General features: G+C 59.7%; 103 protein-coding genes and 4 tRNA genes (2 of these 107 running past the window's edge). 68 read left to right on the top strand and 39 right to left on the bottom strand.

Annotated features, from left to right (window positions below; translation table 11 throughout):
- Window positions 1-456: the 5' portion of an HD family hydrolase gene (locus tag IMX17_RS20510; protein WP_033644771.1), read on the bottom strand. It extends 153 nt beyond the left edge of the window; only the first 456 of its 609 coding nucleotides appear in the window; the start codon lies at window positions 454-456; the stop codon falls past the left edge of the window.
- A 183-nt stretch (window positions 457-639) separates the two neighbouring features.
- Between IMX17_RS20510 and IMX17_RS20505 the strand changes: the two genes are divergently transcribed.
- Both IMX17_RS20505 and IMX17_RS20500 read left to right on the top strand, forming a co-directional pair.
- Window positions 640-1,314 carry a hemolysin III family protein gene (locus IMX17_RS20505; RefSeq protein ID WP_033644772.1) on the top strand — a complete coding sequence of 225 codons (675 nt, stop codon included), beginning with the start codon at window positions 640-642 and terminating at the stop codon, window positions 1,312-1,314.
- 150 nt (window positions 1,315-1,464) lie between these two features.
- On the top strand, window positions 1,465-1,962 hold the full coding sequence (locus IMX17_RS20500; RefSeq protein WP_046898998.1) for a DUF2165 family protein: 498 nt from the start codon (window positions 1,465-1,467) through the stop codon (window positions 1,960-1,962).
- A 38-nt stretch (window positions 1,963-2,000) separates the two neighbouring features.
- Here IMX17_RS20500 and ygfZ read toward each other — a convergent pair whose 3' ends face one another.
- A complete protein-coding gene (gene ygfZ, locus IMX17_RS20495) occupies window positions 2,001-2,993 on the bottom strand; it encodes a tRNA-modifying protein YgfZ (RefSeq protein WP_099783413.1) in 993 nt (330 codons plus the stop codon).
- A gap of 320 nt (window positions 2,994-3,313) precedes the next feature.
- On the opposite strand from ygfZ, the gene sdhE reads away from it, so the two are divergent.
- Complete coding sequence (gene sdhE / locus IMX17_RS20490; RefSeq protein WP_019455657.1) at window positions 3,314-3,580, top strand: FAD assembly factor SdhE; 267 nt, start codon at window positions 3,314-3,316, stop codon at window positions 3,578-3,580.
- Complete coding sequence (locus IMX17_RS20485; RefSeq protein WP_046899001.1) at window positions 3,561-3,983, top strand: protein YgfX; 423 nt, start codon at window positions 3,561-3,563, stop codon at window positions 3,981-3,983. Before sdhE ends, IMX17_RS20485 begins: the two co-directional genes overlap by 20 nt.
- Window positions 3,984-4,048: 65 nt before the next feature.
- Here IMX17_RS20485 and fldB read toward each other — a convergent pair whose 3' ends face one another.
- Window positions 4,049-4,567 carry a flavodoxin FldB gene (gene fldB / locus IMX17_RS20480; RefSeq protein WP_033635825.1) on the bottom strand — a complete coding sequence of 173 codons (519 nt, stop codon included), beginning with the start codon at window positions 4,565-4,567 and terminating at the stop codon, window positions 4,049-4,051.
- Window positions 4,568-4,673: 106 nt separating this feature from the next.
- Here fldB and xerD point away from each other — a divergent pair, with 106 nt between their 5' ends.
- From xerD to recJ, 3 genes are read left to right on the top strand one after another with little or no spacing between them, the layout of a single operon-like run.
- Window positions 4,674-5,573 carry a site-specific tyrosine recombinase XerD gene (gene xerD / locus IMX17_RS20475; RefSeq protein WP_033644935.1) on the top strand — a complete coding sequence of 300 codons (900 nt, stop codon included), beginning with the start codon at window positions 4,674-4,676 and terminating at the stop codon, window positions 5,571-5,573.
- A 26-nt stretch (window positions 5,574-5,599) separates the two neighbouring features.
- Entirely contained in the window at window positions 5,600-6,316 is a 717-nt protein-coding gene (gene dsbC / locus IMX17_RS20470) for a bifunctional protein-disulfide isomerase/oxidoreductase DsbC (RefSeq protein WP_042785306.1), read from the top strand.
- 6 nt (window positions 6,317-6,322) lie between these two features.
- Complete coding sequence (recJ, locus tag IMX17_RS20465; RefSeq protein WP_033639478.1) at window positions 6,323-8,056, top strand: single-stranded-DNA-specific exonuclease RecJ; 1,734 nt, start codon at window positions 6,323-6,325, stop codon at window positions 8,054-8,056.
- Window positions 8,057-8,107: 51 nt separating this feature from the next.
- On the opposite strand, the gene IMX17_RS20460 is transcribed toward recJ, so the two are convergent.
- Both IMX17_RS20460 and IMX17_RS20455 read right to left on the bottom strand, forming a co-directional pair.
- A complete protein-coding gene (locus IMX17_RS20460; RefSeq protein WP_046899002.1) occupies window positions 8,108-8,452 on the bottom strand; it encodes a DNA-binding transcriptional regulator in 345 nt (114 codons plus the stop codon).
- Window positions 8,445-8,831, bottom strand: a complete 387-nt coding sequence (locus IMX17_RS20455; RefSeq protein WP_193550172.1) for a type II toxin-antitoxin system RelE/ParE family toxin — start codon at window positions 8,829-8,831, stop codon at window positions 8,445-8,447. Before IMX17_RS20455 ends, IMX17_RS20460 begins: the two co-directional genes overlap by 8 nt.
- A gap of 264 nt (window positions 8,832-9,095) precedes the next feature.
- Here IMX17_RS20455 and prfB point away from each other — a divergent pair.
- The 3 genes from prfB (at window position 9,096) to IMX17_RS20440 (ending at window position 11,942) form a co-directional block, all read left to right on the top strand.
- Window positions 9,096-10,194 (top strand): peptide chain release factor 2 gene (prfB, locus tag IMX17_RS20450; RefSeq protein WP_099783420.1). Its coding sequence is split into 2 segments (ribosomal slippage): window positions 9,096-9,170 and window positions 9,172-10,194, totalling 1,098 coding nucleotides; the frame shifts between segments, so codons are not numbered across the junction.
- A gap of 9 nt (window positions 10,195-10,203) precedes the next feature.
- Complete coding sequence (gene lysS / locus IMX17_RS20445; RefSeq protein WP_046899004.1) at window positions 10,204-11,721, top strand: lysine--tRNA ligase; 1,518 nt, start codon at window positions 10,204-10,206, stop codon at window positions 11,719-11,721.
- A 147-nt stretch (window positions 11,722-11,868) separates the two neighbouring features.
- Window positions 11,869-11,942: transfer RNA gene (locus IMX17_RS20440), tRNA-Gly, on the top strand.
- Between the two features lie 168 nt (window positions 11,943-12,110).
- Here IMX17_RS20440 and betT read toward each other — a convergent pair.
- The 6 genes from betT to IMX17_RS20410 form a co-directional block, all read right to left on the bottom strand.
- Entirely contained in the window at window positions 12,111-14,108 is a 1,998-nt protein-coding gene (gene betT / locus IMX17_RS20435; RefSeq protein ID WP_193550171.1) for a choline BCCT transporter BetT, read from the bottom strand.
- Between the two features lie 164 nt (window positions 14,109-14,272).
- Window positions 14,273-14,620 (bottom strand): hypothetical protein, encoded by a 348-nt coding sequence (locus IMX17_RS20430; protein WP_227414653.1) that lies wholly within the window; start codon window positions 14,618-14,620, stop codon window positions 14,273-14,275.
- Window positions 14,621-14,769: 149 nt separating this feature from the next.
- On the bottom strand, window positions 14,770-16,002 hold the full coding sequence (locus IMX17_RS20425) for a cysteine desulfurase-like protein (RefSeq protein WP_193550170.1): 1,233 nt from the start codon (window positions 16,000-16,002) through the stop codon (window positions 14,770-14,772).
- A complete protein-coding gene (locus tag IMX17_RS20420) occupies window positions 15,999-16,613 on the bottom strand; it encodes a 2OG-Fe dioxygenase family protein (RefSeq protein ID WP_223524591.1) in 615 nt (204 codons plus the stop codon). The genes IMX17_RS20425 and IMX17_RS20420 overlap by 4 nt, the downstream gene beginning before the upstream one ends.
- A 259-nt stretch (window positions 16,614-16,872) precedes the next feature.
- Window positions 16,873-17,211 (bottom strand): hypothetical protein, encoded by a 339-nt coding sequence (locus IMX17_RS20415; RefSeq protein ID WP_033644790.1) that lies wholly within the window; start codon window positions 17,209-17,211, stop codon window positions 16,873-16,875.
- A 136-nt stretch (window positions 17,212-17,347) separates the two neighbouring features.
- Window positions 17,348-17,917, bottom strand: coding sequence for an HdeD family acid-resistance protein (locus tag IMX17_RS20410; protein WP_004931723.1), 570 nt, complete (start codon window positions 17,915-17,917; stop codon window positions 17,348-17,350).
- A 149-nt stretch (window positions 17,918-18,066) separates the two neighbouring features.
- On the opposite strand from IMX17_RS20410, the gene actS reads away from it, so the two are divergent.
- A complete protein-coding gene (actS, locus tag IMX17_RS20405) occupies window positions 18,067-18,822 on the top strand; it encodes an amidase activator ActS (RefSeq protein WP_033644792.1) in 756 nt (251 codons plus the stop codon).
- A gap of 34 nt (window positions 18,823-18,856) precedes the next feature.
- On the opposite strand, the gene IMX17_RS20400 is transcribed toward actS, so the two are convergent.
- Window positions 18,857-19,714, bottom strand: a complete 858-nt coding sequence (locus tag IMX17_RS20400; protein WP_046899007.1) for a GyrI-like domain-containing protein — start codon at window positions 19,712-19,714, stop codon at window positions 18,857-18,859.
- 181 nt (window positions 19,715-19,895) lie between these two features.
- Here IMX17_RS20400 and IMX17_RS20395 point away from each other — a divergent pair, with 181 nt between their 5' ends.
- Window positions 19,896-21,665 carry an ABC transporter ATP-binding protein/permease gene (locus IMX17_RS20395; RefSeq protein ID WP_046899079.1) on the top strand — a complete coding sequence of 590 codons (1,770 nt, stop codon included), beginning with the start codon at window positions 19,896-19,898 and terminating at the stop codon, window positions 21,663-21,665.
- 9 nt (window positions 21,666-21,674) lie between these two features.
- Here IMX17_RS20395 and betI read toward each other — a convergent pair whose 3' ends face one another.
- Entirely contained in the window at window positions 21,675-22,271 is a 597-nt protein-coding gene (gene betI / locus IMX17_RS20390) for a transcriptional regulator BetI (protein WP_046899008.1), read from the bottom strand.
- Window positions 22,272-22,429: 158 nt separating this feature from the next.
- On the opposite strand from betI, the gene IMX17_RS20385 reads away from it, so the two are divergent.
- Window positions 22,430-23,974, top strand: a complete 1,545-nt coding sequence (locus IMX17_RS20385) for a BCCT family transporter (RefSeq protein ID WP_046899009.1) — start codon at window positions 22,430-22,432, stop codon at window positions 23,972-23,974.
- Window positions 23,975-23,980: 6 nt separating this feature from the next.
- Here the strand turns inward: IMX17_RS20385 and IMX17_RS20380 are convergent, their stop codons facing one another.
- Both IMX17_RS20380 and IMX17_RS20375 read right to left on the bottom strand, forming a co-directional pair.
- Entirely contained in the window at window positions 23,981-24,412 is a 432-nt protein-coding gene (locus tag IMX17_RS20380) for a VOC family protein (RefSeq protein WP_046899010.1), read from the bottom strand.
- Window positions 24,413-24,570: 158 nt separating this feature from the next.
- Window positions 24,571-25,488: a TIGR03571 family LLM class oxidoreductase gene (locus tag IMX17_RS20375; RefSeq protein ID WP_046899011.1), complete on the bottom strand. Its 918-nt coding sequence runs from the start codon at window positions 25,486-25,488 to the stop codon at window positions 24,571-24,573.
- 137 nt (window positions 25,489-25,625) lie between these two features.
- On the opposite strand from IMX17_RS20375, the gene IMX17_RS20370 reads away from it, so the two are divergent.
- The 3 genes from IMX17_RS20370 to IMX17_RS20360 all read left to right on the top strand — a co-directional run bounded on the left by IMX17_RS20370 (window position 25,626) and on the right by IMX17_RS20360 (window position 28,269).
- Window positions 25,626-25,808 (top strand): hypothetical protein, encoded by a 183-nt coding sequence (locus tag IMX17_RS20370; RefSeq protein WP_152665266.1) that lies wholly within the window; start codon window positions 25,626-25,628, stop codon window positions 25,806-25,808.
- A gap of 349 nt (window positions 25,809-26,157) precedes the next feature.
- The gene (locus IMX17_RS20365; RefSeq protein WP_227414652.1) at window positions 26,158-27,423 is read left to right on the top strand and encodes an MFS transporter; all 1,266 of its coding nucleotides are present in this window, start codon (window positions 26,158-26,160) and stop codon (window positions 27,421-27,423) included.
- 36 nt (window positions 27,424-27,459) lie between these two features.
- Window positions 27,460-28,269, top strand: coding sequence for a MoaF C-terminal domain-containing protein (locus IMX17_RS20360; protein ID WP_046899013.1), 810 nt, complete (start codon window positions 27,460-27,462; stop codon window positions 28,267-28,269).
- 1 nt (window position 28,270) lies between these two features.
- Here the strand turns inward: IMX17_RS20360 and lldD are convergent, their stop codons facing one another.
- From lldD to IMX17_RS20345, 3 genes are all read right to left on the bottom strand, one after another.
- A complete protein-coding gene (gene lldD / locus IMX17_RS20355; RefSeq protein ID WP_033632193.1) occupies window positions 28,271-29,410 on the bottom strand; it encodes an FMN-dependent L-lactate dehydrogenase LldD in 1,140 nt (379 codons plus the stop codon).
- A 42-nt stretch (window positions 29,411-29,452) separates the two neighbouring features.
- On the bottom strand, window positions 29,453-31,036 hold the full coding sequence (locus IMX17_RS20350) for an L-lactate permease (RefSeq protein WP_193550169.1): 1,584 nt from the start codon (window positions 31,034-31,036) through the stop codon (window positions 29,453-29,455).
- Window positions 31,037-31,359: 323 nt separating this feature from the next.
- The gene (locus IMX17_RS20345; RefSeq protein WP_046899015.1) at window positions 31,360-32,280 is read right to left on the bottom strand and encodes a LysR family transcriptional regulator; all 921 of its coding nucleotides are present in this window, start codon (window positions 32,278-32,280) and stop codon (window positions 31,360-31,362) included.
- 425 nt (window positions 32,281-32,705) lie between these two features.
- Here IMX17_RS20345 and IMX17_RS20340 point away from each other — a divergent pair, with 425 nt between their 5' ends.
- From IMX17_RS20340 to IMX17_RS20260, 17 genes are all read left to right on the top strand, one after another.
- Complete coding sequence (locus IMX17_RS20340; RefSeq protein ID WP_046899016.1) at window positions 32,706-32,909, top strand: DUF4762 family protein; 204 nt, start codon at window positions 32,706-32,708, stop codon at window positions 32,907-32,909.
- 176 nt (window positions 32,910-33,085) lie between these two features.
- Window positions 33,086-33,751 (top strand): DsbA family protein, encoded by a 666-nt coding sequence (locus IMX17_RS20335; RefSeq protein WP_046899017.1) that lies wholly within the window; start codon window positions 33,086-33,088, stop codon window positions 33,749-33,751.
- Entirely contained in the window at window positions 33,751-34,695 is a 945-nt protein-coding gene (locus IMX17_RS20330) for an ABC transporter (RefSeq protein WP_046899018.1), read from the top strand. The genes IMX17_RS20335 and IMX17_RS20330 overlap by 1 nt, the downstream gene beginning before the upstream one ends.
- Window positions 34,696-34,714: 19 nt before the next feature.
- Window positions 34,715-36,832 carry a peptidase domain-containing ABC transporter gene (locus tag IMX17_RS20325; protein WP_193550168.1) on the top strand — a complete coding sequence of 706 codons (2,118 nt, stop codon included), beginning with the start codon at window positions 34,715-34,717 and terminating at the stop codon, window positions 36,830-36,832.
- Entirely contained in the window at window positions 36,810-37,997 is a 1,188-nt protein-coding gene (locus IMX17_RS20320) for an efflux RND transporter periplasmic adaptor subunit (RefSeq protein WP_227414651.1), read from the top strand. Before IMX17_RS20325 ends, IMX17_RS20320 begins: the two co-directional genes overlap by 23 nt.
- On the top strand, window positions 37,987-39,945 hold the full coding sequence (locus IMX17_RS20315) for an ABC transporter permease (RefSeq protein WP_193550167.1): 1,959 nt from the start codon (window positions 37,987-37,989) through the stop codon (window positions 39,943-39,945). Before IMX17_RS20320 ends, IMX17_RS20315 begins: the two co-directional genes overlap by 11 nt.
- Window positions 39,942-41,321 (top strand): efflux transporter outer membrane subunit, encoded by a 1,380-nt coding sequence (locus IMX17_RS20310; RefSeq protein WP_227414650.1) that lies wholly within the window; start codon window positions 39,942-39,944, stop codon window positions 41,319-41,321. Before IMX17_RS20315 ends, IMX17_RS20310 begins: the two co-directional genes overlap by 4 nt.
- 2 nt (window positions 41,322-41,323) lie before the next feature.
- Window positions 41,324-42,586: a beta-ketoacyl-[acyl-carrier-protein] synthase family protein gene (locus tag IMX17_RS20305; protein WP_046899023.1), complete on the top strand. Its 1,263-nt coding sequence runs from the start codon at window positions 41,324-41,326 to the stop codon at window positions 42,584-42,586.
- Window positions 42,587-42,597: 11 nt separating this feature from the next.
- Window positions 42,598-42,840, top strand: coding sequence for an acyl carrier protein (locus IMX17_RS20300; protein WP_182265329.1), 243 nt, complete (start codon window positions 42,598-42,600; stop codon window positions 42,838-42,840).
- A 543-nt stretch (window positions 42,841-43,383) separates the two neighbouring features.
- On the top strand, window positions 43,384-43,932 hold the full coding sequence (locus tag IMX17_RS20295) for a tyrosine-type DNA invertase (protein WP_044030581.1): 549 nt from the start codon (window positions 43,384-43,386) through the stop codon (window positions 43,930-43,932).
- A 480-nt stretch (window positions 43,933-44,412) separates the two neighbouring features.
- On the top strand, window positions 44,413-44,934 hold the full coding sequence (locus IMX17_RS20290; protein WP_046899024.1) for a fimbrial protein: 522 nt from the start codon (window positions 44,413-44,415) through the stop codon (window positions 44,932-44,934).
- Window positions 44,935-45,021: 87 nt separating this feature from the next.
- A complete protein-coding gene (locus IMX17_RS20285; protein WP_046899025.1) occupies window positions 45,022-45,699 on the top strand; it encodes a molecular chaperone in 678 nt (225 codons plus the stop codon).
- A 106-nt stretch (window positions 45,700-45,805) separates the two neighbouring features.
- On the top strand, window positions 45,806-48,355 hold the full coding sequence (locus tag IMX17_RS20280; RefSeq protein WP_193550166.1) for a fimbria/pilus outer membrane usher protein: 2,550 nt from the start codon (window positions 45,806-45,808) through the stop codon (window positions 48,353-48,355).
- 7 nt (window positions 48,356-48,362) lie between these two features.
- Entirely contained in the window at window positions 48,363-49,421 is a 1,059-nt protein-coding gene (locus IMX17_RS20275) for a fimbrial protein (protein ID WP_227414649.1), read from the top strand.
- A 61-nt stretch (window positions 49,422-49,482) separates the two neighbouring features.
- Entirely contained in the window at window positions 49,483-50,010 is a 528-nt protein-coding gene (locus tag IMX17_RS20270) for a fimbrial protein (protein ID WP_227414648.1), read from the top strand.
- A gap of 59 nt (window positions 50,011-50,069) precedes the next feature.
- The gene (locus IMX17_RS20265) at window positions 50,070-50,765 is read left to right on the top strand and encodes a response regulator transcription factor (protein ID WP_046899027.1); all 696 of its coding nucleotides are present in this window, start codon (window positions 50,070-50,072) and stop codon (window positions 50,763-50,765) included.
- Window positions 50,766-50,810: 45 nt separating this feature from the next.
- Complete coding sequence (locus tag IMX17_RS20260; protein ID WP_193550165.1) at window positions 50,811-51,494, top strand: response regulator transcription factor; 684 nt, start codon at window positions 50,811-50,813, stop codon at window positions 51,492-51,494.
- Window positions 51,495-51,714: 220 nt separating this feature from the next.
- On the opposite strand, the gene IMX17_RS20255 is transcribed toward IMX17_RS20260, so the two are convergent.
- Window positions 51,715-52,266 carry a tyrosine-type DNA invertase gene (locus IMX17_RS20255; protein ID WP_046899029.1) on the bottom strand — a complete coding sequence of 184 codons (552 nt, stop codon included), beginning with the start codon at window positions 52,264-52,266 and terminating at the stop codon, window positions 51,715-51,717.
- Window positions 52,267-52,642: 376 nt separating this feature from the next.
- Between IMX17_RS20255 and IMX17_RS20250 the strand changes: the two genes are divergently transcribed.
- The 3 genes from IMX17_RS20250 (at window position 52,643) to IMX17_RS20240 (ending at window position 54,983) form a co-directional block, all read left to right on the top strand.
- A complete protein-coding gene (locus tag IMX17_RS20250; protein ID WP_182265326.1) occupies window positions 52,643-54,295 on the top strand; it encodes a multidrug ABC transporter permease/ATP-binding protein in 1,653 nt (550 codons plus the stop codon).
- Between the two features lie 389 nt (window positions 54,296-54,684).
- Window positions 54,685-54,798 carry a YmiA family putative membrane protein gene (locus tag IMX17_RS20245; protein ID WP_072056100.1) on the top strand — a complete coding sequence of 38 codons (114 nt, stop codon included), beginning with the start codon at window positions 54,685-54,687 and terminating at the stop codon, window positions 54,796-54,798.
- Between the two features lie 23 nt (window positions 54,799-54,821).
- Complete coding sequence (locus tag IMX17_RS20240; RefSeq protein WP_182265325.1) at window positions 54,822-54,983, top strand: hypothetical protein; 162 nt, start codon at window positions 54,822-54,824, stop codon at window positions 54,981-54,983.
- On the opposite strand, the gene IMX17_RS20235 is transcribed toward IMX17_RS20240, so the two are convergent.
- Window positions 54,980-56,200, bottom strand: a complete 1,221-nt coding sequence (locus IMX17_RS20235; protein ID WP_182265324.1) for an MFS transporter — start codon at window positions 56,198-56,200, stop codon at window positions 54,980-54,982. The genes IMX17_RS20240 and IMX17_RS20235 overlap by 4 nt on opposite strands.
- A 500-nt stretch (window positions 56,201-56,700) precedes the next feature.
- Between IMX17_RS20235 and agaR the strand changes: the two genes are divergently transcribed.
- Genes agaR through agaF form a run of 6 tightly spaced genes read left to right on the top strand, consistent with a single transcriptional unit; the run spans window position 56,701 to window position 61,382 of the window.
- Window positions 56,701-57,474 (top strand): transcriptional repressor AgaR, encoded by a 774-nt coding sequence (gene agaR / locus IMX17_RS20230; RefSeq protein WP_004931804.1) that lies wholly within the window; start codon window positions 56,701-56,703, stop codon window positions 57,472-57,474.
- 23 nt (window positions 57,475-57,497) lie between these two features.
- Window positions 57,498-58,781 carry a D-tagatose-bisphosphate aldolase, class II, non-catalytic subunit gene (locus IMX17_RS20225; RefSeq protein ID WP_046899031.1) on the top strand — a complete coding sequence of 428 codons (1,284 nt, stop codon included), beginning with the start codon at window positions 57,498-57,500 and terminating at the stop codon, window positions 58,779-58,781.
- Between the two features lies 1 nt (window position 58,782).
- Complete coding sequence (agaV, locus tag IMX17_RS20220; protein WP_004931808.1) at window positions 58,783-59,259, top strand: PTS N-acetylgalactosamine transporter subunit IIB; 477 nt, start codon at window positions 58,783-58,785, stop codon at window positions 59,257-59,259.
- A 15-nt stretch (window positions 59,260-59,274) separates the two neighbouring features.
- Window positions 59,275-60,054: a PTS N-acetylgalactosamine transporter subunit IIC gene (agaW, locus tag IMX17_RS20215; protein ID WP_033644826.1), complete on the top strand. Its 780-nt coding sequence runs from the start codon at window positions 59,275-59,277 to the stop codon at window positions 60,052-60,054.
- Window positions 60,044-60,937, top strand: coding sequence for a PTS system mannose/fructose/sorbose family transporter subunit IID (locus tag IMX17_RS20210; protein ID WP_033644827.1), 894 nt, complete (start codon window positions 60,044-60,046; stop codon window positions 60,935-60,937). The genes agaW and IMX17_RS20210 overlap by 11 nt, the downstream gene beginning before the upstream one ends.
- A gap of 10 nt (window positions 60,938-60,947) precedes the next feature.
- The gene (gene agaF / locus IMX17_RS20205) at window positions 60,948-61,382 is read left to right on the top strand and encodes a PTS galactosamine/N-acetylgalactosamine transporter subunit IIA (RefSeq protein WP_046899032.1); all 435 of its coding nucleotides are present in this window, start codon (window positions 60,948-60,950) and stop codon (window positions 61,380-61,382) included.
- A gap of 36 nt (window positions 61,383-61,418) precedes the next feature.
- Here agaF and IMX17_RS20200 read toward each other — a convergent pair whose 3' ends face one another.
- Window positions 61,419-63,146 (bottom strand): ABC transporter ATP-binding protein/permease, encoded by a 1,728-nt coding sequence (locus tag IMX17_RS20200; protein ID WP_033652139.1) that lies wholly within the window; start codon window positions 63,144-63,146, stop codon window positions 61,419-61,421.
- A gap of 206 nt (window positions 63,147-63,352) precedes the next feature.
- Here IMX17_RS20200 and IMX17_RS20195 point away from each other — a divergent pair, with 206 nt between their 5' ends.
- Window positions 63,353-64,060 (top strand): tetratricopeptide repeat protein, encoded by a 708-nt coding sequence (locus IMX17_RS20195; RefSeq protein WP_182265323.1) that lies wholly within the window; start codon window positions 63,353-63,355, stop codon window positions 64,058-64,060.
- A 28-nt stretch (window positions 64,061-64,088) separates the two neighbouring features.
- On the opposite strand, the gene IMX17_RS20190 is transcribed toward IMX17_RS20195, so the two are convergent.
- Window positions 64,089-64,736: a DsbA family protein gene (locus IMX17_RS20190; protein ID WP_033644834.1), complete on the bottom strand. Its 648-nt coding sequence runs from the start codon at window positions 64,734-64,736 to the stop codon at window positions 64,089-64,091.
- Between the two features lie 68 nt (window positions 64,737-64,804).
- Window positions 64,805-65,689 carry an MBL fold metallo-hydrolase gene (locus IMX17_RS20185; RefSeq protein ID WP_046899036.1) on the bottom strand — a complete coding sequence of 295 codons (885 nt, stop codon included), beginning with the start codon at window positions 65,687-65,689 and terminating at the stop codon, window positions 64,805-64,807.
- Window positions 65,690-65,797: 108 nt separating this feature from the next.
- Between IMX17_RS20185 and IMX17_RS20180 the strand changes: the two genes are divergently transcribed.
- A complete protein-coding gene (locus IMX17_RS20180) occupies window positions 65,798-66,706 on the top strand; it encodes a LysR family transcriptional regulator (protein ID WP_033644836.1) in 909 nt (302 codons plus the stop codon).
- Window positions 66,707-66,733: 27 nt separating this feature from the next.
- Here IMX17_RS20180 and IMX17_RS20175 read toward each other — a convergent pair whose 3' ends face one another.
- Window positions 66,734-67,657 carry a LysR family transcriptional regulator gene (locus IMX17_RS20175; protein WP_046899037.1) on the bottom strand — a complete coding sequence of 308 codons (924 nt, stop codon included), beginning with the start codon at window positions 67,655-67,657 and terminating at the stop codon, window positions 66,734-66,736.
- A 133-nt stretch (window positions 67,658-67,790) separates the two neighbouring features.
- Between IMX17_RS20175 and lysA the strand changes: the two genes are divergently transcribed.
- Window positions 67,791-69,053: a diaminopimelate decarboxylase gene (lysA, locus tag IMX17_RS20170; RefSeq protein WP_046899038.1), complete on the top strand. Its 1,263-nt coding sequence runs from the start codon at window positions 67,791-67,793 to the stop codon at window positions 69,051-69,053.
- A 51-nt stretch (window positions 69,054-69,104) separates the two neighbouring features.
- On the opposite strand, the gene galR is transcribed toward lysA, so the two are convergent.
- A complete protein-coding gene (galR, locus tag IMX17_RS20165) occupies window positions 69,105-70,124 on the bottom strand; it encodes an HTH-type transcriptional regulator GalR (protein WP_033652132.1) in 1,020 nt (339 codons plus the stop codon).
- 220 nt (window positions 70,125-70,344) lie between these two features.
- Between galR and IMX17_RS20160 the strand changes: the two genes are divergently transcribed.
- From IMX17_RS20160 to lplT, 3 genes are all read left to right on the top strand, one after another.
- Complete coding sequence (locus IMX17_RS20160; protein ID WP_046899039.1) at window positions 70,345-72,603, top strand: molybdopterin guanine dinucleotide-containing S/N-oxide reductase; 2,259 nt, start codon at window positions 70,345-70,347, stop codon at window positions 72,601-72,603.
- Window positions 72,604-72,946: 343 nt separating this feature from the next.
- Window positions 72,947-75,100 carry a bifunctional acyl-ACP--phospholipid O-acyltransferase/long-chain-fatty-acid--ACP ligase gene (aas, locus tag IMX17_RS20155; RefSeq protein WP_182265321.1) on the top strand — a complete coding sequence of 718 codons (2,154 nt, stop codon included), beginning with the start codon at window positions 72,947-72,949 and terminating at the stop codon, window positions 75,098-75,100.
- Window positions 75,100-76,284 carry a lysophospholipid transporter LplT gene (lplT, locus tag IMX17_RS20150; protein ID WP_046899041.1) on the top strand — a complete coding sequence of 395 codons (1,185 nt, stop codon included), beginning with the start codon at window positions 75,100-75,102 and terminating at the stop codon, window positions 76,282-76,284. The genes aas and lplT overlap by 1 nt, the downstream gene beginning before the upstream one ends.
- Before the next feature lie 33 nt (window positions 76,285-76,317).
- Here lplT and IMX17_RS20145 read toward each other — a convergent pair whose 3' ends face one another.
- The 4 genes from IMX17_RS20145 to mutH all read right to left on the bottom strand — a co-directional run bounded on the left by IMX17_RS20145 (window position 76,318) and on the right by mutH (window position 79,442).
- Window positions 76,318-77,358: an NADP(H)-dependent aldo-keto reductase gene (locus IMX17_RS20145; protein WP_033644844.1), complete on the bottom strand. Its 1,041-nt coding sequence runs from the start codon at window positions 77,356-77,358 to the stop codon at window positions 76,318-76,320.
- A 206-nt stretch (window positions 77,359-77,564) separates the two neighbouring features.
- The gene (locus IMX17_RS20140) at window positions 77,565-77,783 is read right to left on the bottom strand and encodes a YgdI/YgdR family lipoprotein (RefSeq protein WP_016929923.1); all 219 of its coding nucleotides are present in this window, start codon (window positions 77,781-77,783) and stop codon (window positions 77,565-77,567) included.
- Window positions 77,784-77,938: 155 nt separating this feature from the next.
- On the bottom strand, window positions 77,939-78,655 hold the full coding sequence (locus tag IMX17_RS20135) for a TerC family protein (protein WP_046899042.1): 717 nt from the start codon (window positions 78,653-78,655) through the stop codon (window positions 77,939-77,941).
- Window positions 78,656-78,755: 100 nt separating this feature from the next.
- Window positions 78,756-79,442: a DNA mismatch repair endonuclease MutH gene (mutH, locus tag IMX17_RS20130; protein ID WP_033644848.1), complete on the bottom strand. Its 687-nt coding sequence runs from the start codon at window positions 79,440-79,442 to the stop codon at window positions 78,756-78,758.
- A gap of 697 nt (window positions 79,443-80,139) precedes the next feature.
- On the opposite strand from mutH, the gene rppH reads away from it, so the two are divergent.
- The 12 genes from rppH to recD all read left to right on the top strand — a co-directional run bounded on the left by rppH (window position 80,140) and on the right by recD (window position 98,781).
- Window positions 80,140-80,667, top strand: coding sequence for an RNA pyrophosphohydrolase (rppH, locus tag IMX17_RS20125; RefSeq protein ID WP_004931849.1), 528 nt, complete (start codon window positions 80,140-80,142; stop codon window positions 80,665-80,667).
- A 12-nt stretch (window positions 80,668-80,679) separates the two neighbouring features.
- Window positions 80,680-82,926 carry a phosphoenolpyruvate--protein phosphotransferase gene (gene ptsP, locus IMX17_RS20120; protein WP_193550164.1) on the top strand — a complete coding sequence of 749 codons (2,247 nt, stop codon included), beginning with the start codon at window positions 80,680-80,682 and terminating at the stop codon, window positions 82,924-82,926.
- Window positions 82,927-83,148: 222 nt separating this feature from the next.
- The gene (gene lgt, locus IMX17_RS20115) at window positions 83,149-84,021 is read left to right on the top strand and encodes a prolipoprotein diacylglyceryl transferase (RefSeq protein WP_015378920.1); all 873 of its coding nucleotides are present in this window, start codon (window positions 83,149-83,151) and stop codon (window positions 84,019-84,021) included.
- Between the two features lie 7 nt (window positions 84,022-84,028).
- Window positions 84,029-84,823 (top strand): thymidylate synthase, encoded by a 795-nt coding sequence (gene thyA / locus IMX17_RS20110; protein WP_046899044.1) that lies wholly within the window; start codon window positions 84,029-84,031, stop codon window positions 84,821-84,823.
- A gap of 174 nt (window positions 84,824-84,997) precedes the next feature.
- Complete coding sequence (locus tag IMX17_RS20105; protein WP_182265319.1) at window positions 84,998-85,501, top strand: prepilin peptidase-dependent protein; 504 nt, start codon at window positions 84,998-85,000, stop codon at window positions 85,499-85,501.
- Window positions 85,495-86,073: a prepilin peptidase-dependent protein gene (locus tag IMX17_RS20100; RefSeq protein WP_193550163.1), complete on the top strand. Its 579-nt coding sequence runs from the start codon at window positions 85,495-85,497 to the stop codon at window positions 86,071-86,073. The genes IMX17_RS20105 and IMX17_RS20100 overlap by 7 nt, the downstream gene beginning before the upstream one ends.
- Window positions 86,070-86,516 carry a YgdB family protein gene (locus IMX17_RS20095; RefSeq protein ID WP_193550162.1) on the top strand — a complete coding sequence of 149 codons (447 nt, stop codon included), beginning with the start codon at window positions 86,070-86,072 and terminating at the stop codon, window positions 86,514-86,516. The genes IMX17_RS20100 and IMX17_RS20095 overlap by 4 nt, the downstream gene beginning before the upstream one ends.
- Entirely contained in the window at window positions 86,506-86,862 is a 357-nt protein-coding gene (locus IMX17_RS20090) for a prepilin-type N-terminal cleavage/methylation domain-containing protein (protein WP_046899048.1), read from the top strand. Before IMX17_RS20095 ends, IMX17_RS20090 begins: the two co-directional genes overlap by 11 nt.
- A 32-nt stretch (window positions 86,863-86,894) precedes the next feature.
- Window positions 86,895-90,266, top strand: a complete 3,372-nt coding sequence (gene recC / locus IMX17_RS20085; RefSeq protein ID WP_193550161.1) for an exodeoxyribonuclease V subunit gamma — start codon at window positions 86,895-86,897, stop codon at window positions 90,264-90,266.
- Between the two features lie 231 nt (window positions 90,267-90,497).
- Complete coding sequence (gene ptrA / locus IMX17_RS20080) at window positions 90,498-93,386, top strand: pitrilysin (protein WP_193550160.1); 2,889 nt, start codon at window positions 90,498-90,500, stop codon at window positions 93,384-93,386.
- Window positions 93,383-96,934 (top strand): exodeoxyribonuclease V subunit beta, encoded by a 3,552-nt coding sequence (recB, locus tag IMX17_RS20075; protein WP_182265314.1) that lies wholly within the window; start codon window positions 93,383-93,385, stop codon window positions 96,932-96,934. The genes ptrA and recB overlap by 4 nt, the downstream gene beginning before the upstream one ends.
- Entirely contained in the window at window positions 96,931-98,781 is a 1,851-nt protein-coding gene (gene recD / locus IMX17_RS20070) for an exodeoxyribonuclease V subunit alpha (protein WP_193550159.1), read from the top strand. The genes recB and recD overlap by 4 nt, the downstream gene beginning before the upstream one ends.
- Before the next feature lie 38 nt (window positions 98,782-98,819).
- On the opposite strand, the gene argA is transcribed toward recD, so the two are convergent.
- Window positions 98,820-100,145 (bottom strand): amino-acid N-acetyltransferase, encoded by a 1,326-nt coding sequence (gene argA, locus IMX17_RS20065; protein ID WP_015378910.1) that lies wholly within the window; start codon window positions 100,143-100,145, stop codon window positions 98,820-98,822.
- Between the two features lie 239 nt (window positions 100,146-100,384).
- Here argA and amiC point away from each other — a divergent pair, with 239 nt between their 5' ends.
- The gene (gene amiC / locus IMX17_RS20060; protein WP_033644859.1) at window positions 100,385-101,638 is read left to right on the top strand and encodes an N-acetylmuramoyl-L-alanine amidase AmiC; all 1,254 of its coding nucleotides are present in this window, start codon (window positions 100,385-100,387) and stop codon (window positions 101,636-101,638) included.
- Between the two features lie 90 nt (window positions 101,639-101,728).
- Here amiC and IMX17_RS20055 read toward each other — a convergent pair.
- The 3 genes from IMX17_RS20055 to IMX17_RS20045 form a co-directional block, all read right to left on the bottom strand.
- Window positions 101,729-101,805, bottom strand: a tRNA-Met gene (locus tag IMX17_RS20055).
- A 65-nt stretch (window positions 101,806-101,870) separates the two neighbouring features.
- Window positions 101,871-101,947, bottom strand: a tRNA-Met gene (locus IMX17_RS20050).
- 58 nt (window positions 101,948-102,005) lie between these two features.
- Window positions 102,006-102,082, bottom strand: a tRNA-Met gene (locus IMX17_RS20045).
- A 216-nt stretch (window positions 102,083-102,298) separates the two neighbouring features.
- Here IMX17_RS20045 and mltA point away from each other — a divergent pair.
- Both mltA and tcdA read left to right on the top strand, forming a co-directional pair.
- On the top strand, window positions 102,299-103,435 hold the full coding sequence (mltA, locus tag IMX17_RS20040) for a murein transglycosylase A (protein WP_033644860.1): 1,137 nt from the start codon (window positions 102,299-102,301) through the stop codon (window positions 103,433-103,435).
- A gap of 84 nt (window positions 103,436-103,519) precedes the next feature.
- The gene (gene tcdA / locus IMX17_RS20035) at window positions 103,520-104,326 is read left to right on the top strand and encodes a tRNA cyclic N6-threonylcarbamoyladenosine(37) synthase TcdA (RefSeq protein ID WP_046899054.1); all 807 of its coding nucleotides are present in this window, start codon (window positions 103,520-103,522) and stop codon (window positions 104,324-104,326) included.
- Here the strand turns inward: tcdA and csdE are convergent.
- Both csdE and csdA read right to left on the bottom strand, forming a co-directional pair.
- Window positions 104,317-104,751 (bottom strand): cysteine desulfurase sulfur acceptor subunit CsdE, encoded by a 435-nt coding sequence (csdE, locus tag IMX17_RS20030; protein WP_072627066.1) that lies wholly within the window; start codon window positions 104,749-104,751, stop codon window positions 104,317-104,319. The genes tcdA and csdE overlap by 10 nt on opposite strands.
- 19 nt (window positions 104,752-104,770) lie before the next feature.
- Window positions 104,771-105,976, bottom strand: coding sequence for a cysteine desulfurase CsdA (gene csdA, locus IMX17_RS20025; RefSeq protein ID WP_193550158.1), 1,206 nt, complete (start codon window positions 105,974-105,976; stop codon window positions 104,771-104,773).
- Between the two features lie 196 nt (window positions 105,977-106,172).
- Here csdA and IMX17_RS20020 point away from each other — a divergent pair, with 196 nt between their 5' ends.
- From IMX17_RS20020 to rlmM, 4 genes are all read left to right on the top strand, one after another.
- Complete coding sequence (locus tag IMX17_RS20020) at window positions 106,173-106,397, top strand: YgdI/YgdR family lipoprotein (RefSeq protein WP_025304050.1); 225 nt, start codon at window positions 106,173-106,175, stop codon at window positions 106,395-106,397.
- A gap of 385 nt (window positions 106,398-106,782) precedes the next feature.
- Window positions 106,783-107,700, top strand: coding sequence for a transcriptional regulator GcvA (locus tag IMX17_RS20015; protein ID WP_004931894.1), 918 nt, complete (start codon window positions 106,783-106,785; stop codon window positions 107,698-107,700).
- 51 nt (window positions 107,701-107,751) lie between these two features.
- Entirely contained in the window at window positions 107,752-108,147 is a 396-nt protein-coding gene (locus IMX17_RS20010; RefSeq protein ID WP_004931896.1) for a DUF423 domain-containing protein, read from the top strand.
- The gene (gene rlmM, locus IMX17_RS20005) at window positions 108,140-109,243 is read left to right on the top strand and encodes a 23S rRNA (cytidine(2498)-2'-O)-methyltransferase RlmM (RefSeq protein ID WP_015378905.1); all 1,104 of its coding nucleotides are present in this window, start codon (window positions 108,140-108,142) and stop codon (window positions 109,241-109,243) included. The genes IMX17_RS20010 and rlmM overlap by 8 nt, the downstream gene beginning before the upstream one ends.
- A 39-nt stretch (window positions 109,244-109,282) precedes the next feature.
- On the opposite strand, the gene xni is transcribed toward rlmM, so the two are convergent.
- The 3 genes from xni to queF form a co-directional block, all read right to left on the bottom strand.
- Entirely contained in the window at window positions 109,283-110,041 is a 759-nt protein-coding gene (gene xni, locus IMX17_RS20000) for a flap endonuclease Xni (protein WP_046899057.1), read from the bottom strand.
- 54 nt (window positions 110,042-110,095) lie between these two features.
- Complete coding sequence (gene ppnN / locus IMX17_RS19995) at window positions 110,096-111,460, bottom strand: nucleotide 5'-monophosphate nucleosidase PpnN (protein WP_019455737.1); 1,365 nt, start codon at window positions 111,458-111,460, stop codon at window positions 110,096-110,098.
- A gap of 192 nt (window positions 111,461-111,652) precedes the next feature.
- Window positions 111,653-112,498, bottom strand: coding sequence for an NADPH-dependent 7-cyano-7-deazaguanine reductase QueF (queF, locus tag IMX17_RS19990; protein WP_193550157.1), 846 nt, complete (start codon window positions 112,496-112,498; stop codon window positions 111,653-111,655).
- Between the two features lie 63 nt (window positions 112,499-112,561).
- Here queF and syd point away from each other — a divergent pair, with 63 nt between their 5' ends.
- Window positions 112,562-113,110: a SecY-interacting protein gene (gene syd, locus IMX17_RS19985; protein ID WP_046899059.1), complete on the top strand. Its 549-nt coding sequence runs from the start codon at window positions 112,562-112,564 to the stop codon at window positions 113,108-113,110.
- Between the two features lie 609 nt (window positions 113,111-113,719).
- Here syd and IMX17_RS19980 read toward each other — a convergent pair.
- Window positions 113,720-113,919 carry the final stretch of an MFS transporter gene (locus IMX17_RS19980; RefSeq protein WP_033644867.1) on the bottom strand. It continues 1,039 nt past the right edge of the window, so 200 of the gene's 1,239 nt are visible here — the last part of the coding sequence; its start codon lies beyond the right edge, outside the window; its stop codon occupies window positions 113,720-113,722.

Below are 113,919 nucleotides of genomic sequence, written 5' to 3'. Positions count from 1 at the left end.
GTTCATCAGCATCGGCATGGTGCGATCCAGCAGCAAGGCGAAGCGGGCATCGGCGCTTTCGCCCTCTTCATACTCCTGCCATAAAGCGGTGAAATACTCGCGCTGTGTCTGCGGCAGCATGCCGAACAGACGGCGCGCCGCCGCCACTTCCTGATCGTGGATCGCCGCGCGGGCGGCCAGATCGTAGACCAGCACGTCACCGGCGTCGATTTCCACGATGTCATGCAGCAGCGCCATCTGGATCACGCGCTGAATGTCTACGTCATCACCGGCGTACGGGGCCAGGCTCATGGCGGCGATGGCGAAGTGCCAACTGTGTTCGGCGGAGTTTTCCTGGCGCTGGGTGCCCAGCACTTTGGTGCGGCGTTGCACGCCTTTCAACTTATCGATTTCCATCAGGAACTGGATGGCCTGGGTCATTGAACCGAAATCTAACGCGGGTACAGCGGATGACATGGTGTAAACCTCAAGGTGGGTGGGTTGAAGCCTGAGGATTGTAGACCACCGGGCAGGGGATTTCGATGGTTACACGCGTTCACATTTTTATTTTAGCGTACACGTGTACACTGGAATTATTCTCAGTTAAGCTGCTTTGCGTTAATTTCGAACAAAGCAGGGCATTTTGAGGGGTTGCGCGTTATGGGGAAAACGGACGTAGTGAAAGCCGGGACCAATAAGATTGTCGCCGCGGCTTATCCGTGGGCGGAAGAGATCGCCAACAGCATCAGCCACGGCATCGGGCTGGTGTTCGGCATCGTCGGTCTGGTGTTGCTGTTGGTGCAGGCGGTGAATACCGGCGCCGATGCGACGGCCATCACCAGTTACAGCCTATACGGCGGCAGCATGATCCTGCTGTTTCTCGCTTCCACGCTGTACCATGCGATTCCGCATCAGAAGGCCAAGCATTGGCTGAAAAAGTTCGATCACTGCGCCATTTATCTCCTGATTGCCGGCACTTACACGCCGTTTTTGCTGGTGGGGCTGGATTCGCCGCTGGCGAAGGGATTGATGGCGGTAATCTGGGGGTTGGCGCTGCTCGGCGTGCTGTTCAAACTGGCCTTCGCCCACCGTTTTGAAGCCCTGTCGTTGGTGACCTACCTGACGATGGGCTGGCTGTCGCTGATCGTGATTTATCAGTTGGTCACGCGGCTGGAGGCCGGCGGCGTCACGCTGCTGGCGATCGGCGGGGTGGTCTATACCCTGGGCGTGATTTTCTACGCTTCCAAGCGCATTCGCTTTGGCCACGCCATCTGGCACGGTTTCGTGCTCGGCGGCAGCGCCTGCCATTTCATGGCGATCTACCTGTACGTCTAAGCCTTGCCGCTACGTCTGAATGCGTATTGAACTGGCGCCTCTTTTGTTTTAAAAAAGAGGCGCTTGCTTCTTTCGGGTATCCAGCAAGCCCGTTCCTTCATTTCTGAGCCCGCATACCGTTTCTTTAACCTCTGTTCAGGACTCACCAAGATGATCGTTCGCTTATCCAAAGCGCTGCTGGTCTGCGCTATCGCTTTGTTCGCTTCACTGGTCGCCTTCGGCAACATCACCGACTACGGCTCCAACTTCGCCTTTGTGCGCCATGTCTTTATGATGGACACAATTTTCCCCGACGCCACCATCGGCTATCGCTCGATACAGACGCCGTGGCTGCATCACGCCGGTTATATTTTCATCATTGCGCTGGAAAGCCTGACCGCGCTGCTGTGCTGGATCGGCGGCCTGCGACTGTTGGGCGGCCTGAAACTGCCCGCCAGGGCCTTTAACGGTCGCAAAACGCTGGCGGTGATCGGCCTGACGCTGGGCTTCCTCACCTGGCAGGTCGGTTTCATGTCGATAGGCGGTGAGTGGTTCGGCATGTGGATGTCGAAGCAGTGGAACGGCGTTCCCGATGCCTTTCGTTTCTTCATCACCATCATTTTGGTGCTGATTTATCTGGTGCAGCGCGACGGGGAGCTGGACGAGTAACGAAGATGGCCGCAGGCAGGGCGCCTGCGGCCGACGGATTATTTCTCTTCGGCCAGCGAGTAGGGCAAGGGTTTGATCGCCAGCTGGCTGGCGGCATCGTCGCGCACCCGCAGCTTGCTGTCGGCGTCTAAATCGTTATTCATCACCACCTGCACCCACAGCGTGCCGTCGGCCAATTGGCTCGACGCCAGTACGGTGCCGGTGCGGCGCCAGTTTTCACCCAGCTGCAGCTCCAGATCTTCCGCCGCCTGCGGGGCGCGAGCGGCTTTACCTTCCAGCCAGTAGAGCGCGCGTTTGTTGGCGCCGCGGAATTTGGCGCGCGCCACCATCTCCTGGCCGGTATAGCAGCCCTTGCTGAAGCTGATGCCTTCCAGCGCCTGCAGGTTGGTGGCCTGCGGGATCAGCTGCGCGCTGTTGGCGGCGTCGATAACCGGATAACCGGCTTCGATCTCCAGCGCCAGCCACTGGCTGCTGTCATTCAGTTCCGCCTGATCATGCAGTTTGCCGATCAGCTGTTCGGCCACGGCGGGGCGGGTCACCAGCAGAAAGCGTTCCGCCGGCGCAGCGAAGTGCAGCAGCGTGGTTTCGCCTTCCTGCACCACCGGGTGCTCGGCGCTCGGCAGCGTGGCGAACAGGCCCGCCAGCGCGGCGCGCGCCTGGAAACCGGCGACCCCCAGCAATACTGCGTCATTATCGGCGGCGATGGTGACTTTGGAGAACACCGCATATTTTTTGATTTCAGCCAGTTGGCTGTCCAGCACGCTGCGGCGCTCCAGATAGGCGAAGCCTTCGCCACGGTGGAACAGACGCAGGTTGCTCCACATTTTGCCCTTGGCGTCGCAGTGGGCGCACAGCACGTGTTGATCGGCCGCCAGCGCGTCGATGTCCGCCGTCACCTGGCCCTGGAGATATTTCACCGCGTCCGGCCCGTTCAGCGTCACCAGCGCCCAATCTTCCAGCGAGATCAGCGTCAGGGGCAGATGGGTGGAAGCGGAGGGCTGACGGGGTGGGAATGGAATGTTATGCGCCATAGTAAGTTCCTGCTCAACGTTTAGCTTACCTGAAGGGTATTGAACCCATGGTAAAAGAGGCGGCGGGCTTTGCAAACTGTTATTCGCGCCGCGGTGCCGGGGGGCGCTTTTTTTGGCATTTTGCGCTTTATTGCGTTTTCCGCCACAAAGCGCCTTCCCGGCGTGTATGTCAAATTGTTACTCTATAGGCTTGCGGCCAGGGCACCCTTGCAGACAGATCCCCGGTTGATGGAATTATATTGCGACGGCGTTGCCATACAGTGTGTCATTTGAACCCTGCGCTGGCGCTGCCGCGCTGAAAAGAGGTGAGTCATAACAACATGGATATTAACAACAAAGCACGTATTCACTGGGCTTGCCGTCGTGGCATGCGCGAGCTGGACATCTCCATCATGCCGTTCTTCGAATACGAATACGACAGCCTGAATGACGCGGACAAGGCGCTGTTCATCCGTCTGCTCGAGTGCGACGATCCCGATTTGTTCAACTGGCTGATGAATCATGGCGCGCCGCAGGACAGCGAGCTGCAAAGAATGGTGACCCTGATCCAAACGCGAAATAAAGATCGTGGCCCAGTGGCGATGTGATATCCGCATTTCCTGGCGCACCCAGCTGTTCTCTCTGTTGACCCACGGCGTCCTGATCCTGCTGATCCTGATTTCGCCCTGGCCGGAAGGCTTTGGTCCGCTCTGGCTGGTGTTGCTGACGCTGGTGGTGTTTCAGTGCATTCGCAGCCAGAAGCGCATCGCCGCGGTGCAGGGTGAACTGCGGCTGCTGGCGGACAGGCGTTTCAGCTGGCACGGCCGAGAATGGCGGCTGGTGAAGAAGCCCTGGATGCCGGGCTACGGCCTGCTGCTGACGCTACAGCCTATGGAGGGCAAAAAGCGCCGTCGGCTGTGGCTGGCTTCTGACTGCATGAGCAAAGAGGAGTGGCGCCACCTGCGGCAGCTGTTGCTGTATCCGCCGGCGAGTGACGGCGAACAAGACTGATAGGGGGCGCCGGCGCGGATCATGCCGCCGGCGCTCGGCGTTTGGGGAAGATCGCCCGACGGCGGCTACAGCAGCGGCTCCATTTCCAACAGGATCTGTTCGCACCATTGCTGCAGGCGCTCTTCGCTCAGATCGTATTGGTTGACCTCATCGAGCGCCAGGCCGACGAAGTGTTTGCCGTCGGCGCTCAGCGGTTTGGGGCTGGTGAACTCGAAGCCCTCGGTTGGCCAGAAGCCGATGAACTGCACGCCCAGCGGCGCGATGTGATCGTGCAGCATGCCCAGCGCGTCGAGGAACCACTCGCCGTAACCGAGCTGGTCGCCCATGCCGTACATGGCGACGATCTTGCCTTTCAGATCCAGCGCCGGCAGCTGCGGCCAGATAGCTTCCCAGTCTTCCTGCAGTTCGCCGAAATCCCAGGTCGGGATGCCGAGGATGAGAATGGAATAGTCCTCCATCAGCTTGGGCGAGACGTCTTTCAGGTTGTGCAGGTCGACCAGGTCTTCACCCAGAATCTCACGGATTTTTTCTGCCGCCATCTCGGTGTAGCAGGTGCTGGAGCCGTAAAACAGACCAATCTTCATGTGTAAACCGTTACGTTGCTGTTTAGAGAATTGCAGCGAGTATACCTGATTTGCGTCGGCTTAAGGCATAATGGCGCGGGTGGAAATGCAACGAAGAGAGGACCGCGTGCAACAGCAAGACAATGCGCTGATTGAACAATTCCTGGATGCGCTGTGGCTTGAGCGCAATCTGGCGGAAAATACGCTGGCCTCCTACCGGCTGGATTTGCAGGCCCTGGGCGCCTGGCTTGGCCAGCAAAACACCGACTTGCTGCAGGCGCAGGCCTTGGATCTGCAGGCGTTTCTCGCCGAGCGGGTGGATGGCGGCTACAAGGCCACCAGCTCCGCGCGCTTGCTGAGCGCCATGAGGCGCCTGTTTCAGTATCTGTACCGCGAAAAGCTGCGCGCCGACGATCCCACCGCGCAGCTGGCTTCCCCGAAGCTGCCGCAGCGTTTGCCGAAGGATCTGAGCGAGGCGCAGGTCGATGCGCTGCTGCAGGCGCCCTGCGTCGATCAGCCGCTGGAGCTGCGCGACAAGGCGATGCTCGAGGTGTTGTACGCGACCGGGCTGCGGGTCTCTGAGCTGGTGGGGTTGAACATCAGCGACGTCAGCCTGCGTCAGGGCGTGGTGCGGGTGATCGGCAAGGGCAACAAGGAGCGGCTGGTGCCGCTGGGCGAAGAAGCGGTCTACTGGATCGAAAATTATCTGGAGCACGGGCGCCCGTGGCTGGTCAACGGCCAGACGCTGGATGTGCTGTTCCCCAGCAACCGGTGTCAGCAAATGACCCGACAGACGTTCTGGCATCGCATCAAACACTATGCCATCCTTGCGGGCATCGACAGCGAGCGTCTGTCGCCGCACGTGTTGCGGCACGCGTTCGCCACCCATTTGCTGAACCATGGGGCCGATCTCCGTGTCGTACAGATGTTGTTAGGCCACAGCGATCTCTCGACCACGCAAATTTATACTCATGTAGCGACCGAACGACTGAAACAGCTACATCAACAGCATCACCCGCGCGCCTGAGCGGCGGGTTCGAAAGGATTGGAACAATGAAAAAAGGTTTAATGCTGCTCTCTCTGCTGGTGGCTTCGGTGGCCGGCGCCGCCCATGCCGATGACGCGGCGATCAAAAAAGCGCTCGCCAGCCTGGGCATTCAGCAGGCGGACGTGCAGCCTTCGCCGGTCAACGGCCTGAAAACCGTGCTGACCGACAGCGGCGTGCTGTACGCCTCCGAAGACGGCAAGCACATCCTGCAGGGCCCGCTGTTCGACGTCAGCGGCAAAGAGCCGGTCAACGTGACCAACCAACTGCTGAGCACCAAGATGGAAGCGCTGAAAGATCAGATGATCGTTTACAAAGCGCCGAAAGAGAAACACGTGATCACCGTGTTCACCGATATCACCTGCGGTTACTGTCACAAACTGCATCAGCAGATGAAAGAGTACAACGATCTGGGCATTACCGTGCGTTACCTGGCGTTCCCGCGCCAGGGGCTGGCTTCCCAGGCTGAAAAAGACATGCAGTCGATCTGGTGCACCGCCGACAAGGCCAAGGCGTTCGACGCCGCCATGAAGGGCGATGCCGTTTCTCCGGCGACCTGCAAAACCGACATCAGCAAGCATTACGAGCTGGGCGTGCAGTTCGGCATTCAGGGCACGCCGGCCATCATCCTGGAAAACGGCATGATGATCCCGGGCTATCAGGGGCCGAAAGAGATGGCCGCCATGCTGGACGCGCATCAGGCCGCCACCAAAGCCGGTGGTTAATCGCCGGTGAGTATCAAAACGCAACTACGCCGCCGCCCGGCGGCGGACGACACGCATCTGCCCGCCAGTTTGCCGCCGCTTCTGCGCCGGCTTTACGCCCTGCGCGGCGTGCAGGCTGAGCAAGAGCTGGAGCGCGGCGTTAAGGGCATGCTGCCCTGGCAACAGCTGGACGGCATCGACGACGCCGTCAGCCTGTTGCAGCAAGCGCTGGCCGACGGTCGCCGCATCATGGTGGTGGGCGATTTCGACGCCGATGGCGCCACCAGCACCGCGCTGACGGTGCTGGCGCTGCGCAGCATGGGCGGCGCAGCCGTCGACTATCTGGTGCCTAACCGTTTCGAAGACGGTTACGGCCTGAGCCCCGAAGTGGTGGAGCAGGCGGCGGCGCGCGGCGCAGAACTCATTGTTACCGTCGATAACGGCATCTCCTCCCACGCCGGCGTCGACGTGGCGCACGCCAAAGGCATGCAGGTGCTGGTGACCGATCACCACCTGCCGGGCGAGACCCTGCCGGCGGCTGAAGCGATCGTTAACCCCAACCTGCGCGGCTGCGCCTTCCCGTCCAAATCGCTGGCGGGGGTAGGCGTGGCGTTCTACCTGATGCTGGCGCTGCGCGCCCGGCTGCGGGACAGCGGCTGGTTCGAACAGCGCGCGCTGGCGATGCCGAATCTGGCGGAACTGCTGGATCTGGTGGCGCTCGGCACCGTGGCCGACGTGGTGCCGCTGGACGCCAACAACCGCATTCTGGTGTATCAGGGATTAAACCGCATCCGCGCCGGCAAATGCCGACCGGGCATCCGCGCGCTGCTCGAAGTGGCCAACCGCGACGCCCGCCAACTGGCGGCCAACGATCTCGGTTTCGCCCTCGGCCCGCGGCTCAACGCCGCCGGCAGGCTGGACGACATGTCGATCGGCGTGGCGCTGCTGTTGAGCGACGACATCGCGCAGGCGCGCATGCTGGCCAACGATCTCGATGCGCTGAACCAGACGCGACGCGAGATAGAGCAGGGCATGCAGGTGGAAGCCCTGCAGCTGTGCGATCAGCTGGAGCGCACCAGCACCGAGCTGCCTTACGGGCTGGCGATGTATCATCCGGAATGGCATCAGGGCGTGGTGGGCATCCTCGCTTCGCGCATCAAAGAGCGTTTCCACCGTCCGGTGATCGCTTTCGCGCCGGCGGGTGACGGCATCCTGAAAGGCTCCGGGCGTTCGGTGCCCGGCTTGCACATGCGCGACGCGCTGGAGCGGCTGGATATGCTGAACCCCGGGCTGATGATGAAGTTCGGCGGCCACGCGATGGCGGCCGGGCTGTCGCTGGAAGAGGCCAAATTCGACGAGTTCCGCCAGCGTTTCGGCGAGCTGGTGGGCGAATGGCTCGATCCGGCGATGTTGGAAGGGGTGATCTGGTCCGACGGCGAACTGGCGATGCAGGAGCTGTCGTTGACGACGGCGGAGCTGCTGCGCGAGGGCGGCCCGTGGGGCCAGGCGTTCCCGGAACCGACCTTCGACGGCAAGTTCCGCATCCTGCAGCAGCGGTTGGTGGGTGAGAAACACCTGAAGCTGATGGTGGAACCGCTTGGCGGCGGCCCGTTGCTCGACGGCATCGCGTTCAACGTGGACACCACGCTGTGGCCGGACAGCAGCGTGCGCGAAGTGGAACTGGCCTACAAACTCGACGTCAACGAGTTTCGCGGCAACCGCAACGTGCAACTGCTGATCCAGCACCTTTGGCCGCGCTGAGGCGAAATGGGCGTTCGTGTAGCGGTAAGTGACCGGTGTACGAACGCTCCATCAGTTTCGTGGCGGAATAATCAGGCTGGCGACGCCTTTCTGCTCGATAATTTCCAGCATTCTGAGCGCGGAACCTTGGGGTTTCACCGCATTACGTTCCCATTTCTGTACGCTGGTGGTCGACATATTGACCACGGCCGCCAGATCGGCCTGACTTAAGCCAAGCCGTTTGCGTAGCATTTTGATGCGTGCGCCGTCCATTTGCTCACGCTGTTCATGCTGGGCATTTTGCTCTTGCGCCTGAACGCGCGCATCGATGCTGCGCATGGTGTCGTCTGACACTGCGCCAATTTCATTGAATCGTTGCGCCATTTTTTGCAGTCTGAGTAGGCGATTATCAGTCATCGCATTTCACCTCTCGCAGGTAACCGCTATCGATGGCTCGTTTGATAATTTCTGGCGGCATGGCAAGAAAGTCTTTAGCGAGCTCGCGATAGGTTGCTAATTCATCATCGTTAATTTCTTTTGCATCGTTCTGTTTTACGGTGTTTTTTAGCCATCCATCAACAAAATACTGATGGCGTCCGTGTTTAAATGCCACGATGGATCGGGCGCCGCCCCGTTTACCCCGATTGAGCGGGAGGCGTTTCTTGTAGACGCCGCCCCCCAGATCGCCGTCATGGTTGCCATGTTCGAGTTCGTGAGCTGCCGTGCAAATTTTTTGATCGACGATGCGATTTTTCTTCATAAATTTGTCGAAATCATCCGTAACGAAAATGTCCATGTTGGCACCGCCTATCCCTGTTGAGTCATCGTCGTGACTATAGTCTTAATGACTACGCTGCTCAATACTTGAACAGCTTAGTGGCTTGGTTGGCGCCGACAAGAAAACACGGACGAAACGCCAGCTCTCCCCGCTACACGCTTTGGCGCCCGATCGCCACAAAAACTGACCAACTCGCTATAAACTGCCGCCCGGATCCGTTAGAATTAGCGGTTCCAATGGCATTCCGCCATCGACGACATCAACGTAAAAGAACGCAAAACCATGTTTGAAATTAACCCGGTAAAAAACCGAATTCAGGACCTGTCCGAGCGGACTGCGGTTCTTAGGGGGTATCTTTGACTATGATGCCAAGAAGGAACGCCTAGAAGAAGTCAACGCCGAGCTGGAGCAGCCGGACGTTTGGAACGAACCGGAGCGCGCACAGGCGCTCGGCAAAGAGCGCGCCGCGCTGGAAGCCATCGTTGAAACCATCGATCACCTGCAGCAGGGCAGCGAAGATGTCAGCGGTCTGCTGGAGCTGGCGGTGGAAGCCGACGATGAAGAGACCTTCAACGAAGCGGTCGCCGAACTCGATCAACTGATCGCCAAGCTCGAACAGCTGGAATTCCGCCGCATGTTCTCCGGCGAATACGACAGCGCCGACTGCTATCTGGACATTCAGGCCGGCTCCGGCGGCACCGAAGCGCAAGACTGGGCCAGCATGCTGCTGCGCATGTACCTGCGCTGGGCCGAAGCCAAGGGCTTCAAGACCGAAGTGATCGAAGAGTCCGACGGCGACGTCGCGGGCCTGAAATCGGCCACCATCAAGATCATCGGCGACTACGCGTTCGGCTGGTTGCGCACTGAAACCGGCGTTCACCGCCTGGTGCGCAAGAGCCCGTTCGACTCCGGCGGCCGTCGCCACACCTCGTTCAGCTCGGTGTTCATCTACCCGGAAGTGGACGACGATATCGACATCGATATCAACCCGGCGGATCTGCGCATCGACGTGTACCGCGCCTCCGGTGCGGGCGGTCAGCACGTCAACAAAACCGAATCCGCCGTACGTATTACTCACCTGCCAACCAACATCGTGGTGCAGTGCCAGAACGATCGTTCTCAGCATAAGAACAAGGATCAAGCGTTTAAACAGCTGCGAGCCAAGCTGTACGAGTTTGAGATGCAAAAGAAAAATGCTGATAAACAGGCGATGGAAGACAACAAGTCCGACATCGGCTGGGGCAGCCAAATCCGTTCTTACGTGCTGGATGACTCCCGCATCAAGGATTTGCGCACCAACGTCGAAACGCGTAACACGCAGGCCGTACTGGATGGCGACCTGGATAAATTCATTGAGGCAAGTTTGAAAGCCGGGTTATGAGGAATAGAAATGTCTGAACAACAAGTACAGGGCGCCGATCAGGCGCTGGATCTCAATAACGAGCTGCAGTCCCGCCGCGAGAAACTGGCCGGCCTGCGTGAGAACGGCATTGCGTTCCCGAACGACTTCCGTCGCGACTCCACCTCCGACAAACTGCACGCCGCGTACGGCGATAAAGACAACGAAGAGCTGGAAGCGCTGGGCGTAGAAGTGACCGTCGCCGGCCGCATGATGACCCGCCGCATTATGGGCAAGGCATCTTTCGTTACGCTGCAGGACGTGGGCGGCCGCATTCAGCTGTACGTCGCGCGCGACGATCTGGCTGAAGGCGTGTACAACGAGCAGTTCAAGAAGTGGGACCTGGGCGATATCCTCGGCGCGCGCGGCAAGCTGTTCAAAACCAAGACCGGCGAACTGTCGATCCACTGCACCGAACTGCGTCTGCTGACCAAAGCGCTGCGTCCGCTGCCGGACAAATTCCACGGCCTGGCGGATCAGGAAACCCGTTACCGCCAGCGTTACCTGGATCTGATCGCCAACGAAGAATCGCGCAACACCTTCAAGGTGCGTTCTCAGGTGATGTCGGCTATCCGTAACTTCATGGTGGAACGCGGCTTCATGGAAGTCGAAACCCCGATGATGCAGGTGATCCCGGGCGGCGCGTCGGCGCGTCCGTTCATCACCCACCACAATGCGCTGGATATCGACATGTATCTGCGCATCGCGCCGGAACTGTATCTGAAGCGTCTGGTGGTCGGCGGCTTCGAGCGCGTGTTCGAAATCAACCGCAACTTCCGCAACGAAGGCGTTTCTCCGCGTCATAATCCAGAGTTCACCATGATGGAACTCTACATGGCTTACGCGGATTACAAAGACCTGATCGAGCTGACCGAGACGCTGTTCCGCACCCTGACCGAGAAAGTGCTGGGTACCTCTCAGGTGCAGTACGGCGACGAAGTGTTCGACTTCGGCAAGCCGTTCGAGAAGCTGACCATGACCGAGGCTATCAAGAAATACCGTCCGGAAACCGATCTGGCTGACCTGGCCGACATGGACAAAGCGGTGGCCATCGCGGAATCCATCGGCATCAAGGTTGAGAAGAGCTGGGGCCTGGGCCGCGTCGTGACCGAGATCTTCGAAGAAGTGGCGGAAAGCCATCTGATTCAGCCGACCTTCATCACCGAGTACCCGGCTGAAGTGTCGCCGCTGGCGCGCCGCAACGACGTGAACCCGGAAATCACCGACCGCTTCGAGTTCTTCATCGGCGGCCGTGAAATCGGCAACGGCTTCTCCGAGCTGAACGACGCCGAAGACCAGGCGCAGCGCTTCGCCGATCAGGTGAACGCCAAAGACGCCGGCGACGACGAAGCGATGTTCTACGACGAAGACTACGTCACCGCGCTGGAGCACGGCCTGCCGCCAACCGCCGGTCTGGGCATCGGCATCGACCGCATGGTGATGCTGTTCACCAACAGCCACACCATCCGCGACGTGATTCTGTTCCCGGCGATGCGCCCGCAGAAATAATCGCGTTTAGCGTGCAACAACCGGTGCGGGCAACTGCGCCGGTTTTTTTTCGTCTGCAGGACTTAACCGCTTAAAACATCGACAGTTACGCGCCATCTCCGCTTGCCCGCCGCCGATAACCGGTTATAATGCCTGTCGCACATCGATGCGGGTGTAGTTCAATGGTAGAACGGCAGCTTCCCAAGCTGCATACGAGGGTTCGATTCCCTTCACCCGCTCCAGTACCCTCCTCGTGAAAGCATCCTGATTCTCCAAAACGTTACCCCAACCCAATCCTTTGCACATGTAAGCATTATTTCTGGTCGCCCTCCATCCCACCCGCATCATCAGCGCCGCAGGGAGGAAGGCAGGGCAAAAAAATGCCGCCCCTGGGGACGGCATGTCGGCATTCAGCGCACCAGATGCAAGAAATGCAGATGTTTTTCGTACTGGTCGAGAATATCGTTGATCAACTGCTCCTGATTCCAGCCCATGACATCGTAGTTCTGGCCGCCTTCTTTCAGGTAGATCTCCGCGCGATAATATTTGTGCTGCTCGGCTTGCTGTTCATCATTATCCAGCCCGGCCAGGGCGAAGGTCGGCGAGCTGTAGCCGCGCAGTCTGACTTCATAGATAAAGTTAAGCTCATCGCCTAAATCAACCTCGAAACGAATGCGATCTTCCGCGCCGGTGTTGATGCTGCTGAGCGTGCCTTGCTTGCTCAGCTCCTCCTGCACCAGCGTCATGGCCGACTGGATGACTTCGTCCATAAAGCGCTTAACCAGCGAGCGCTTTGGCAGATAAGCGATATTACGCAGCCTGCGCTGCCAGGGGATAGGATTGCGGGCGGCGGTAGGGGCGATGGTGGCCATATTCCGGCTGTCGCGCTTGGTCAGATCGCGACGCAGCGCCTTAAGCAAACCGTAAATGGATATCAGCAAGATGGCCGAGAAAGGCAGCGCGCTGGCGATGGTGACGGTTTGCAGCGCGCTGAGCCCCCCGGCGATCAGCAAGGCGATGGCGACGATGCCCATCAGCGACGCCCAGAAAATGCGTTGCCATACCGGCGTGTTGCTGGAGCCGCCCGAAGCCAGGGTATCCACGACCATGGCGCCGGAGTCGGCGGACGTGACAAAAAAGACGATAACCATCGCCATGGCGATAAACGAAAGCACGCTGGAGAATGGGAAATGCTCCAGGAAGTTAAACAACGCCAAGGCCACGTCTTGTTGTACCGTAGCGGCGAGATCTGTCGCGCCCTTTTCCATGATGAGGTAAATGGCGCTGTTGCCGAACACGGTCATCCACATGAGGGTGAAGCCGGCCGGGACGAACAGCACGCCCGTGACAAATTCGCGGATGGTTCGGCCGCGGGAAACCCGGGCGATGAACATCCCGACGAAAGGCGACCAGGAGAGCCACCACCCCCAGTAGAGCAGCGTCCATCCGCCTAACCAGTTGCTGGATTTGGGTTCATAGGCATACAGGTTGAAGGTTTTGCTGACCAGCTCGGACAGATAGCCGCCGGTATTTTCCACAAAGGATTTCAACAGCAAAACGGTTGGCCCCAACAGCAACACCAAGGCCAGGAGCAACAGCGCCAGGCTGAGGTTCAGCTCCGACAGAAAGCGTATGCCCTTCTCCAGCCCGGAAACCACGGAAATGGTGGCCAGCCCGGTAATCACCACGATTAATATCACCTGAACGGTTTCGTTGATTGGCACGCCAAACAGGTGGTTAAGCCCGGCGTTGACCTGCAATACGCCATAACCCAGCGAGGTCGCGACCCCGAATACGGTGCCGATGACGGCGAAGATATCGACGGCGTGGCCGATAGGGCCATAAATGCGATCGCCGATGATCGGATAAAGCGCGGAGCGCAGGGTCAACGGCAGGCCATGCCGATAGCTGAAGAAGGCCAGAATCAACGCCACGATGGCGTAGATCGCCCAGGCATGCAGCCCCCAGTGGAAAAAGGTCAGGCGCATGGCCTGTTTGGCCGCCTCGATGCTCTCGGGCGTGCCGACCGGCGGCGAGAGATAGTGCATAACCGGTTCCGCCACGCCGAAGAACATCAGACCGATACCCATCCCCGCCGAAAATAGCATGGCAAACCAGGAGTGGTAGCGAAAATCGGGTTGCGCATGATCGGGGCCAAGTTTGATGTCGCCGTAACGAGAAAGCCCCAGAAACGTCACGCTGAGCAATATGAGCGCCACGGCCAAAATATAAAACCAGCTGGCGTTGGTGAAGATTTGTTGCTGCAGAAGCTTGAAGTTTTTGTCAGCGACGTCGGGGAAAAAGGCGGCGAAGGCGACCAGAAGAAAAATGAGGACTGCAGAGGTGAAGAATACCGCTTTGTTGATATGGCTTTGCGGCTTATTTAAGGAGGTGTCTTTCTCACTCATAAATTGATTTATTCCATTTGTTTGATTATCGCCCTGAATGGAGGAAAGGTGGTGACTGTAATATCGTAGCAAAATAGTTGGGTTGGCGCAGGAGGCCGACGCCGCTCTATAGAGCGGAATTACCGCTGTCTCTGTGCGGTAATTCCGAATAATTCACGTTGCCGTTAGTTAAATAAAAAGGCCAATAACCCCGTCACCTTATTCTTATTTTCCCATCCTTCCAATTTCATGCAGGCATTAACGTGTTCTTTTCTGCGCATTTCATTGCTGTCCGAGGGATAAGCGCCACCGCCGGTGTGGGGAATCTCCGCGCCGTTGATAGTCATGGAGGAGAATACAGGCGAGCGGGTGTCTAAAGACAGGCTCACGGGATAGCGTTGTTCGGCTTCTTGTCGGCAGCTTGCTCTGGCGGCCTCAAGGGGTGTCGGAGCCGCCGTTTGCGCTTCCCACTTTTCCGGCGTGGCGCAAGAAGACATCATCAACACGGCGGTGATAACGGCATATTTTCTCAACGTAAAAATTCCTTTTCAAAAAAATCCCGCCTATTTTACCCAACCCCTCAAACAGGGGGAGCGTTATTCTCGTTTAACGCCTCCGGCGACACGCACGGCTATTCATGCGGTGTGGCCCGCCGGAAAACCGAACGGGCCGTTATGGCGCATTAACCGAGGATCTCCTTGGCGAGTATTTCAAACAGCGTATCGATCTCATCAAGGGTGTTGTAGTGCATCATGCCGATGCGCAGCACGCCGCCGTCCTGCAACCCCAGCTGTTGCACCAAGCCCAACGCATAGAAATGCCCACTGCCGGCGCAGATGTTGTGCTGCCCCAGCCGTCGGGCGATCGCGTCGGGCGCCTGGCCGCTGAAGGTCAGGGCGAAGGTCGGCGTGCGGCGTGCGCTGTCCGCCTGCGGATTGCCGTAGAGCCGCACGCCGTCGAGTTGCTGCAGCCGTTGCAAAAAGTGGCGGCACAGCGCCTCTTCATGCCGGTGGTAGGCGGCGAAGCTCTCCTGCAGACGCTGCCTTAACGGCGCACCGGGCGTGCCCCACTGCGCCAGATACTCGATAGCGGCCGCGACGCCGGCCAGCGCTTCGAAGCTCTGCGTGCCGGTCTCGAAACGGCCGGGGCCGACGTCGGTGGCCGGCTCGACTTTGTACGGCCGCAGGCGCTGCAGCCACTGCGGCGCGATGTAGGCCATGCCGACGTGCGGGCCAAAGAATTTGTAGGCGGAGCACACCAGGAAGTCACATCCCAACGCCTGCACGTCGATCAGGTTATGCGGCGCGTAATGAACGGCGTCGACATACACCTGCGCGCCCACCCGATGCGCGGCTTCAACGATGGTTTTGATATCGACGATGCTGCCGGTGACGTTGGACGCGTAGCTGACCGCCACCAGACGCGTGTTGGCGTTGATGCGCGCGCACACTTTTGCCGCGTCGAGAGAACAATCGGCGCTCTCCAGCGCCATCTGATGCACCACGGCGCCTTTGTCGGCGGCGGCCTGCTGCCAGCTGGAGACGTTGGCGTAGTGATCCAGCGCGGTGACGATGACCTCATCGCCGTCCCGCCAATCGCGACTGATGATGCGGCTGAGATGAAAGGTCAGCGTGGTCATGTTCATGCCGAAGACGATGTTGTCGGGCGACGGCGCATTTAACAAGGCGCGCACCGATTCGCGCGCCTGACTCATCACCTCGCCGGTAACCCGGCTGGAGAAGTAGTGCCCGCCCAGGTTGGCGTTGTACTTCCCCAGGTAGTCGGTCATTTTTTCCAGCACGCCCCGGGAAACTTGCGCACCGCCGGGGCCGTCGAAAAAGATCGCCGGTTTGCCTTCGATCTGCCGGGACAGGGCGCTGAACTGGCGTCGGGCGAGCTCGGGGGTAAAGGTCATGCTTTCTCTCCCCGAGCGGTGAGGACGAAGAGATCCAGATAGCCTTCTTCATTCGGGCTTACGGTATTGATCGGCGTGGCGTTGTGCCACAGTTTACTGTCCGCCAATAGCACGGCTTCACCGTCGGCCAGCGCTTTTTTGAAGAAAGGATCGTGGCGGCTGTCGTCGTACAGCATGATTTCGCCGCCGACGATATTGTGGCGGTGAATGGCGATCATCGCGATATGGTCGAAACCGTCCTGGTGAATGCCTTCCGGCGCCACCAGCGTATCTTTTTGGATGGCGACCACGCGCATCTGGTGGATCTCTATCTCGGCGCCTTCCGGCAGTTCGTTATTTTCGGCAAACAGGTTGCACATCTCCGCCATGCCGGCGCTCTGCAGCACGGCGCTGTCGATAGGCTCGAAGCGGCGCACCACGTTGCCCTGGAAATGGTTGATCTGATCCGATTGCATGAAGGTGCGCGGCCCCACTTCGGCGATGTTGGGGTTGAGGTATTTCACGACGGAATAACGGCGCAGGCGATATTTGCCGTCGGCATGTTGCGTGTGGGGCAAGGAAGAAAATGAGGGCATCAGCTCTTGGGTGGCTTGCGGGCTTAGTACAGTCATACTTATTACGTTTTCGTGTTTCTGTAACATAATCACCTCTAATAATAATAATTTCTGATGTTGTAGGGGGTAATTCGATTGAATTGTAGACGACTCTATAACCAACGCAATGTGGGGTTGGCGAGGTGTGATGGCGGTCGTAAAGTGGGGAGAACGCAAAAAGATAAAGTGGCGAAAAGTCGGCTGGCGCGGCGGTGAAACGGCGCGGCATCTTGCCCGCACCGGCAGGTATCAAGCGATGGGCGCGCGGCCCTCGTGTTCAGAATGTCTCGAAATAAAGCTCGCGCAACAGCCAGGAGATTTCGTTATTGGTGCGGTTTAGGACGTCTATTCTGTGAACCCCTATCGCTTCTGCGCGCAGGTCGAGCAGCAGGTTGCGAATCTGCCGGAATAACGGGGTTTGCGGGTTGGGTTTGGCCAACTGCTGTCCACACAGTTTGATACCGGCGTCGCAGCCGGTGGCGATGTCCGTCAGGCAGCACGGGCAAGCGGTTTTTTGGCGCGCCATATTGCGGCATTGTTGCCCGATTACCTGATTGAAGTGGCGTAATTGCAGGCAGACCTCCCGCGAGTTCAACGGTTTGGAATGGGTTGTCATCGGTTTCAGCTCCCTTGTCTTCGCCTATATTGGCACTTACCGATGAAGATAACCACGGACAAGCTGAGGGGGTATCGCCTTGTTTTGTTTGCAAATGGGGAGGGGATAGCGGCCCGCCGTCGGCGGGCCGTTACGATCAGGCGCGTTTAAACAGATTCGCTGCCTGGAACAGGGCAAAGGAACTGACCAGCATCTCGATGCCGACGATCGCCGTCACCAGCGTCACCGACGCCGCCGGGCCTGAGCCGATCAGCATCCAGGCGATGATCAAATCGAGTACGCCGATGACGAACTGCAGCCAGTTGCCCGGCAGGCCGCGGCGCATATAGCCTGCCGCCAGGCGCGCGATGCCGCCGAGCGCAAACAGCACGGCGAGGTAGACCGCCAGCGCCAGAATGCCCGCCAGCGGGCTGGTGATGAACACATAGCCGATAATCAGGTAGGCCACGCCTAGCAGAATGCCGCCGATCATCGGCCAGGTATTCTGCGCCCGGTTGGCGATCATGGCGATAATCAGCCCGGCGCCGCTCAACAGCAGCAGGACGCCCACCACGATGCTCAGCGCTGCGCCGGAGGCGAAAGGATTCACCAGGCACAGTATGCCGCCCGCCAGCAGCAGGAAAGCGATGATCAGCAGGGTGGTGCGTTGCTTTTTGAGCAGCTCTTCGCTCAGGAGGGGCAGATTATTGCGGTCGAGGTTCAACATGACAGTACTCCATTTCGTCGTTGGGAAATTAATCAGTCATCCTTACCTGTTTAGCATAGACCGTCTGGGGGTTTTTGACTGACCCGGCGCAAATGTTACACTGTGCGGCTGACGCGTATCAGAACCGAAAAGACGATTGGGGACAGGATTTGAGCACAGGAAGCAAGCTGGCAAGGTGGCGCCGCATCGCGGTGTGTCTGACATTGGGGCTGCTGTTGGCCGGGTGTTCGGGTAAAAACACCTACAACCGCGACTACGACAAACTGCCGAAGGGCAGTTACACCGGCAAGTCCTACACCGTCAAACGGGGCGATACGCTGTACTACATCGCCTGGATCACCGACAGCGAAGTCGGCGATCTGGCCAGAATCAACAAGATACGCCCGCCCTATAATCTGGAAGTGGGGCAAAAACTGCGGCTGAGCGGCGGCGCGCCGACCAAAACCGCCGCCACGCGCCGTAAAACATCCTCGTCTTCCGCCGCGATCGCCAAGCAGACGCCGCCGCCGGGCGCCGCACGTTGCTGGCGCTGGCCGACCAGTGGCCGGATCGTGCAGGCGTACTCCAATGCCGATGGCGGCAACAAGGGCATCGACATCGCCGGTAAACGCGGCCAGCCGATCTATGCTTCCGCCAAGGGCAAAGTGGTGTACGTCGGCAACCAACTGCGCGGCTACGGCAACCTGATCATGATTAAGCACGGCGAAGACTTTATTACCGCCTATGCGCACAACGACACCACGCTGGTGCGCAATGGCCAGGATGTGAAAGCGGGGCAGAAGATCGGCACCATGGGCAGCACCGGCACCGATTCGGTGTTCCTGCATTTCCAGATCCGCTACCGCGCCACCGCGCTCGATCCGCAGCGCTATCTGCCGCCGCAGGGATCGTCGCCGTCCTGTTAACGTCAATCCGGCTCCTTGCGGAGCCGGATGTCAGCTATTTCAGCGGCAGATAAAGATCGGTCACCAGTTCATATTCCGCCACCTCGTGCACGAAGTTGTGGTAGTGGAAATAGAGCGGGAAATCGCGCAGCTCCTCGCCGCTGGCCGGCAACCACTCGCGGTACAGATAGCGGGCGCTTTCCGAGAGCCCATCCAGCGATCCGAGATGGCGCAGCACCGCGCAGCGCCCGGCCGGCAGCGTGCCGTTCACCACGCCGAAGGCGTTGTCCTCCGGGATCGGCGTAGTGACTTCGCCGCAAATGAAGAAGTGGAAGTCCTGCGCTTCGGTGGTGGCCGGATCGTGCGGCGCGATGCCGTAAGTGCGGCTGCTTCTGACCGGCGACAGGCCGCTGGTTTTGCGCCACTCGATAAAGCGTGCGGCGGTTTCGTTGACCAGCGCGGGCGGGCCGCTATGTTCGATCATCGCCACCGGCGTGGCCGGAAAATCGACAATGTCTACCTTCATGGGGTGTTTCCTTCTGTGTTTAGGTTCGGGAAAGCGCTGCTGCCAATCGATCCAGGCCGGCTGTTTGCGAAACTGGCTCGGCGTTTGGCTGAACGCCTGTTTGAAGGCGCGGCTGAAGGACTCCGGGTTCTGAAAACCGGCGTCCAGCGCGATGTCAATCACCGGCTCCAGCGGGTTATACGCCAGGCGGTAAGAGGCGCGTTTAAGCCTCATCCACTGGATATAACGCCACACCGAGATGCCGCAATACGCGCTAAACTGGCGTTGAAAGTGAAAGCGCGAAAAATGGGCCACTTCGCTCAGCTTGTCGACGGTAAGCGCCTCGTCCAGGTGGCGGTCGATATAGTCAAAGACCTGCGCAAAGCGCTTTGCATACGTCTGGGTCATGTGATTGTCTCCTCCATGCCTGAACTTTGCCCGAGTCGCTGCCGCTTCTCCTGACGGATGATGCTGAGTTGCCATCGCAGGAAAACGGAATGGCTGCGGCGTTCGCCGCCGACCAGGCCAAACTCATAACTCCCGCGCGGCCATGCGCCGCGAGCCCGACCGAGAAGATGAATATTACATGATGGATCGTTCCCGCTTGCTGAAATTCCTGCTGCCCTATCTGTGGCCGAAAGACAACCCGCGGCTGCGTTGGTATCTGGTGGTGGCCTTTGTGTTCATGGTGGTGGCCAAGGTCAGCACCACGCTGGTGCCGCTGGCCTACAAAGCGATGGTCGATGCGCTGAGCGGCGAGACGGCGAAAATGCTGGCGGTGCCGCTGGGGCTGATCGTCGCCTACGGCGTGGCGCGAGTGGGCGGCGCGCTGTTTGAGGAGCTGCGCAACGTGATGTTTATCCACGTCAGCCAAAACGCCACGCGCCTGTTGGGCGTGCGGGTGTTTCGCCAGCTGCATGCGCTGAGCCTGCGCTTTCATCTGGAGCGCCAGACCGGCGGGCTGTCGCTGTCTATCGAGCGCGGCACCCAGGCGGTGTCCACGGTGCTGTCGCGATTGTTGTTCTCCATCGTGCCGATCCTGTTCGAGCTGACGCTGGTCACGGCGATCATGTGGCATATGCTGAATGGCTGGTTCGCGTTGGCGATCCTGACCACGGTCGGCTGCTACATTCTGTTCACCGTGCTGGCGGTGAGCTGGCGCACCCGCTTTCGCCGCGAGCTCAACAAAGCCAACGCCGACGCCAACAGCAAATCCATCGACAGCCTGCTGAACTATGAGACCGTGAAGTACTTCGGCAATGAAGCGTTCGAGGCTGAGCGCTTCGATCTGTCGCGCCGGCTCTACGAATACGCCGCCATCAAGAACCAATTCAGTTTTACCGCGATCAACCTGGGGCAAACCGCCATTATCTCGATCGGACTGATCGTCATGATGGCCATGGCGGCGCAGGGCATTAGGCAGGGGACGATGACGGTCGGCGACTTCGTGCTGGTCAACGCCTACCTGCTGCAGCTGTACCAGCCGCTGAACTTCTTCGGCTTTATCTACTCGGAGGTGCGCCAGGCGCTGATCGACATGGAGAACATGTTCGATCTGCTGCAGGAAAAGCGTGAGATCGTCGATAGCCCGGATGCGCAGCCGCTGCGCCTCGAGCGCGGCGAAGTGCGGTTCGACGCGGTCAGCTTCGGTTACGACACGCGTCGGCCGATCCTCAAGCAGGTGAGCTTTACCATTCCGGCGGGCCACACGGTGGCGGTGGTCGGCGCCTCCGGCGCGGGCAAGTCCACGCTGTCGCGCCTGCTGTTCCGCTTTTACGACGTGCAGGGCGGCGCCATTACCCTCGACGGCCAGGACATTCGTCAAATGACCCAGGCCAGCCTGCGACAGGCGATCGGCATCGTGCCGCAGGATACGGTGCTGTTCAACGATACGCTGCGCTACAACATCGGCTATGGCAAAACCGGCTCCAGCGATGAAGAAATCGAGCGGGCGGCGCGGCTGGCGCATATCCATGATTTTATCGTCGGTCTGCCCGACGGTTACGACACCCGGGTGGGCGAGCGCGGGTTGAAGCTGTCGGGCGGTGAAAAGCAGCGGGTGGCGATCGCGCGCACCATCCTGAAAAATCCGGCCATCCTGGTATTCGACGAGGCGACCAGCGCGCTGGATACCCAGACCGAGCGCGAAATCCAGGGACACCTGCGCGAGGTGAGCCGCAACCACACCACGCTGGTGATCGCTCATCGGCTCTCCACCGTGGTGGATGCCGATGAAATTATCGTGCTGGAGGCGGGGGAGATCGTCGAGCGCGGAGGGCACGAGGCGTTGCTGGCCGCGAACGGCCGCTACGCCGCCATGTGGCAAACCCAGTACAGCGAAGAGCAGGAACCGCGCTGACGCTGCCGTTCACACCATCGATGGCGCGGCCTTGAGCCGTTGTATCACGTAGTCGCAGGCGATGCGGTAATCCTGCTGCAGATCGGTGTCATCCCCGGCCAGGCTGCCGCGCAGCCAGAGCCCATCGATCATCGCCGCCAGCCCGCGCGCCGCGTCGCGCGCCTGCTGCAGCGGCAGCTCGCGGCGGAACTGGCTGCAAATATTGGAATAGAGCCGCCGATCGTTGGCGCGCTGCAGGCGGCGCAGTACTGGCTGGTGCATGCTAGCGGCCCAGAAGTCGAGCCAGGCGCGCATGGAAATGGCGTTGGTTTGGCTGGGGTGGAAGTTGCCCTGAATGATGGCGCACAGCTGCGACTGGCTGTCGCTCGCCGCCTGAGCGCGGCACTCGGCCACCGCGTCGCGCAGATCGCGCAGGATCTTGCGCATGGTCGCGCTCAACAATCCCTCCTTATCGCCAAAATAGTGGCTGACGATGCCGGTCGACAGCCCGGCTTCTTTCGCCACCTGCGACAGGGTGACGCTGGCCAGCCCCACCACGCCGATGGTCTCGAAGGCGGCGTTAATCAGCTGCTCCTTGCGCTGCTCAGGAATCTCTCTGCGGTACATATTTTCCCCAACTGATAGGCCAATCACACTTTGGATTTGATTGATTGAACGGTCAATCAATACTCTATATGCTGCTAAAATGTCAAATAAATGACGATAAAATGTTAATCAAAAGTTGCATTTAAATCGTCTGTCTTTCGCATCATGGAAGCCTGCCAATGACAATAAAAACTCCTCCATCGCTTGACGAAGAACCTGTCAGATTGAATGTCCCGGTATTTTTCGGCTCAGCCGCGGTGATCTTGCTGCTGGGGGCGCTGATTGTGCTGTTTCCCGCCGCCAGCAAACAGTGGCTGAATGTCGCGCAAAGTTGGGTGGCCGACGTGTTCGGCTGGTATTACATGCTGTTGATGGTCGCCTGCATGGTGTTCGTGTTCTGGCTGGCGCTGTCGCGCTTTGGCCATATTCGCCTCAGCCAGGATGATGAGCCGCCGCAGTTCAGCTATCCCTCCTGGGTGGCGATGCTGTTCTCGTCGGGCATCGGCATTGCGCTGGTGTATTACGGCGCCTATGAGCCGTTGGATCACTTCCTGTCGCCACCGGAAGGCGACGGCGGCAGCGTGCAGGCGGCGCGGCAGGCGATGGCGCTCACCTTTTTACACTGGGGGCTGCACGGTTGGGCGCTGTATGCGTTGATCGCCACCGCGCTCGCCTATTTCGCCTATTGTCGCGGTTTGCCGCTGGCGCTGCGTTCGGCGCTGTACCCGATCTTCGGCGAGCGCATCCACGGCGGCGTCGGCCATCTGGTGGACAGTTTCGGCATTCTGGTGACGGTTATCTCGATGGTGACCAACCTGGGGATCGGCGCGCTGTTGGTGAACTCGGGGCTGTTCTACTTGTTCGACATCCCGCAAAGCACCGGCGTGCTGCTGGCGCTGATCGTGGTGATGATGGTGGTGGCCACGCTGGCGGCGGTCACCGGCGTCGAGAAGGGCATCGCGATGCTGTCGAACATTAACGTCGGCTTCCTGTGCCTGCTGTTACTGTTCGTGTTTCTGGCCGGCCCGACGCTGAACCTGCTGAACGGCATGTTGCAGAACATTGGGGATTATCTGACCTCGCTCGTCAGCCGCAGCTTCGATATGTATCTGTACGGCAAGGCGCGCCAGTGGCAGGGCGCCTGGACGCTGTTCTATTGGGCCTGGTGGGTGGCGTGGGCGCCGTTTGTCGGGCTGTTTATCGCGCGTATTTCCAAAGGCCGTACCATCCGCGAACTGATCTTCGGCGTGTTGCTGATCCCGCTGGGGTTCACGCTGGCGTGGCTGTCGATCTTCGGCAATACCGCCATCAGTCTGGTGCTGGAGGGCGGGCAAGCGATTCTGGGGCAGGTGGCGCAAAGCGACCCGCCGATGGCGGTGTTCAAGCTGTTCGAATACCTGCCCTATACCCAGCTGACCGCCGGTTTTGTGGTGGTGATAAGCTTCGTGCTGTTCCTGACGCCGGTCGATTCCGGCACGCTGATGATAGCGAATCTGTCCTGCCAGGGCGGTTCCGCCCACGATGACGCGCCGGCCTGGCTGCGGGTGTTCTGGGCGGCGGTCACCACGTTGGTGTGTGCCGGGCTGCTGTACGCCGGCAGTTTCAGCGCGATGCAGACTGCGGTAGTGCTGTGCGGCCTGCCGTTCTCGGCGGTGATCGTGCTGTACATGCTCAGCCTGCGTAAAGATCTGCGCGGTTACGCCATGAAGCCGGCGCACCCCTGAGGCGGCTTATTCGTCCGCGCGCGGTCGGTGATGCACGTATTCGATAATCGTGCCGTCCGGCAGGCGCGCATTGAAACAGGCGCCGGTGGGCACTTCCACCGGGCCAAAGAAGATATCGGCGCCGGCGGCCAGCAGCCGCTGGTGGTAGGGATAAATGTTATCGACCAGCAACGTGCCGACGGTGCTGCGAAAAGGACGCAGGTTTTCTTCCGAGCCTTCCAGGATCAGAAACGGCCCTACCGCCGCCAGCACCAGCCGATGCTCGGGGAAGTCGAAACGCATATCCGCTTCCACGCCGTGCAGCTGCTCGTAAAACGCGATGGCGCGGTCAATCTCGCCTTCGTCGACGTAGACCCGGATCAGCACGCGCGGCTCGCGCAGCGATGAAGAGTCGGCAGTTTTGCGCCAAAAGCCCGCTTCTGTCAGTTTTGCCGTCATTGCTCATTCCTCATGGTGGCTCGTTTCCTTGTCATCATGCCGCCGTTTGACGGCAGGGATTAGACCGAGTTGTTATGAACCAGCAGCGGCGGAAATAAAAAAAAACCGTGAATGGGGCAAATACCCGCTCAGGTCGGAATAGCGGGCTAAAGCGGGTGTCAGGCGCGATGGAATTCCGGCAACACCCATTGGCCGATCTCCTGCATCGTCTCTTCCAGCGGCCTCTGGTTGCGGCGAAAATGCAGGCCGATGTGATTGACCCCGGCGTCACGCATGGCGCTCAGTTCCTGAATCAATCCATTGCGGCCGCTCTTGATACCGAAGCGATGGCGTTGAATCGGCGCGTCGGCGTTATCGGTGAGGTCGAGATGAATAAAGCTGACGTAGGGCTTGTCACCGGCTACGTTGCGCCAGAGTTTGACCCGCGAAACGTGGTCCGCAGGCGTGCCGGGATACGACAGCCAGCCATCCATATTTTTACCCACCCACTCGGGCGTTTGTTGCGCCAGTCCGGCGACCAGCAGCGGCGGCGGTGGCGTGGCCGGCAGCAGGCGCAATCCCGGTTGCAGTGCGCTGTCGGCTTCCCCTTTGATAATGCCAACGCTGGCGCGGAAGCTTTCACCGCGCGCGGCGTAATCGGCGCCGAACAGTGGGTACTCCACGGGGCGATCGCCGCTGGCGACGCCGAGCAACAGACGATCGCCGCTCAGCGTTTGCAGCGTGGAAGCCGCTTTGCGCACCAGCCACGGCTGCCGCAGCGGCAGCACCACGGCCGCGGTACCGAGCAGAATATTGCGCGTCAGGCTGGACAGGTAGCCGAGGTAGGTAAAGGTCTCAAACACCTGCGCGGCGTCGCCGAAGTCCGGATCGTACAGCGGCACGTCGCGAACCCAGGCGGCGCGAAAGCCGAGCTCATCGGCCAGCTTGATGCGCGCAGCGTGTTCGCTCATGTCCGGCACGCCGAACGGCCGCCCGTCCTGCTGGCGTTTCAGCTGCCCGCTGGTGGACCAATCGTTGTCCAGCGGCAACTCGATGCCGATGGAAAGCGGCTCCCGGGTTAATTTTTCGATGCTCATGTGTCACTCCGTCTCAGGCCTTGCGGCGCGGTGTCGAACGATGGCACGAAGTGTTGCATGGCGCTTAATTGAGATAAACAGTCCTAATCGCAATAGATAATTGCTGCTGCGAGCATAATTGCTTTGCTGGATGCGGCATGATTGCCGTGATTTACGTCACGCTCTGCGCTTTTGCTATTGTCCAGACAGGGTTATATAACCCCGTCGTTGGCATTTCCCTCGTAAGAGTTAGTTTTTTCGGCAGCCTTAAAATAAAACGAGATGATTCAATAGATAAAAATGGTTCTGAAGCGCGTGCGGCGATCATTCAATGCCGATGAAAAATTAATAATCCTGAAGCGTCATCGATGGGATTATTCGCAAATAACGCGCAAGCAGGCTTTTTTAATCGCAAGAAAGTACCGGACATTATTTTATATGTATCAATAACAGAAGGATAAATAACCTGAAGGTGATAATGCGATATTGAAATAGTACCCGTTCAGAATTTCATTTGTCTCTCGGAGCGCGCCGGTTGACAGACCGCCGGCTTGCGATAATTTTATGTCATTAACATGTTAATGAGTTGTTGTCGTGACGGGGGGCCAATTTCTCTCTTGGCCGAGCGCTTAACACACTTATGCCATGGCGGGTCGCCATTCATAAGTTAACTTATGGACAAATGACGCTATGAATACATCGCTAGCGGCACGCAGAGCATTAAGTGAAGAGAACCGGTTGCTGATTATTTTGTTTTTCGTGTTCGGCTGCGTATTCGTCGATCGTCTGACCATCTCGTTTCTGTTTCCGATGATTGCCGCCGACCTTAAGCTGAGCAACGTGCATCTCGGCACGCTGTCGGCGGTGCTGGCGCTAACCTGGGCGCTGTCCGGCGCCGGGTTGGGGGCGATAGCCGACCGCTTTAATATCCGTAAACCGATGCTGATCCTGTCTATCTTGGTGTTTTCGCTGTTCTCCGCGCTGTCGGGGCTGGTCAGCGGGTTTGCCATGTTATTGATCTTCCGGGCGTTGATGGGGATTGCTGAGGGGCCGGTATTGCCGATCGCCCAGTCGCTGATGGTGGAAAGATCGCAGCCGCAGCGCCGCGGTTTCAATATGGGATTGATCCAGGGCGCGGCGCCGGGGCTGTTGGGCGGCATCATCGCGCCGCCGCTGATCATCTATCTGGCGCAGAAGTGGGGATGGAGCATGGCGTTTCACCTGACCGCCGTGCCGGGCATCATTCTGGCGTGGCTGATCTATCGCTATGTGAACGGCAAAAAGGATCCCGCTTTCAGCGCCGCGCCGGCGGCCGGTAAGTCGGCGGGCAAGGCTGCTTACGGCGAGCTGTTCAAAATCAAGAACGTGGCGCTGTGCATCCTGATCTCCTGCGTGTTCGTCACCTGGTTCATGATCATCATAACCTTCACCCCTAACTTTTTGGTGACCGACCGGGGCTTCGGTGAAGGCACGATGGGCGGTATCATGAGCGCCATCGGCGCCGCCTGGGTCTTCTGGGGCGTGGCGGTACCGGCAATCTCCGATCGCCTCGGGCGCAAACCGACGCTGATCTTCTTTTCGCTGCTGGCGGTGTGCTGCCCGCTGTTCCTGAGCTACGTCGCCAACCCGTGGCTGCTGGGCGTGCTGGTGTTCCTGTCTTATACCGGCCTTGGCTGTTTCACGCTGTTTATGGCCACCATCCCGTCGGAAACGGTGTCGCCGGCGCGCATCGCCACCGCGTTGGGGCTGGTGATGGGGATCGGCGAGGTGATTGGCGGCTGCCTGGCACCGTTTATCGCCGGGCTGATCGCCGATCGCTACGGCCTGGTCAGCGTAATGTGGCTGGCGGCCGCCGGCGCCGTGTGTGCCGGGGTACTGAGTTGTTTTCTCGATGAAACCGCCCCTGCCGTGGTGAACCGCCGAGCGGTGAAGCCGGCGGGCGTCGCCGACGTTTGAGACGAGTTTTATCCCATTCAATCAAGGAGAGCGAAGATGTCAGCAGAACCATCCGTACTGAATCAAAATGCCGAGCCGGACTGGAAGAATTACGACGATTTCGCGCGCGGCATCGATACCAACCGCTTGCCGGGCACCCAGGACTGGCGCGGCAAAACGCTGCAGATCGCCTTTGAAGACGGCGGGGACATCACGCTGCGTTTCAGCGCCGACCGGCAACGGGTGCTGTGGGCCTGGGGTGGGGAGAGCGGTGAGGACGCTTACGAAGAGGTGCAAACCTCCGCCGCGCGCTATTTCTTCAATATTCCGTTGCAGTCGCCGGGCAACGAATGCCTGACGCTGGTGCTCAACCGCGACAGCGGCCGGGCGCTGCTGGTGCGCAGTACGCTGTTGCCCGAACAAACGGTGGAAAAGGGATCCCGCCTCAAGCAAAGCTTCCACGTTGGGCTGATTGCCGGCGTTACGCCGGGCGGCATCGCGCCGCATCTGACCCGCGAGCTGATCGGTTATCGCACGCTGAACATTTACAGCCCCAACCATTACTACGAGCACTTCTACGTCAACACCGAGCGTTATGCCTGGCAAAACCTGCGCGGCGAGCAGTTCGGGCACGGCGACATGGATTACGCCACTTACTACAAGTTTGAGGACGAGATGTTCCTGTTCACCTTCCGGGAAAAGATTATCCCGGTGTGCTCGGTGTTCTTCTTCGACTTTATCTCCGGGCGCTGCACCGGCACCTTCCTCGGGTTGGACGCCGCCGGCCGGGTGTTGGTGTCACCGGCCGGGGCCTTCATCAGCAAGATGAGCTACAACGCTTATCCGGAGGGCGTGCAGCCGCTGTGAGTCAGGCGTTTCTGACCAGCGATCCGGCGTTGATCTCCGCAATGGTTTTCGCGCCGGTGAGCGTCATGGCGACGCGCATCTCTTTGTCGATCAGATCCAGCAAGTTAGCCACCCCGGCTTCGCCGGCCGCCGCCAGCGCATAGACGAAGGCGCGCCCCAGCAGCACGCTGTCGGCGCCCAGCGCGATCATGCGCACCACGTCCAGGCCGCTGCGGATGCCGGAATCGGCCAGTAAGGTAATGTCGCCTTTCACCGCGTCGGCGATCGCCGGCATGGCGCGCGCGGTCGACAGCACGCCGTCCAGCTGGCGGCCGCCGTGGTTGGAGACGATGATGCCGTCAGCGCCGAAGCGCACCGCATCTTTGGCGTCTTCCGGATCCAGAATGCCTTTGATGATCATCGGGCCGTCCCAGAATTCGCGGATCCACTCCAGATCTTTCCAGGAAATCGACGGATCGAAGTTGGCGCCCAGCCAGCCGATGTAGTCTTCCAGGCTGGTCGGTTTGCCGCGGTAGGCCGAGACGTTGCCCAGATCGTGCGGCTTGCCGAACAGGCCGACATCCCAGGCCCACTGCGGATGGGTAAACGCCTGCAGCACGCGGCGCAGGGCGGCGTTGGGGCCGCTCATCCCCGAGTGGGCGTCGCGGTAACGGGCGCCGGGCACCGGCATGTCGACGGTGAACACCAGCGTTTTCACGCCGGCGGCTTTGGCGCGCTCCAGCGCGTTGCGCATAAAGCCGCGGTCTTTCAGCACGTAGAGCTGGAACCACATCGGCCGATCGATCGCCGGGGCGACCTCTTCGATGGGGCAGACTGACACGGTGGACAGCGTGAACGGAATGCCTTTTTTGGCCGCGGCGCGCGCGGCCTGCACTTCGCCGCGGCGGGCGTACATGCCGGTCAGCCCCACCGGCCCCAGCGCCACCGGCATCGCCAACTGCTCGCCGAACAGCGTGGTCTCCAGACTGAGTTCAGACATATTGCGCAGCACGCGCTGGCGCAAGGCAATATCGGCCAGATCTGCGGTATTGCGCTTCAGCGTATGCTCCGCGTAGGCCCCGCCGTCGATGTAGTGAAACAGAAACGGCGGCAGTTTGGCCTGGGCGGCGGCCCGGTAGTCGGTTGACGCGGAGATGATCATAGTGTTTACCTTCTTGTCTTCTTGCAAATAGCGAGTTGTCAGTCAGAGCGAGAGGATCGCCGCCATACCGGCCGCGATCCCACCGTACGCCAGCATCGGTAGCGCGGTCTTTCTGATGATTTTGCCTTCGGCGTTGCCGATCCCCAGGATCGAACAGACCGCGATAATGTTGTTCAGGCATACCATGTTGCCCATGGCGCCGCCGACGGACTGCAAGGCCAGCGTCAGATTGACGTCGAGGCCGCTGCTCTGGGCGATCGATTGCTGAATGCCGCCGAACGTCAGGTTCGAAACGGTGTTGGAACCGGAGAAGAACGAGCCCAGCGCGCCGAGGAACGATGAGAACAGCAGCCAGCTGTCGCCGGTCAGCGCCGCCAACGCTTTCCCGATCAGGATCACCGGCGCGTTGTCGCCGCCCAGCATCATCAGATTGACCATGACCAGCGCGCCGAACAGGGCGATAAAGGGGCGCGCGATGCGCCCGCCGGTTTCGCTAAACATTTGCCGCACCAGGCCGCCATTCAGACGGAACAGCGGAATGCACAACACCACCACCAGCAGGAACGGGATTAGCGCCGGGACATACAGCGTTTTGTAGCCGGCCGCGGCGGAGGTGCCCAGCACATGCCGCAGTTCGACGATCAGCGCTTGGCTGATGCGCAGCTCCCCGAGCCAGCCGAGGTTTTCCTGCCACAGCAGCGTGGTGGTGTTGAGCAGCGCCTTGAGGCCCAACTGGTGAATGCGCGTCACTATCAGGATAGCAATCAGCAGCAGGGTCGGCGTCATCGCCTTGACCACCTGCATGAACGGCACCGCCTGCGCGGCGCTCTGCGGTTTTTCCGCGCGGGCGAGGCCAATGCCGCCGCGCGCCAGCAGCACCGACAGCGCCAGGCCGAGAGCGCCGCCGACCAGCGCCGGGAACTCATAGTTCATCTGGGCCAGCAGCAGATAGGGGACGGTGCAGCTCAGCACGCTGAGCAAGATGAACGGCAGGTTGCGGCGGATATCCTGCCAGGAAACGATAAAGCGCAGCGCCAGCAGAGGAATGACGAAGCCGGCGACAACGTGGATCAGCGCGGTTTGCCGGCCGATCTCCAGCAGGCTGGCGTCCGACAGGCCGAGATTGGCGAAGCCGAACCAGGTAGGGGTGCCCACGGCGCCGAAGGAAACCGGCACCGAATTCATCACCAGCGTCAGCAGGGCGACGCGCAGCGGGTTGAAGCCTAGCCCGACCAGAATCGGCGCGGCGATGGCGGCCGGGGTGCCGAAGCCGCTGGCGCCCTCGATCATAAAGGCGAACGCCCAGCCGATAATCATCAGTTGGGCCACCGGGTTGGGGCTAACGGTTTCCAACCAGCGGCGCACCACGTTTTCCGCACCGCTTACCTGCATCAGTTTGTTGAGCAGAATGGCGCCGGCGATGATGGTGATCGGCGTCAGCGTCGAGACCAGCGCGGTGATGATATTGGCATGCAGCAGCCGCGGTGAGGCATCGAACCACCAGAGCTGCAGGGCATAGACCACGGCGGCCGTCAGCGGCAGGGCCAGATAAGAGGGCACGCCATTCCTTTTGGTCATCATCCATATCAGCAGGACGATGGGCGCAATACTGAAAAGCAGGGGCATAAGATCCTCAGGGTTATTATTTTTATGGGCAGAGATATGTAACTGAAAGGTTAATTACCGCAACATTTTCATTCTAATCACAACGTTGGCGATGATGCCACGCGATAATTTTTTAACATCGGCGAATGGCGCCGACGGCGGGAAAAATTCCGGCTGTTGAGGCTGAATTAAATTTATTTAAAATCAATTGGATGGGTTTTTATTTTGTGTAATGAATGCGCTGGATCACATTAATTAGGCGTTAATGTTCACGAGTTCATGTCCAAAAATGCGGTAATCCACGCGGTCTTTTACGCCGCGTGGAAATAATCAGGAGTGGAAACTTAAAAGTAGTGGCTGATATTTTGATAGGAACCGATGATATGTTCGATCAGCAGGCGAGTTTTTAACGGCAGATTGCGGGTATAAGGGTAGACGGCGTAAATGCCCAATACCTTGCCGCAGTGGCCGGCCAGGATCTCCGTCAGTTTGCCGTCCTGCAAATCTTCGTACACCATGCAGCGCGGCACCATGGCGATGCCGTGGCCGCCGATCACCGCTTTGCGGATCGCCCGCGCATTGTTGGCCGACAGATTGCCGTTAACCTGCAGCTCGTAGATTTCGTTGCGCCCTGGCCGCTTCATCAGCCAGTTGGCGGTGCCGTTCTCTTGATAGGTATAGGTCAGGCAGTTGTGGCTAAGCAGATCGTCGGGATTGCGCGGCTCGGGGTGGTTCTCCAGATAGCCCGGCGAGCAGACGATCACCCAGCGGGAATCGAAAATCGGCCGCGCAATCAGGCTGGAGTCCGGCATGGTGCCGGTACGGATCGCCAGATCGATGCCTTCTTCCACCAGATCGACGAAGCGGTTTTCCAGCCGCATCTCGACCTTCAGGCTGGGGTGCTGAGCGCAAAACTCCGCCACGCTTTCACTCAGCAACAGCTCGCCCGAAATGGTCGGCACCGACATGCGGATGGTGCCGGTCAACTCTTCGCTCTTTTCGCTGACGGCGTACAGCGCTTCCTGCACTTTGGCGCCGATCTCCTTGGCCTGCTGGTAGAGCGCCTGCCCGCTTTCGGTCAGCGTCAGGCTGCGGGTGGTGCGGTACAACAGGCGGGCGCCCAGCGATTTCTCCAGCCGCCCGATGCGTTTGCTGACCACCGAACTGGTAATGCCGGCGCTCTCCGCCGCCTTGCTGAACGAGCCGCAGTCGACAATCAGGGCAAACAGAATCAGGTCGTTGGCGTATTCGTGAGTCGCGAGCATGGGCATCCTAAGAGTGAGAGTCCTGTTGCCCAGTGTAAGTCCGGCGCGGCAGGAAGCAATCTTTTCAGCCTGTTTCCAGCGCCGGTTAACTGGTCGGATCTGAAATTTTCTTGGTTAATTACCTCTTAAACTGAGAATCATCCTTCAAATAAATCATGGCTATTCCGGGGGTGAAATTAACTTCCATGTTTTTATCAGCAATTAAATTAGAATAATCCTTATATCAAACGTTACTTATTCCATTAAGCCTGCGGTGCAGTGTAAATAATTGTATTGATCTGCTTGTGTGAGAGGGCTATTCTTTTTCCCGCGGCGCTCTCATTGTTATCAATTAAATGTTTTTCAATGTATTGAAGAATTACTCTGTCTTGCAGGCAGAGTGATGGGTAGTGTGTTTATATTTTAATATATATAAGGATATTGTAATGAAGAAAATCAATCTGTCTGAAGCGGAAAACATCGTCGGCGGTACTTTTGTGTGTACCAAGGAATTCGCCTGGGTGGGTAGCGGCAACAATAGAACCTGCCAGCTGGTGAAAACCTGCGCGAATAAATTCGGTGGCGTCCAGAAGTACTATTATCCGGCACCGGCGGCGAGCTGCCCGAGCAACCCAACCACGCCAAGCTAATGTGCGTGGCCACCAGCATCTAGAATAGCGGTGGACAGGCGGGCAGCGTTCGCGCTGTTCCGCCTGATACCGGGCGAAGCAGTCGTCTTTAGCTTTTTATTATTTACGGTGTTAATTCTTTTTCACTCGTTCACTCTGCCAAGTGAATATCAATTAATGCGCAGGATGCGTCCGTTATGTATAAACGTCCCTTGCTTTTTATCAGTTACACGCTCGTCATTATTTTCGCCTCTTCTTTTTTGACCGCGCTTTATTTCCAGCATTACGTTATGGCCTCGCCGGCGGCGGAAAGCCTGAGTTTTATCTCTCCGGAAAAAATAGAGCAAAGCCCATTGCAAGATGATAACGCCATTGTCGAAGTCTTCTCCTACGCCTGTCACTATTGTGAAGTCAACGAAAGCGGCGTAGCCGAGCTGGAAAAACGCTTACCGGCGGGGGCCAAATTGGTGCGCCTGCATCTCAGCGACGACGATCGCGCCGGCATGGCGGCCTTTGCGCCCCTCTTCGCCACCCTGACGGTCATGGGGATCGAGGCGCAGCATCGTTCCGCCGCTTACCGCGCCATTATCAAAGAAAACCTCAATCTGGCGGATGAAAAGCAGCTCAGCGCCTGGTTGGCGGCCAACGGCATCGACGAGGCCGCCTATCAGCGGACCAGAGATTCAGAACGGGTCAAAGAGCTGTTGGCGTATATGACGGCGGTAAGCCGCTATTACCAGGTCAACGCGACCCCCAGCTTTATCGTCAATCGCAAATGGCTGGCGTTGCAAGACCGCGAGTTTTCCGCTTTCAGCCAGCAACTGCTGTCGCTGTTGCAGCACGATAAGCCGCTGGCCCCCTGATGCGCCTGCTCGCGGTTCGGGGCTATCTGGCCTGGCGTAACGGCCTGGACGCCGTGGCGCGTCTCTCGGCTGTCCGCACCGGGGTGAGCCGGAGTCTGACGTGCGCTCTGCTGCGGCGCGTGGATTATCGCCTGTGGCTAAAGATGCAGAGGCGGTTGAGGTGGGGTCTGCAGCAACGCCGTTTTCGCCACCGGCAAGCGGTCGCTGAGGCGAATCGCCAAAGCCTGTTGGGCTACGGCAGGCTGGACTTCGCCTGGCTGATGCAGCGGCGGCAATGGCTGGATTTGGCGGCGATCCAGGCCCACAACGCCGTGTTGATGGAACATTTGGCGCAGTGCACCTCACAGCTCAATCAGGTGGTGGAGCCGCTGCATCGCGCCGGGGTGCCGGTGTTGTTGGCGCCGATGCACACGGTTTCCGATGTGTTGGCGACGCTGGTCGGCGCGGGCGTTTATCCGGGGCGGGCAACGGTGATCGTTTCCGGCGACGCACAGACGTTAGCACGGCGAGCGCCTGAGGGGGAATGGCGGCAGCGGCTCGACTATTGCTCGATTCACGACGATCCCCGGCATATTGCCGGCACCTTGTCGCAGGCGTTGCTGGAGGCGACGGAGCATCGGCGCAACATCATCCTCTTCCCGGACATCACGCCGGATTACACCTTGAACAGCACCCGGGACGCCTCGGCCAAACTGGCTTGCCGTTTGTTCAACCGGCCAGCGCATTTGCATAGCGGCATCGTTCGATTATCCCGAGCGATGCGGGCTCGAGTGGTGTGCTATTCGCTTTATTACGAGCGCGGCGTTCGCATTCACATAGAAGAACCGATTGCTACAGAGCAGGTCGGCCGTGCCGTGCCGGCGATCGTTGAGCGCACCCTGCGGCGACATGCGGATGATTGGCTGCTGTGGCATTCGCACTCTTTATTTTTTATCAACGAATAAGTCAGGGATATCACTACGCATGGAAAACACCCTCCCTACGCCGGTCTTGCAGAGCGAAATCAATGAATGCGGGCTGGCCTGCATCGCCATGCTGGCGGAAACGCAGGGCGTTCGCGCGCCATTGACGGAACTGCGTGAGCGTTACCCCGCTTCGCAACATGGCACTTCGCTGGCGACGCTGTGCGCCATTTTAGGGGAGCTGGCGCTGCCGGCTTATCCGGTGGCGTTCGAGCACCGGGATCTGGCGGCGCTGCCTTTACCGGCGATTCTGCATTACGGCGCGGGCCACTATGTACTGCTGGCATATCGTCAGGGCGGTTACGTATGCGTAATGAATCCGGCGTTGGGGCAACAGCTGCTACCCTACGCCGCCCTGAAAGCGGAAATCAGCGGCTACGCATTGGTGCTCGATCGCGACGACTTACCGTCCACCGCCCCTGCCGCGCGGAGCCGCCGACGGGGCGCTTTCGCCAGTTTAAGCCTGAAGGATACCGCTGGCATCGCCGGCATTTATCGCCTGGCGGCGATGACGTTTCTTATTTCGCTGACGCTGTTCATCATGCCGATGATGGTCGCCAGCGCGATCAATCAGGTGTTCGCCATGGCCGGAGAGGTCGCGTTCCCTTACGCCTACTATCTGCTGGCGTTTGTGGCATCCACGGCGCTGGCGCTGATGGCGCGCATCATCACCGAGCGTTTTATCAAAAACTTCGTGTTGCTGCACGGCGCCGCCGGGTTTTCCCGCCTGCTGGAAAATTCGCTGAATTTCTTCAGCAAGCGCGCGCCCGGCGAGATTTTCAGCCGTTTCACCAGCTGGCAGATGGCCGCCGGCCAGAAAATCGAGCTGGATAACGGCCTGCGCACCGACTGGATCATCGGTGCTATCGCGCTGGCGGTGATGGGCTATTTGAGCCCGATGTTGGCGCTGGTGCCGATTGTCGGCGTACTGCTGATGGGGGCGATCAGCGTTTGGGCCATTTATCGCGATCGCCACTTCACCCAGCAGCTACAGGTGAGAGGGGCGGCGCAGAATGATTTTATTCTGGAAACCATTCAGGGGTTTTCGACCATCAAGTCCGCCGGGCTCGCCGGCCAGCGGCAAGAGGGCTTTGCCGAGCATGCCCGTCCGCTGTTCAACTGCCTGCAGCGGCAAAAAGTCTATGAGCAGGTCAAGGGCAGCATTTATCAACTGATTGGCAGCCTGGAAATGGTGGTGTTCATGCTGCTGGCGCTGCCGCTGCTAAAGGGCGGCGAACTCACTCTGGGGGCATTCTTCGCCTACAGCTTTCTGCGCGAAATTTTTACCTCTTACACCAGCAAAATCTTTTTTGCCGTCCTGCAGAAAAACCAACTGCACGTTATCGATGAGCGCGCGCGGGATCTGTTTCCTGCCGTCTCTCTGCGTACCGGGTCTGGCGACGAAAGCGTGAACCATTTTGATGTGCAGTTGGCGTATCGGGGGGTGAGCTTCGCTTACGACGCCGGCCAACCGGTTTTGCGCGACCTGTCGCTGACGCTGGAACGGGGCGAGTGCATCGCCATCTGCGGCGGTTCCGGCGCGGGCAAGAGCACCTTGCTGAAGGTGCTAGCCTGTCTGCTGACGCCGCAGCGGGGGGAACTGACGCTGGATGGCCGCGTGCTGGCTAACGCCGCCGCGCAGCGGCTGTTCTTCCTGCAAAGCCAGGAGGACATTCTGTTCAATGCCTCTGTGTTGCAAAACATCACGCTGTTCGCCCCGTCGGCGCCGGGTCAGCAAAGGGAGGTGGAGCAGGCGCTATGCAGTTTGGGGCTGGCGGATGCGGTGGCGCAGCTGCCCGGAGGCGTGAACGCTCTGGTGCGAGAGAGCCATGCGGGGTTGTCGCTGGGGCAACGGCAGCGTCTGTTGCTGGCGCGCGCCATGTACAGCCGTTGTCCGGTGTTGGTGCTGGATGAACCGACGGCGAATCTGGATGAAAAAAACGCTGCGGCGGTGATGTCGGCTCTGGTAACGCATTGCCGCGAGAAGGGTAAAACCCTGGTGACCGTGACGCATAACCCGCGGCTGCTGCCGTTGTTTGATCGGGTGCTGCACTTGTCGCAGGGCCGGTTGGTGGCTGCCGTCGACACCAGGATGAATGACTGTGCTGAGGTGGAGTGACGTGCCCGGAAAGAGACGCTGGCGGCGTGTGGCGCTGGCGACGATCGTGTTGGGGGGGCTGGCTGGCGGGCTGTTATGGCTGAATCGAGCGCCAGAGGTATTACCGCCGCAGACGGCGCGCGTCGATCGCGGCGACATCGAAAAAAGCGTGTTGGCTACCGGCATTTTGAAACCGGCCCGGCAGGTGAACGTTGGCGCGCAGGTCAACGGCCAACTGAAAAAACTGTATGTTAAACAGGGGGACAGAGTGGCTCAGGGCCAGCTGTTGGCCGAGATAGATCCGACGTTGCAACTTAACGAACTGCGCAAGTCGCAGGCTGAATTACGCAGCGCGCAGGCGCAGAAATTGGCGAGTCAGGCGCAGCTCAAGCAGTATCAACTGGAGCTGACGCGGCAAAGGGCGTTGGCGCGAGATCGTGCCGGCGTGGCCAGCGATTTGGAAAAAGCGCAGGCGCAGCACGACGCGCAGCTGGCGCAGTTGAAAGTGAATGAGTCGCAGATCGTTCAGGCCGAAGTCGCACAGGAAACGGCGAGGGCCAACCTGGCTTTTACCCGTATTACCGCGCCTATCGACGGCGAAGTGCTGGGCATCGTCACTCAGGAAGGACAAACCATCGTCTCATCGCAAAGCGCACCGACCATTTTGGTGATGGCAGACGTGGATACGATGATGGTGCATACCCGCATATCGGAAAATGACATCTTGCAGGTGAAGGCGGGGCAGCCGCTGTGGTTTTATGTCGCCGCCGATCCCCGCCGCCGGTATGAGGGGGTCATGGGCGCGATACAGCAAGCGCCGGCAGAAGCGCTGGAAGCCGACCCGCTGGGCAGAAATTCAAGCCAGCAAACGGCGGCGGTGTATTACAACGGCGTGTTTGCCGTCGCCAACGGCGAACGTCGATTACGCACCTCGATGACGGCGCAGGTATTCATTATTACCGAACGCGCCACGGGGGTGGCGCGGCTGCCGATGGCGGCATTGGGAGAGGCTCTGGATGGCGAGCGCTATCAGATCAGAGTGTTGGAAGGCCAGCGGGTTGTCGCGCGCAGCGTGCGCATCGGGAAGCGCGATCGCCGCTATGCGGAAGTGTTGGACGGCGTGAGTGTGGGTGAGCAAGTGCTGCTGGAACACCAGCCAGATACGGAGGGTGAGCATGTCAGTTAGCACGGATCCCATTATCGTTTTGGATAACGTTTCACGCGAGTTTCAAGCCGGAGAGCAGAAAATCACGGTCCTCAAACGCGTTTCCCTGAGCATTAAGCGGGGAGAAATGGTCGCTATCGTCGGCGCCTCCGGCTCCGGAAAATCGACGTTGATGAATATTATCGGTTGTCTGGACAAGCCTTCTCAGGGGGATGTTTACATCAACGGGGTGGCGATTGGGCAAGCCGACGGCAATCGCCTGGCGCGGCTCCGCAGTCGGCATATCGGCTTTATTTTTCAGCGCTACCACCTGATGCCCTATCTGACGGCCGGTGAGAACGTGGCTATCCCTGCATTGTATACCGCCATGCCGGCCGCCGAGCGCCGCCTGCGGGCCGCGCATTTGTTGGCTCGCCTCGGGTTGGCGCAGCGCGGTGGCCATCGTCCGGCGCAGCTTTCCGGTGGGCAGCAGCAGCGGGTCAGTATTGCCCGAGCTCTTATGAACGGCGCGGAAATCATTTTGGCCGATGAACCTACCGGCGCGTTGGATAGCGCCAGCGGTCAGGCGCTGATGGCCATTTTGCATGAGCTGAACGCTGTCGGACACACCGTGGTCATCGTGACGCACGATCGGCGGATCGCCGAGCAGGCGCAGCGGATCATTGAGATCGGCGACGGCGAGATCGTGGCGGATCGTCGCCACGATGCCGCCCGGCAGCATTTTGCGTTCGAGAGGCCGCTGGCGCTGGCTGCGCCGCTGAAACGCATGAGCCTTTGGGCGGCGCTGCGAGAGGCGATCGGCATGGCTTGGCGGGCATTATTAGGGCATCGGGTCCGGGCATTATTATCGATGCTCGGCATCATCATCGGCATTGCGGCGGTCGTTTCCGCCATCGCCATCGGTGAAGGCACGCGTCAAAGCATCCTCAGGGAAATCAGCCAGCTCGGCTCCAGCACGTTGGACATTCGTCCCGGATTGGGATGGGAAAAAACGCGTCCCGATTTTGCGCGTTCGCTGAGTGCGCGGGATGCTGCGCTGCTGGCGACCTTGCCTTATGTCGACAGCGTTTCGCCGGTTATCAGTACTCAACTGTCGGCCGTGCGCGAAGGCAAGCAGGTGCCGCTCGCCGTGATGGGCGTCGGCGAAGGGTATTTCCGCACGCAGGGTATTCGGCTGCTTTCCGGTGGCCTGTTTACTGCGCAGGATCTGAGTGAGCGCGCACCGGTGGCGGTGATCGATCCCTTGCTGCAACAGGCTCTGTTTTCTTCCCGGCAAGATCCGGTGGGCGCGGTTTTGCTGATCGCGGGTGTGCCTTATCGGGTGATCGGCGTTGCGCAGCGCCGCGGCGCCCAATACGCCGGCTCTCAACCGCTTGCCTGGCTGCCCCATACCTCCCTGACTGGCCGCATCGCCGGCGATATGCCGCTGGAATCGATTGTGATGCGAGTGAATGAAAAATTGACGTTGGAAGCGGCAAGGCGGGATGTGACCCGGCGTTTGACCATAGAACATGGCCGGCGGGATTTTTTCACGCTGACCGACGATCAGCTGACGCAATCCATTCAGCGTGCCTCCGACTCCATGCGATTGCTGATTACGGCGATTGCCGCCATCTCGCTGCTGGTCGGCGGGGTGGGGGTGATGAACATCATGTTGGTTTCGGTGACGGAACGAACCCATGAGATCGGCATTCGATTGGCGGTGGGCGCCGCTGAGAAAGACATTATGCGGCAATTTTTGATTGAGGCGGTGGTGATCTGCAGCCTGGGGGGCGTGTTGGGGATCGCCTGCGCCGCGCTGGTTAAAGGGATTCTGAGCGGCTTGGCGCAGCAGGTGACGATGATCTTTACCTGGCCACCATTGCTGCTGGCCTGCGGGTTCTCGGCGTTGATCGGCGTCGGGTTCGGCTTCTTTCCGGCCCGTGCCGCCGCGCGCCTGCAGCCGGTGGAGGCGTTGGCGCGAGAATGAACCGACTTTTGATTTACGGGCTGGTCATGCTGTCTTTGAGCGCTTGCGGAGGGCGGCCGATCGACGCCACGGCGCCACCGTCGTTGCCGCAGCAGTGGCGCGTGGTTGATGAACGTTCCGGTTCATTGCGGGCAGGCGTCGCCTGGTGGGAAAACTTCAATGATCCGCAGCTTTCCTCGCTGATCGATGGCGTGCTCATCGCGAACCAGGATCTGGCGCTGGCTGGATTGCAGTGGCGTGAGGCGATGTTGGAGGCCGGGTTGATAGCCGGCAATGCGACCCCCGACCTGGCCGCCAGCCTGAGTGGCCGCAATACCAAGGCATTGCGCGGCGCGGCGCGGCCGCAAGAAAGTTACCGCGCAGGACTGTCACTGAGTTATGAACTGGATTTATGGGGCAAGCTGGCGCGTATTCGCGAGCAGGCTCAGTGGCTGGCCGTCGCTTCGGAGTTGGATCGGCGCAATACCGCGTTGACCTTGATCGGCGCTACCGCTCGCGGGTATTGGCAGATCGCCGATTTGAATCAGCAAGTCACCCATCAACTGCAGGCGGTGGCGTTCGCGCGTGAGACTTTACGGCTGGTGGCGGCACGTCACACTGCCGGCGACGTCGGCCGATTCGAGTTGTTGCAGGCGGAGCAAAACCTATTGGCGCGGGAGAATCAACGGGATGAACTGGCACGGCAGCGGGAAGACGCTCGCAACTCGCTGGCGCTGTTGTTCGGCCGTTCACCCTTGCTGCGATACAGCGAAAGGCGAGCGCTACCGATCAACGAGGTGCCCATTGCGCCACGTCTGCCGGCGGCGGTGATGGCGCGACGGCCGGATGTGCAGGCGGCGGAGCGGCGCCTGAGGGCGGCGCTGGCCGGTGCGGAGGCCGCTAAATTGAGTTTTTATCCGGCGCTGAGTCTGGATGCCGCACTGGATGCCGGCAACGGGCTTTTCCGCCAATGGTTCAGTGAACCTTCGCGTTCGCTGGGCGCGACGTTGACGCTGCCGTTCATTGAGTGGCGCAAGATGCGCTTGTCCAGCGACAAAGCGGCGTTGCAGGCGCAGCGCGCGGAGATTCAATTTCGCGATGCGGTTTACCGCGCGCTGGCTGAGGTAGACAACGCCATGCGGGAACGTCTGGAAGCGCAGCGGCAAATCGGCAATCAACAGCGACATCTGGCGATGGGGAGACAAGCCGTGGCATTGGCCCGCCATCAATATCAGGCCGGTTCCGTCGCGCTGCAAACGTTGCTGGACGCGCAAGAGGCGGTGTTAACCAGCGAGAATTCGCTGTCGGCACTGCAATATCGCTACCTGAACGCCACGATGCAGCTCTGGCTGGCGCTGGGCGGCAACGAGGCTTTCGCATCCGGGCAAGGGGAATAAGCATGGACAGAGAACGGAATACAAGACGTGTGGTGGTCACGGGTTACGGCGCCGTCACCGCGCTGGGTGGCAACGCGCAGCAAAACTGGCAGGCTATCATGGCCAACCGCCTGGCCTATCGCTATCACGATAAATCGGCGGCGGGAATACATGCGCGCTTTTTTGCTTTGCTGGAGTCTGAACCGCAGCTGGAGGGCGTTGCCGGACGGGTAAGCCGCCGGCTGCCCAGATTCGCCAGGCTGGCGCTTGCCGCCGCCGCGGAGGCGATCGAAATGGCGTTTTCATCCTCTTACAGAGGGCCTGTGCACTTTTATTCGTCGTTGGAATGCGGGGCGATTATCGGCAGCGGCTGGGGAGGGCAGGATGAGATCATGCAAAACAATGCGGACTATCTGCAATCCGGGCTGGGACAGCTGTTTGGCTGTTTTCACGCGATGCCCAATATCGCGACCGCCATATGCGGCCAACATTGGTTGCTGCGGGGTTATCAAGGCTCGCCGGCGGCGGCCTGCGCGACCGGCGGCATCGCGATTGGCGATGCGTTTGAGGTGATCCGCAGCGGTCGCGCTTCAATGATGCTGGCCGGCGCGTCGGAATCACTGAGCGGCAATGGCGCGATCTGGAATATCGACGCGCTGCGTTTGCTGAGTCGGGAGCAAAAGGATATTACCAAGGCCAGTTGCCCGTTCAGCCGGGAGCGCAGCGGTTTCGTGTTGGCGGAAGGGGCCGCCGTGTTGTGTCTTGAGGAGCGAGAGGCGGCTTTAGCGCGCGGTGCGACAATATTGGGGGAGATCAAGGGATACGGCAACTTTTCAGATGCTTTTGACCTTACCGCGCCGGCGGAGGATCCGCAGGCCAAGGTGAAAACCATTCGACGTGCTCTGGAGCAGGCGGGGCTCGGCAGCCATGAGATCGACTATATCAATGCGCATGGCACGTCTACGCCGCAAAACGACGTAAACGAAACCGCTGCGGTCAAGGCGGCTTTGGGGCGCGATGCTTATCGCACGCCGATTTCCAGTACGAAATCCTATACCGGGCACTTGCTCGCCGCATCCGGCAGCTTTGAGGCGATCGTCTGCCTACAGGCATTGCAGCAGCAAATGATGCCGGCAACCTGCCATTTGCACGAGACCGATCCCGAATGCGATCTCGATTATATCCGCGAGGGGCATCGTCGCGGTCGTTTGCGCAATGTCATGAGTCTCAACTTCGGTTTCGGCGGTGCTAATGCAGCGCTGGTATTCGGCAATCACAATGGATAATGGTAGGGCATATGGAAAAGTATCATCGATTGTATGAGGCGATTTGCGGCTTGTTGTATGAAGCCAAAGGATTGGACAGAACGCTGATGTCGGCCGATATGCCGCTGCAACAGTTGGGGTTGGACAGCCTGGATTATATGGAGTTGATGCTGCTGGTTAGGCGTGAGTTCGGCATTACGCTCAATGCGGAAATGTTTATCGAACGGCCTGACCTGACCCTTGGTGAGCTGTGTCACGTTATGACCAGTCAATAATTCTCCCCCCAGGCGGCCGTGTGCTGCGGCCAGGCCTGGGCTATTCCCCATCGTGACTTTATTTCCTCCTGCCCTGATTTTTCCTCTTATCGATTCACATAAAGATTAATACTTATCTGTTTGGTTAAGTTACGTTTGCGTCGGCGGATTTATTTCGTTTTTTTACGTGCCGTATAACGCTTCGAAACCCATGACGCCTCGCGATTTTATTAGGATTTTTCTTTGTTTTGTCGGTTTGTTTGCCAATTTCAGCGCATGTGTGAAATGGAAGTATTAACGCAAACTAAAGTGAATCAGGAAGTATGCCATCCTTATTATTTCTGATAGTGGCAGTTGAGCTGCGGTTTTCATTAACGAGGGTCCTCAAGGGGAGCGCTGAAGCGGTGAATAATCCCTGTGCACTGTTCGCGTTTGGCAAATCCGTTATACTCCGCGCTGGATGCAGGAACCTATCCATAGCCAGGGGAAACCCTGAGTGTCCATTGTGGTGATGTAAAAGGAAAATGACAGCCACATTTTTCCGATCAAAGTAATAGAGGTTGTATGTCTAATCGTAAACATCTGACGCCTTCCGAAGTGGAGAGACTGCTTGAGGTCACGCTGCAGGGAAAGAATCCAGAACGCGATTATTGCTTGATTTATATGTGTTTTATCCATGGGTGCCGCGCCAGCGAAATAGGGGGATGGCGTTTGTCGGATATCGATCTGGAAGGCGGCAACATTTATGTTCATCGCTTGAAGAATGGTTTTTCCACGGTGCATCCGCTTTATCTGCGCGAAAGGCAATGTCTGCGGCGTTGGTTGGATAAGCGTCAACGGCACCGCTGGGCCGATCAAGAGTGGTTATTCCTGTCCAACCGCGGTGGCCGTCTGTCGCGCCAACGTATTTACGGGTTGATTCGCCATTACAGCAAGGTGGCCAAATTGGAGGTCAACGCTCATCCACATATGCTGCGGCATGGCTGCGGATTTGCATTGGCGGACCGCGGTATCGACACCCGTTTAATTCAGGATTACCTCGGGCATAGAAATATTCAGAATACGGTGATTTATACCGCCAGCAATGCACAGCGCTTTAAGGAAATTTGGTAAGTGTGATTTAAGTTAATAACGATAAGGAGTCACTTTGAACTAAACTGAAACATACTGTAAGGACGCGTAAAAACAATGTCAATATTCCTATGCTCTCTTTCCCGAACAAAGGTTAATTGCCTTTAAAAACAGTGTGTTGTGATTTTATTTCTTGTCGAACCCCACCTCTTCATCTAAGCAAAATCCTAATCAAAGATCCGCAGATTTAAATCATTGAGTTTACACCTTGGTTTTTTAGTCTGATTTATTGTCCATTTGTTATCAAGTTGGTTTTAAATTCTGTTAAATATATTTTTTTTGGTTTTAAAAGCCAAAGGAGTCACTTTAGTTCAAAATGAATCGTTTGGGTGAATAAGTCCGAAGCCACTAATCAGTCTGGCTAAGGCCCTTTACATTCATGGAACTAAATAAAAGGAATGACATTAAGGATATGTCGGAAATAAAACCATGCATGTTTTGCATAATTTTAAGGAAAGTAGGATGAAAAAGAATCTGCTGGCTGTAGCTGTATTGACCGCGTCTGCATTTACCACCTCTGTATTTGCCGCTGACGGCGCGCTGAATATCACCGGTACCATCACCGATCAGTCTTGCACCGTCGATCCGGATTCCCAGAACAAGCAGGTTGCTCTGGGCAAAATCGCTAAAGATGCGTTCACCCTGTCTAAAACTGCCGGTGCCAAAGCATTCAACCTGGTGCTGAAAAACTGCCCGGCCACCGTCACCGGGGCGACCGTACGCTTTGACGGCACGCAGGTGCAGGGGCAGTCCGGGCTTCTGCAACTGACCGGCGCCGGCACCGCTGGAGTGGCAGGCGGCATTGGCGTACAGCTGCTGGATGACGGCAGCAACGTACTCAACATCGGCAACGATTCCCGCGTGTATACGTTGGCAGAGAACAAAGACAACGTTCTGGGCTTTGTGGCGCGCTACTTCGCTTACGACACAGTCTCTGTCGGTAGCGCGAACGCCACCGCCAACTTCACCATCGTTTATCAGTAAATTCACGTCGTCATTCTGGCGTAAGCGTTAGAAAACTGGGCCAGAGGCTGCGCCTCTGGCTCTTTATCCATCGGGGAAGGTAACAAAATGAAAGCGGGATATTTTGCGCTGGCGGCAGCGTTATTGATGGCGCTTTGGACTCCGGTACAGGCCGGCGTGATCGTGGGTGGGACACGTCTGATTTACGATGGCGGCAAAAAAGAGTCTGCACTGAATATCAATAATCCGGATGCGGTGCCTTATCTGATCCAATCTTGGGTCGATGGGCAAGAGGGCGACAGCGTTAAAGCGCCTTTTATCATCACGCCGCCGTTGTTTCGTTTGGACGGCGGCCAAAATAACCTGTTGCGCGTGGTGCGTGCGGGCGGCAATTTGCCGACGGACAGAGAATCGCTGTATTGGCTGAATGTGAAGGCAATCCCTTCGGTGGAAAAGAAAGAGAACACGCTGCAAATTGCGATCAAGACCCGCATCAAGTTGATTTATCGTCCCCAGGGGCTGGTTGGCAATCCGGAAGAGGCGGCCGGTAAAGTGACATGGCGGCGCAGCGGCGACCGGCTGCAGGTGACCAATCCTTCTCCCTATTACCTCACTTTTTTTAATTTGAAGCTGAACGGCAGCGCCATTACCGGCAACACCATGGTCGCGCCGCAAGCTACCGCCAGTTTTCCGTTGCCGACGGCGCACGCTGGGGGCGGCAGCCTGAGCTGGCAAATCATCAACGACTATGGCGGAACCGGCCAGACTTTTACTGGCACGTTATAGCCGGGCAGCGATGCGTGTTTTTTGGGCTCCGGAGTACGCCGGGGCCGGCGTTCGGCTTACCTGAGCTTTCGACGGGCTAAGCCAATCGGGACAGGGAGTTAAAAGGATGAATAACCCGAATTGCATTGGTTTACCAGGGAGCCGATCGATTCTGGCCGGTTTGATGTCTTGCCAGGTGGCACTGCTTTATCCAATCGGTGCAGCGCATGCGCGCGATTACTTTAACCCGGCGCTGCTGGAGATTGATAATCCGGCGCTGCGTGGCGCCGACCTCTCCGTATTTGAAGAGAACAGCAGCCAGGCGCCCGGGCGCTATCGGGTCGATCTTTACTTGAACGGAGAACAGATCGACAGCCTTGACGTCGAGTTCCAGCTGATGCCGAGAGCCGATGGTAAGCAAACGCTGCAGCCTTGTTTCAGCACGGAAAAATGGGCTGAGCTAGGCGTGAGGGTGGCTATGTTCCCAGCGATGGTGCCTGGGGATAGCTGCGTCAACCTGGCGCAGGCCATTCCACAGGCCTCTGCAGTATTCCAGTTCAATCAGTTGAGACTGAACCTAAGCATTCCTCAGGCGGCATTGCGCTTGAATGCACGCGATTATGTCTCCCCGGATAAATGGGATTCCGGCATACCCGCGTTATTGGTCAATTACAACTTCAGCGGCGCCAATAGTCAGATGCGCGACACGCAGCGGCAGAACAACAATAACTATTACCTCAATTTGCGCTCGGGCATTAACTGGGGCGCCTGGCGTTTGCGTAACTATTCCATCTGGAATCACTACACCGGCGGTGCTTCATCCTGGCGTTCAATCAATACCTATCTGCAGCGCGATATTGTTGCGTTGCAAAGCCGCCTGACGCTGGGGGACAGCACAACGACCAGCGAGGTGTTCGACAGCGTACAGTTCCGCGGCGGGCAATTGGCTTCTGAAGATGACATTCTGCCGGACAGCATGAAGGGCTACTCGCCGGTGGTGCGCGGGATTGCGCGCACTAACGCGCAAATCGTGATCCGGCAAAACGGCTACGTGATTTATCAAAGCTATGTACCGCCGGGTGCGTTTGAAATTACCGATCTGTACCCCACGGGCGGCAGCGGCGATCTGAACGTCAGCGTGCGCGAGGCTGACGGGCAGGAGCAACATTTCGTGGTGCCTTATGCTGTGGTGCCGGTGCTTCAGCGCGAAGGGCGTTTCAAATACAGCCTGACCAGCGGGAAATACCGTTCATACAGCGGCGGCGTTGATGAACGTCCGTTCAGCCAGGCCACCGGCATCTACGGTTTGCCGTGGGGAGCTACCCTGTATGGCGGCGTGCAGGCGGCCAGTAAGTACCAGTCTCTGGCGCTGGGGTGGGGGCAGAACATGGGGGCGGTGGGGGCGCTGTCCGCAGATGTCACTCAGGCATGGACCAAGCAGGAAACTCGGCCGAAAGAGCAAGGGCAATCATGGCGCCTGCGTTACGGCAAAAACTTCATTGAAACCGGCACTAACTTCAGCTTGGCCAGCTACCGCTATTCCACGCGCGGTTTTTATAACCTGCAAGAGGCGCTGGAGAGTTACGGTGGCAACAGTGCTGTCTATAACGACCGCAAAAAGAGCCGAGCCGAGTTGACGATGAGCCAGAGCCTGTGGGATCTGGGCGGAACGCTGTCGCTCAGCCTGTTTAACGAGGATTACTGGAATGACAATCGCCGCTCGCAGTCGGTCAGCCTCAGCTACAACAACAGCTGGGAAGCCATCAGTTATGGGCTGAATTATACCTTCAGCCAAAATGGTTACGACAGCAACGGCAACCACAGCAATATCCGCGATCACATCGTTGCCTTCAACGTCAGCGTGCCGCTCAGCAAATGGCTGCCGGGCAGCTACGCCACCTACGGCATGAACGCCAGCCGCAATGGCGCCACCAGCAACAACCTTGGGTTGAGCGGTACTGCTCTGCCGGGCGACAACCTGAACTACAGCATCAGCCAAGGTTATACCGGCAGGGGCGTGGGGGCGAACGGGAATATTCAGGCGGATTATAAAGGCGCCCTCGCCGAGTGGAACCTGGGCTATGGCTACGAGCGCCATCGCCGGCAGGTGAACTACGGCGTGCAGGGCGGCGTGCTGGTGCACCAAAACGGCGTCACGTTGTCGCAGCCGCTGGGCGATACGGTGGCGTTGGTGCAGGCACCTGGCGCCGCAGGGATCGATGTCCTGAACCAGACCGGGGTCAGCACCGACTGGCGCGGTTATGCGGTGGTGCCTTACCTGACGCCTTACCGGCGCAATATCGTCGGGCTGGACGGTGAGTCTTTCGCCGAGGATGTCGACATGACGCTAAGCAGCCAAACGGTGATTCCAACTCGCGGCGCCGTAGTGCGCGCCAGCTTCAATCCAGATGTCGGAGCCCGAGTGTTGCTGACGTTGCTGACGCGTAGCGGTGATCCGGTGCCCTTCGGCGCCACCGTCAGCGATCTCAACAGCCCTTCCGATAAGGGCAGCATTGTCGGCGATGGTGGGCAGGTTTATTTGGCCGGCATGGCGGAGAGTGGCCGGCTGCTGGTTAAGTGGGGCAATGATGCCGCTCAGCAATGTCAGGCTAACTATCAATTGGCTAATCAGCCTGAGAGCGGCGGTATACGCCTCGTGAAAGGGCAGTGTCTATAAGGTGCATATGATGGTTAAGGGAATATCTATTAAACGTGTGGTCAGCGCCGGGGGATTGCTGCTGAGTATGATGCTGTACGCTCAGCAAGCGCAGGCCGTTTTTGGGCAATGCAAGCCGAAATCCGGCACTAAAGGATTCTCATTTGTTTTCTCGCCGAAATTGGTTGATCCGTCTCAAAACATGGCGGGGCGAATTATCAAGAACGCCGACGGCGGTAAATGGAATCTGGCCGGCTCCTATCTGGTTGAGTGTGAATGCCAGTATCGTACGGCGTCTTACGTAACCGCCAAAGTACTGCTGAGTGACCAGGTATTCAGTGAGGGGGGACTAACCTATTACGCGCTGAATGAATATCTGGGCGTCGCCAGTGAAGTGTACGTGGCGGGCTACCGCGAAGAGTATATCGCCGCACCGTTTGAGAATGAGTCGAATAAAAAGACCGATATGGATGGCGATGATGAGTCCTGCGCCAGTACACCTTATAACAGCGGCGCTAAAGGGCGAATCCATCTCTATTTCCGCCGTCCTTTCGTGGGGGTGACGACGATACCCAGCACCAAACTGGTGGAAACTTATGTCTCGGTCGTGAGCGGTGTGAGCAGTGATGTGGCGGTGTCTACCGTCTCAATGAGCGGCACCGTCACCGTGCCGCAAAGCTGCGAAATCAGCCCTCAGACGGTGACGGTGGATTTCGGCGATATCCTGACCACGGACTTTCAAACCAAAGGGGCGATGCCGTCCCGCTTCACCCCGCATGAGAAAACGCTGACGCTGGCTTGTAGCAACATTTCCAATGGCGTCAAAGTCAGCCTGTCATTTCGCGGCGAAGCCGACGGCAACATGCCCGAGGCGCTGAAGACCAGCAACGACAGCATCGGGGTGATGATAAAGGATCTGTTTGGCAACCCGATTGCACCGCAAAACGGCCGGTTGCCGGTCGATTTTCAATACCCGAGTCAGTCAGGGCGAACCGGGATCAGCGTCTATCCCATCAATACCACCGGGAAGGCGCCTGCGATGGGCAAGTTCAATGCCACGGCGACCATTCAGGCAGAAATCCAATAAACGGATATTTCAACGGCAGTGGGGTGGGCGGGCCCCTGCGTTTAACGAGAAGGAACAGATTATGGTGAAAATGTTTAATCGTTTTGGCTGCAACCTGGTGCTGAGCAGCATGTTGATTTTGACGATCCCGACGGCACAAGCGGTATCGAAAATAGTGATTTCCGGCAACATTAAAGCTGCTCCCTGCGAAATCGACAGTGCGAACGCTAGCGTTACGGTCAATCTGGGGGACGATATTTCCGCCGCCACGCTGGCGACCTCCGGCGCCTTCAGCCCTTGGGTGGAGTTCCCCCTGACGTTAAAAAACTGCCCGAGCACCACCACGTCGGTTGTCGCGACCTTCAGCGGGACCGTCGCTGAGGAAAGCACCAGCTTATACAAAAGCACCGGCAGTTCTCGTCGGGTACAAATTGAATTGCAAGACAACCAGGGAGCAAACCTGGGTAATGGCAAGAACATGACCCAGTCAGTTAACCAGGCGACGCATGAAGCCAAATTCAATTTGCGGGCGCGGGCATACAGCACCCATGGCGGATCGACGCCTGGTTCAATAGACGGCGCTCTGCAGGTCACTTTTGTCTATCAGTAGGCAATGGGACAAAAGGGCCAGCGTGGGCGGAAGGCTAACGACAGAGTTAAGGTGATGATATGAAAATCAATTATCCCGATGGAATGACCTTGGCGGCGGGCAATGAAGCGGCGGGTGCCGTGGCTGTCATGGAACCCTGCGCCATGACGGCTCTGGGGATGAGAAACCGGCTGATTGAATCCTGCGGTCTCCAACCTGGCAACATTCGGCAGGTGGCGAATCTGGTGGAACTGAGAGCCTTATTGACTGAGCATCCGCATCGTTTATTGGTGATGGAGCTGTGTGGACAATCAGAGTCGGTATTGGAGGGATTCAAGCTGATCGCCGAGGTGCGGGAAAACTCGCCGGACACCGCGATTGTCATTTGTACGGCATTGGATGAACCGAGGTTGTTGCGGCAGCTCATCGCTTCCGGTATTCGCGGCCTGATGCTGAAGCAGGAACCGGCTATTGCATTGACCCACTGTGTTCAGCAAGTCCTGACAGGCAGTTGCAGCTTCAGCCACCGGGTACGCCAACGTCAATTGCATGAGGCTGGCGCCGATAAACCGCTGACGGCGAAGGAACTGGATGTGTTGACCCAACTGTTTTCCGGTAAGAGCGTGACCAATGTGGCGCTGACCATGTGCCGTGATATCCGCACCGTCAGCACCCATAAACGCAATGCGATGTTGAAGCTGGGGTTTCACAGCGATGGGGAACTGTATCTTCAGGGGAAATGGATGGCTGCGCAAGGTTCATCCTTGGTTCGCTAGGCAAGCGCACGAGGTCTCGCGGGCAAGCAAGCATAGGAGCAGATTATGCATTTATGGCGTCAGCAACCGCTGAACATAGCATTAATGGACAGATGTCCATTGACGCTGGAAGGGTTGGCCAGTTTTTTAAAAACGCTGCCAACCCAGGTAAAAGTCGTCGTAAAGGAAACCAGCGTACGTGCGGTGGTGGATAGCGTGGTCTATCAGCAGGCCGACGTGCTGATTACCGAACTGGACGGTGAAGATGAGACGCCCGCTAAGGGCAGGGAAACGTTGCTGGCCCTGTGTACGCAACTGCCCGAATTACGGGTGATTGCCTATACCCGTTGCCGTAATGCAGAAGAGTTGGGGCGATTGTTGTCTCAGCCCAATGTCAGCATCGTCGCCAGGGATGACGCTTTGCCGCTGGTGGCGGAGTTTTTTAATCGGGTCTTGCTTGGGGAGCGAGTGTTGAGCCCACAGATAGGGACTTTTCTGGCACCCTCGGTTAGCGGAGATGAGGTGTTCACCCGAAAGCTGACTCGCTGCGAGACTGATGTGTTGGCCTTTTTGTTCAACGGCATGAGCCTGCGGCAAATCGCCGAATTGCAACGCCGCAGCATCAAGACGATCAGCGCGCATAAATGCAGTGCCATGCGCAAACTGCAGGTGAAGAATGACAGTGAACTGTTTTCATTGCACGGCAATATTACGCGACAATTTGGCGGGAAGTGGTCAAAGGGGACTTAATCGTTAATGACAGGGTATAAACCGGTAGCCTGGGCGTTGAAAAATAATCAAACAAGTGTTCCCCTGGGCGGGTGGATGAAAGCAGCTCGGCGTTGGAATAGTGCTGAATTAGAGCGTTGTTGGCGTGCCGGGCTGCATTTTCCCATCCGATATTTTTTACCGTACTCGATGCGCACGTTAAAAGAAGATGAGTGCCTGCATCGTTATTTACATCGTAAAATTAAATGCTGATCGTGCGGAATCGCTCTACATTGGTTGCGGTGTAGATCACCGTATTCTGGATATTTTTGTGCCCTAAATAATCCTGAATCAAGCGCGTATCGACCCCGTTATCTGCAAGCGCGTAGCCGCAGGAGTGTCGTAGCATGTGAGGATGAACCTGAACGCTAATACCGGCCATTTCGCCATACATTCTCATTAATCGATACAGCTGCTGACGTGAGATTTGTCCGCCGTGGCGCGACAGGAATAACCATGGAGCCTCTGCATCAGGATAGCTCGTCCGCTGGGTCAACCAATGTAACAGCGCCTGCCGTTCTCGCGGTTGGATCGGATGCTGAACGGAAAACCCGTTTTTCAGTCGGGATATATGGATCCGATTAGAGGTAAGATCAATATCCTCCAGGCGCAAAGCACGCAGTTCGCTAACCCGCAAACCGTGAATAAAGCACATTAATAGTAGACAACGATCTCGAATGCTATTTTTCCCCTCATGCACGGCGGCAATCAGTTGCTCAATTTCAACCTGACTGAGAAATTTCCTTTTTTTCATTTTTCTTTCCTGCATCTTTGATGTTGGTGATTTCTATCATGAAGTTTTATTAAAGCATTGGAGCATAATTGGCAGCAAAGGAAATAAATAATTTCATTTGTTAATAGATGGTTTTTTTATCTTTTCTATTTTTTCATTTTTCAAGTGAATATATATTGTTTTTTGTATGATTATTTAATTTTTTTCATGAGGCTATTTAATTAGCGAATATTTAGCATCTCTGTAAGAGCCCCATGGAGAGTTTCCATCCGTCAGACAGCCATGAGATATCCTCTCTCTCATATCGGTGCTTGATAAGCTGTGATGAGAATTCGTCTTGATCTCATTCTCGCGCCGCTTACAATGCCTGCCAGATCGCGACTTCAGAGGTTTTTTCATGGAACTGCTACGGGTGGTTTATCGGCAGTATCGTTGGCCATTTCTGGCGGTTATGGCATTGACCATGGCCAGCGCCGGTTTAGGCATCGGTATCATTGCTTTTATCAATCAATATCTGATGGACGTCAGCGGCAACCCATTGGCCGTGTTGCCGATGTTTCTCGCCCTGCTGGCATTGTTGATAGCGGTCACGCTGGGTTCACAGCTGGCGCTGACCACATTGGGCCATTACTTCGTCTATCGGCTGCGTGGGCAACTGGTGAAGCGCATTCTGGATACCGAGATCGAGCGCCTCGAACAGTTAGGCAGCGCCTCATTGCTGGCCAGTCTGTCCAGTGACATCCGCAATATCACCATCGCCTTCGTGCGCTTGCCCGAATTGGTGCAAGGGGTGATTTTGACCCTGGGGGCAGCGGCCTACCTGGGGTGGCTATCGCCGAAAATGCTGGCGGTCACGGCGGTTTGGGTGGCGGTGACCGTGGTGGGCAGCGGTTGCCTGGTGTCACGGGTTTATCGCCATATGGCCAGTTTGCGCGAGTCAGAAGAGCGTCTCTATCATCGTTATGAATCGGTGATTGATGGCCGTAAGGAACTGACGTTGAACCGCAAACGGGCTCAGGCGTTATACGAGCAGGCCTATCAGCCCGACGCGCAAGCCTATCGCTACCATATCATTCGCGCCGATACCTTCCATTTGAGTGCGCTCAACTGGTCAAACATCATGATGTTGGGGGCGATCGGGCTGGTGTTCTTTATGGCCAACAGTTTGGGATGGGCGGACTCGACGGTGGCCGCGACCTACTCGCTGACGCTGCTGTTCTTGCGCACGCCCTTACTGCAGGCCGTGGGGGCGTTTCCGACGCTGGTCGGCGCCGAAGTGGCCTTCAACAAGCTGAAAGCGCTGCGTTTGGCCGAGTATCAGCCGGGGTTTCCAGCCGCCGTTGGCCGTTCCTGGCAGACGCTGGAGCTGCGCGACGTGGTTTTTCACTATGCAGATGCGGAACAACAGCCCGGTTTTACCGTCGGGCCGCTCAATCTGACGCTGCGGCGCGGTGAGCTGGTGTTTCTTATCGGCGGCAACGGCAGTGGCAAGTCAACGCTGGCGATGCTGTTGACCGGGTTGTATCGGCCGGTAAGCGGGCACATCGTTCTGGATGGCGTCGCACAGACCGCGGCGGATATGCCGGACTATCGCCGGCTGTTTTCAGCGATTTTCACCGATTTTCATCAGTTCGATCGTTTACAAGGACCGGAAGGCGGCGAACCTGATGCAGCGCTGGTCACGCATTGGCTTGAACGGTTGAATATGAAAAGCAAATTGCAGTTCGACGGCGCCAGAGTGACCAACCCGCAACTGTCGCAGGGGCAGCGCAAACGTCTGGCCCTGTTGCTGGCGGTGGCGGAACAACGCGATATTTTGCTGTTGGATGAATGGGCCGCCGATCAGGATCCGCAGTTCCGGCGCATTTTCTATCGCGAACTGTTGCCGGCGCTGCGCGCGTTGGGCAAAACGGTGTTCGCCATCAGCCATGACGATCACTATTTCGAACACGCCGATCGGTTGCTGGAGATGCGCTCAGGCCATTTACGCGAGTTGACCGGCAGCGAGCGTGAACACGCCAGCCGGGATTCCGTCAGCAGAATCGGTTAACTTACGTCGGCCCGTGCCAGACCAAAACGGGCCGGCGCTTCGCCCCCGCATTATTTCAGTGCGTCGCTTCATTTTCTCTCCCTCATCCAATGCTGTCTGCTGCCGATTTGGCTTACGACCAGTCAAATAATTGATGTTTTAATTGTTTACCAGTGGTTTAATTTTGACCTTTAGAGGTGTGGCACACTGCGCATTCGTTCGCCTATCAAAACACGTTCTCGCCTGCCGATAACAGTGATATCCACGGTGCCGTTCTGGCTGATACGGCAATGCAGATCTATGGGCAGCAGAGTTTTTTTAAATTTCCATAGGAAAAAACGACTTTATTGATCGTTGAAATGTATCAATAATTTTATTTTGAATGGTTTAATCTATTGGTTAGGGGCGCTGTGGTGAGCAAGGATGGACCAAATATCAAACGTAAAGCATGGCTAGGCGTGTTTATCGTTAGTGGGCTGTTCTGGCTGCTAACCGCTGCCGTGATTTACTGGTTACTGAGTTAGCAGGTTAAGCAGGAAGACGATTCGTGAACAAGAAGCAGGCTAAAAACCGTGAGGGCGCTCAGCGTCGCGCGCAGTCAAAAATTCCGCCTTCATGGGTGCTGAGCGATGAGCAGCGCGCCTTTATTGAAGATTTATGGCAGGATACCGCCCCCGAAGCGGCGCGGCCCATCGCTCAGCGACGTTAGCCGATCACGCGGCTGCGGCCGGCCAGCGCGCCGAACAGCATTTGCAAGACGGTCAGGCATAGCAGAGCGATCAACGGCCAGCGCCAGCCTTCCGTCAAATCGTGTAACAGGCCGAATAAGGTGGGTCCCAGCGCGGCCAACAGATAACCGACGGATTGCGCCATGCCCGACAGCAGCGTCGCCTGATGATGATGCTGACTGCGCAATCCAAAGAACGACAGTGCCAGCACCAGCGAACTCCCCGCTCCCAACCCGGCAAACGTCAGCCACACCAGTGAACTGGCGGGTTGCACCAATAATCCCCCGACGCCGATAAAGATCAGCAGAGAACTGCCCAGCGCTATCGCCCGCTGATCGCGCGCCCGCGGCAAAATCACCACCATGACAAAGTTGGCGACGATCGCCACCACCTGATAAACGAACAGCTCGAAGCCCGCCTGCTGGGCTGAGGCGCCGTGGCTGACGGCAAAGGCACTGAACCAGCCGATAATGGTGTAGAAGGCGATCGATTGCAGCCCCATGAACATCGCCACTTGCCAGCCCAGCGCGCTGCCCCAGGGAGAGCGATAGCGTTGCGGCTCCGTCGGCTGCGGCTCTTTAGCGACGGGTGTGGCGGAGCGCCGCAGCTGCGGCAACCACACCAGCAGCGCCAACAGCGCAGGTAATCCCCAGCACAGCAAGGAGAAGCGCCAGCCGAGATCGGCCAGGGAAGCCAGCGGCACCGCCAGACCGGAGGCGATGGCGGCGACCAGTGACATCACCGCCGCATAGGCCGCTATCATCGCGGCGGCGCGATGAGGAAAATCTCTTTTCACCAGCGTTGGCAGCACCACATTGGCGAAGGCGATGGCGGCGCCGATCAGAACGCTTCCCAGCCACAGCATGGCGTCTTGCGGCAGGGAACGCAGCGCGATGCCGCAAACCAGCAGCGCGAGGGCTAAACCCAGGGTGCGTTCGATGCCGATGCGTTTCGCCAGCGCCGGGGTGAGTGGCGAGAGGATGGCGAACAGGATCAGCGGCAGTGAGTTGATCAGGCCGGCTGCGGTGGCGGACAACGCCAGCTGTTGCTGAATCTGTTCCAGCAGCGGGCCGACGCTGGTGAGGGCGGCGCGCAGGTTAGCTGCGATCAGCATGATGCCGACGATCAGCAGAACAGGGCGATGTAAACGGCGACGCGGGGTCGCGATGGATGATGAAGATGAAGCGGGTTGCGGCATGAGTTCCTCGCACCAGGGCATGCAGACAATCAGCGCTGCATGGCGTGATGCGTTGATTGACGTTAACGCTTACGTACCGACAAGGAGCCGATATCTGATCGCAAGTGTAGGGAAGATGGCTCGCGCTGACAAGGGGGGCCGGCGGGATGGAGAGGGCTGATTCCCGCCGGCTGCAGGATAATTCCCATTATGTGATCCTGGTCACTGAGTGAACTAAAAGTCATGGCGCAGGGCGGGGTCTGCAGCGCTTTCACTTCTGCCGCCGCCGGCGCGGCTGCTCTCCGGCGTTCGCGCTCGTCATGGCATTTCATTTTTCACCCATTCCATTTTTTGGCTTTTCGATTCGTTTCGATTCGAAAGGTTTTTTGGCGGTTTTTTTGCTAAAACGGGGCTGTAAGCCCGATCACAATTTCATTGCTTTCGCTTTGCTGTAATGCCAGCGCAGTAGAGCGAAAGCCATCTTCTCCCCGGCGATGCCGGAAACCTGAGGACCGCAGCTCATGCCAGTGAATACCGCAAAGCGACGTGAACACATCATCGATCTGTTATGCGAGCACGGCAGCGTGCGCGTGGAGCAACTCAGCAAACAGTTTGCAGTATCCACGGTGACGATCCGCAACGATCTGCGCTTTCTGGAACGAAAAGGGTGTGCGCTGCGCGCTTACGGCGGCGCAATGCTCAATCAGCAATTCGCTTTCGATCGGCCGCTGCGGGACAAAGGGCGGTTGAATCGCGATGTCAAAACGCTGATCGCCAACGCGGCGGCCGGCTATGTGCGCGACGGCGATGCGCTGATCCTCGATTCCGGTTCAACCACCGCGCAGATCGTGCCGTTCCTGAAGGGGCGGCGCGATCTAGTGGTGATGACTAATGCGCTGAACATTGCCTATGAGCTTTCAGGAAACGACGGGGTGGAAGTCATGGTGCTGGGGGGCAGCGTGCGCCGCAACTCTTACTCGCTCTATGGTCCGGCTGCCGAGCAGCAATTGCGTCAGTACCGCTTCGACAAGCTGTTTTTAGGCGTCGACGGGTTCGATCTGAGCGCCGGCATCACCACGCCTCACCCCGGTGAAGCGCACCTCAATCGCGTGATGTGCGAGGTGGCGCGCGAGATTATCGCAGTGGCGGATGCCAGCAAATTCGGTCGCAAGAGCTTTTGCATGATTCGCGAAGCTGGACAAATCCATCGGCTGATCACTGACAGCCGTCTTCCGGACGATTACGAGCGGGCGTTAACCGAGCTGGGCGTAGAGGTCATCATCGCCGATCGGTAGCACGGCGCCTGCATGGGGGCTTCATGCAGCAGTTGTTACAGCTTGTCGAGCAGCACAAGGCCGGTATGCCGGTCGGGATTTTTTCCGTCTGTTCCGCCCATCCCTGGGTTCTGAAGGCCGCGCTGCGGCAGGCTAAAAGCCGCGGCACGCCGGTATTGGTGGAGGCGACCTCCAACCAGGTCAATCAGTTCGGCGGCTATACCGGCCAAACGGCGGCCCAGTTCCGCGATGCGCTCTGGCGTCTGGCGGATGAGGTTGGCTTGGCGCGCGAGCGCGTGTGGCTGGGCGGCGACCATCTGGGGCCCAACGCCTGGCAAGATCGCCCGGCTCAGGAAGCGATGACGCTGGCGGAAACGTTGATCGACGATTACGTTCGCGCCGGATTTCGCAAAATTCATCTCGATTGTTCCATGTCGTGCGCCGGCGATCCCTCGCCCTTGGGTGATGCGGCGGTCGCCGAGCGTGCGGCGCGCCTGTGCGCGGTGGCGGAACGCGCCTGGGCGCAGAGCGGTGGCGAAGCGCCGGTCTATGTGATCGGCACCGAGGTGCCGGTACCGGGCGGTGCGCAGGAGGCGTTGGCGGGCCTGCAGGTCACCACGCCGCAGGCGGTGGCGCAAACCCTGGAAACACACCGTATCGCCTGGCAAAAGGCCGAGCTGAACGATGCCTGGCAGCGAACCATCGCGCTGGTGGTGCAGCCGGGCGTCGAGTTCGATCACCACAGCGTCGAACGTTACCAGCCGCAACGCGCCGACGCACTGAGCCATTTCATCGAACGGCAGCCGGGCATGATCTATGAAGCGCACTCCACGGACTACCAACCGCCGCAGGCCTATCGCCAGCTGGTGCGCGATCATTTCGCCATTCTGAAGGTGGGGCCGGCGCTGACCTTTGCGCTACGCGAAGCGCTGTTCGCTCTCGATCGCATCGAGCGCGAATGGCTGGGGGAACGCCAGTCGGCGCAGCTGTGCGCCACGCTGGAACAGGTGATGCGCGAGCAGCCGCAACAGTGGAGCCGCTATTACCACGGTACGCCGCACCAGCAGTATCTCGATCGCCACTACAGCCTGAGCGATCGGGTGCGTTACTACTGGCCGCAGCCGCAGGTGCAGCAGGCGGTCGACGGCTTGCTGGACAACCTGCGGCGCAGCCCGGCGCCGCTGGCGCTGCTCAGCCAGTATCTGCCGGAGCAGGCGCGGGCGCTGAACGCCGGCGAATTGAGCGCCGATCCGCAGGAGTGGGTGCTGCACAAAGTGACGCAGGTACTCGATGATTACCACGCCGCCTGCTATCCGGAGGGCCGCTGATATGCCGAACATTTTAATGACCCGCATCGACAATCGCCTGGTACATGGCCAGGTGGGCGTGACCTGGACCAACACCCTTGGCGCCAACCTGGTGGTGGTGGCCAACGACGAGGCCGCCGCCGATCCGGTGCAGCAGAACCTGATGGACATGGTGGTGGCGGAAGGGGTGCAGACCCGTTATTTCACGCTGCAGAAAACCATTGACGTGATCCACAAGGCGGCGGATCGGCAGAAGATCTTTCTGGTGTGCAAAACGCCGCAGGACGTGTTGACGCTGGTGCGCGGCGGGGTGCCGATCCGTTTCGTCAACGTCGGCAATATGCACTTCGCCGAGGGAAAGCGGCAGGTGCACAAAACGGTGTCGCTGGACGACGGCGACGTGGCTGCGTTCCGCGCGCTGGCTGAACTGGGCGTGGAGTGCGAAGTGCGTCGGGTGCCTGATGAAGCGGGCGAGGCGATCGGCAAACTGCTCTTTTGAGCCAGGGGGGAAAGCATGTTGACGGATGCGTTATTGATTGCGCTGTTGGCGGGGTTGGCGGGTGTTGACCTGTTCGACGGTCTGACCCACTTCCACCGGCCAGTGGTGATGGGGCCGCTGGTGGGGCTGATTTTGGGCGATGTCTACACCGGCTTGCTGGTGGGCGGCACGCTGGAGCTGGTGTGGATGGGGATGGTGCCGTTGGCGGGAGCCCAACCGCCTAACGTGGTGATCGGCGGGGTGATCGGCACCGCATTCGCCATTCTGACCAAAGCCGACCCTAAAGTGGCGATCGGCGTGGCGGTGCCGTTCTCGATCGCGGTGCAGGGCTGCATCACGCTGCTGTTTACACTGTTCTCGCCGATGATGCACCGCTGCGATCGCATGGTAAAAGCGCTGAACTGGCGCGGCATCGAACGGGTGAACTATCTCGGCATCGGCATTCTGTTCATCTTCTATTTCGTGGTGGCGTTCCTGCCGATTTACTTCGGCGCCGATGCGGCCAGCGCCATGGTGCAGAAAGCTCCGGGCTGGCTGCTGGACGGGCTGGCGGTGGCGGGCGGCATGATGCCGGCGATCGGTTTCTCGCTGCTGATGAAGGTGATGATGAAAAAAACCTACGTGGCCTATTTTATCCTCGGTTTCATCTCGGTCACGTTTCTCAAGCTGCCGATCCTGGCGGTGGCGCTGGGCGCCCTGGCGATCGCTCTGATCGACTTCTTCAACACGCAACGCGGCGCGGCAGAGGCGACGGCCCGGCCCGCTCCGCAGGAGGACGCCGAAGATGGCATTTAACGATTCCGACGATCTGCTGGCGCAAAAGGCCGAGCAGCGTATGGCGCAGGCGCTGGCCACCAGCCAGGTGGAGCAGGACGACTATCTGGACAGCCGGCCCGCCGAAGCGCTGACGCGCGGCGACATTAACCGCATGGCCTGGCGTTCGCTGCTGCTGCAGGCGTCGTTCAACTACGAGCGCATGCAGGCGGGCGGCTGGCTGTATCAGCTGATCCCCGCGCTGCGCAAGATCCACCGCAACCCGCAGGATCTGGCCAACTCGATGAAGATGCACATGGAGTTTATCAACGTGCACCCGTTCGACGTCACCTTCCTGTCCGGTCTGGTGCTGGCGATGGAGCAGAACAAGGAGAAGATCTCCACCATCCGCGCGGTGAAAGTGGCGCTGATGGGGCCGCTTGGCGGCATCGGCGACGCGCTGTTTTGGTTGACGCTGCTGCCGATCTGCGCCGGGATAGGCGCTTCGCTGGCATTGGAGGGCAGCCTGTTCGGGCCGATCGTCTTCCTGCTGCTGTTTAACCTGTTCCACTTCGGCCTGCGTTTCGGGCTGGCGCACTACGGCTACCAGGCCGGCACCAGCGCGCTGGCGCTGCTGAAAACCCACACCCGGCGCATTTCGCACGCCGCCTCCATTGTCGGCATGACGGTGATCGGCGCGCTGGTGGCCTCGTACGTGCACCTGTCCACGCCGCTGGTGATGCATGCCGGCAAGGCCAGCGTGGCGCTGCAGACCGACGTGCTGGACAAGTTGATGCCCAACTTGCTGCCGCTGTGTTTCACGCTGCTCATTTTCTTCCTGATGAAGCGCGGATTCTCGCCGGTGAAGCTGATTGGCGTCACCGTCGCGATCGGCGTGGCGGGCAAATTTATCGGCATTTTATGAGGAGCGGGATATGCCAGGCATTGTGATTACCGGCCACGGCGGCTTTGCCTCCGGGCTGCTGCAGGCGGTGGAACAGGTGGTGGGGCCGCAGCGGCATTGCGCGGCGGTCGATTTCCCCGAACAGATGAGCACCGCGCAGCTCAGGGAGGCTTTGCGCTCGGCGCTGGTCGCGGTGGCGCAGCCGGACGGCGTGGTGTTCCTGACCGACATGCTCGGCGGTTCGCCGTTTCGCAGCGCCTGTGAACTGGCGGATGCGCGGGGCGATTGCGAAGTGCTGACCGGCGTCAACATGCAGCTGGCGGCGGAAATGATGCTGGAACGTGACGGACTGAGTCTGGATGAATTTCGCGAGGTGGCGCTGGCGTGCGGCAAACGCGGCCTGACCAGCCTGTGGCATGAACGCCGCCGAGTGAAGTGCGAAGACGCGCAGGCCGACGGCATCTGAACGAAAACCGGGCGCGGGCGCGCCCGGCTCCGTGAGTTAGGCCGGCAACGGGCTCAGCGCCAGACGCGCCGGTTGGTCTTCGCCGCGGCTGAAGCGCCAGCAGGTCTGGTGGTATTTCGCCACGCTGTTGCGGTGCGCCACGCTGACCAGCGTCACGTCCGGCAGTTCATCCACCAGCAGGCAGTACATCAGTTGCTCGGTTTCGTCGTCCAGCGCGCTGGTGGCCTCGTCGAGGAACAGGATGCTCGGGCGAATCAACAGGGCGCGGGCGAAGGCCAGCCGCTGTTGCTCGCCCGGCGACAGGCGATGGCTCCAGTTGGCGGAGGTGTCCAGCCAGCGCTGCAGGTGCTTCAGGCGGCAGTTTTCCAGCACCCGCATCAGTTGCGCGTCGCTGTATTCCGACGCCAGGCTCGGGTAGCTCAGCGCTTCGCGCAGCGTGCCGATCGGAATGTAGCTGCGCTGCGGCAGGAACAGCATGTTGGCGTTGCCCGCTACCCCGATGGCGCCCGCGCCGTAAGGCCAGATACCGGCGATGGCGCGCAGCAGCGTCGACTTGCCGCAGCCGGAAGGCCCGACGATCAGCAGGCGATCGCCGCGTTGCAGCGTCATCTCGGCGCCGGTCAGCAGCGGCTGGCCGTCGGGCAAGTGCAGGCTGAGGTTGTCCAGCGTTAACGGATGGGCGGTCTCCTCCCGCAGTTGAATGCCGCGCGGCTGATGGTGAACCTGATCGACGGCGGCGTTGAAGCCGGCCAGACGGTTAACGCAGGCTTTCCAGGTCGCCAAATCGTTAAACGCGTCGATAAACCACGACAGCGCGCCCTGCACCTGGCCAAAGGCCGAGGCGATCTGCATCAGGCCGCCCATCTGGATGGCGCCGGAGAAGTAGCGCGGCGCCGCCACCAGCAGGGGAAACACGATGGCGAACTGGCCGTAGAAGTTGGTGGCGATGTTGAGCCGCCGGGTGATGCGCATGATCGCCCACCAGTTGCTGCGAATGGTATCGAAACGGTCGCCCAACTGCTGCGCCTCGCGCGGTTCGCCGTGGTACAGCGCAATGGCGTCGTTGTTTTCACGGATGCGGATCAGGCCGAAACGGAAGTTCGCCTCATACCGTTCCTGGTTGAAGCCCAGCATGACCAGCGGTTTGCCGACCCACCAGATCAGCAGCGATCCCAACACCGCATACAGCAGCGCGAACCACACCATATAGCCGGGCAAGGTGATGGCGTGTTGCCCGAGCGCGAAGGTCATCGGCCCGCTGACGTGCCATAAAATGTCGATAAAGGAAAACAGCGTCACCAGGCTGGAGAGCAGCCCGAGCGACAGCGACAGGGTATATTGGGTCAGCACGTTGAGATCTTCAGCGATACGCTGATCGGGGTTATCGACGATCTGCTGCTGCTCGGTGTGGTAATACGCCTGGTGCGCCAGCCATTTTCCCATGAACCTTTCCGTCATCCAGCGCCGCCAGCGCATCTGCAGCCCCTGAGTCAGGTAGATCTTGTAGACCGCCAGCACGATGAAGATCAGCGCCAGATAGGTAAAGCGCCACAGCTGCGCCTTGAATACCGGGTAGTTTTTGTTCTGCAGCGCGTCGTAGAACACCTGGTTCCACTGGTTGATCTGCACGCTGATATAGACCAGGCCGAGCGACAGGACGACGATGGCGATCAGCATCATCCAGGCGCGCCATCGCTCCTCCGACACCCAAAAGGGTTTGATCAACTGCCAAATGGCGTGTTTCTGCAAGGGGGTTGCGTTCATAACGGCTCGATAATTGCGGTATTTTGTTCAGCATGGGCTGCGGGCCGGTAACAAACAAACCGCGACTGTAAGCAGTTTTGACTCCGCTAACCGTTTGAAATAAGGCGGCTGAATCGCCGGCGGCCATGCAGGCGATCGCAATTGCGGCATACACTCCGGCGCCGGGCGGTTATACTGGCGCCGAATTTTTGCAGAAAGGATAAACGATGAAGGCTTGGTTTCCCCTGTTGCTGACCTGCGGCGTCTTCGCCAGCGCCCGGGCCTGGGCGCACATTGACGAGCCGGACATCGCCGCCGACTGCCAAAAGGTGGCGAGCTACGCCGAACTGGGAAAAAAGGCCTATCAGCGCCAGGATTACGCCAAAGCTGCCGACATCTTTCGCGATCAGGCGGCCTGGAGCGAGTTTTGCGGTTTGAGCGAGCAGGCTGTCGCCACGGCTTACAACAACGTGGCGCTGTCGCTGATGCACGCCGGCGAATTGCTCAAGGCGCAGGCCTATCTGGCGCTGGCGCCGCACGATGACAAATCGCAGCACAACATGAGTCTGTTGCGCCAACGGCTGGCGCAGCGGCCGCAGCCGCAGGGGCCGGGCGGCGTGTACTGGCAATACGCCGGGCGCGGCGTGTGGAGTGAAGTGGTGGTGAAGCCGCAGGGCGAGCGCTGGCTGGTCGATTTTTCCGGCTACGCCATGCCGCAGATGGGGCTGTATTACGGGCCGAACATGGGCGACTTCACCGCCGAGCTGCCGATCGCACACGGCAAGGCCGTCTACCACCAGCACGAGCCGGACAGCGCGCAGGTCTGCGACGTGACGATGGAGTTTGGCGAGCAAGCGTTGGAAATGCACACGCGGGGCGATTGCGGGTTCGGCCATAACGTGCGGGCGGAAGGGCGGTTCGTGCGGGTAGAATGACCCGCCCCGACGACCGGGGCGAGCAGGGTTACGCCAGCGCGGCGGCGCCCAACAGATTCTTCCAGGCTTCCACATTGCCCAGATAATTGCCGGCCGGCAGCAGATGCAGCTGGCCCTCGCTATCCTGCAGCGCAAAGGTCGGGAAGCCCTGGCCCTGCACTTTGGCCAGCAGCGCCCGGCTTTCCGCGATGTGTTGCGCGGTCGGCGCGCCGCTGTTGAAGCGCATTTCGGCGATAAACGCCGCCGAAGGCAACCCCAGCTCTTTCGCCAACGCTTCCAGCACCGGCGTGTCGGCGATGCGTCGCCCTTCCTGATAGTGCGCCTGCTGAATGCGGTGCAGCATGTCCAGCCCGCGTCCCGCCAGTTTTTCCGCCGCCAGGATAGCCGTGATCGGCGGCTCGGAATCCATCACCGCCGTGGTGTCGCGCAGCAGGCCGTTGAAATAGGCTTCGCCGAAAGGCTGGCCCGTCATCTCGGCGATGCGCTTGTCGTGCGGAATGACGTAGTTGCGCCATTCGTCGGTGATCTGACGGCGGTTGTTGCCGGTCATCATGCCGCCGGCGTGCGGCACGACTTTCAGCCCGGGGAGGCTCTGAGCCGCTTTCACCAGCGGCGCGGCGCCGTAGCACCAACCGCACAGCGGATCGAAAATGTAATGCAGAGTGGTTTCGGTCATTTTTACTCCTCGCTTGGCGCGCGGCAAGCCGCCGCGGCGCCAGGGCTGGTTCAATCACGCACGGGCGCTTATTGCGGCCACTTCATCTCGCCTTTCAGCACTTTCGCGCTCAGTTCCAGGCTCGATTCGTCTTTCAGCGTCGGGTAGTGCTTTTTCATCGCTTCAATCAGCGCGGCGGAATCCTTGGCCTTCGGCAGCTCGGCTTCCAGCGTGGTCAGGTATTTTTGGGTAAAGTGCACCGATGCCAGTGTCTGTGCGGCGCCCGGCAGGAAGTGGCCCGGCACGACGACCTGCGGCTTCAGCGCTTCGATGTTTTTCAGCGTCTGTTGCCAGTGCTGGCGCGATTCCACGCTCTGGTTGTCGGCGATCCACGGATGGATGTTGTCACCGGCGACCGCGACACCGCCCACCACCGCTTTCAGCGCCGGGATCCACACGAAGGTGCGGTCGGGGGTCGGGCCGTTCAGGCCTTTCACTTCCACTTTTTGACCGTCGATGGTGAAGCTGTCGCCCTGCAGCGGCTGCGGCACGATCACGGTTTTCGGCGCGTTGTCTTTCAGGATTGGGCCCCAGTAGGCGATTTTGCCGTCTTTGGTGGCGTTAATGTCCTTGATGGTGCCAGGCGAAGCGATGATTTTCGCCTCCGGGAAAGCGGCCTTAATCACGTCCAGACCGAAATAGAAATCCGGATCTGAGTGGCTGATGTAGACGATGGTCAGTTTCTTGCCGGTCGCCTTGATCTTTTTCACCAGCTCTTCGGCATCGTTGCGCTGGAACTGTGCGTCGATCAGCGCCACTTCGTGTTTGCCGCTGACGATTTCGGAAGACACCGGGAACACGCTTTTCTCGCCCGGGTTATACACTTCCATGGTCAGGGTATCGGCAGCGGTGGCGTAGGTGCTCAGGGTGGCGACGCCGGTGAAGGCCAGAGTTAACAGTGATTTCTTAAACATGGGCAGAGGTCCTTAGGTATCGGTTAATGTTGTAATGATGTTAGGTTGCATAAAGCGATAGAAAAACCGGATAATAAGCAATTATTCGTTGCATAAATCGGACTAATCATGGATCGCATTACCGCCGCTGAGGTTTTTGTCACCATCGTCGATCGCGGCAGCATGATCGCCGCCGCGGAAACGCTGGAGATGTCGCGCGCGATGGTCACTCGCTACCTGGCCCAGATGGAGCAATGGGCCGGGGCGCGTTTACTGCACCGCACTACCCGTAAGCTTAGTCTGACCGACGCCGGTGAGCGTACTTTGGAGCGCTGCCGACAAATGTTGGCGCTGGCGGGGGAAATCGATCTGGTGGAGGAAGGGCAGAGCGACGAACTGCGCGGCCTGCTGCGCATCACCTGTTCGCAATCGCTCGGGCAAACGGCGCTGGTGGGGGCCGTCGCCCAGTATCTGAAGCGTCATCCGCAGGTGGCGGTCGATCTTCAGATGAACAACCGGGCGGTGAACCTGGTGGAAGAGCGCATCGATCTGGCGCTGCGCATCACCAATGAGTTGGATCCCAACCTGATCGCCCGGCCGCTGTCCACCTGCGCGTCGGTGGTGTGCGCCGCGCCGGCGTATCTGGCGGCGCACGGCACGCCGCGCCAGCCGCAGGATCTGGCGTTGCACAATTGCCTGACTTATTCCTATTTCGGCAAAAGCCTGTGGCATTTCGACGCTCAGGGGGTGAAATCGGCGGTGGCGGTCAGCGGCAACCTGAGCGCCAATGAATCGGTGGTGCTGATGGCCGGTACGGTGCAGGGGGCGGGTATTTCCCTGCAGCCCTACTATTCGGCGGCGCCGCTGTTGGCCAGCGGCGAACTGGTGGAGCTGCTGCCGGGTTACCGGCCGCAATCGATGGGCATCTACGGCATCTACACCTCACGCCGACAAATGCCCGCCACCTTGCGCACCATGCTGGACTTTCTGGTGGAATGGTTCGCCAGCGATCCTCAGTGGCAGGCGACGCTGCGCTAAGGCCGCGGCAACATTCCCACGCCGTTTTCACCGTTTGACGGCGGCGGCCAGGCGGGCGGAGAACAGTGTCGCCTGTTGATGCAGATGGTCGATAAAGGCCGTCACCAGCGCCGATGAAGGGCGGTGCAGCGGCCGTATCAGGCTGACGGTGAACGGCACGTCGATGCTGAATGGCCGCACGTGCACGCCGCTGCCGGCATAGTCGAGTGCCGTCAGCGGATTGACGATCGACACCCCCACGCCGGCTCTCACCATGGCGCACACCGACGCCGCGCTGTGCGTTTCCATCACCATGCGGCGCTCGACGCCCTGCTCGGCGAACAGCGCATCGAGCAAGTGGCGATAGCTGTCGGTGCTCGATAGGCTGATAAAGTTTTGCCCGGCGAAATCCTGCGGCGTCAGCTGGTCTTTCGCCAGCAAAGGATGGCCCGCCGGCAGCACGCAGACTTCATTCAACGTCATCAGCGTTACCCGCTCGGTGCCCGCCGGCGTCAGGGTGGTTTCCGTCAGCCCCAGATCGTGGCGCTGGGCCGACAGCCACTCTTCCAGCAGCGGCGATTCTTGCGGGATCACGCTGAAGCTGACTTCCGGGTAACGTTCGATAAAGGGCCGGCACACCGCCGGCAGCAGCGATTGGGAAAATACCGGCAGGCACACGATCGACAGCTGCGCCTGCTGAAACTGGCGAATGCCGGCGGCGGCGTTGACGATGCGATCGAGGCCATAATAGGAACGTTGCACCTCTTCGAACAGCCGTAGGCCCTGCACCGTGGGGGACAAGCGCCCGCGAACCCGGTCGAACAGCTGCAGCCGGATCAGCTTCTCAAAGCGCGCCAGCTCGCGGCTGACGGTGGGTTGCGAGGTTTGCAGCAGGGCCGCCGCCTCGGTCAGGTTGCCGGTGGTCATCACCGCCCGAAAGATTTCTATCTGCCGCAAAGAGATGCTGTGCATGACGAGGCTGCTCGACTGTAGAGAAAGCTATATCATAAATGAATAGACTACGGCTAAATAGATATTTTCCACCCGATTCAGCGTGCGGCACTATGGCCTTATCTGCCGTTACTTTCGAATTGGGAATATCGCCATGCCACGCCCGTTGCACGACACCTCCACCGCGTTGAACGCCGCTAACCTGCTGGCCTTGCCGCAGCGCTTCGGTTGCCCGGTCTGGGCTTATGATGCCGACATCATCAGCCAGCGCATCGCTCAGCTGCGTCACTTCGACACTATCCGTTTCGCGCAGAAAGCCTGTTCGAATATTCATATTTTGCGCCTGATGCGCGAGCAGGGCGTGAAGGTGGATTCGGTGTCGCTCGGCGAAATCGAGCGGGCGCTGCAGGCCGGTTTTCAGCCGGGCGGCGAGCCGAGCGATATCGTGTTTACCGCGGACGTATTGGATCACGCGACGCTGGCGCGCGTCAGCGCATTGAAGATCCCGGTCAACGCCGGTTCCATCGATATGCTGGAGCAGCTCGGTCAGGCTTCCGCCGGACATCCGGTGTGGCTGCGCATTAATCCGGGGTTTGGCCACGGCCACAGCCAGAAAACCAACACCGGTGGCGAGAACAGTAAACACGGCATCTGGTATGCCGATCTGCCGCAGGCGGTGGAGAAGATCCGCCGCTATGGCCTGAAGCTGATTGGCGTGCATATGCATATCGGTTCCGGCGTCGATTACCAGCATCTGGAGCGCGTCTGCGATGCGATGGTGCAGCAGGTGATCGACCTCGGTCATGACATCAGCGCCATTTCCGCCGGCGGCGGCCTGTCTATCCCGTATCAGTACGGCGAAGAGGCGATCGATACCGAACACTATTTTGGTTTGTGGAACCGGGCGCGTGAGCGCATCGCCGCGCATCTGGGGCACCCGGTGCAGCTGGAGATTGAACCCGGACGTTTCCTGATGGCGGAGGCGGGCGTATTGGTGGCCGAGGTGCGGGCGGTAAAAGACATGGGGAGCCGCCACTTTGTGCTGGTGGATGCCGGTTTTAACGATCTGATGCGGCCGGCGATGTACGGCAGCTATCACCATATTTCGCTGTTGCCGGCCGATGGGCGCGATACCTCGGGGCAGCCGCTGCGCGACACGGTGATCGCCGGGCCGCTGTGCGAATCCGGCGACGTCTTCACCCAGCAGGCGGGCGGCGGCGTGGAAACCCGCGAGCTGCCGCCGGTGCAGATCGGCGATTATCTGGTGTTTCACGATACCGGCGCCTACGGCGCATCGATGTCCTCCAACTACAACAGCCGTCCGCTGTTGCCTGAAGTGCTGTTTGAAAACGGCGAGCCGCGTTTGATCCGCCGCCGCCAAACCATCGAAGAACTGATCGCGCTGGAACTTATCTGATAAGCGGGCGGGCGCCTTGCGCCCGCTTCACCGCGTCATGCGGCGGCATGATTATGGCTGTTCGTGCGCGTTGTTGAGGGTGGCGACCGAGTGGCGGCGCACCAGCGTTGGGCTGAACATGTTGGTGATTTCCGGCAGCGGTTGCCGGTTGGCCAGCGCCAGCGCCAGCTCCGCAGCCTGGGTGGCCATCGCCACGATAGGGTAGCGAATGGTGGTCAGGCGTGGGCGCAGGTAGCGCGAAATCAGCACGTCGTCGAAACCGATCAGCGAAATTTCTCCCGGTACGTCGACGCTGTTATCGCTCAGCACCGACAGCGCGCCGGCGGCCATCGGATCGTTGTAGCAGGTAATGGCGGAGAACGAACGGCCGCGACCGAGCAATTCGGTCATCGCCTGTTCGCCGCCGATCTCGTCCGGTTCACCGTAGGCGATCAGCTTTTCATCCACCGCAATGCCGTGTTCCTGCAGCGCGTCGAGATAGCCTTGCAGACGATCGGTGGCGTCGGAAATCTGGTGAGTGGAGCAGATGATGGCGATGCGCTGGTGCCCTTGCTGGATCAGATGTCGGGTTGCCAGCCAGGCGCCGTAGCGATCGTCGAGCGCCACGCAGCGCGTTTCAAACCCCGGCAGCGTGCGGTTGATCAGCACCATGCCCGGGATCTGTTGCATCCAGCCGCAAAGTTCCTGATCGCTCAGCCTTTTGGCGTGCACCACCAGCGCTTCGCAGCGGTGCCGCACCAGCTGTTCAATCGCCTGACGCTCTTTTTCGGCGTCGTGGTAACCGTTGCCAATCAGCAGAAAATTGTGGGTGGCGTAGGCCACCTGCTCGACCGCCTTGACCATCGCGCCGAAGAAGGGATCGGAAACGTCGGAGACGATCAGCCCCAGCGTCTCGGTGGATTGCTGCGCCAGCGCTCGTGCGTTGGCGTTAGGGTGATACTGCAGCTGTTCCATGGCGGCCTGCACCGCGGTGCGCGACCCTTCGCTGGCCTTGGGGGAATTGTTTATCACGCGGGATACCGTGGCCACGGAAACACCCGCCAGCCTGGCAACATCCTTTATCGTAGCCATATCAGTCAACACATCCTGGGTAATCGCTTACATCCCCCAGTTTTGCGGAAAAAAACCGGGGCTGCAAGCGGTCTCGTGCGCAACTTGTGGCGGCGGTTGCAGAATCTCTTCGAGTCTGTACGCATAACCGACTGCTACCGAACGATAGCGCAATTTGTACGTTGGCACTGGCGACGGGCTGAGGTAACGTCTTTGCATTCCGATTTGCGCCGAGAACGCCATGTCCATTAAACGCTATCCGCAGCTCGCCCATTGGGGCGCTTATACCGCCGTGGTTGAAGACGACCGGCTTATCCGTTGTGAACCCTTCGTCGACGATCCCGACCCTTCGCCGCTGCTCGATTCCATCGTCCCGATGGTCTATTCCGACAAACGCATCCGCAAGCCGGCGGTGCGCCGCTCGTGGCTGCAAAAGCGCGAGGGCAGCGACCGTACGCTGCGCGGCAGGGAAGATTTCGTCGAGGTGGACTGGGAATTGGCGCTCGATTTGGTGGCGGAAGAGAATCGCCGGGTGCGCGAGCGCTACGGCGCCTCCGGGTTGTTTACCGGCTCTTATGGCTGGTCGTCGGCCGGGCGGCTGCACCATGCCCGCTCGCTGGTGCGGCGGTTCTACTTCAGCGGCGGCGGCGGCGTCGATCAGCAGGGCAACTACAGCTGGGGTGCGGCGCAGTTCTTTCTGCCGTATGTGATCGGCACTTTCTCGCCCTTGACCGGGCGCGTCACCAGTTGGCCGAGCGTCGTGGAGCATTGCGAGCTGTTTGTGGCGTTTGGCGGGTTGGCGCTGAAAAACGCTCAGGTCTCTTCCGGCGGCGCGGCGGAACATGCGCTCAAGCCCTGGCTGCAAAAGCTGGCGCGCAAAGGCACGCCGGTTGTCAACATCAGCCCGATGCGCGATGATTGCCCCGAGTTCGTCAACGCGGAATGGATCCCGATCCGGCCGAATACCGACGTGGCGCTGATGCTGGCGCTGGCTTACGAAATCCAGCGGCTGGGCGCGCAGGATGAAGCCTTCCTGCACAGCCACTGCGTGGGCTATCAACAGCTGGCGGATTACCTGAACGGCGCCGGTGACGGCGTGGCGAAAACCCCCGTTTGGGCCAGCGCCATTACCGGCATTCCGGCGGCGCGCATCGCGCTGCTGGCGCGGCAACTGATCGGCGTGCGCAGTTTCATCACCTGTTCCTACTCCGTGCAACGCGCGCATCGGGGGGAGCAACCGTATTGGATGATGATCGCGCTGTCGGCGATGCTGGGCCAGGTGGGGCTGCCGGGCGGCGGTTTCTCGTTCGGCCACGGCTCGATGAACGGCGTCGGCAATCCGCGCGTTGACACGCCTGCGCCGACCATGCCGGTAGGCGAAAACCCGGCCGGGCTGGCGATCCCGGTGGCGCGCATCTGCGACATGCTGTTGCACCCCGGTGAGGCCTATCAATTTTGCGGCGAGACGCGGCATTATCCGGATATCCATTTGGTGCACTGGGCCGGCGGCAACCCGTTCCATCATCATCAGCAGTTGAATCGGCTGGTAGATGGCTGGCAGAAACCGGACACGGTGATCGTTCAAGATATCTGGTGGACGGCGGCGGCCAAAATGGCGGACATCGTGCTGCCGGTCACCAGTTCGCTGGAGCGTAACGATATCGGCGGCTCGTCGCGCGATCGCTACGTGTTGGCGATGCATCAGGCCATTGCGCCGCAGCATCAGGCGCGCAACGATTTCGATATCTTCGCCGATCTGGCGGAGCGTCTCGGCTATCGTGAGCGCTTTACCGAGAATCGCGACGAGCGGGCCTGGATCGAAGCTATCTACCGGCAATGCGGCGCAGCGCAGCAGCGCGCCGGCGTCGCCTGGCCCGAGTTTGAGGCCTTCTGGCAACGGGGCTATGTCGAGCTGCCCGCGCCGGCTAAAGAGTTCGTATTTTTTGACGCGTTCCGCGCCGATCCGCAGGCTAACCCGCTGCAAACGCCCAGCGGCAAGATTGAGCTGTTCAGCGAGCGGATCGCCGGCTATCGCTACGATGATTTCGCTCCGCATCCGCAGTGGCGGCCGCCGGTGGAGTGGCTGGGCGCGCCGCAGGCCAAAAACTGGCCGCTGCACCTGATCTCCATTCAGCCGAGCGATCGCCTGCATAGCCAGATGGATCCGGCGCCGCTGGCGCAGGGCAACAAGACCGCCGGGCGAGAAACCTTGTACATGCATCCGGACGATGCGGCGCCGCGCGGGGTGGTGGACGGCGCCGAAGTGCTGGTCAGCAACGCGCGCGGCAGCTGTCTGGCGGGGGTATCGCTCACCGATGGCGTGACGCGCGGCGTGGTGCTGATGGCGACCGGTGCCTGGTTCGAGCCGGGTTTCGACGCGCAGCGCCGGCCGGTCGAGCAGGCGGGCAACCCGAACGTGCTGACGCTGGATATCGGCACCTCGCCGCTGACGCAGGGGCCGAACGCCATGAGCTGCCTGGTCGAGGTCAGCGCACGATGAGTGAATATTTCGCGTCTGGGTCACTGGCTCGTCGTTGTTATATTTATTTTCGTCGCTGCGGGAAGGTTTAAGTTTCATTGAGTTATTACAGCAGATCGCGGGAAATTTACAGCTGGTTGCATTTGGAGCAGAACTCTTGCGATTCGCCGGTAGTTTCCTGCACGCCATCTCTCTAGAGTAGGTGATCCCAGAGGTATTGATTGGTGAGAAATCAGCGTGCCTTGCATGCTGAAGCCATTTTCAATTGCACCAACCTACGCGGATGCGTAGGTTTTTTTTTGCCTGCCATATAGTATTCTTTTCCCTACAACGATTTACGCCTCCATGGCCAAGGGAGAAGGGCATGATCTTTTCACTGCTGCGCGCGCTGTTTCGCCTGTTGTTTCGGGTACGGGTCGAAGGGGACGTCCAGCACTTCGAACGGCAAAAATTACTGATTACGCCGAACCACGTCTCTTTCCTCGACGGCGTACTGCTGGCGCTGTTCCTGCCGATAAAACCGGTGTTTGCGGTCTATGCCAGCATCGGCGAGAGCTGGTTTATGCGCTGGCTGCGGCCTTACATCGATTTTGTCTCGCTCGATCCCACCAAGCCGATGGCCATCAAGCAACTGGTGCGCATGGTCGAGCAGGGACGGCCGATCGTGGTGTTCCCTGAAGGGCGCATCACCGTGACCGGCGCGCTGATGAAAATTTACGACGGAGCGGCGTTTATCGCCGCCAAATCGGGCGCCACCGTGGTGCCGGTGCGGATCGACGGCCCGGAGTTCAGCCCGTTTGGCCGCATGGCCGGGGTGTTCAAGATCCGCTGGTTCCCGCAAATCAGCATCCGCATCTTGCCGCCGACCACGCTGCCGATGCCGGAAGCGCCGCGCGCGCGTGAACGCCGGGCGCTGGCGGGCGATCGGCTGATGCAGATCATGATGCGGGCGCGCATGGAGACGCGCGAGCCGCAAACGCTGTTCCATGCCTTGCTGGCGGCGCAGCACCGCTATGGGCGCCGCAAGCCTTGCATTGAAGACATCGCTTTCAAAGAGGACAGTTACCAGACGCTAGTCAAGAAATCGCTGGGCGTCAGCCGCATTCTGCAGCGCTTTACCGCCGAGGGGGAGCACGTTGGGCTGCTGTTGCCCAACGCCACCATTACCGCGGCGGCGATCTTCGGCGCTTCGCTGCGCAATCGCATCCCGGCGATGCTCAACTACACCGCTGGCGCCAACGGCTTGAACAGCGCGATGACGGCCGCCGGCATCAAAACCATCGTCACCTCGCGCCAGTTTCTGGAGAAAGGCAAGCTGACCCACCTGCCGGAACAGTTGCCGCAAGCTAACTGGGTATATCTGGAAGATCTGAAAGATACGGTCACCCTGGCGGATAAGCTGTGGATCCTGCGTCACTTGCTGCAGCCGCAGCGCGCGGCGTTGCCGCAACGTCCGGAGGACCCGGCGCTGATCCTGTTCACGTCCGGATCCGAAGGCCATCCCAAGGGCGTGGTGCATTCGCACGCCAGCCTGCTGGCCAACGTAGAACAAATCCGCACCATCGCCGATTTCACGCCGCGCGACCGCTTCATGTCGTCGCTGCCGCTGTTCCACTCGTTCGGCCTGACGGTGGGGCTGCTCACGCCGCTTCTCACCGGCAGCCGCATTTTCCTCTACCCCAGCCCGCTACACTATCGCGTGGTGCCGGAGCTGGTGTATGACCGTAACTGCACGGTGCTGTTCGGCACGGCGACCTTCCTTAACAACTATGCGCGCTTCGCGCATCCGTATGATTTTGCCCGCCTGCGCTATGTCGTGGCCGGCGCGGAGAAACTGGCGGACAGCACCAAACAGATCTATCAGGACAAATATGGCATCCGCATTCTGGAAGGCTATGGCGTGACCGAGTGCGCGCCGGTGGTCTCGATCAACGTGCCGCTGGCGACCAAGGTGGGCACCGTCGGGCGCATCATGCCGCAGATGGAGGCGCGTCTGATCGCGGTGCCGGGTATTGATAACGGCGGTCGCCTGCAGCTGAAGGGGCCGAATATCATGAAAGGCTATCTGCGGGTTGAGCGCCCCGGCGAACTGGAGCCGCCGGCGGCGGAAGATGCGAACGGCGTGCTGCAGCCGGGCTGGTATGACACTGGCGATATCGTCAGCCTGGATGAGCAGGGTTACTGCACCATTCGCGGGCGCGTGAAGCGCTTCGCCAAGCTGGCGGGCGAGATGGTGTCGCTGGAGAGCGTCGAACTGCTGGCGCAACGGCTTTCGCCGGATAAACTGCATGCCGCCACGGTCAAAAGCGACAGCAGCAAAGGCGAGGCGTTGGTGCTGTTCACCACCGATCCCGCCATTACCCGCGAGGCATTGCTGCGGGTGGCGCGCGAACTGGGCAGCCCGGAGCTGGCGGTGCCGCGCGATATTCGCCTGTTGAAAACGCTGCCGGTGCTCGGCAGCGGCAAACCTGATTTCGTCACCCTGCGTCATATGGCCGAACAGCCGGAGAGTGCCTGATGAATCCTTCGACCGAATCCCCTTTGTTGTCACGCGGCATGATCGCGGTGATCAGCGCGCAGTTCCTTTCGGCGTTCGGCGACAATGCGTTGCTGTTCGCCACGCTGGCGTTGATCAAGCAGCAGCTGTATCCGGACTGGAGCCAGCCGATCCTGCAGATGGCCTTTGTCGCCACCTATATCATTCTGGCTCCGTTCGTCGGCCAGATCGCCGACAGCTTTGCCAAAGGGCGGGTGATGATGTTCGCCAACGCCCTGAAATTGGCGGGGGCATTGGTGATCTGTTTTGGGGGTAACCCGTTTCTGGGTTACAGCCTGGTCGGCGTGGGAGCCGCCGCGTATTCACCGGCCAAATACGGCATTCTGGGCGAGATCACCAGCGGCGAGAAACTGGTCAAGGCTAACGGCCTGATCGAGGCTTCGACCATTGCGGCCATTCTGACCGGTTCGGTCGCCGGCGGTGTTTTGGCGGACTGGCACGTGGCGGCGGCGCTGGCGGCCTGCGCGTTGGTTTACGCGGGGGCAGTGGTCGCCAACCTGTATATTCCGCGTTTGGCGGCGGCGCGTCCTGGCGCTTCGTGGCGTCCGCAGGCCATGACGCACAGCTTCTTTGCTGCCTGCGTTACGCTGTGGCGCGATGGACAGACGCGTTTCTCATTGATTGGCACCAGCCTGTTTTGGGGGGCCGGCGTGACGCTGCGTTTTCTGCTGGTGCTGTGGGTGCCGGTGGCGCTCGGCATCGCCGATAACGCCACGCCGACGCTGCTGAACGCCATGGTGGCCGTCGGCATCGTGTTGGGCGCGGGGGCCGCCGCGCGCTTCGTCACGCTTAAAACGGTGAAACGCTGTATGCCGGCCGGGATCCTGATCGGCGTCGCGGTCGCGGTGTTTGCGCTGCAAACGACCATGCTCAATGCCTACGTCTTGCTGGCGCTCATCGGCATGCTGGGGGGCTTCTTCGTCGTGCCGCTCAATGCGTTGCTGCAGGAGCGGGGCAAACATTCGGTCGGCGCCGGCAATGCGATCGCAGTGCAAAACCTGGGTGAAAACGCCGCCATGTTGTTGATGCTGGGCCTGTATTCTTTGGTCGTGAAGCTGGGCGTGCCGGTGGTGGGCGTCGGCGTAGGGTTTGGCGTGGTGTTTGCACTGGCGATTAGCGCGTTGTGGTGGTCGCAGCGGCGGTGAAACGGGGCGCAGCCAGGCTGCGCCCTCAGGCTATTAAGGCGCCGGAATGGTAAACCGGGTGTGGATTTCTTCGAGCGCCTGCAGCACGTCCTCATCCAGAATCACGTCGAGGCTGTCGAGGTTGATTTTCAACTGCTCCACCGAGGTGGCGCCCAACAGGGTGCTGGCGACGAACGGCTGCTGACGCACGAAGGCCAACGCCATCTGCGAAGGATCCAGCCCGTGTTTTTTGGCCAGCGCCACGTATTCGGCGATCGCTCGTTGGGTTTGCTGCCCTGAATAACGGTTGAAGCGGGTGAACAGCGTATTGCGCGCACCGGCCGGTTTAGCGCCGTTGAGGTATTTACCGCTCAGCGTGCCGAACGCCAGGCTGGAATAGGCCAGCAGTTCTACCCCTTCGTGCTGGCTGATTTCGGCCAGGCCAATCTCAAAGCTGCGGTTCAGCAGGCTGTACGGGTTTTGAATCGACACGATGCGCGGCAGCTCGTGTTTCTCCGCCAGTTGCAGATAGCGCATTACGCCCCAGGGCGTTTCGTTGGAGACCCCGATATAGCGAATTTTACCGGCGCGCACCTGCTCAGTCAGCGCCTCCAGGGTTTCCAGCAGCGTGACCGTGGCTTTGTCATCGGTATATTGATAGTTGAGTTTGCCAAAGCAGTTGGTGGCGCGCTGCGGCCAGTGCAATTGGTAAAGATCGAGATAATCGGTGTTCAGCCGCTTGAGGCTGGCGTCCAGCGCGGCGCGGATGTTTTTGCGATCGAGCGCCTGCTGCGGGCGGATGCTGCTGTCAGTGCCGCGCACCGGGCCCGAGACTTTGCTGGCCAGGACGATTTTTTCGCGATTGCCGCGTGCTTTGATCCAACTGCCGATATAGCTTTCGGTCAGGCCCTGGGTTTCCGGGCGGGGCGGCACCGGGTACAGTTCGGCGGTGTCTATCAGGTTCACGCCTGCGGCCAATGCATAGTCCAGTTGCGCATGGGCGTCGGCTTCGCTGTTCTGTTCGCCAAAGGTCATGGTGCCCAGTCCCAGCACGCTCACTTCTAAAGAACTGTGGGGAATACGGTGGTATTGCATTAACGGCCTTCCTTTCTTGTTAGCGCTGACGGGCCGCACGGCCCGGTGAAACAGGAGCCCAATGTCAGAAGACGGCGCAAAGTCCGTCGGGCGGCGATGTCGCCTTTCCTGACTATAACCAAGCGGTGAAGATGGGGGAAGCGGATTCAGTGCGGACACGAATGAGGGCTACCGCGCTTGAACGGGCGATAGCCGGCGAGCGGTGATTAGCGTTCGATAACCTGGGAAACCTGGTCGCCGTTGATCTGGCGGTGGTTGCCTTTCTCATCTTTATAACTGATGAGCCCGGTGTCTGTATCGATCTCCGGTTTGCCTTGCGTCAGGATCATGTTGCCGTCTTTGGTCGCCATCACGTAGTCGCTGGAACATCCCGCCAAACCGGCGGCCATAACCAGCGCAGACACTGCCATTACCCACTTTTTCATCCTGCGGATCCTCGATTATGCAGAAAACAATGTTCTTTCAAGATTAGCAAACTCTTGGCAGAGAGCGTCTCAGATAAGTCTTTATCTGATAAGAAAAACTGAAATGAGGGGGCAACGAAACGGCGGAAGCCGCCGATAGCGGCTTCCGTGCAGGTTTATTCGGAGGCGTGATTTTTCTTGCTGCGCATCAGATTGAGCGCTTCTACCGACATGGAGAAGAACATGGCGAAGTAGATGTAGCCTTTCGGCACGTGCACCTGGAAACTTTCCAGCATCAGCGTGAAGCCCACCAGGATCAGGAACGCCAGCGCCAGCATTTTCACCGACGGATGGCGATTGACGAATTCGCCGATCGGCCGTGCGGCGAACATCATCACGCCGACGGCAATCACCACCGCCGCCATCATGATGAACAGGTGATCGGAAAGGCCTACGGCGGTAATCACCGAATCCAGACTGAAGATGATATCCAACAGCATGATCTGTACGATCGCGCCGAAGAAGCTGTGCACCTTGGTGTGGTGCTCTTCTTCCGTGCCTTCGATGGTTTCGTGGATCTCTTTGCTGGCTTTCCAGATCAGGAACAACCCACCGAGCAGCAGGATCAGATCGCGGGCGGAAATGGCGTGATCCAGCACGGTGAACAGCGGGTGCGTCAAGCGGATCACCCAGGCGATGGAGGCCAGCAGCGCCAGGCGCATCAGCATGGCGGCGGCCAAGCCCATTCGGCGAGCTTTGTTCTGTTGCGCTTTGGGCAGCTTCGCCACCACCAGCGACAGAAAAATGATGTTATCAATACCCAGTACGATCTCAAGAATGGTTAGCGTACCTAACGCTAACCAGGCATTGGGATCCATAATCCATTCGAACATTGCCCGACACACCTTAATACTTAATAAATGCAAAGCGTGAATTATACGCGTTTATCGTGGCGCTGACAGAGCTAGCTAAACCAGAGTTAAACGAAATCGCTTAGATTGAGAAATGTCTTGCCAGCAGCGCGCCGGTAAAACCCTTTTTCAGATAGAAACCGCGCGGCAGCGTCATGATAGGTTGCCCCTGTTCGCCGATGGCTTCGGTGAGCGCCTTGTTGTTGGCCGCTTTGGGGCGCAGTTGCAGCACTTCGCCGTGGCGTGCGGTGATGCGTTCTACGTGACCGAGCACAATCAGATCCATCAGCTCTTCCCAATCGCGGCGCAGCATCTCTTCTTCTGCAGCGCTCGGGCTCCACAGCAGCGGCGAACCGACGCGGCGCTGCGCCAGCGGGATTTGCCGTTCGCCCTCTACCGGTATCCACAACACGCGCGCCAGCTTGTGGCGAACGTGGCTGCTGGCCCAGGTGACACCGCTGTTGCCGGTGAGCGGGGCCACGCAGACGAAAGTGGTCTCCAGCGGTTTGCCGGCGGCGTCTACAGGAATGGTTTTCAGCTCAATGCCCAGCTCGGGAAAATCCTGTTCCGGTTTGCTGCCGGCCATGGCGCCGAGGTACAGCTCCAGCAGCATGCCCACCCAGCCTTTATCGCGTTTCAGATCCTTGGGGATCGGCAACTGCGCGCGGGCGGCCAGTTCGCCAAAACTGAAGCCGGCCAGCGCCTGAGCGCGCTCGAACAGTTGCCGTTCATTTTCCGGCGGGGGCGGCAGAGGGGATAAAAACGCCATAAATCAAGCCTGTCGAATTTGGTTGAAAAACGTACTGCAAAGATACACGGGAAACGGTAACCCCAGTCGCCTGGGGAAAAGAATAATAGTAGCATGATTTTACATGACTTTTTTTCTTTCCTTGCGCGGGCGGCAATGCACCCGCGAGGCTTGTTCACCTGAAGCCACCGACAATAAACAGGATCTTACACCTATTTATCCACAGATTTATGGGATAACCCAAATTTTTACCGATCACTGGTTCAATTTACAGCCTTGACTCGGGCGTTTTTTTACGAATTTGTCCGTTTTGTGCGTAACTTGCCCGGATAATCTGTGGATAAAAACGGCGTTGGTGGATCTTTCGCCAGGGTAAGATCCTTACCGTGCATAGATCACATTTTTGCCCTGTATATAACTGTGGGATATTGGTTAATTATATGTTTTTATGAAAAATATTGTTTTTTCGGTGTGAGGGGGGGATTTTCGGGGACGAGAGTTTTACCGGCTTATCCCTCGAGTTCTACACACACCTATCCACAGAAAAAGTGAATAAAACCGGTCTGAAATGCCAATGCATGTTTATAACTTTGCCTATATCTGTGAGTTATCCCAATGTTATCCGGCCCGCAGCGCCGTAAAGCAGTGGTTTACCGCCTGTAGCTTGTGTGAAACAATCAGGACATCTATGCGAATTTAAGCTTATCGAGGTAGTCCGGTGATCGATGATGATGGCTACCGCCCGAATGTTGGTATCGTAATCTGTAATCGTCAGGGGCAGGTCTTATGGGCCCGCCGTTACGGTCAGCACTCCTGGCAGTTTCCCCAAGGTGGGATTAACCCTGGCGAAACTGCGGAGCAGGCGATGTACCGTGAGCTGTTCGAAGAAGTGGGGCTGAGTAAAAAGGATGTGCGCATCCTGGCTTCGACCCGCAACTGGTTGCGCTATAAATTGCCGAAACGTTTGGTGCGTTGGGACACAAAGCCGGTTTGTATCGGCCAAAAGCAAAAATGGTTTTTGTTGCAGCTATTGTGCAATGACGCTGATATCAACATGCAGCGCAGCAGCACGCCGGAGTTCGACGGTTGGCGCTGGGTGAGCTTCTGGTATCCGGTGCGCCAGGTGGTGTCGTTCAAACGCGACGTCTACCGCCGGGTGATGAAAGAATTCGCCGTGACCGTGATGCCGATGCAAGAGCAGGCGGCGCCGCGGCAGGCCCCCGCTTATCGCCGAAAGAGAGGTTAAGTTAAGCCGACTATGCTCACGCGCTTGCGAGAAATTGTAGAGAAGGTGGCCGCGGCGGCCAGTCTGACGGATGCGCTGGATCTGCTGGTCAATGAAACCTGTCTGGCGATGGACACCGAAGTGTGCTCCATTTACCTGGCGGACAACGATCGCCGCTGTTACTACCTGATGGCCACGCGCGGGCTGAAAAAGCCGCGCGGGCGCACTATCGCATTGGCGTTTGACGAAGGTGTCGTCGGGTTGGTAGGCCGTCGGGCCGAACCCATCAACCTGGCCGATGCCCAAAGCCATCCCAGCTTCAAGTACGTTCCTCAGGTCAAAGAGGATCGCTTCCGATCCTTCCTCGGGGTGCCGATCATTCACCGGCGCCAGCTGTTGGGGGTGTTGGTGGTGCAGCAGCGCGAGCTGCGCCAGTTCGACGAAAGCGAAGAGTCGTTCATGGTCACCCTGGCCACGCAGATGGCCGGGATCCTTTCACAGTCGCAGCTTAATGCCATTTTCGGTCAGTATCGCCAAACGCGCGTGCGCGCGCTGGCGGCCTCGCCCGGCGTAGCGGTGGCGGAAGGGTGGCAGGACAGCAGCCAGCCTTCGCTCGATCAGGTTTACCGCGCGTCGACGCTGGACACCGCCAGCGAGCGCGAGCGCCTGACGTTGGCGCTGGAAGAGGCCGGTGCGGAATTTCGCCGCTTCAGCAAGCGTTTTGCCGCCAGCTCGCAAAAAGAGAGCGCGGCGATCTTCGATCTTTATTCTCACCTGCTAAACGACGCCCGCCTCAAGCGCGAATTGTTCGCCGAAATCGACAACGGCTCGGTGGCGGAATGGGCGGTGAAGCAGGTGATAGAAGCCTTTGCCGAACAGTTCGCCAAACTGCAGGACACCTATATGCGCGAGCGCGGCAGCGACCTGCGCGCGCTGGGCCAGCGCCTGCTGTTCCACCTCGACGACAGCACTCAGGGCGCCACCCAGTGGCCGGCGCGTTTTGTGCTGGTGGCGGATGAACTGACCGCGACATTGCTGGCCGAAGTGCCGCAGGATCGCCTGGTCGGCGTGGTCGTGCGCGACGGCGCCGCCAACTCGCATGCGGCGATTTTGGTGCGGGCGATGGGGGTGCCGACGGTGATGGGCGCCGACATTCAGCCTTCTCTGCTCAGCCAGCGGCTGCTGATCGTCGATGGGTATCGCGGCGAACTGCTGGTCGATCCTGAACCGGTGCTGGTGCAGGAATACCAACGGCTGATCAGCGAAGAACAGGAACTGAGCAAGCTGGCGGAAGACGACGTCGAACAGCCGGCGCAGTTGAAAAGCGGCGAACGCGTTCAGGTGATGCTGAACGCCGGCCTCAGCCCGGAACATGAACAGCTGTTGGGCGGCCGGGTGGACGGCGTGGGGTTGTACCGCACTGAAATTCCGTTCATGTTGCAAAGCGGTTTCCCTTCCGAAGAAGAACAGGTCGCGCAGTATCAAGGCATGCTGCAGCTTTATCCCAACAAACCGGTCACGCTGCGCACGCTGGACATCGGCGCCGACAAGCAACTGCCCTACATGCCGATCAGCGAAGAAAATCCCTGCCTGGGCTGGCGCGGCATTCGCATCACTCTGGACCAGCCGGAGATCTTTTTGATACAGGTGCGCGCCATGCTGCGCGCCAATGCCGGCACCGGCAACCTGGGCATTTTGCTGCCGATGGTCACCAGCCTGGAAGAGGTCGATGAGGCCAAGCGCCTGATTGACCGCGCCGGGCGCGAGGTGGAAGAGGTGCTTGGCTACGCGATCCCGAAACCGAAAATCGGCGTGATGCTGGAAGTGCCGTCGATGATTTTCCTGATCCCGCATTTGGCCGGGCGCGTCGACTTCATCTCGGTCGGCACCAACGATTTGACCCAGTACCTGCTGGCGGTGGATCGCAACAACACGCGGGTAGCCTCGCTGTACGACAGCCTGCATCCCGCGATGCTGCAGGTGCTGAAGTTGATCGCCGAACAGGGGAAAGCGGCCGGGCTGCAGCTTAGCCTGTGCGGTGAACTGGCCGGCGATCCCATGGGCGCGCTGTTGCTGGTGGGCATGGGCTATCGCAATCTGAGCATGAACGGCCGCAGCGTGGCGCGCATCAAATACCTGCTGCGGCATATCGAGCTTTCCGACGCCGAAGTGTTGGCGCAACGGGTGTTGAACACCCAAATGACCACGGAAGTGCGCCATTTGGTGGCGGCGTTTATGGAGCGACGCGGCATGGGCGGGTTGATTCGCGGCGGCAGATAATCGCCGCACGATGTGATTTTTTTACAGAACTTTTCCCGCGCTGCCGGCCCGGACCGCGCTAAGCCTATGTTATGATGCGCAACCTCAGCGCGACGCATGTTCGTCGTCTTGCAAACCGCAGCGGCCAACGCTGCCGTTTGAAAGGCGTGTGACAACCTGCGCCGACGTTTGGCACCTGCCGCCCCCGCATGGGGAAAAATAACAGACATGTTGTGGTGATAGATGAGCAATAGCTATCTGGCGTTTCCTAAATTTGATCCGGTCATTTTCTCCATTGGCCCGGTTTCTCTGCATTGGTACGGCCTGATGTATCTGGTCGGCTTCGTTTTTGCCATGTGGCTGGCGGTGCGCCGCGCCAACAAGCCGGGCAGCGGCTGGACCAAGGACGAAGTGGAAAACCTGCTCTACGCCGGTTTCCTGGGCGTATTCGTCGGCGGCCGCGTGGGCTATGTGCTGTTCTACAACCTGCCGTTGTTCCTGGATAATCCGCTCTATCTGTTTAAAGTCTGGGATGGCGGCATGTCGTTCCACGGCGGATTGATGGGGGTGATTCTGGTGATGTTCTGGTTCGCTCGCCGCACCAAACGCACCTTCTTCCAGGTTTCCGATTTTATCGCGCCATTGATCCCGTTCGGTTTGGGCGCCGGCCGCCTCGGCAACTTCATCAACGGTGAACTGTGGGGCCGCGTAACCACCGACACCCCTTGGGCGATGCTGTTCCCAAGCTCGCGTAGCGAAGACGTGGCGCTCGCCGCCGCCGACCCTTCTCTGCTACCGCTGCTGAATCAGTACGGCGTGCTGCCGCGTCACCCGTCCCAGCTGTATGAACTGCTGCTTGAAGGCGTGGTGCTGTTTATCATTCTGAACCTGTTCATCCGCAAGCCGCGGCCGATGGGTGCCGTATCGGGCCTGTTCCTGATCGGTTATGGCGCATTCCGCATCATCGTTGAAGCGTTCCGCCAGCCGGATGCCCAGCTTGGCCTGTTCGACGGCGTGATCAGCATGGGGCAGATCCTGTCCATCCCGATGGTGGTGGCCGGTGTTATTATGATGATTTGGGCGTACCGTCGTCGCCCGCAGCAACAACTGTCGTGAGGGACAAATGAAACAGTATCTGGATTTGATGAACAAGGTGCTCGCCGAGGGCACTCCTAAAGCCGACCGTACCGGCACTGGCACGTTGTCGATTTTCGGCCACCAGATGCGTTTCAATTTGCAGGAAGGCTTCCCGTTGGTGACCACCAAGAAATGTCATCTGCGTTCGATCATTCATGAGCTGTTGTGGTTCCTGAACGGCGATACCAACATCGCCTATCTGCGTGACAACAAGGTCACCATTTGGGACGAGTGGGCCGATGAAAACGGCGATCTCGGCCCAGTGTACGGCAAGCAGTGGCGAGCCTGGGGCGCGGCGGACGGTCGTCAGATCGATCAGCTGAGCAACGTGCTCCAGCAGCTGAAACAAGATCCGGATTCGCGCCGCATTATCGTTTCCGCCTGGAACGTCGGTGAGCTGGACCAGATGGCGCTGGCGCCGTGCCACGCGTTCTTCCAGTTCTACGTGGCGGACGGCAAGCTCTCTTGCCAGCTGTACCAGCGTTCCTGCGACGTGTTCCTCGGCCTGCCGTTCAACATCGCCAGCTACGCGCTGTTGGTGCATATGATGGCGCAGCAGTGCGATTTGGACGTCGGCGACTTCGTCTGGACCGGTGGCGATACCCATCTGTACAGCAATCATATGGAACAGACGCAGCTGCAGCTGACGCGTGAACCCCGTCCGTTGCCGAAGCTGGTGATCAAACGCAAGCCGGCTTCGCTGTTCGATTACCGTTTCGAAGACTTCGAGATCGAAGGTTACGATCCGCACCCGGCCATCAAGGCGCCGGTCGCGATCTGACCTTAACCGCATCACACCAGGGGCGCAGCGATTGCGCCCCTTTTTTTATCCGCATTGCGCGCCGCGCCGCATTTTATTGTCGCCACTTGTCGCTACAGGGAAAACATTGCGCAGCTTGCCGCAAGGCTTGCGCATGGGGCTTTACCGCCTTGTTACGGCCCTTACATTGGCCGCATGAAAGAAAATACGCTCTCGAACATCGATCACCACCAGCGTGGCATGACACTGATTGAGCTGTTGGCGGCGCTCCTGATCGCCGGCATGCTCACCGGCTGGGGCGTCGGTCAATGGCGCCACTATCAGCAAACGTTGCGCCTGGAACATACTGCCCAGCAGCTGCTGGCGTTTTTACTGCGACTGCAGGCGGACGCCAACTGGCGCAACCGCACGACGCTGCTGTGGTTCAAGAACGGCACGCCCTGGTGCCTGGGCGGCGGTGTGCCGCCGCCGGATTGCGCTTCCGCCGAGGGTTCCGTTTTCTCACCGTCTTATCGCGACGTCGTTTTGAGCGGCTACACCGACAAAGAGATCGGGTTTTACGGCTTGCGCAATACCGCGCAGGCGGGGCACATCCTGCTCAGCAACGAGGCAGGCGGCCTGCGGCTGGTGCTGTCCGCCCGAGGGCGGCTGCGTTTGTGCAGCGAAGGGCTCCGGATAAGGGGGATCGCGCCATGCTGACTGTCGAACGCGGTTTTACTCTGCCGGAGGTGATGCTGGCGCTGGTGTTCGGCAGCGTGATCGCGCTTGGCGCCGCGAAAACCTACCCGCTGTTGCGCCAGCAAAACCTGGCCGTCGGCCAGCATTTTCGGCTGGAGTCAACGCTGCGGCAACTGGCATTCGGCATCGAGAAAGACCTGCGCCGCGCCGGTTTCTGTGCCGGGCAGTGCGCCGGCCGTCCGCTGCTGATCGGCCAGACGGCGGGAGAAGCGGCGGACAGCTGCGTTATCGTCGCTTACGACATCACCCGCAGCGGGCAATGGCTCACCTCGGGCGAGGATGCAGGTTATTTCGGTTATCGGCTGCGCAATGGCGGCTTGGAAGGGCAACGTGGCGTAAGCCAATGCGACGGCGGCGGCTGGGAGCGGCTGCTCGATCGTGACGAAGTGCGCATTGAGCAGTTTCATGTGGCGATAGAGCGCGGGGAGCATGGCGGTGCGCTGGCCCGTTTGACTCTGGCGGGGCGCTCTGTCGGCGATGCGCGTATCAGGCGCAGCCTGAGCGGGAGCGTCGAAATGGCGGCGTTGCCATGAACCGGCGGGGCCAGCAAGGCGGCAGCACTTTGGCGGCGGTAATGTTGCTGTTGGCGTTGGGGTTGATGTTGCTCAATGCCCAGCACCGGCAATTGGATAACGCGCTGTTACTGGCCGCCGATCAGCAGCGCTACCTCCAGGCTTACAATCAGGCCGCTTCGGCGCTGAGTTGGGGCATGCTCCAGCGTTGGCCGCGCGCCGAGCTGAGGGCGGCGGCCTGGTTATGCAGGCAGCGCGCGGAACTGACGGCCTGCGCCCGGCTGTCTGCCAGAGCGGGCGTCGTGACGGTACGCGGCCTGGGCGAAATGCGCGGGGGTGAGCCGCTTTGGCTGTATCAATGGGGCGAGTTTGGCGGTGCGGAATCGGTCGGCAGGGTGCAAGCGCTGCCGGGCGGGCGGCTGGATTTTTGCCCCGAGAAAAGGCCGGCCGACTGTGAGGGTTAACGCTCGCGCAGGGCGGTTATCCCGCAACGGCTTCAGCCTGCCGGAAGTGTTGGTGGCGGCATTGTTGTTCTCGGTGTCGCTGCTGGGCTTGTTACAGTATCATCAGGTGCTGTTGCAGTCGTTCCAGCGCCAGTGGCACTACCGACAAGCCTGGGTGATGGCGCATCAGCAGTTGGAGGCGTTCGCCGTCACCGGTCGGCTCGATGCCGAACCGCTGTCGGAAGGCTGGCGACGCGAGACGGCGTTCGACGGCGCGGATGCGGATTGCCGCCGATTGACGGTCAGAGTACAAACTCCGCAACGGCAGTGGGCGACGCTGAGCCGCTGGTATTGCACCCGTTTTTGAGCCGGTACGTATCTAGTTTTAAAGGAGCCATCATGTTCACGGTTTATCATTCCAATCAGCTGGATTTATTGAAAACGCTGACCAGCGCGCTGATAGCCAGAGATCCGTTGGCCGATCCTTTTCAACAGGAAGTGGTGCTGGTTCAGAGCCCCGGTATGGCGCAATGGCTGCAAATGCAGCTGGCTGAGCAGTTCGGCATCGCCGCCAATGTCGCGTTTCCGCTGCCGGCGACCTTCATTTGGGACATGTTCACCCGCGTGTTGCCGGATATCCCGAAAGAGAGCGCCTTCAGTAAGGACGCCATGACCTGGAAGCTGATGTGGCTGCTGCCGGAGATGCTGACCCAGCCGGCGTTCGCGCCACTGCAGCACTATCTCACCGATGACGGCGACAAGCGAAAAATCCACCAATTGGCCGGCCGGGTTGCCGACCTGTTCGACCAGTATTTGGTTTATCGCCCGCAGTGGCTGGATAGCTGGCAGCGCGGCGAACGCATCGACGGTCTGCCCGAGGCTCAGCAGTGGCAGGCGCCGCTCTGGGCGCGCCTGGTGGAGTACACGCGCGAATTGGGGCAGCCGGAATGGCACCGCGCCAATCTGTATAGCCGCTTTATCCACGCGCTGGAGCAGGCAACAACGTGTCCGCCCGGTTTGCCGCCGCGGGTGTTTATCTGCGGCATTTCGGCGTTGCCACCGGTCTATCTGGAAGCGCTGCAGGCGCTGGGGCGGCATATCGATATCCACCTGATGTTCACCAACCCTTGTCGTTATTACTGGGGCGACATTCAGGATTACGCTTTCCTGGCCCGCTTGCAGAGCCGCAAGCGCCGTCACTATCATCAGGCGCGCGAGCAAGGGCTGTTTCGCGAGCCGGCCGACGCGGCGCGTCTGTTTGACGCTGAAGGGCAGCAGCAGCTCAGTAACCCGCTGCTGGCCTCCTGGGGCAAGCTCGGGCGCGATCACCTCTATTTGCTGTCGCAGATGGAAGGGGCGCAAGAGGTCGACGCCTTTGTCGATATCCCGGCGGATACCATGCTGCACGCCGTTCAACGCGATATGCTGGAGCTGGAAGACCACGCGGTGATCGGCATCACGGCGGAAACGCTGGAAAGCAGTTTCAGCAAGCGCAGGCTCGATCCGCAAGATCGTTCCCTCAGCTTGCACGCCTGCCACAGCCCACAGCGGGAAGTGGAGGTGCTGCACGATCAACTGCTGACCATGCTCGCGCAGGATCCCGCGTTGACGCCGCGCGACATCATCGTGATGGTGGCGGATATCGACAGCTATACGCCTTATATTCAGGCGGTGTTCGGCAATGCTCCCGCCGAGCGCTACCTGCCGTTCGCCATTTCCGACCGTAAGGCGCGCCAGGCGCATCCGGCGCTGCAGGCGTTCATCTCACTGCTCGATCTGCCGCAAAGCCGCTTTACTTCGGAACAGGTGCTGGCGCTGTTGGAAGTGCCGGCCCTGGCCGCCCGTTTCGCCATTGGCGAAGAGGGGCTGCGCCTGTTGCGTCACTGGGTCGGTGAATCCGGCGTGCGCTGGGGTCTGGACGACGATAACGTGCGCGAACTGGATCTGCCCGCCACGGGCCAGCACACCTGGCGATTCGGCATTACGCGCATGCTGCTCGGTTACGCGATGGACAGCAACGCGGGCGATTGGCAGGGTATTTTGCCTTACGACGAGTCGAGCGGGTTGGTCGCCGAACTGGCGGGGCAGTTGGCGGATCTGCTGGCCCAATTGAGCCATTGGCGGCAAGTATTGAGCGAAGCGCGCTCGCTCGATGCGTGGCTACCGCTGTGCCGACAGCTGCTGGATGCCTTCTTCGAAGCGGATAATGATACCGAAGTGGTGCTGGCATTGATCGAGCAGCAGTGGCAGCAGGCCATCAATTTTGGCCTGGCGGCGCGCTATCCGGATGACGTGCCCTTGACGATTCTGCGCGACGATTTGGCGGCGCGCCTCGATCAGGAGCGCATCAGCCAGCGCTTCCTCGCAGGGCAAATCAATTTCTGTACGCTGATGCCGATGCGCTCGATTCCGTTCAAGGTGGTGTGCCTGCTGGGCATGAACGACGGCGTGTATCCGCGCACGTTGCCGCCGCTGGGCTTCGATCTGATGGCGCAGCAGGTCAAGCGCGGCGACCGCAGCCGGCGCGATGACGACCGCTATCTGTTCCTGGAGGCGATTCTGTCCGCGCAACAACGGCTGTATATCAGCTTCATTGGCCGTTCCATTCAGGACAACAGCCCGCGCTATCCTTCGGTGCTGGTTACCGAGCTGCTGGAGTATCTTGAACAAAGCTATTGCCTGCCGGGAGACGAGGCGTGCACCGCCGACGACAGCGCCCGGCGAGTGGGCGAGCATTTGCTGAAGTGGCATGCGCGCATGCCGTTCGCCGCCGAGAATTTCTTGCCGGGCTCGGAAGCGCAAAGCTATGCCGCCGAGTGGCTGCCCGCCGCCGACGGGCGCGGGGCGGCGCATCCGGCCTTCAACCAGCCGCTGCCCGCCGAAACGCTGCAGCAAATAGCGTTGGAGGAGCTGCTGCGGTTTTACCGCCATCCTATTCGCGCCTTCTTCCAGCTGCGGTTGGGCGTCAGCTTTATCCTGGAAGAGACCGAGCTGCCGGACGAAGAGCCCTTCACGCTGGATAACCTCAGCCGCTACCAGTTCAACAGCCAACTGCTGAATACCCTGATCGACGGCGACGACCCCGAGCGGCTATTCCAGCGGGTGCGCGCCGCCGGGGGGTTGCCCTATGGCGCCTTCGGGGAAATCTATTGGCAAAGGCAGCAGGAAGAAATGAGCGACCTGGCCGAACAGGTGCGCGCGGAGCGCGCGCAGAGCCACAGCCTGGAGCTGGATATCGAGATAGCCGGCGTGCGCCTCAGCGGCTGGTTGCATCAGGTGCAGGATGATGGCCTGTTGCGCTGGCGGCCCGCCACGTTGTCGGCGGTGGACTGCATATTGCTGTGGCTGGAGCACCTGGTGTACTGCTGCGCCGGCGGCACCGGCGAGAGCCGCATGTACGGTCGCAAGAACTCCGCCTGGCGCTTTGCCGCGCTGGCGCCCGAAGACGCGCAGGCGCAGCTGGCGGAACTGCTGGCGGGCTATCAGCGCGGTTTGTGTCAGCCGCTGCTGTTGCTGAACAAGAGCGGCTGGGCGTGGCTGAGCCAGTGTTATCAGCCGGAAACGCAGCAAATCGACTGGGAGGAAGAAGCGCAAACAAAGGCTCGCGCCAAATTGCTGCAGGCTTGGCAGGGCGATCAGCGCATTCCCGGAGAAGGGGAAGATCCCTACGTTCAGCGAGTGTTCCGCCAATTGGACAATGACTACCTGGCGCAAATACTGGCCGAAACAGAGCGTTATCTGCTGCCGGTGGCGCGTCATAACCTGGGGTAACAATCCCCCGGTGGTGCTGTGCGGCGGGAGGTGGTAAAAATAACGAAGGTTATATTCAACCATTGGGGTAATTCCCGGTCTTACATAACGTACAGGCATATACCCGCCGCGTTTGAGGCGCCACATTGGTGAAGAACCCGGCGAGTACAGATTTGGTTATGTGGTTTTGATGTACGTCGCCAGCGTCAGGGAGTGGGCGTGGCGATGTCAGAATAGGGGTTTATTTTGGATATGCGCAGACAGTTGGCCCGCATCACCGGGCTGGTATTCTTGGCTATGTGTTGGGCGCCGTTGAGCTGGGCCGCACAAGGATGGCAACCGCTGGCGGAGAAGATCAACAAGAGCGAGCACGATCCGCGTCAGTACGAGGCGATCAAGCTGGCTAACGGCATGACGGTGCTGCTGGTGTCCGATGCCCAAGCGCCGAAATCGCTGGCGGCGCTGGCATTGCCGGTCGGGTCGCTCGAAGATCCGAACAGCCAACTGGGCTTGGCGCACTATCTGGAACATATGGTGCTGATGGGCTCCAAACGTTATCCCGAGCCGGAAAACCTGTCCGAATTCCTGAAAAAGCACGGCGGCAGCCACAACGCCAGCACGGCTTCTTATCGCACCGCCTTCTATCTGGAAGTGGAGAATGACGCGCTGGAGCCGGCGGTCGATCGCATGGCCGACGCCATTGCCGAGCCGCTGCTCGATCCGGGCAATGCCGATCGCGAGCGCAACGCGGTGAATGCCGAATTGACGATGGCGCGTTCGCGCGATGGCATGCGTATGGCGCAGGTCGGCGCGGAAACCCTCAACCCGGCGCACCCGAGCGCGCGCTTCTCCGGCGGTAATCTGGACACGCTGAAAGACAAGCCGGGCAGCAAGTTGCACGATGAGCTGACGGGGTTCTATAAGCGCTACTACTCCGCCAATCTGATGATGGGGGTGCTGTACGGCAATCAGCCGCTGCCGCAGCTGGCTGACATTGCCGCAAAAACCTTTGGCCGCGTGCCGAATCATGACGCCAGCGTGCCGCCGATCACCGTACCGGCCGTCACGCCGGAGCAGCAGGGCATCATCATTCACTATGTGCCGGCGCAGCCGCGCAAGCAGCTGAAGGTTGAGTTCCGCATCGATAACAACAGCGCCGCGTTTCGCAGCAAAACCGATACCTACATCGGTTACCTGATCGGCAACCGCAGTAAAAATACCCTGTCCGACTGGTTGCAGAAGCAGGGATTGGCGGACGCCATCAATGCCGGTGCCGATCCGATGGTGGATCGCAACGGCGGCGTCTTCGCCATCAGCGTCTCGCTGACTGACAAAGGCTTGGCCCAGCGCGACCAAGTCATCGCCGCCATTTTCAACTACCTGAAAATGCTGCGCAGCGAAGGCATCAAGCAGAGCTACTTCGACGAAATCTCGCATGTTCTGAACCTGGACTTCCGCTATCCGTCGATCACGCGCGACATGGACTACATCGAATGGCTGGTGGACACTATGCTGCGCGTGCCGGTTGAGCATGCGCTGGACGCGCCTTACCTGGCCGATCGCTATGATCCTAAGGCGATCGCCGAACGCCTGGACACCATGACGCCGCAAAATGCGCGCATCTGGTTCGTCAGCCCGGATGAACCGCACAACAAGACGGCCTATTTCGTCAATGCACCTTACCAGGTCGACAAAATCACGCCGCAGCGCTTTACGCAGTGGCAGCAGTTGGGCAGCGGCATTTCCCTGTCATTGCCGGCGCTCAACCCGTACATTCCGGATGATTTCACCCTGACCAAACCGTCGCATGAATTCAAAAAGCCGGAAATGGTGGTGGATAAGCCCGGCCTGCGCGTGCTGTATATGCCGAGCCGTTACTTCGCCGATGAGCCGAAGGCCGATGTCACCGTCGCTTTCCGCAACGCCAAGACCATGGATTCCGCGCGCAACCAGGTGCTGTTCTCGCTGACGGATTATCTGGCCGGCCTGGCGTTGGATCAGCTGAGCTATCAGGCGTCGGTCGGCGGGTTGAGTTTCTCGACGTCGCCGAACAACGGCCTGATGTTTAACGCCAACGGCTTTACCCAGCGTCTGCCGCAGTTGTTGACGGCGCTGATCGAGGGCTATTCCAGCTTCACGCCGACGGAAGATCAGCTGGCGCAGGCCAAGTCCTGGTACCTGGAGCAGTTGGACGCCGCCGAGAAGGGCAAGGCGTTTGAACTGGCCATTCAGCCGGTGCAGATGGTTTCCCGCGTGCCGTATTCCGAACGCAGCGAGCGCCGCGAAGTGCTGAAAACGCTGACGCTGAAAGACGTGCTGGCGTATCGCGACAGCCTGCTGGCCGAGGCCACGCCGGAGCTGCTGGTGGTGGGCAACATGAGCAAGCAACAGGTCGATACGCTGGCGTCGACGCTGAAGCACCGTCTGGGCTGTACCGGTATTGAGTGGTGGCACGGCGAAGACGTGGTGGTGGACAAGAACCAGCTGGCCAACCTGCAACAGGTAGGCAGCAGCACCGACTCGGCGCTGGCGGCGGTCTATGTACCGACCGGTTACGACGAAGTGACCGGCATGGCCTACAGCTCGCTGTTGGGGCAGATTATTCAGCCGTGGTTCTACAGCCAGCTGCGCACTCAGGAACAATTGGGGTATGCGGTCTTTGCCTTCCCGATGTCGGTGGGCCGCCAGTGGGGCGTCGGCTTCCTGTTGCAGAGCAACAGCAAACAGCCGGCCTACCTGTACCAGCGCTATCAGGATTTCTATCCGAAAACCGAGAAACGCCTGCGTGAAATGAGCGAGGCCGATTTTGAGCAGTACAAACAGGCGCTGATCAACGAACTCAAACAGCGGCCGCAAACCCTCAGCGAGGAGGCCAGCCGGTTCGCCAATGATTTCGATCGCGGCAACTTCGCCTTTGATACCCGCCAGAAGCTGATCGCACAGGTGCAACAGCTGACGCCGACCAAACTGGCGGATTATTTCCACCAGGCGGTGATCCAGCCGCAGGGGCTGGCGGTGTTGTCGCAGGTCAGCGGCAGCGGGCAAAACAAGGCGGATTACGCGGCGCCTAAGGATTGGGTCACCTATCCGAACGCGTCGGCATTGCAGCAGATCCTGCCGCGCAAAGTGGCGACACCATGACGGAAGTCGCCCCGCAGAGGCTAGAACCGCTGACGTTGCCGCTGTTTGGCGAACGCCTGATCGAGGCGTCGGCGGGCACCGGCAAAACTTTTACCATCGGCGCGCTGTACCTGCGCTTGCTGCTGGGGTTAGGCGGTGACGCGGCGTTTCCCCGCCCGTTGACGGTTGAAGAAATCCTGGTGGTGACCTTTACCGAGGCCGCCACCGAGGAGCTGCGCGGGCGTATCCGTGACAATATCCACGGGCTGCGCATCGCCTGTGTGCGCGGCATCAGCGCTAACCCGCTGTTTTCGGCGCTGATGGAAGAAATTGACGATTTGTCTGACGCCGCTGCGCAGCTGCTGGCGGCGGAGCGGCAGATGGACGAAGCGGCAATTTACACTATCCACGGCTTTTGCCAACGGATGTTGACCCACAACGCCTTCGAGTCCGGCATGCTGTTTGAACAAACGCTGGTGCAGGACGAACTGCCGCTGCGGCGGCAGGCCTGCGCCGATTTCTGGCGCCGTCATTGCTATCCATTGCCGCTGGGCGTGGCGCGTGCGATCAGCCAGGAGTGGAGCGGCCCGGAAGCGTTGCTGGCTGACCTTTCCGGTTATCTGCATGGTGAAGCGCCGGCGCTGCGGCGGCCGCCGAAGGACGAAGAAACCGTCCTGATGCGCCACGAGCAGATCGTCGCGCGCATCGACGCCATCAAGGCGCAATGGCGGGCGGCGGCGGGCGATCTTGAGGCGTTAATCGCCCAGTCCGGCGTCGATAAGCGCAGCTACAGCAGCAAACACCTGCCGAACTGGCTGAACAAGGTCGGCGAATGGAGCGGGCAGGAGACCCAGGATTACCAACTGCCGAAGGAGCTGGACAAGTTTCGCCAGTCGGTGCTGCTGGAGAAGACCAAGAAGGGCGAGCCGCCGCGTCATGCGCTGTTCACGGCGATAGACGAACTGTTCGATGAACCCTTGACGCTGCGCGACCTAATCATGGCGCGCGCGCTCAGCGAGATCCGCACCTCCATTCAGCAGGAAAAGCGCCAGCGCGCCGAGCTGGGGTTTGACGACTTGCTCAGCCGTTTGGACAGCGCCCTGCAAAGCGGCGGCGGCGAACAGTTGGCGCAGGCGATCCGCCAGCGCTATCCGGTGGCGATGATCGATGAATTCCAGGATACCGATCCGCAGCAATACCGTATTTTCCAAAAGCTTTACGTCGGCCGGCCCGATTGCGGCCTGCTGCTGATCGGCGATCCCAAGCAGGCGATTTACGCCTTTCGCGGCGCCGACATCTTTACCTACATGCGCGCGCGTTCAGAGGTGAGCGCCCACTATACGCTGGAGACCAACTGGCGCTCGTCTCCGTCGATGGTCGCCAGCGTCAATCACCTGTTTTCTCAGGTAGAAAAACCTTTCCTGTTCGGCCAAATCCCCTTTATTGAGGTTAACGCGGCGGAAAAGAACCAAGGGCTGGCGTTTGAATTGCACGGCAAGCCGCAGCCGGCGATGCAGTTCTGGCTGCAGCAGGGGGAAGGCGCGGGTGTAAGTGATTACCAACAGCTGATGGCGCGCCTGTGCGCCACGCAAATTCGCGACTGGCTCAGCGCCGGGCAGCAGGGCCTGGCGCGGCTGCAGAGCGGCAAGGTGTCACGGCCGGTACAAGCCTCCGATATCACGGTGCTGGTGCGCAGCCGCAACGAGGCTGCGTTGGTGCGCGATGCGCTCAGCGCGCTGTCTATTCCATCGGTCTACCTGTCCAACCGCGACAGCGTGTTTGACACCCCGGAGGCCAAAGACCTGCTGTGGTTGCTGCAGGCGGTGTTGGCGCCGGAGCAGGAGCGCACGCTGCGCAGCGCCATGGCCACCGGGCTGATGGGGCTGGACGCGCCGACGCTGGACGGCTTGAGCCGCGATGAGCGCGCCTGGGACGCGCTGGTTAATGAATTCGACAATTACCGCACGCTCTGGCTGCGCCGCGGCGTGTTGCCGATGCTGAGCGAGGTGATGAAAGCGCGCCAATTGGCGGAGAACCTGCTGGCCAGCGCCGGCGGCGAGCGGCGCTTGACCGATGTGCTGCATCTGGGGGAGCTGTTGCAAGAAGCGGCGGCGCAGCTCGACAGCGAGCATGCGCTGGTGCGCTGGCTGGCGCAGCAGATCGCTCAGCCTAATCGCCAGTCCGACAATCAGCAACTGCGGCTGGAGAGCGACCGGCATCTGGTACAGGTGATCACGATTCACAAGTCCAAAGGGCTGGAGTTCGATCTGGTGTGGCTGCCGTTCGTCGGCAACTTCCGCCAGCAGCAGCAGGCGCTGTATCACGATCGCCACAGTTTCCAGGCGCTGCTGGACCTCGACGCCAATGAAGAGAGCCAGGCCTGGGCGGAGGAGGAGCGATTGGCGGAAGATCTGCGTCTGCTGTATGTGGCGCTGACCCGCTCGGTGTACCACTGCAGTATCGGCATTGCGCCGCTGTTCCAGGGCACGCGCAAGAAGCAGGGCGATACCGATCTGCACCGCAGCGCATTGGGCTATCTGGTGCAGGGCGGGCAGCCCGGCGACGCCGTGTATCTGCAGGAGCGGCTGCAGCAATTGGTGGGCGGCGGTATCGCGCTGTCGCTGGTTGAACCGCCGGATACAGAACCCTGGCAACCCCAGGCGTCGCTGGCCGAAGCGTTGGCGGCGAAAAGCTTTACCCGGCGGATCCAGGATTTTTGGCGGGTGACCAGCTATACCGGCTTGCAGCAGCACGGCGCGAGCCTGATGCAGGATCTGCTGCCGCGTCTGGATGTCGACGCAGCCGGTGAGCGCGGGGAAGAAAGTGAGCCAGCGCTTACACCACATACCTTCCCGCGCGGCGCAACGCCCGGCACCTTCCTGCACAGCCTGTTTGAAACGCTGGATTTCACCCAGCCGCTCGACGAACAGTGGCTGCTGGAACAGCTGCAGCGGCAAGGGTTCGCCGAACACTGGCAACCGATACTGCTGGCGTGGATGCAGGTGCTGCTCAATACGCCGCTCGATGACAGCGGCGTGACGCTGGCGGCGCTGACGCCGCAGCATAAGCAGGCAGAGCTGCAGTTCTATTTACCGATTAACCGGCTGTTGCAGGCGAAAGAGCTCGATACTCTGGTGAAGCGTTACGATCCGCTTTCCGCCCGCTGCCCGGCGCTGGATTTCCATCAGGTGCAGGGCATGCTGAAAGGCTTTATCGACCTGGTGTTCTGCTGGCAAGGCAAATACTACCTCCTGGACTACAAGTCCAACTGGTTGGGGGAGGACAGCAGCGCCTATACCCGGCCGGCGATGGAGCAGGCGATGGCGGAGCATCGTTATGATCTGCAATACCAGCTGTATACGCTGGCGTTGCATCGTTACTTGCGCCATCGGTTGCCGGATTATGATTACCGGCGCCATTTCGGCGGGGTGATTTATCTGTTCCTGCGCGGCGTGGATGCGGCGCACCCGGGCAACGGCATTTTCACCTGTCTCCCCGCGTTTGAGCTGGTGGCGGGAATGGATAGCTTGTTCAGCGGCGAAGCTGCGGCGACGGAGGAAAAATCATGATCGCACTGCTGGAGCAGGCGGTGGCGCTTGGCGCGCTGCGCCCGCTGGACGTGCAGTTCGCCCGCGTGGTGGCGAGCGAAGACGAGCCTGATATTTTACTGGCCGCCGCCTGTCTGAGCGCAGAGGCGGGGGCGGGGCATGTTTGCCTGATGCTGGAGCAGCTGCAGGCAGACACGCTGTTTGAAGGGCGCCAACCGGCGCTGGCGCTGGCGCTGTGGGAGGCGGTCGGGCGACCGGATAGCGCACGTTGGCAGCAGCGTCTGGCGAGCAGCGCGGCGGTTGGGGACGGCAGCGGCGCTACGCCGCTGGTGCTGCGTGGGCAGCGCTTATATCTGCAACGCATGTGGCAAAACGAAGGTGAAGTGGCGGCGTTTATCGGCGGTGAAGGGGAATCGCTGACGGTGCCGGAGGAGGCGTTGCGCGCCATTCTCGACCGCTTGTTCGGCGCGGCGAGCGATGAACCCGACTGGCAGAAGATCGCCGCCGCGGTGGCTGCCACGCGGCGCATCACGGTGATTTCCGGTGGACCGGGCACCGGTAAAACCACCACCGTCGCTAAACTGCTGGCGGCGCTGGTGCAGCTGGATGAAAGCGCGCGCTTGCGGATTCAGCTGGCGGCGCCAACCGGCAAGGCGGCGGCGCGCCTGACGGAGTCGCTTGGCAGCGCCAGCCGTCAGCTGGCGTTGACCCCGGCGCAGCAGGCGTTGTTCCCGACGGAGGCGGCGACGTTGCACCGTCTGTTGGGGGCGCAACCCAACAGTCAGCGCATGCGCTATCACCGCAGTAACCGTCTGCATTTGGATGTGTTGGTGGTGGATGAGGCCTCGATGGTCGATCTGCCGATGATGGCGCGCCTGATTGCGGCGTTGCCCGATCGGGCCCGGGTGATTTTCCTCGGCGACCGCGATCAGCTGGCCTCGGTGGAGGCCGGTGCGGTGTTGGGGGATATTTGCCGTTTTGCCGAGCAGGGATACAGCGATGCGCGCGCCGCAGAGCTGAGCCGCCTGACCGGTTGTGCGATCAAAGGGCAGCAGGCCGACGCGGAAGCGGCGGTGCGCGACAGCCTGTGCCTGTTGCGCAAGAGCTATCGCTTCGATGCCCGCTCCGGCATCGGCCAACTGGCGTTGGCGGTTAATGCCGGCGCCGGAGATCGCGCGCTGGCGGCACTAAACGGCCGTTTCGGCGATGTCGCGGGCTATGCGCTGGCGACGAGTGAAGAGTATCAGGCGCTGCTGGACGCGTGCGTGGCGGGCTATCGCGACTATCTGCGGCTGACTGCCGAAGGCGCGGATGCGGCGGCGGTGCTGGCCGCCTTTGGCCGTTTCCAGGTGCTGTGCGCGCTGCGTGAAGGGCCGTTCGGCGTCGCCGGCCTGAATGAACGTATTGAACTCGGGCTGCAGCGCGCCGGTCTGATCGACCGCAAACCGGGCGTGCTCGACCGCTGGTATCGGGGGCGGCCGGTGATGATCGGCCGTAACGACAGCGCGCTGGGGCTGTTCAATGGGGATATCGGCATTACGCTGCCGGATGAGCAGGGGGAACTGCGCGTGCATTTCCAACTGCCGGACGGCAGCATCAAATCGGTGCAGCCGAGCCGTTTGCCGGCGCATGAAACCGCCTATGCCATGACGGTGCACAAGTCCCAGGGATCGGAATTTGAGCATACGGTTCTGGTGTTGCCGAACCATTTCTTGCCGGTGCTGACGCGTGAGCTAGTCTATACCGCGATCACCCGTGCGCGTCAGCAGCTCTCGCTGTACGCCACGGACGCGGTGCTGCTGCGGGCCATTCGCACGCCGACCCAGCGTCGCAGCGGATTGGCTGAACGGCTGCAGACGACGAAATAAGCGATGAAGGGGCGCGGTAGCGGCCGCGCCCGCAGGGATTACAGATCCGCCAGCAGGATTTTGGAACGGCGCTGGTAGTTGTACAACGCCTGTTTCTGCATCGGCAGCACGTCGACCTCCGCCGGGGTGAAGCCACGCTCCTGGAACCAGTGGATGCTGCGGGTGGTCAGCACGAACAGCTTCTTCAATCCCATCTGCCGCGCCTGATTTTCCACCCGCTGCAGCAGCATCTCGCCGCGCGAAGAGCTGCGGTAATCGGGATGCACCGCCACGCAGGCCATCTCGCCGATTTTTTCCTCCGGGAACGGGTACAGTGCCGCGCAGGCGATGGTCAGGTTGTCGCGTTCGATAATGGTGAACTTGTCGATCTCCATCTCCAGCTGTTCACGCGAACGGCGCACCAGAATACCCTGCTGTTCGAGCGGCCGAATGAGTTCCAGAATACCGCCGATGTCGTTGATCGTCGCCCGGCGCACCTGTTCGGCGCTCTCCATCACGATTTGGGTGCCGATGCCGTCACGTGAGAACAGTTCTTGCACCAGCGCGCCGTCCTCCTGATAGCTGATCAGGTGGCTGCGGCGCACGCCGCTGCGGCAGCCTTTCACCGCGCCGCGCAGGAAGCGCACGGTGCCGGAATGGTAGTCACCGCCTTCCTCCAGCTCTTCAAGACGCTTTTGCGCGTCGTTGGGGAACAGCTCGGAAAGGATGTTGCCTTCCGCGTCGGTCACGCCCTGTGAGGAGCAGAAACCGATCATTTTTTCCGCTTTCAGTTTGATCGCCAGCTGAGTCGCGACTTCCTCCGAAGTCAGGTTGAAGCTCTCGCCGGTCACCGAGACGGCGACCGGGCCGATCAGCACGATGGCGTTGCTGTCGAGCTGACGATGGATCGCTTCTTCATCGATGCGGCGAATGCGGCCGCTGTGGCAGTAGTCGATGCCGTCATCGACGCCCAGTGGCTGCGCGATGATGAAGTTGCCGCTGACCACGTTAATGTGCGCGCCCTGCAGCGGCGTGTTGTTGAGGCTCATCGACAGCCGGGCGGTGATGTCCAGCTGCAATAAACCGGCCGCCTGCTTGACTAACTCAAGCGTATGGGCGTCGGTCACGCGCGTATGCTTGTGGTAGATCGGTTCATAGTTGTGCTGCGCCAGATTGGCGTCGATCTGCGGCCGTGCGCCGTAAACCACCACCAGGCGAATACCCAGGCTATGCAGCAGCCCGATATCATTGACGATGTTGGAAAAATTCTCGTGTTCGATGGCTTCCCCACCGAGCATGATGACAAACGTCTTGCCGCGGTGGGCGTTGATATAGGGGACGGAGTGACGGAATCCTTGCACCAGCTCTGTACTACGTTCCTTCACGGGCAAACCTCTTTGCATATTTATACGATATTTTTGTATTTTTATTCTTTTATTGCGCCAATGGCAAGTGGGAAATCGTCATGAAGAGCGAGCTAAGGGCGCTAAATCGTTAATAAATTGAAAAACCATAAAAAGATTTTCTGATGACAGGGCTGGAATGATTGGTTAAAGTTTTCGGCATTCCCAAGTCATTGGTGTTTTTTTCATCTGTTGTAAACAGTTATTACTGCCGGAGCCGCATGCCAAACGCTAATCACAATCTGGGCCGCCGTCGTTTATTACAGGGCGTTGCCGCCAGCTGGTTGCTGAGTGTGAGTCGCACGGGCTTCGCCGCGTCATCGCACGTGATTGCCGTGCGCGTCTGGCCGTCCTCCACTTATACCCGCGTCACGCTGGAATCCAACGTCGAACTGAAATACAAGCAGTTCGCCCTGACCAATCCCGATCGCGTGGTGGTGGATATCGAAGGCGTGCATCTGAACAGCGTGCTGAAGGGCATCGCCGGGCAGGTGCGCGCCGACGATCCTTATCTCAAGCAGGCGCGCGTCGGCCAGTTCGATCAGAATACCGTGCGGCTGGTGCTGGAGCTCAAACAAAGCGTCAGCCCGCACATGTTCTCGCTGGCGCCGGTGCCGGAGTATCGCAACCGTCTGGTGATGGATCTCTACCCGACCAAGGGCGGCAGCGGCGGCGAGGAGTATGATCCGCTACTGGCGTTACTGGAAGATTACAACAAGGGCGATCTGGAGCGCACGTTGCCGCCCGAAGCGCCACAGGCCGGCAAGGCGGGGCGCGATCGGCCGATCGTCATCATGCTGGATCCTGGCCACGGGGGCGAAGATCCCGGTGCGATCGGCAAGTATAAGACGCGCGAGAAAGACATCGTGCTGCAGATTGCCCGCAAGCTGAGCGCCATGATCAAGCGTGAACCGAACATGAAGGTGTTCATGACGCGCAATGAAGACGTGTTTATCCCGCTCAAGGTGCGCGTCGCCAAGGCGCGCAAGCAGCGCGCCGATCTGTTCGTTTCGATTCACGCCGACGCCTTCACCAGCCGCGCCGCGCGCGGGTCGTCGGTGTTCGCGTTGTCCACCAAAGGCGCCACCAGCTCGGCGGCCAAGTTCCTGGCGCAGACGCAGAACGCCTCGGACCAAATCGGCGGCGTCAGCAAGAGCGGCGACCGCTATCTCGACCACACCATGTTCGATTTGATCCAGACCGCAACCATCAACGATAGCCTGAAGTTCGGCAAGGAAGTGTTGAACCGGATGGGTAAAATCAACCGGTTGCACAAGAATCGCGTCGATCAGGCCGGTTTTGCGGTGTTGAAGGCGCCGGATATCCCGTCAATCCTGGTGGAAACGGCGTTTATCAGCAATATCGAAGAGGAGCGCAAGCTGCGCACCAGCCATTTCCAGCAGCAGGTGGCGGAGTCGATTCTGGCGGGCATCAAGGCTTATTTCGCCAACGGCGGCGCGCTGGCGAGCCGATAGCGGCAGGGCCGGGCGCAAGTCCGGCTGTTTTTGCGGATTGCAGATACAAAAAAACACCCGTCAGGGTGCTTATCTGTTGTCATCAAGAGTTGGTTGCGGGGGCCGGATTTGAACCGACGACCTTCGGGTTATGAGCCCGACGAGCTACCAGGCTGCTCCACCCCGCGTCCGTCTTGATGCGGTATTACGACGAAACCACCGTTCATGTTATGCCGCTGGTACGACATTCGGTTGGTTGCGGGGGCCGGATTTGAACCGACGACCTTCGGGTTATGAGCCCGACGAGCTACCAGGCTGCTCCACCCCGCGTCCGTGTAATACTTTGTTATCGAACCCAAACGCAAAATACCGCCACTGCGGCATCGGTTGGTTGCGGGGGCCGGATTTGAACCGACGACCTTCGGGTTATGAGCCCGACGAGCTACCAGGCTGCTCCACCCCGCGTCCGATGGATGCGCACTATACTCTCCATGCGTTTTGTTGCAAACCCTTTTTGCATTTTATTGGCCTAAACCCGTTTTTCTGCTGAATTTGCCCGCAATTTGCCTTCTTTTTCATCACTATCCTCCGTGCGGCTTTTTTTATTTGCAGCGATTCCTTTATCAATGAGCGTTTGTTATCGTTCAGCCGGTAGATCATATCAGTTTGAGAGTGTGCGCGATGAAAGGACGTTGGGGCAAATACCTGCTGGGCGGGTTGATGGTGGCGGTATTGGCGGGCTGTTCGTCCAAGCCGACCGATCGGGGTCAGCAATATAAGGACGGCCGTCTGGATCAATCGCTGGAGCTGGTCAATCAGCCCAACGCCAAAGGTTCGCCGGTCAACGCCAAGGATTATTCGGATCAGCTGATGGAGATCAAGTACGCGTCGCCTTCGCTGTTTAACCGCAACAACAGCACCTATCAGGCGGTGCAAAACTGGATGGCGTCCGGCGCCGACACGCGCATGCTGAGCCAGTACGGCCTCAGCGCTTATCAGATGGAAGGCGTCGACAATTACGGCAACGTGCAGTTTACCGGCTACTACACGCCGGTGGTGCAGGCACGCTATACCCAACAGGGCGAGTTCCGTTATCCGCTGTACCGCATGCCGCCGAAGGGCAGGGGCCGCTTGCCGGATCGCGCGGGCATCTATTCCGGCGCGCTCGACGATCGCTATATCATCGCTTACACCAACTCGCTGATGGACAACTTCATGATGGAAGTCCAGGGCAGCGGCTACGTCGACTACGGCAACGGTCAGCCGCTGGTGTTCTTCGGCTACGGCGGCAAGAACGGCCACGCCTACCGCAGCATCGGCAAGGTGCTGATCGATCGCGGTGAAGTGGCCAAGGCGGACATGTCGATGCAGGCGATCCGTCAGTGGGCGGATACCCACAGCGCCGCAGAGGTGCGTGAGCTGCTGGAGCAGAACCCGTCGTTCGTGTTCTTCCGCCCGGAAGCTTTTGCGCCGGTGAAAGGCGCCAGCGCGGTGCCGTTGATCGCCAAAGCGTCGGTGGCCTCCGACCGTTCGCTGATCCCGGCAGGCACCACGCTGCTGGCCGAAGTGCCGCTGCTGGACAACAAGGGTAAATTCACGGGAAAATACGAGATGCGTCTGATGGTCGCGCTCGACGTGGGCGGCGCCATCAAGGGCCAGCATTTTGACATGTATCAGGGCATCGGGCCGGAAGCCGGCCACTCGGCGGGCTACTACAACCACTATGGCCGCGTCTGGGTGCTGAAGAACAACGGCGGCGGCCAGCTGTTCAGCGCCAATCAGTCAAACGGCGGCGGTTCGTTGCTGGTCACCCGCTAAACGCGCACGGCGTGAAAAGAGTGACCCGCAAGGGCCGGATTTTCCGGCCCTTATCATTTGCATTACGAAGGTAATTAAAGCGTTATGAGCACAGCTTATTCGGAAGCCTATCTGCAGCGTTTCGGCGGCACGGCGCGGTTATACGGCCAGCAGGCGCTGGCGGTGTTCGCGCAGGCGCACGTCTGCGTGATCGGCATCGGCGGCGTGGGTTCCTGGGCGGCTGAGGCGCTGGCGCGCACCGGCATCGGCGCCATCACTCTGATCGACATGGATGATGTTTGCGTCACCAATACCAACCGTCAGATCCACGCGCTGCGCCAGCACGTCGGGCAATCGAAAACCGAGGTAATGGCGGAGCGTATCCTGGCGATCAACCCGGAATGCCGGGTGACCTGCATTGACGATTTCATCACCCCGGACAACGTCGCCGAGCTGCTGGACCATAACTTCAGCTACGTCATCGACGCGATCGACAGCGTGCGGCCGAAGGCGGCGCTGCTGTCCTACTGCCGCCGCTTCAAGATCCCGGTGGTGACCACCGGCGGCGCCGGCGGGCAGATGGATCCGACCAAAATCGACGTGGCCGATCTGGCGAAAACTATTCAGGATCCGCTGGCCGCCAAGCTGCGCGAGCGACTGAAGCACGATTTTAACGTGGTGAAAAACGGCAAGGGCAAGCTGGGCATCGACTGCGTCTTCTCCAGCGAGCCGCTGGTTTATCCGCAGCCGGACGGTTCGGTATGCGCTTCGCGTAGCACGGCGGAAGGGCCGAAAAGAATGGATTGCAGCGCAGGTTTCGGCGCGGCGACCATGGTCACCGCCACCTTCGGCTTCGTCGCCGTGTCGCACGCGCTGAAAAAGATGGTGGCGAAGGCGGCGCGTCAGGCGTAACGGGCGGCGATCGCCTGCACGGCGGCGGCCAACGCCGCCAGCCCGCTGGCGCGAGTGGCGCTCAGCTGAGCGCGCAGCGCCAGGCGGTCGAACAGCGCCAGCGGATCCAATTCGGCGATCTGCTGCGGCGTTTTCCCTTCCACTTCGGTCAGCAGCACCGCCAACAGGCCGCGCACGATGCGGCCTTCGCTGTCGCCATAAAAGTGCAGCGTGCCGTCTTCCAGCAACTGGTGCCCCAACCAGACGCGGTTTTCACACCCGTTCAACGCCATTTCTTCACTGCGCAAGGCCTCCGGCAGCGGCGGCAGCCGTTTCGCGAGCATAATCAGTTGGCGGTAGCGGTCTTCCCACTGTTTCAGCGCGCTGAAGGTGGCGATCAACGCTTCGGCGGTGATCTCTCGGCCAAAAGGATGGGGGGCGAGCATAGCGTCTCCGGGAATCAAGTCAGTCGGCCAGCAGATCGAGGGCGTGGGTCAACGCGCTGACCAGCGTATCGACGTCCTGTTGGGTATTGTAGGGGGCGAACGACGCGCGCAGCGTGCCGCTGACGCCTAACGCCGCCATCAGCGGCTGCGCGCAGTGCTGGCCGGCGCGCAGCGCAATGCCTTGCTCGGCCAGCAGCGTGATGATGTCGCTGTGGTGTACGCCGGCGATGTCGAACGCCAGCAGGCTGGAACCGGAACTGCGGAAGCTGCGAAAGCCCGGCAGCTGCGCCAACCGCTGTTCCGCCCGATCCGCCAGCTCGCGGCTGTAGCGCTCCGCCGCCGCCATGTCCTGTTCGCGAAGCCAGGCGAGCGCGGCGGCCAACCCCAGCACGCCGGCGATGTTCGGCGTGCCGGCCTCGAAGCAGTGCGGCGGTTTTTGCGGGATAAAACCGTCGAACGACGCCTGGGTCAGCATCTTTCCCCCTCCTTGCCACGGCGCCATCTGCGCCAGCAGCTCGGCTTTGCCGTACAGTGCGCCGATGCCGGTCGGGCCATACAGTTTATGGCCGGAGAAGGCGTAGAAATCGATATCGAGCCGCTGTACGTCGGCCGGATCGTGAACCACGCCCTGTGCGCCGTCGATCATCACGCGCGCGCCGGCGGCATGGGCCAGCGCGATCGCCGGCGCCAGATCCGGGCAGCCGCCGGTGACGTTGGACATTTGCCCCAGCGCCAACAGGCGGGTTCTATCGTTGAGCAGGGCGGGCAGCTGCGCCAGGTCCGGCAGCCGGTCGGCGCCGATCGGCAGTTTCACTACCCGCGCGCCGGTTTGATCCGCCACCATCAGCCAGGGGATCAGGTTGGCGTGGTGTTCCGCTTCGCTCACCAGAATCTCATCCCCCGGCTGCAGACGCGGGCGCAGGTAGCTCTGCGCCACCAGGTTGATCGCCTCGGTGGTGCCGCGCGTCCAGACGATGTCGTCGGCCGACGGCGCATGGATCAGTTGCGCGACCTGGCCGCGCGCCTGCTCGAAACGGGCGGTCAGAGCCTGCGCCGCCCGATGCTGGCTGCGGTGCACGGTGGCGGCGGCGTCGCGATAAAACTGCTGCGTGGCGTCGATCACCGCTTGCGGTTTCAACGCGGTGGCGGCGCTGTCCAGATAGATGCCGTCCTGCGCGAGCGCGGGAAACTGTTGGCGAAAAAGGCTGGGGTTAAAAGGCGTCATACCCTGATTGTCACTGGCTTGAGTCGATGGTTGATCCTGTCCTATTTTGCCGTCGGAGACAAGCGATCCCGCCGATTAGGACTTATCGCCTGGCAAAATTGGGAAAGTTTGTTATGCTATTAAACGTGCGTTAATTAATCGCATCTATACAAATAAAAGGTATTTATTAGCATTTAAAACTACAAAGGAGTCCTCAATGAAGAAAACAGCCGCAGTTCTCTCTGCCCTGATGCTTACGTTCACCCTGGCCGCCTGTTCCAGCAACTACGTGATGCATACCAATGACGGACGCACCATTGTCGCTGACGGCAAGCCTAAAGTGGACAACGATACCGGCATGATCAGCTATAAAGACGCCAACGGCGTCGAACAGCAGATCAACCGCGCCGATGTGAAAGAGATGGTTGAAAGCAACCAGTAACCGTCAGGCAAAAAAAAGCACCGCAAGTTTTGCGGTGCTGCATAAAATCACTATGGACAGACAGGGTAAATGTACAGGAAGTGAAAAAACAGTAGCCTAGCTACCATGTCCGGAATCGCCGGACAATTTGCAAACACAACATCACAACCACAAGCCAAAAGTTCATCGGCGTCCTCGACACCCACTCCCTTTTCGTTCCGGCCCGGGAAGTGCCGCCACTATAGGTATTTGCTGGCGCATCCTCAACGGACAAATTATAATGGCTCGGATTAAAAAAACTAATGGCAATGCGCCGTTAGCGTTTACCGATGGCTTGCCACGCAAAGCCGCCCGATTTTCGGCGCCGAATCATTCGGATTAATGTTACACAAAAGTAGCTAATTTAATGTCTAAACGCTTACCTCCCCTCAATGCGCTGCGCGTGTTCGATGCGGCCGCTCGCCACCTGAGTTTCACCAAGGCGGCGGAAGAGCTGTTCGTGACTCAGGCCGCGGTGAGCCACCAGATCAAGTCGCTGGAGGACTTCCTCGGGCTGAAGCTGTTTCGTCGGCGCAACCGCTCGCTGCTGCTGACCGAAGAGGGGCAAAGTTACTACCTCGATATCAAGGAGATCTTCTCTTCGATCAACGAGGCGACGCGCAAGCTGCAGGCGCGCAGCGCCAAGGGGGCATTGACCGTCAGTCTGCCGCCGAGCTTCGCCATTCAGTGGCTGGTGCCGCGTCTGTCCGGCTTTAACTCAGCTTATCCGGGGATCGATGTGCGCATCCAGGCGGTGGACCGCGAAGAAGACAAGCTGGCGGACGACGTCGATGTGGCGATTTTCTACGGCCGCGGCAATTGGCCGGGGCTGCGCGCCGAGCGCCTGTATGCGGAATATCTGCTGCCGGTTTGTTCGCCGAGCCTGCTGACCGGCGATCATCCGCTGAAAACCGCAGACGATCTGGCTTATCATACGTTGCTGCATGACGTTTCACGCCGTGACTGGCTGGCCTATACGCGCCAGCTGGGGTTGCAGCACATCAACGTGCAGCAGGGGCCAATCTTCAGCCACAGCGCCATGGTGGTGCAGGCGGCGGTGCACGGCCAGGGCGTGGCGCTGGTGAACAACGTGATGGCGCAAACCGAGATCGAAGCCGGTCGCCTGGTGTGCCCGTTCAACGATGTGTTGGTCAGTAAAAACGCTTTTTATCTGGTATGTCATGACAGCCAGGCAGAACTGGGTAAAATAGCCGCCTTCCGGCAGTGGATCCTGGCGCGCGCCGCCAGCGAACAAGAGAAGTTCCGCTTCCGTTACGAACAATAAGGCCGGCCGCCGCCTTGCCGCGGCCGGTGATTTTTAATGGGATAGATCACCATGAGCAGCCGTTCCATGCTGGTTTTCGCCGCTATCAGCGGCTTTGTGTTTGTCGCGCTGGGCGCATTCGGCGCGCATGTGTTAAGCGGCACGCTGGGCGCCAACGAAATGGCCTGGATCCGCACCGGGCTGGAATATCAGGGGTTCCACACCCTGGCTATCCTGGCGCTGGCGGTCGCGATGCAGCGCCGCGTAAGCCTGTGGTTTTACTGGAGCGGAGCGCTGTTGGCGTTCGGCACCGTGTTGTTCAGCGGCAGCCTCTATTGCCTGGCGCTGTCGCACCTGAAGGTCTGGGTATATATCACGCCGGTTGGCGGCGTGTGCTTCTTGATCGGCTGGATATTGATGTTGATTGGCGCTTTGCGTCTGAGGAAAAAGGCCGAGCGCCATGAATAAGATTGCGTTGTACTGCCGTCCCGGCTTCGAAAAAGAGTGTGCGGCGGAGATCACCGATAAAGCCGCCCAGCTGGAGATTTACGGCTTTGCGCGGGTAAAAGAGCACAGCGGTTACGTGTTGTTCGAATGCTATCAGCCGGACGATGCCGACCGTCTGGCACGGGAAATTCCGTTCCGCGAACTGATTTTCGCCCGCCAGATGATCGTGGTGGGGGAGCTGTTGCGCGATCTGCCGCCGGAAGATCGGGTATCGCCGATCGTCGGCATGCTGATCGGCGTGGTTGATCGCGGCGGCGAGCTGCGGGTGGAAGTGCCGGACACCAACGAAAGCAAAGAGCTGATGAAATTCTGCCGCAAGCTGACGGTGCCGCTGCGCGCCGCGATGCGTGAGCAGAAGGTGCTGATGGCGCGGGAGAACCCGACTCGCCCGGTGGTGCACGTGTTCTTCATCGCGCCGGGCTGCTGTTACGTCGGTTACTCCTACAGCAACAACAACTCACCGTTCTATATGGGCATTCCGCGTCTGCGTTTCCCGGCCGATGCGCCGAGCCGTTCGACGCTGAAGCTGGAAGAGGCGTTCCATGTGTTCATCCCCGCCGACGAGTGGGACGAGCGCCTGGCCAGCGGCATGCATGCGGTCGATCTGGGGGCCTGCCCGGGCGGCTGGACCTATCAGTTGGTGAAGCGCAGCATGATGGTGCATTCGGTGGATAACGGCCCGATGGCGCCGAGCCTGATGGAAACCGGCCAGGTAACGCATCACCGCGCCGACGGCTTCAAGTTCGAGCCGAACAGCAGCAAGATCTATTGGTTGGTGTGCGACATGGTGGAAAAACCGGCGAAGGTGACCAGCCTGATGATTCAGTGGCTGGTGAAAGGCTGGTGCCGCGAAGCGATCTTTAACCTCAAACTGCCGATGAAAAAGCGCTATGAGGAAGTGTCGCAAAACCTGATGAACATCCGCGAAGCGTTGAGCGCCGCCGGCATCAGCGCTGAAGTGCACGCCAAGCAGCTGTATCACGATCGTGAAGAGATCACCGTGCACGTGCGCCGCATGTGGTCGGCGGTGCCGGGCCGCCGCGACGAGCGCGATTAACCGCGTTAAACCTGATGAAGGGCGCTGCTTGCAGCGCCCTTATTGTATCGGCAGGCGCAGCTGCTGCAGGTTGCCGTCCAGCGACAGATCGGTGCGCAGCGTGGCGACCCGTTTGCTGACGTAGGCCAGCTCGCGGTGCTGTTCCAGTTTGCCGCGCCATTTTTCCGGCACCTGCTCCAGGTGCTGATAGATCCCGTCCAGACTGCCCGACTGCTGCAACAGCAGCACGGCGGTTTTCGGCCCGATGCCGGCCACGCCGGGGATCTTGCTGCTGCCGATCCCCGCCAGCCCCCAGTAGTCCGGCAGTTGCTGCGGCTGCACGCCGAATTCCTGCTGCACGAAAGGCATATCCAACCAGCGTTTCTGGAAGTAATCGCGGATCTGTACGTTCGGCGCCAGCAGTTGGCAATAGCCTTTGTCGGTGGAAACGATGGTCACCTGGTGGCCGCCGCCGGCGACCTTCGCTGCCAGCGTGGCCGCCAGATCGTCAGCCTCGTTGCCGGGCGAATGCCAGCTGGCGACGCCCAGTTCGGCGAAGGCCTCACGCAGCTGCGGCATCTCCTGCTGCAGGTTTTCCGGCATCGGCGAACGCCCGGCCTTGTAGTCCGGCAGAATTTTGTGGCGCCAGCTTTCGCTGCGGTCGTCCTCGTCAAATACCGCCACCGCGTGGGTCGGGCGGCTGTGCTGAAGCAACTGCTGCAGCGCGTGGCGGCAGGCGTTGACGCAAGGGGAGCCCTGTACGGCGTGAATGCGGCGGATGAGGTTCAGGGCGTCGACAATCAGTAGGTGTATCATCATGGGCGGTAAGGTCAGAAAAAACAGGGCGGCCGTTACGCCGCCCAGGATTGAGGATCAGGCGACGATTTCGTAGCAGGGCACATAGGCGCTGCCCGGCAGCTTCATGCGGTGCTGGGCGACAAAGCCCTGCAGCAGGCTGTCCATCTGCTTCATCATCTGCGGTTCGCCGTGCAGCTTGTACGGGCCGAACTGCTCAATGGCGTGGATGCCGTTTTCCTTCACGTTGCCGGCCACGATGCCGGAGAAGGCGCGGCGCAGCGCGGCGGCCAATTGCTCCGGCGGCTGGTTCGGATACAGATTGAGGTTCGCCATGTTCTCGTGGGTCGGCTCGAACGGCAGCTGCAGATCCGGCGCGATGCGGATCGACCAGTTGAAGCTGTAGGCGTCGCCGGTGTTGCGGCGGTTTTCCTTCACCAGCGGCATGGCTTTTTTCATCTGCCGTGCCACTTCCGCCGGATCGTCGATGATGATGGTGTAGTGACGGCGCGCGGCGTCGCCCAGCGTGTTCATGATGAACTCGTCCAGCACGCGGAAGTAGTCGGCGCTCTCTTTTGGCCCGGTCAGGATCAGCGGCAGCACCTGCTCGCTGTTCTCCGGGTTCATCAGGATACCCAGCAGGTACAGCAGCTCTTCGGCGGTGCCGACGCCGCCCGGGAAGATGATGATGCCGTGCGCGATGCGCACGAACGCTTCCAGACGTTTTTCGATGTCCGGCATGATCACCAGCTCGTTCACCAGCGGGTTAGGCGGCTCGGCGGCGATGATTGACGGTTCGGTCATGCCGATGAAGCGGCTGTTGCGGTAACGTTGCTGCGCGTGACCGACCGCCGCGCCTTTCATCGGCGCTTCCATGGCGCCCGGCCCGCAGCCGGTGCAGATGTTCAACTCGCGCAGGCCCAGCTGGCTGCCGACCTTGCGCGCGTACAGATATTCGTTCTCGTTGATCGAGTGCCCGCCCCAGCACACCACCATGTTGGGATCCTCATCCAGATGCAGCGTGCGCGCATTGCGCAGGATCGAGAACACCAGGTTGGTGATGTGGGCCGAGTTTTCCAGGTTCAGGTGCTGGAAACGGCCGGCGCTGGCGATTTGGCCGTGCACGAACAGAATGTCGCGCAGCACGGCGAACAGGTTGGCCTGCAGTGAACGGATGATGCGGCCGTCGACGAACGCTTCTTCCGGCGGATTGACCAGCTCCAGCTTCACGCCACGCTCGCGGCGCAGCACATTGATGTCGAAGGTTTCATAGCGCGACAGCAGCTGTTTGCTGTTGTCGGTTTGGCTGCCGGAGTTCAACACGGCCAGCGAACAGTTGCGAAACAGGCGGTACAGGTCGCTGCTGGCGGTGCGTTTCAGCATGTCTACTTCCAGCTGCGACAATAAATCCATAGAGCCAAGCGGGCTGATGTGTGTAATCAAGGTAACTCCTTTGCACCCGGTGCGGGGCGGTAGTAATCCATACGCAGCAAAACAGCATCTCGTTATGGTTGGCGTGCTGCGGCGAAGCGGGCGCTCTGCCCGGCCGCAGCCTCGTTTTAACCTTACCGCCGTCCCTGCGCTTTTACCAACACAAACCGCTCGTTAGCTCAGTTGTTGAGCAATGTTTCGCACTTATTGGCGCGCCAGGCGGCCGTGCTCGGGAGCGAACGCGACGTTGCTGCGCCACGGGTTGATGTCCAGCCCGCCGCGGCGGGTGTAGCGGGCGTAAATCGTCAGGCTTTGCGGCCGGCAGTAGCGCATCAGATCGTTGAAGATGCGCTCGACGCACTGCTCGTGGAATTCGTTGTGGTGGCGGAAGGAGACCAGGTAGCGCAGCAGCGCTTCGCGATCGATCTTGCCGCCGCGGTAGCTTATCTGCACCGAGCCCCAGTCCGGTTGATGGGTGATCAGGCAGTTGGACTTCAGCAGGTGGCTGACCAATTGCTCTTCCACTACCTCTTCACCGGCGGCGTTCAGCAGGTAGTCGGCGTTGAACTCATAATTGTCGATGCGGATATCCTGCTGGTCGATGCAGTCGCCGGCCAGACGGGCGATCGGCGTGCCTTCCAGCTGCTCGACGCTGAACAGGGTGACGCTTACCTCGCCCTGGGCACAGGCAGACAGATCGCGCTGCAGGGTGCTGCGCACCGTTTCCCAATCGGCGAACGGGGTTTGGTTGAAGCTGTTGAGATACAGTTTGAAGCTTTTCGATTCGATCAGGTTCAGGCTGTCGGCGTTGAGGCTGATCTCGCCGACCGCCACCTGCGGCAGCCCGTTGGCGTTCAGCCAGGAGAGTTCGTACAGCGTCCAGATGTCCGCGCCGTGGAAGGGCAGATTGTCGGGATACAGCCCCAGCGGCTCGCGGTTCATGCTGCGCGGCACCGCCTGCAGCAGCGCGGCGTCGTAGTGATCGCGGTAGGCGGTGGGTTTGCCCAGCGTCAGCCCTGACAGGGCCTGGTGGTCTTGATAGGAGGACATCTGCTGTCACCTCGGTCAGAGATAGGTACAATGGCCGTCAGTTTAACGTATGCGAGAAAGAATATGGACCATGATGTATCGCACGCTCTGCGTGAATTCACTCAACGCTATGTCGAGTTGTGGCAGCAAGCGCGCGGCCACGCGCCGGCCAGCGAGGCGCTGTACGGCGTGCCGTCGCCCTGCATCGTGGAGAATCGCGAGGACGAGGTGCTGTGGTTGCCGCAGCCTTTCGAGCCGGCGGCGACGCTGGAGAAGGTAGAAGCCGCGCTGGAGCTGCGTTTGCAGCCGGATGCGCACCGTTTCTACACGCAGCAATACGCCGGTGACATGAGCGCGCAATTTGGGGAGCATCGCCTGAGCCTGCTGCAGGTCTGGAGCGAGGAAGATTTTATCCGTCTGCAGGAGAACCTGATCGGTCATCTGGTGACGCAAAAACGTCTCAAGCTGTCGCCAACGCTGTTCCTGGCGACCACCGAATCCGAGATGACGATGGTGTCACTATGCAACGTCAGCGGCAACGTGGTGCTGGAACAATTCGGCAGCGATAAGCGCACCTTGTTGGCGGCGACGCTGGGGAATTTCCTCGATGCGCTGCGCCCGGTGCTGGAGTGAAGCGCGGCGGATTCGCCGTCGGTCGTGTGAGAGATCTCTCACACGGGCTGTGAGAGATCGCTTTTAATTTTTTTCACCTCTCTTTGGAGCATGAGATTATTGTTATCCAGATCAATTGGTTAGAATTTCTTTAGGATAACTCTTAGTCTTAATTTAGTGTGAGACACCTCTCAAACCCTTGTGATTCCGGGAAATTTGAGCGATCTTATCATTACCGGCACGGACCCGGCGGAGCAGGAAAGCATCAGGATGATGCAGCTTCAGGAAGAAGAAAGGGATGCGCTCAGGCAAGAGCGAGGGATGGCGTCAGGAGATGCCCAGGATGTTTCAGGATTGAAACCAAGGACACCTCCAGGACGGAGATTGAGAGCCGGCGCAGGACTGTCGGCGGGTCAGGAAGGCTGAGGAACCGCGTCAGGACGATGCTGCAGGATGATGCAAGGACCACTTGGTCAGGATGGCCGCAGGAAAAGTTTTCAAGGATTGAGCAGGGAGCATGCTGTGTAGCGGGATGGCTATAAAACGAACCGGGGGCACTGTTAACGCAGTGCCCCCAACTTTTTGTTCTATCCCGCTGCGCGTGCGCCCCGTCTCAATCCTTCTTCCGCGTTAACCAATCGCGCCCAGCGTATCGCCTGCGCCCTGTTTTTTCGGCAGCAGGAACAGCGTGGCGTAGATATCCAGCAGGTAAATCGCCGCCAACAGACTGATGGCGGCGGTAAACGACACCTGCGTCACCAGCGCACCGATTACCAATGGCCCCAGGCCGCCGACGCCGCGTCCCAGATTGAACAGGATGTTTTGCGCGG

The sequence above is a fragment of the Serratia sp. X3 genome (assembly GCF_014982455.1).
Lineage (GTDB): Bacteria > Pseudomonadota > Gammaproteobacteria > Enterobacterales > Enterobacteriaceae > Serratia > Serratia ureilytica.
The sequence above is the reverse complement of the archived record's forward strand: the minus strand, read 5'-3'. Positions and strand labels throughout refer to the sequence as shown.

Excerpts from the sequence above, each read along its gene's own strand:
- IMX17_RS20140 (WP_016929923.1), bottom strand. The coding sequence starts at position 77,783 with ATGAAAAAGTGGGTAATGGCAGTGTCTGCGCTGGTTATGGCCGCCGGT.
- betT (WP_193550171.1), bottom strand. The coding sequence starts at position 14,108 with ATGAGTGAGAAAGACACCTCCTTAAATAAGCCGCAAAGCCATATCAAC.
- IMX17_RS20225 (WP_046899031.1), top strand. The coding sequence starts at position 57,498 with ATGCAGCAGTTGTTACAGCTTGTCGAGCAGCACAAGGCCGGTATGCCG.
- ptrA (WP_193550160.1), top strand. The coding sequence starts at position 90,498 with ATGCGCAGACAGTTGGCCCGCATCACCGGGCTGGTATTCTTGGCTATG.
- IMX17_RS20100 (WP_193550163.1), top strand. The coding sequence starts at position 85,495 with ATGCTGACTGTCGAACGCGGTTTTACTCTGCCGGAGGTGATGCTGGCG.
- IMX17_RS20455 (WP_193550172.1), bottom strand. The coding sequence starts at position 8,831 with ATGGACATTTTCGTTACGGATGATTTCGACAAATTTATGAAGAAAAAT.
- IMX17_RS20200 (WP_033652139.1), bottom strand. The coding sequence starts at position 63,146 with ATGAACGCAACCCCCTTGCAGAAACACGCCATTTGGCAGTTGATCAAA.
- IMX17_RS20315 (WP_193550167.1), top strand. The coding sequence starts at position 37,987 with ATGTCAGTTAGCACGGATCCCATTATCGTTTTGGATAACGTTTCACGC.
- IMX17_RS20415 (WP_033644790.1), bottom strand. The coding sequence starts at position 17,211 with ATGACAACCCATTCCAAACCGTTGAACTCGCGGGAGGTCTGCCTGCAA.
- IMX17_RS20460 (WP_046899002.1), bottom strand. The coding sequence starts at position 8,452 with ATGACTGATAATCGCCTACTCAGACTGCAAAAAATGGCGCAACGATTC.
- IMX17_RS20335 (WP_046899017.1), top strand. The coding sequence starts at position 33,086 with ATGTATAAACGTCCCTTGCTTTTTATCAGTTACACGCTCGTCATTATT.
- recD (WP_193550159.1), top strand. The coding sequence starts at position 96,931 with ATGATCGCACTGCTGGAGCAGGCGGTGGCGCTTGGCGCGCTGCGCCCG.
- IMX17_RS20505 (WP_033644772.1), top strand. The coding sequence starts at position 640 with ATGGGGAAAACGGACGTAGTGAAAGCCGGGACCAATAAGATTGTCGCC.
- ptsP (WP_193550164.1), top strand. The coding sequence starts at position 80,680 with ATGCTCACGCGCTTGCGAGAAATTGTAGAGAAGGTGGCCGCGGCGGCC.
- agaV (WP_004931808.1), top strand. The coding sequence starts at position 58,783 with ATGCCGAACATTTTAATGACCCGCATCGACAATCGCCTGGTACATGGC.
- galR (WP_033652132.1), bottom strand. The coding sequence starts at position 70,124 with ATGGCTACGATAAAGGATGTTGCCAGGCTGGCGGGTGTTTCCGTGGCC.
- betI (WP_046899008.1), bottom strand. The coding sequence starts at position 22,271 with ATGTACCGCAGAGAGATTCCTGAGCAGCGCAAGGAGCAGCTGATTAAC.
- lysS (WP_046899004.1), top strand. The coding sequence starts at position 10,204 with ATGTCTGAACAACAAGTACAGGGCGCCGATCAGGCGCTGGATCTCAAT.
- lysA (WP_046899038.1), top strand. The coding sequence starts at position 67,791 with ATGCCACGCCCGTTGCACGACACCTCCACCGCGTTGAACGCCGCTAAC.
- IMX17_RS20270 (WP_227414648.1), top strand. The coding sequence starts at position 49,483 with ATGGTGAAAATGTTTAATCGTTTTGGCTGCAACCTGGTGCTGAGCAGC.
- fldB (WP_033635825.1), bottom strand. The coding sequence starts at position 4,567 with ATGAAGATTGGTCTGTTTTACGGCTCCAGCACCTGCTACACCGAGATG.
- IMX17_RS20285 (WP_046899025.1), top strand. The coding sequence starts at position 45,022 with ATGAAAGCGGGATATTTTGCGCTGGCGGCAGCGTTATTGATGGCGCTT.
- IMX17_RS20400 (WP_046899007.1), bottom strand. The coding sequence starts at position 19,714 with ATGACCCAGACGTATGCAAAGCGCTTTGCGCAGGTCTTTGACTATATC.
- IMX17_RS20235 (WP_182265324.1), bottom strand. The coding sequence starts at position 56,200 with ATGCCGCAACCCGCTTCATCTTCATCATCCATCGCGACCCCGCGTCGC.
- tcdA (WP_046899054.1), top strand. The coding sequence starts at position 103,520 with ATGAGCACAGCTTATTCGGAAGCCTATCTGCAGCGTTTCGGCGGCACG.
- recC (WP_193550161.1), top strand. The coding sequence starts at position 86,895 with ATGTTCACGGTTTATCATTCCAATCAGCTGGATTTATTGAAAACGCTG.
- agaW (WP_033644826.1), top strand. The coding sequence starts at position 59,275 with ATGTTGACGGATGCGTTATTGATTGCGCTGTTGGCGGGGTTGGCGGGT.
- IMX17_RS20300 (WP_182265329.1), top strand. The coding sequence starts at position 42,598 with ATGGAAAAGTATCATCGATTGTATGAGGCGATTTGCGGCTTGTTGTAT.
- IMX17_RS20370 (WP_152665266.1), top strand. The coding sequence starts at position 25,626 with ATGATTGCCGTGATTTACGTCACGCTCTGCGCTTTTGCTATTGTCCAG.
- IMX17_RS20210 (WP_033644827.1), top strand. The coding sequence starts at position 60,044 with ATGGCATTTAACGATTCCGACGATCTGCTGGCGCAAAAGGCCGAGCAG.
- IMX17_RS20365 (WP_227414652.1), top strand. The coding sequence starts at position 26,158 with ATGAATACATCGCTAGCGGCACGCAGAGCATTAAGTGAAGAGAACCGG.
- IMX17_RS20020 (WP_025304050.1), top strand. The coding sequence starts at position 106,173 with ATGAAGAAAACAGCCGCAGTTCTCTCTGCCCTGATGCTTACGTTCACC.
- IMX17_RS20095 (WP_193550162.1), top strand. The coding sequence starts at position 86,070 with ATGAACCGGCGGGGCCAGCAAGGCGGCAGCACTTTGGCGGCGGTAATG.
- IMX17_RS20255 (WP_046899029.1), bottom strand. The coding sequence starts at position 52,266 with ATGAAAAAAAGGAAATTTCTCAGTCAGGTTGAAATTGAGCAACTGATT.
- IMX17_RS20195 (WP_182265323.1), top strand. The coding sequence starts at position 63,353 with ATGAAGGCTTGGTTTCCCCTGTTGCTGACCTGCGGCGTCTTCGCCAGC.
- IMX17_RS20180 (WP_033644836.1), top strand. The coding sequence starts at position 65,798 with ATGGATCGCATTACCGCCGCTGAGGTTTTTGTCACCATCGTCGATCGC.
- thyA (WP_046899044.1), top strand. The coding sequence starts at position 84,029 with ATGAAACAGTATCTGGATTTGATGAACAAGGTGCTCGCCGAGGGCACT.
- queF (WP_193550157.1), bottom strand. The coding sequence starts at position 112,498 with ATGTCCTCCTATCAAGACCACCAGGCCCTGTCAGGGCTGACGCTGGGC.
- IMX17_RS20250 (WP_182265326.1), top strand. The coding sequence starts at position 52,643 with ATGGAACTGCTACGGGTGGTTTATCGGCAGTATCGTTGGCCATTTCTG.
- IMX17_RS20345 (WP_046899015.1), bottom strand. The coding sequence starts at position 32,280 with ATGCTCGCGACTCACGAATACGCCAACGACCTGATTCTGTTTGCCCTG.
- mutH (WP_033644848.1), bottom strand. The coding sequence starts at position 79,442 with ATGGCGTTTTTATCCCCTCTGCCGCCCCCGCCGGAAAATGAACGGCAA.
- IMX17_RS20015 (WP_004931894.1), top strand. The coding sequence starts at position 106,783 with ATGTCTAAACGCTTACCTCCCCTCAATGCGCTGCGCGTGTTCGATGCG.
- IMX17_RS20175 (WP_046899037.1), bottom strand. The coding sequence starts at position 67,657 with ATGCACAGCATCTCTTTGCGGCAGATAGAAATCTTTCGGGCGGTGATG.
- IMX17_RS20310 (WP_227414650.1), top strand. The coding sequence starts at position 39,942 with ATGAACCGACTTTTGATTTACGGGCTGGTCATGCTGTCTTTGAGCGCT.
- aas (WP_182265321.1), top strand. The coding sequence starts at position 72,947 with ATGATCTTTTCACTGCTGCGCGCGCTGTTTCGCCTGTTGTTTCGGGTA.
- IMX17_RS20305 (WP_046899023.1), top strand. The coding sequence starts at position 41,324 with ATGGACAGAGAACGGAATACAAGACGTGTGGTGGTCACGGGTTACGGC.
- IMX17_RS20145 (WP_033644844.1), bottom strand. The coding sequence starts at position 77,358 with ATGCAATACCACCGTATTCCCCACAGTTCTTTAGAAGTGAGCGTGCTG.
- lplT (WP_046899041.1), top strand. The coding sequence starts at position 75,100 with ATGAATCCTTCGACCGAATCCCCTTTGTTGTCACGCGGCATGATCGCG.
- csdA (WP_193550158.1), bottom strand. The coding sequence starts at position 105,976 with ATGACGCCTTTTAACCCCAGCCTTTTTCGCCAACAGTTTCCCGCGCTC.
- IMX17_RS20190 (WP_033644834.1), bottom strand. The coding sequence starts at position 64,736 with ATGACCGAAACCACTCTGCATTACATTTTCGATCCGCTGTGCGGTTGG.
- IMX17_RS20290 (WP_046899024.1), top strand. The coding sequence starts at position 44,413 with ATGAAAAAGAATCTGCTGGCTGTAGCTGTATTGACCGCGTCTGCATTT.
- IMX17_RS20340 (WP_046899016.1), top strand. The coding sequence starts at position 32,706 with ATGAAGAAAATCAATCTGTCTGAAGCGGAAAACATCGTCGGCGGTACT.
- mltA (WP_033644860.1), top strand. The coding sequence starts at position 102,299 with ATGAAAGGACGTTGGGGCAAATACCTGCTGGGCGGGTTGATGGTGGCG.
- dsbC (WP_042785306.1), top strand. The coding sequence starts at position 5,600 with ATGAAAAAAGGTTTAATGCTGCTCTCTCTGCTGGTGGCTTCGGTGGCC.
- IMX17_RS20350 (WP_193550169.1), bottom strand. The coding sequence starts at position 31,036 with ATGCCCCTGCTTTTCAGTATTGCGCCCATCGTCCTGCTGATATGGATG.
- IMX17_RS20280 (WP_193550166.1), top strand. The coding sequence starts at position 45,806 with ATGAATAACCCGAATTGCATTGGTTTACCAGGGAGCCGATCGATTCTG.
- syd (WP_046899059.1), top strand. The coding sequence starts at position 112,562 with ATGGACCATGATGTATCGCACGCTCTGCGTGAATTCACTCAACGCTAT.
- IMX17_RS20105 (WP_182265319.1), top strand. The coding sequence starts at position 84,998 with ATGAAAGAAAATACGCTCTCGAACATCGATCACCACCAGCGTGGCATG.
- ygfZ (WP_099783413.1), bottom strand. The coding sequence starts at position 2,993 with ATGGCGCATAACATTCCATTCCCACCCCGTCAGCCCTCCGCTTCCACC.
- IMX17_RS20500 (WP_046898998.1), top strand. The coding sequence starts at position 1,465 with ATGATCGTTCGCTTATCCAAAGCGCTGCTGGTCTGCGCTATCGCTTTG.
- xni (WP_046899057.1), bottom strand. The coding sequence starts at position 110,041 with ATGATGATACACCTACTGATTGTCGACGCCCTGAACCTCATCCGCCGC.
- csdE (WP_072627066.1), bottom strand. The coding sequence starts at position 104,751 with ATGCTCGCCCCCCATCCTTTTGGCCGAGAGATCACCGCCGAAGCGTTG.
- IMX17_RS20425 (WP_193550170.1), bottom strand. The coding sequence starts at position 16,002 with ATGACCTTTACCCCCGAGCTCGCCCGACGCCAGTTCAGCGCCCTGTCC.
- IMX17_RS20010 (WP_004931896.1), top strand. The coding sequence starts at position 107,752 with ATGAGCAGCCGTTCCATGCTGGTTTTCGCCGCTATCAGCGGCTTTGTG.
- IMX17_RS20395 (WP_046899079.1), top strand. The coding sequence starts at position 19,896 with ATGGATCGTTCCCGCTTGCTGAAATTCCTGCTGCCCTATCTGTGGCCG.
- IMX17_RS20295 (WP_044030581.1), top strand. The coding sequence starts at position 43,384 with ATGTCTAATCGTAAACATCTGACGCCTTCCGAAGTGGAGAGACTGCTT.
- IMX17_RS20385 (WP_046899009.1), top strand. The coding sequence starts at position 22,430 with ATGACAATAAAAACTCCTCCATCGCTTGACGAAGAACCTGTCAGATTG.
- IMX17_RS20330 (WP_046899018.1), top strand. The coding sequence starts at position 33,751 with ATGCGCCTGCTCGCGGTTCGGGGCTATCTGGCCTGGCGTAACGGCCTG.
- recB (WP_182265314.1), top strand. The coding sequence starts at position 93,383 with ATGACGGAAGTCGCCCCGCAGAGGCTAGAACCGCTGACGTTGCCGCTG.
- IMX17_RS20325 (WP_193550168.1), top strand. The coding sequence starts at position 34,715 with ATGGAAAACACCCTCCCTACGCCGGTCTTGCAGAGCGAAATCAATGAA.
- agaF (WP_046899032.1), top strand. The coding sequence starts at position 60,948 with ATGCCAGGCATTGTGATTACCGGCCACGGCGGCTTTGCCTCCGGGCTG.
- IMX17_RS20320 (WP_227414651.1), top strand. The coding sequence starts at position 36,810 with ATGACTGTGCTGAGGTGGAGTGACGTGCCCGGAAAGAGACGCTGGCGG.
- IMX17_RS20135 (WP_046899042.1), bottom strand. The coding sequence starts at position 78,655 with ATGTTCGAATGGATTATGGATCCCAATGCCTGGTTAGCGTTAGGTACG.
- IMX17_RS20410 (WP_004931723.1), bottom strand. The coding sequence starts at position 17,917 with ATGTTGAACCTCGACCGCAATAATCTGCCCCTCCTGAGCGAAGAGCTG.
- lgt (WP_015378920.1), top strand. The coding sequence starts at position 83,149 with ATGAGCAATAGCTATCTGGCGTTTCCTAAATTTGATCCGGTCATTTTC.
- IMX17_RS20275 (WP_227414649.1), top strand. The coding sequence starts at position 48,363 with ATGATGGTTAAGGGAATATCTATTAAACGTGTGGTCAGCGCCGGGGGA.
- IMX17_RS20360 (WP_046899013.1), top strand. The coding sequence starts at position 27,460 with ATGTCAGCAGAACCATCCGTACTGAATCAAAATGCCGAGCCGGACTGG.
- agaR (WP_004931804.1), top strand. The coding sequence starts at position 56,701 with ATGCCAGTGAATACCGCAAAGCGACGTGAACACATCATCGATCTGTTA.
- IMX17_RS20265 (WP_046899027.1), top strand. The coding sequence starts at position 50,070 with ATGAAAATCAATTATCCCGATGGAATGACCTTGGCGGCGGGCAATGAA.
- IMX17_RS20160 (WP_046899039.1), top strand. The coding sequence starts at position 70,345 with ATGTCCATTAAACGCTATCCGCAGCTCGCCCATTGGGGCGCTTATACC.
- IMX17_RS20420 (WP_223524591.1), bottom strand. The coding sequence starts at position 16,613 with ATGACTGTACTAAGCCCGCAAGCCACCCAAGAGCTGATGCCCTCATTT.
- IMX17_RS20185 (WP_046899036.1), bottom strand. The coding sequence starts at position 65,689 with ATGTTTAAGAAATCACTGTTAACTCTGGCCTTCACCGGCGTCGCCACC.
- IMX17_RS20380 (WP_046899010.1), bottom strand. The coding sequence starts at position 24,412 with ATGACGGCAAAACTGACAGAAGCGGGCTTTTGGCGCAAAACTGCCGAC.
- amiC (WP_033644859.1), top strand. The coding sequence starts at position 100,385 with ATGCCAAACGCTAATCACAATCTGGGCCGCCGTCGTTTATTACAGGGC.
- sdhE (WP_019455657.1), top strand. The coding sequence starts at position 3,314 with ATGGATATTAACAACAAAGCACGTATTCACTGGGCTTGCCGTCGTGGC.
- IMX17_RS20375 (WP_046899011.1), bottom strand. The coding sequence starts at position 25,488 with ATGAGCATCGAAAAATTAACCCGGGAGCCGCTTTCCATCGGCATCGAG.
- lldD (WP_033632193.1), bottom strand. The coding sequence starts at position 29,410 with ATGATCATCTCCGCGTCAACCGACTACCGGGCCGCCGCCCAGGCCAAA.
- rlmM (WP_015378905.1), top strand. The coding sequence starts at position 108,140 with ATGAATAAGATTGCGTTGTACTGCCGTCCCGGCTTCGAAAAAGAGTGT.
- IMX17_RS20260 (WP_193550165.1), top strand. The coding sequence starts at position 50,811 with ATGCATTTATGGCGTCAGCAACCGCTGAACATAGCATTAATGGACAGA.